The sequence below is a fragment of the Puia dinghuensis genome (assembly GCF_014642875.1).
Taxonomy (GTDB): Bacteria; Bacteroidota; Bacteroidia; order Chitinophagales; family Chitinophagaceae; genus Puia; species Puia dinghuensis.
In genome coordinates this window covers 57,672-173,014 of record NZ_BMJC01000006.1, presented here as the reverse complement: position 1 = coordinate 173,014, position 115,343 = coordinate 57,672, and the positions used below count along the sequence as shown (strand labels likewise).

The window sequence follows — 115,343 nt, the reverse complement described above, 5'->3', positions numbered from 1 at the left end:
GACGGGATAGCCATGATCAATCCAATCAACTTTAATATTATGCGACAGGTTAAGTAGCCGGGTGTGGATGAAGTGCATGTCGTTAAGCAGCGTGAACGCGGGCCGGATATTGGGGCAGTGCTGAAAGGGACAGCAGCCGCAGTAGATGATCACCTCCTTGTTGCGGTCTTCCTTATCGAGCAGGGCCTTTAGTTTATCGAGGTTATGCTGGTCACGGGCAGGGCCTGTTTCAATGGAACCCTTGATCAGCCCGGAAGGCCCGACACCTATTACGAGGGGAGGGACGCCGGAAGGGTGATTGATCCTCGCAGCCAGGTCGGCAGGATCGAGTAATTGGCTGGGTGTCCAGGGTTCGGTCTGCCGGGTAAAAGCGGCGAGAGTGATAAGGATGGCAGCAAGCACGATACCAACAGTATATAGTTTGTTCATAGCTTTCATGGGACAAAGATAGGGACGCAAGAAAGTTTTTTTGCAAAGATTTGTGCCTTGCGATTTTATGTTATTTTAAGAAAGCATTAACTTCAACGCGCATTAATGTTTATTACAAGACATAGGATTTGTCTTTGGACCTCGAAGGTCATTCTTTCAGTAATCTGCCTCTCCCTCTTTACTGCTCAGTCTTCCTATAAGTTTTACCAGTATGCCAGTTCGCATCCCATCGCAGCAGGGTACAAAGTAATGGGAGGGGCAACAGCAGGAGATAAGGATAACCTGCGCGGCGATGGTGCAAAATCCGAATTCCGTTCGCTCGACAAACGGTTTGACATAGCTCATTTTTTCCTTTTGTCATCGCTACTTTCCGGAATCAGCCGAGTGACCCCGGAAAGGCAGCAACTCATCTCCTGTTTCCTCCCCGTCATTGTCGGCAGGGCCAAATGCGCGACTTTTCTCCGTGGGCCACCCTCCTCCGCACAATAACGCTCGATCCATCCCATACTAACGCCACCGTGGTAACCGACCGCGATGCATAGGCGTACACCATCAATTATTAACGACAATTTGATAATAGCATATATATGAAAACAACACAACTGACTAAAAATGACGTAGAAGGGGCAAGGGGCGAGATCTTCCATATGATCATATTTGCAATGGCCTGGGTGATGATCGGGGAATATGCGTTGGATTTCAGGGATCATGTGTTAGCCGCCTTAATGGTGCTGGCAGCGGTAGTGGTCCTGGCCCTGTATTCGATAAAGCTGTTCGACCTGGAAGACAGTCTGCCGGACGTCATACCCGGCATCGTACGGTTGGAAAGAAAACAAAAGAGGCGTGCCTCGCTTTATGCCACGATATTCATTCTGGAGGGCGTCGCCATCATGGCGACCTGGATCATCCTCATCCGTAGCGGACATGAGAATTGGGTGGTCCCAGGCTTTGCAGCCGTCGCCGGGTTGCATTTCTTTCCGTTGGCAAGGGTTATCCGTGTGGACAGTTATTACTTCCTGGGCACCTGGATCTGTCTGCTGGCTGTCGCGGGCTACCTGCTCGTTAATTCCGGGCAGATGCCGGATTATGATAGCAATGCACTTATAGCTTACGGCTGCGCCGCGGGGGCGGTTGTGGACGGCATCTGGATAGCCCTCAAGACCAACAGAAGGGCCCGGCAAGTGTGAACAGGTGAGTACTTATAGGCCAACGGTCTTGCTTCGCTTCTCCAGTAGCACAGTATCGCGCCAGCGGTCGCCTATCTTGCCGATCTTTTCCCGGACGCCGACCCGGCGGAAGCCCGCCCATTCGTGCAGCCGGAGGCTGGCGGTGTTCTCGGGGAAGATACCCGCCTGGAGGGTCCAGATGCCCCTGGCCTCGCTTTCGGTTATGAGTGCCTGTAAGAGCGCTTTGCCAACACCCTGGCCGCGGTATGAGTCATCGACATAGATGCTCACCTCCGCCACACCCGCATATACACAGCGCCCGGACACGGGAGTAAGAGCGGCCCAGCCGGCAACCACATCGCCATCGAGGGCGACGAGCCGGCTATGCGCCAGGTGCGCAGTATCCCAGTCCTCCCAGGAGGGGGCGCTGGTCTGAAAGCTGGCGTTGCCTGTCGCCAGCCCGGCCTCATAGATGGTCTTGACGGCGGACCAGTGTGCGGGGAGGAGGGCGGTTATTTGCATAACGGTATCAATTTGCGATCTCCTTTTTTGCTCTTTTGAACAAGGCCACCAGGGCAATGCCTATCCACACGACATTCACGACCATGGAAGGAATGGCATGATGGTAAAGGGTATTGATGATAAGAGCGGTGCTACCAGCGATGTTGAGCACATAGTACGGAGTGGACGCGGAAGATAGCTTCCCGTAGATGTTTAAGGCATAAGCGGCAACGACGAGGATGGAACCGAACCAACCGACGATATCGACTATCAGCATGTGGTAATTATTTGGCTTTTCGCAGCGCTTCGGCGTAGGCGTTGGGCAGTGAGCTGTCCTCGACGGCTTTGGCCGCTTTCTCCACATCATAGGCAAATCGGACGAATTCCACCCGGATACTGTCTTTGACCGAAACGGTACTATTGTCAAAGATATGCAACAGGACATAACATCCGCGCGGATCGCCGTCCTTGGGCTTGCCGATGGAGCCGATGTTGATGGCATGGCGGTAGTGCGGCTGCCCGGGCTCACTGGTGAGGGCAGGGTCAATCGGGGCGGAGGGCAGGACACGGTGGTAGGGTTTATGGGTATGGCCGAAGCACATAATATCGGCGTCGGCGTCCTGCATGATCCGCAGCAGGCTTTTTTCGTCCCGGTCTTCGAAAAGGTATTCGTTGATCTTCCGGGGGCTTCCGTGGACGAGCAACAGGTTGAGCTTGTCGTGGTTGAGCTGGAACTCGACTTTGATATGAGCGGGTAGGGTACGGAGGTAGGCGCGTTCCTCGGCTTTTACGATCTGGTTGGTGTAGGCGATGGAGACGGTGCCGTTGGCCTTCTCCTCGTCGGTCTTGTAAGCGCAGCCACAGTCATCGCTTGTGCGGCCTACGCCGTAGTCATAGTTGCCGGCGATAGTGGGGATGCCGCGGCGGCGGATTTTGTTAATCACCTCGTTGGGCCAGATATTGTAGCCGACGAGGTCGCCCAGGCAATAGACGGCATCGGGCTTTTGCAGGTCGGCGCTGGCAAAAAAGGCTTCGAGCGCGGGAAGATTGGCGTGTATGTCAGAGAAGAGCGCGATTTTCATTTTTTATTGTTTAAATATTTCCAGATGGGTATGGCTAAGACTGCGCCAGCGACGGGAGCAGTAAGGTAGACCCAAAGATGTTCAAGATGCCCCGATACGACGGCAGGGGCCAGCGACCGGGCGGGGTTCATGGAGGCGCCACAAATAGGCCCGGCAAACATGGCTTCCAGTAATACCACCGATCCGATGGCGATGCCGGCAAACAGGCCTTGTTCCTTCGGACCGGTGGACACGCCCATGATCACGAGCATGAGGAAAAAGGTGAGGATCACCTCAAGAACGAACGATTGCATCGCCGGCCCTGTGGGAAGCGTCGCACCCAGTAGGACATCGGAGGGGAACAGGAGCCTAAGCGTCAGGCTCGCCAATAAGGCGCCTGCCAACTGGCTGGTTATATAAGGGCCCAGGGCTTTCAATGGTAACCTGCCGGCCAGCGTAAAGGCGATACTGACGGCCGGGTTGATGTGCGCCCCGGAGATATCTCCCAGCCCATAGATCATAGCCATGACAATGAGCCCGAAGGTTATGGCGACGCCGGCGTGCGATACGGCGCCTCCGGATGCCTTGTCGATGACGATGGCGCCGGTTCCACAAAATACCAGCGCGAACGTTCCTATTATTTCCGAGACCGATTTTCTAAGCATGTAGGGTTGTTGTGGGTTCAGGAGCAGCAGTCGGGTCCGCAGCAGGTCTTTGCCTCCCTGGGTTTTTCGGCGTAGACGGTGACGCTATAGATGCCGGTGCCGGAGGTTTTGAAGGCGGAGATTTCTTCGGCACTAAGGTATTGGCCCAGGATGTCGTCGGGGATGATGATAGGTTTTTCTTTTTGGATGGTGATGTTGGTAAAGCCGGTGATGTCGATCAGCTCCAGATAAGCTTGTTTCTGGATGGCGCCTGCAACACAACCGGCATACATTTCGGCAGCCTCCTGCAGCTTACCCGGCAAGGTGCCTTCCAACACTACGTCGCTGATGCTGAAGTGCCCGCCGGGCTTGAGCACGCGGTACATTTCCCCGAAGACGCCGTATTTATTCGGCACCAGGTTCAGCACACAGTTGGAGACGATGACGTCGGCGATGTTGGCGGTGACGGGCATCTTTTCTATGTCGCCCTGGCGGAACTCGACGTTGTTGTAGCCTAATTTCTCAACGTTGGCGCGAGCCTTTTCGATCATGGCCGGGGTGAAGTCGATGCCGATGACCTTTCCTGTTTCGCCGGTTTCGGCACGGGCGATGAAACAATCATTACCGGCGCCGGAACCCAGATCGATGACGACATCGCCTTTTTTGATCTGTGCGAACTGGGTGGGCAGCCCGCAGCCCAGACCAAGGTCGGCATCAGGGTTGTAACCTTCGAGGGTGCTGTAGTCGTCGCTCATGATGTTGGCGGTGTCGATAGAGCAGCAACCCGAGCCGCAGCAGGAGGATGAGTTGGTTTCCTTGTCCTGGAGGGCGATGGCGCTATATTTCTCGCGAACCATCTCTTTTATTTGTTCGGTCGTTTCCATTTTCTTTCCATTTTAATATTGCTATATTACGATGATTACCTGCAAAAAAATTTAACACGCACAGTTGGCGTCCCCTTTATAAGCCGCGAACAGCGCGCCGATCTCTTTTTGATAGAGCGCCCAGGTCTTCGGCTCAATGCAGTAGCACACACTGGTACCCTCGATAGTGCCTTGTATCAACCCGGCTTTCTTCAGCTCATTCAGGTGTTGGGAAATGGTTGGCTGCGCCAGGCCAAGTTCCTCCACCAGGTCCCCGTTGATACAGGCGTTGGCCTTGATGAGGTATTGGATGATGGCGATGCGGGCCGGATGCGCCAGCGCCTTCATCATACCGGCCAGCCGGTTCTGCTTATCGGTGAAAATTTCGGATTTGGTTACACCCATGGTTTATTGCTTCATCGCAATATTACGATGATTAGATCACAGAACCAAATTTTTTTCCGGTTGACCCGGGCGGCTTACCTTACGGCCAAATTTGGCCGGGCATCTCATGCAAATCTTAGTCATCGAGGACGAAAAAAGGGTCGCCGATCTCATCAGGAGAGGGCTTGAAGACCAGGACTATACGGTCCAAATGGCCTTCGACGGCCATACGGGCAAGGCCCTGGCCGTGGCGCATGAGTACGACCTCATCATCATGGACATCATCCTGCCCGACATCAACGGCATCGCGCTCTGTAAAGAGCTGCGGCTGGTGAAGCCCGATGTCCCCATCATCATGCTCACTGCGCTTGGCACAACGGACGATAAGGTGGATGGATTGGATGCCGGGGCCGACGATTACCTCGTCAAACCTTTCGATTTCCGGGAACTGACGGCCCGCATCCGGTCGCTGACCAAACGGCAAGGAAAGGCTGCGCACCAGCCACCCCCGGTGTTGACCATCGCCGATCTGGAATTGAACCCGGCCACCCTCAGGGTGACCCGCGGGGGCAAAGAGATCGCTCTTACCCCAACGGAATTCAAGCTGCTGCTCTACCTGATGCAGAACAAGGGAAGAGTCCTGCCCCGGAGCGAAATAGCCGAAAAGGTGTGGGACACCACCTATGATACAGGCACCAACTTCATCGATGTCTATGTCAACTACCTGCGCAGGAAGATCGACAAAGACCACCCGGTGAAACTGATCCACACCCGCAGCGGCATCGGGTTCGTTTTGAAAGAAGGAGATTAATATGAAGATACGCATCCGGCTTGCTTTGCTGTTCACCGCCCTGGTCGCGGCCTTACTGCTGGTCTTTTCCCTGGCGATCTATGTTTCCAATGCCAGGGATAGAGAAGCACAGTATTACGAGCGACTGCGGCAGCAGGCCATCACCAAGGCCGACTTGTTGTTGGACGCCAAAGTACAGCCATCGGTGCTGCAACTGATCTACAAGAATTCCCTCAATGCATTGCCCCAGGAAGAAGTGGCCATATATGATACCGTCTTCCACCTTCTTTATCACGATGCGGTGTATATCGACAGGGTAAAAGAGACCAGAGGCATGATCGACAGCATCGTGCGGCTGAAAGAGATCCATTTTTATACCAATGACCTGCAGGCCATCGGCTTTCTCTATCGCTATGGGGGCAAGGACTATGTCATTACTGCCGCGGCCAAGGATATTGACGGACTCGCCAAATTGCGCGATCTGCGCATTGCCCTCATCGTCGGTTTCATAGCCGCCATCGTCCTCACCCTGGTGGCCGGCGCACTTTTCTCACGCCAGGCTTTGCAACCCGTCACGCAAATGGTCGACAAGGTAGAGGAGATCACCGCATCTAATCTCGATCTCCGGATACAGATAGGAAAGCGAAAGGATGAGATTGCCGAACTGGCCATCACCTTCAACCGCATGCTGGACAGGCTCGAAAGCAGCTTCGATGCCCAAAAACAATTCGTTTCCAATATCTCCCACGAACTGCGGACGCCGCTGGCCGCCATCATCGGCGAATTGGAAATAGCAGCCGCCAAAGAAAGAACGAATACGCAATACCAGGAGATGACCCTCCTTGTGCTGGAAGACGCCCGCCGCCTGGCAAGGCTTTCCAACGACCTGCTCGATCTGGCCAAGGCAAGCTACGATCAGACAGAGATCGCTTTCAAGAAAATGCGGGTGGACGAATTACTGCTGGAAACCCGCCAGGAAGCCGTTAAAGCAAATCCAGACTACCGCATCACGATCCTCTTCGAACGCGAGCCGGATACCGACGATCTCATCTCCGTCAATGGCAACAGCTACCTCCTGAAGGTGGCTTTCACCAACCTGATGGAGAATGGCTGCAAGTTCTCGGCTGACCACCAGGTGACCGTCGCTATCAGCTTTCATGGCAAGAACATCATCCTAAGGTTTTCCGATACGGGCATCGGCATCCCGCCGGAGGATATCGAAAATATCTTCACTCCCTTCTACCGCGGTGCGAATAAAAATTATACAGAAGGCAACGGCATCGGCCTCTCCCTCACCGACAAGATCATCCGGCTCCACCACGGCTCGCTTACGGTAAGTTCCCGCGTAGGGGAGGGGACTACCTTCACTGTGGAATTGCCGCATCTCTAATAATATTCTAATAAAATTCTAAGAGGTCTCTAAGAATCTTTTCTTTTGAGGTGACCTAACTTTGCTCCGCCACTAAAAAATAGACGCTTTATGAAAAGCGACAGTCATTCACGAAACGTCCATATCATCTAATTCCCCCGCCTTCCGGACCGCACCTTTTGCAGCCCCTTAAGCGGGAACAAAAGGCAAAGTCATGCTCACGATATTTCATTTTACTACCCGCCTCTTTTTAGCGCTTTTCCTGGGTGCCGCCATCGGCGTCGAACGCCAGTGGCGCCAGCGCATGGCCGGTTTGCGTACCAATACCTTAGTATCCCTTGGCGCAGCTATTTTCGTCACCCTCGCCGTAATGATCGGCGGCGACGCCACCGGTCGCGTAGTTTCTTATGTAGTCAGCGGGGTCGGCTTCCTTGGCGCCGGCGTCATCATGAAGGACGGGATGAATGTCAGAGGGTTGAATACCGCAGCGACTTTATGGTGTTCCGCCGCCATCGGCTCGCTTGCGGGGATGGGCTATGTCGCCGAGGCAGCGATCGGCACGGCTTTTATCCTGGGGGCCCACCTGGTGCTGCGGCCCATCGGCGATAAGATCAGCGCCCTACCCATCGACAAGGCCGCGCAAACGCAATTGTGTTACGTGTTCACGATCCGAATGAAAGAGGAAATAGAGAACCAGGTTCGTGTCCTGCTGGTCCAGTACATGAATGAAGACGATCAATTATTGCTGCGTTCGCTCAAAAGCTCGGATAACCATGACCCGGCCATCGCCCTGGTGAACGCCGAGATATTTGCCAACGGCAACCAGGATCATAAGATCGAGCGGCTGGCGGGACGGCTCACCATCACGCAGGGAATCAGCGAGGTCAGTTGGAAGGTCGTCGGCGAAGAAAACGATCTATAAATAGAAAATAAAAGCTTATGAAAGGATTTGTCAAATGGCTCCTCTGGATAATTGGCTTGTTTCTGGTGATCCTGCTCATTGATGCAATCGCACATTGGCTGCAAACACCTCATCTGTCCCATCATTAAAAAGAAAATACCATGAACACCTATATTAAAGCAGCAAAACGAAAGATCTTATCCCTGGGGGGGAGCAGTGGCAACGGGACGGGCAATGACTTCGATGCCGCTGCGACAGCTCAATTAAAAAAGGTGGCGCAGGCTGGTCGGGACGAAGTGCTGGCATTGCTGGACAGCGCGGAGACCGGTCTCAGGGAATTACAGGTGCGGGAAAAGCAACAACGATTCGGTGCTAATGAGATAGCCCATGAAAAGGCCCCCGCCTGGTATGTCCAGTTATTGCAGGCCTTTATCAATCCCTTCATCGGGATATTGATCGTCATCGCCCTGGTATCCCTTATTACAGATGTGTTTCTGGCCGCACCCGCCGACCGCGATTATAAGACCCTGATCGTGGTCTCCATTATGGTGCTGCTGAGCTCTTTCCTTCGTTTCTGGCAGGAATTTCGCAGCAACCAGGCGGCCGAAAAGCTAAAGAGCATGGTGCGAACCACGACTACCGTGTTGCGCCACTACGTACTGGGTCCAAGTAGACAGGAGATCGATCTGAAAGACCTCGTTCCGGGGGATATTATCCTGTTGTCGGCCGGCGATATGATCCCGGCAGACTGCCGCATCCTCCAATCGAAAGACCTCTTCATCAGCCAGGCCATGCTGACGGGAGAAGCCCTGCCGGTAGAAAAAAGGGATTATGCCATCGAAGATGTCAGGGCCAGGACGCCGCTCGAACTGGAGAATTGCTGCTTTATGGGTACCAATGTGGTCAGTGGCACAGCCATAGCGTTGGCGGTCAACACCGGGAGCCTTACTTATTTCGGCAGCATCAGCAGGGGTATCACCGGCAAGCGTGCCGAGACGAGTTTCGACAAAGGGGTCAACAGCGTGAGTTGGTTGTTGATCCGGTTCATGCTGATCATGGTGCCGCTGGTGTTCGTCATCAATGGCCTGACAAAAGGCAGCTGGCTGGAAGCCCTGCTCTTTGGCATCGCCGTAGCCGTGGGTCTCACGCCCGAGATGCTGCCGATGATCGTAACCGCCAACCTGGCTAAAGGCGCCGTGAACATGAGTAAGCGGAAAGTCATCGTAAAACGGCTCAACGCCATCCAGAACATCGGGGCCATGGATATCCTCTGCACCGACAAGACCGGGACCCTCACCATCGACAAGATCGTGCTGGAAAGACACCTGAATGTGCTGGGCATCGACGACGATGAGGTGCTCAAATGGGCCTATCTCAACAGCTATCATCAGACGGGACTGAAGAATCTCCTGGATGCCGCCGTGCTGGAACATGCTGAACTGCACGACAGTCTAAGGGCGGAGGATTACCGGAAAGTGGACGAGATACCGTTCGATTTTCAGCGGCGGCGCATGTCCGTGATCCTCGAGCACAACCATAAGCACATCCTCATCTGCAAAGGCGCTGTGGAGGAAATGCTCGATCTTTGCCCGCGCGTGTTCGACCCCGGCGAAGATCAGCAATTACAGATCGATACGGATGATATCATCCCGCTCGATGCTGCCATGCGGAAGACGATCCTGGATACGTCAAAACAATTGAACAAGGAAGGCCTGCGGGTATTACTGGTGGCCGTCAAGGAGTTCGACGAGCGGCCCCTCACCTATTCCATCGCCGACGAGAGTAATATGATCGTGACGGGGTTCATCGGTTTTCTCGACCCGGCCAAACCCTCTGCCCGGCCATCTATCGAAGGCTTGCAAAAACTGGGTGTCACCCTGAAGGTCCTCACCGGTGACAACGAGATCGTTACAAAGAAGATCTGCCGGGATGTAGGCATCCCCATCAATAATATTCTATTGGGCAGGGACCTGGAAAGCATCACTGACGAAGAGTTGACAGGACTGGTAGATGAAACGAACATCTTTGCCAAGCTGAGCCCGGCCCAGAAGAGCAGGGTCGTCAGGGTGTTGCAGGCCAAAGGACATACAGTCGGATTCATGGGCGACGGGATCAATGACGCGGCGGCCCTTCGGGACGCGGACGTAGGCATCTCCGTGGATACGGCTGTCGACATCGCCAAGGAGAGCGCGGATATTATCCTGTTAGAGAAAGACCTCATGGTCCTCCGCAAAGGGGTCATTTACGGCCGCAGAACCTTCGGCAATATCATCAAGTATATCAAGATGACGGCCAGCAGCAATTTTGGGAACATGTTCAGCATGCTGGGGGCAAGCGCCATCCTTCCCTTTCTGCCCATGCTGCCGGTGCAGATCCTGGTCCAAAACCTGCTCTACGACATCTCCCAGATATCGATACCCTGGGACAGGATGGATGCCGAGTATATCGAGCAGCCGCGGAAATGGGATGCGGGGGGTATCAGCAAATTCATGATTTTTATTGGGCCGATAAGCTCTATATTTGACTATGCCACTTATGCGGTGATGTGGTTTGTGTTCAAGGCTAATTCGCCCGCAAACCAAAGCCTTTTCCAGAGTGGCTGGTTCATCGAAGGATTGCTTTCCCAAACTTTGATTGTGCATATGATCCGGACAAAAAAGATTCCGTTTATCCAAAGCTGGGCGACTGCTCCTGTACTGGCATTGACCACCGCCATCATGGCCATTGGCATCTTTATCCCCTTCTCGGGTTTTGCCGGCGCCTTGAAAATGACGCCATTGCCGCTGAGCTATTTCCCCTGGCTGATCGGGATACTTCTCACCTATTGTCTGCTCACCCAATTGGTAAAAAACTGGTTTATAAGAAAATTTCATACTTGGCTGTAAAACTGACAAACGCTGAAAACTAACTAATTATGACACGAGGATTTGCTTGTTTGGTCTTATTATTGTTAACATCGCAGTTGATCTTTGCCCAATCACCCGATAGCAGCAATCAAAGCAATTGGAGTTATCATTTTCAACTGACCGTTGTCAACCAAAGCCATTCCGGCTTTAAAGCCGCCTATAGCGGGATGAACAGCCTCGCTGACACCGTGGAGACGGGGGCTACGAGCATAACGACCACCTTATTTTTTGGCCGGCGATTGTGGAGAGGCGGCGCGCTATATTTCAACCCCGAACTGTCCGGTGGCCAGGGATTGAGTTACTCCGTTGGGGTCGCGGGAGCGTTGAATGGAGAGACGTATCGCATCGGTTATCCCGCGCCCGTCATAGCCGTCGCCAGAGGCTACTTTCAGCAGTGGTTCCCGCTGGGTCACCCCAGCTATGAACAGGCAGACGATGAAATCAATCAGTTGGACGGAAATCTCCCCACCAGGAGGCTCGTCATCACCGCCGGGAAATTCTCCATGTCCGATTTTTTCGACGGGAACAGCTATAGCCACGACCCGCGGACGCAATTCCTCAATTGGGGCATCATGAGCAACGGCGCATGGGACTATCCCGCCAATACAAAAGGTTATACGGCAGGGCTGGTGGTAGAACTGATCCAACCCAAATGGGAGGCGCGGGTGTCAAGTGTCGAGGTGCCGGTGATCGCCAACCATTCGGATATGGAATATCGTTTTGGGAAGGCGCATTCCGAGACGGCAGAGGTCACCCGGAAGTTTATGGCGCGCAACCATCAGGGGAGCATCTCGCTTTTGGTGAGCTACACTGCATCCAGGGCCCCTTCCTACCAGCAAGGCCTGGCTGCATTGAAGACGGGGGACAGCGCCTTGCTGTTGGTGATACAGGGTAATGCCAGGGGCAATGCCTTTGGCGGCAACAAAACGGGTGTCTGTCTTAACATGGAGCAGGAACTCACGCGCGATCTGGGTTTCTTTGCCCGACTGGGGTGGAACGACGGTAAACATGTCACCTGGGCTTTTACCGAGATCGACCAGACGGTGTCTGCGGGGCTTTCCCTGAAGGGGACCACCTGGAAGAGAGACTTCGATGTGTTCGGTATAGCGGGGCTGCTGAATGCTATCTCGGCCGATCACCGCGCTTATCTGAAAGCCGGCGGCTATGGTTTTATCATCGGCGACGGCAACCTCAACTATGGACACGAAGCGATCCTGGAGACCTATTACAGCGCCCGCCTCACGAAGTCATTCTGGGCGTCCTTCGACTATCAGTTCGTCCATAACCCGGGCTATAATAAGGACAGGGGCGGCCCTGTCCATGTATTTGCGGTAAGAGGACACATCGAGCTCTAACTATTTAAACGGAATAAGCAACCCGCCGCTTACCCCAATAGATTGGTTATTACCCTTCGCAAAATCAATGTCATAGGCTGGTTCTATGAAAAAACCAATTCTTTTGAATGGCCAGTACATAACATCTGCTGCTATTTCTAATCCAAATACAGTATTGTCTGTTTTTGAGTAAGACAGCTCCGGGCCAAGACCTGCCATAAACTCGATTTTCCGTGATATGGTAAAAGGTTTTTTGAAAAGGACGTCAAAAGTCCAATCCGTTGAATGACTGCCCATCAATGGGGTCACATCCATTTCAACCTCTAACCATTCTTTTATAGGTGTAAATTCAATGCCAATCGAAGGTCCATAACCCGAAGAGCCGTCTTTGAGGCTTTTACTTACAGATCCTCCGAGTTCTCCAATAACAGGTTCACGATCCTGACAATTGGCCGACGTGGTGGACAGGCATAGCGCCAGGACAAAGCCGATGGCTTGTTTCATGCTGATGCGATTGAAAAAAGGTGCGGGAATAGATGAAAGGAGGCCGGGGCCCCCGGACGAAGGTGATCACGACCGGGCGGTCTTTGGCGGCTGCCAGATTGGGGCGTAAAAATCGGGAAGCGGCTGGGGTCTGTAGAAGGCCTGCTGCAGCTGCTGCACCGGTTGGCTTTTCGGGAGGCATACAAGGGCTTGCGGTACCACAAAGCCGTGACAGCAGCCGCAGGCGAAGAAGGGCGAACAGGGAGATGGATGATCAGCCTGCCGGCGGGTATTAGCAGGCTGAGAAGACGCTGAACCCGCTGCGATCGTGGCTGTACAGCAATCGTCATCCGCCTGGCAGGGGATGCCGGCGAGAACGAGAATGTACAAGGCCAACAGCGAAAACAACACCTTCATGCGGCAAATATACAGTTTTGCCCTTTTTGAAAGAATATAGTGAATTTATTTGAGAAGTACAATGCCAGGCCCGGGCAATTTTTTTTAAACACGCGGTTATTTGAGACAAAAAAATTCTACTTTTATAATAGTTCACGCAATGAAACGGGTTCGAAACTACTGGCCCCGTAAGGCCGGGTAGAAAAATCCGCTTCAATGAAATGACCGCTCCGGGTTAAAAGCCGGGGCGGTTTTTTTTTGAGAGAAAGTTCAGCACTTCCCGGTACAATTTCGATCGGTTCTTTTCGAGATGCAGGACATGCGAACCCTTCTCCACCACTACATATTTTTTCGACGGAGCATTAGTAAGCTGCTCAAAAAGGCGGCCGGCGTCCTCGTTGGATGGGTAGGCGTCCCATTCCCCCCGGATGATCAAAACAGGCGCCCTTATCAACGCGGGTGTGTAATAGGCCTGTCCATGCTGCAGGTCTTCAACATCCTGTGCCGGGCCTGCGGGGAAACGCACATTTCCCCCGCCTCTTGCAGCCAACGGATCGGATTGCAGCCAGTTTTGTTTCCAGCTGCTGTCCAGCTCCTTTTCCAAAAACGGCCGGAAGGCGGAAGGTGTAAGTACATCCATTTGGCCGACGCGGGTCTGCGGGGTCATTTCTTCGTAGACCGACCCGATCTGCTGCGCGATCCCCGAGCCGTTTCGCGTCGTTATTGGCGCGAATAAAACCAGCTTGTTTATCTTCTCCGGAAATCTCGATGCATAAAGCATGGCCACCGATGCGCCCCAGGAGTGAGCCACCAGGTCTATTTTTTTAAACCCTGTTTTCCCAATAACAACATTCACCGCAGAGTCGATGTCTTTGTAAGCATCCATTGCCCGTCCCGCCGGACTACCCGCCGGTGAGCTGTTATACATTTCCGGATACCGGTCGGAATTACCATAACCTAAAAAATCAAGGGCGAATGATTCAATCCCGTTTGCCGACAATTCGTCCATCCAGGAGTAACCGCTCATCCTGAAACCAAAGGCGAGCGATGAGGGAAAAGACGCCCCATGGATAAACAGCACCGGCGGCCTGCCCGATAAAACCTCCGGCCGGAGGTGCAAAATGGCGATCTTTAATTCCTTGATGCGGCTTTCTGTTTTGATAGTATCGTAAGGTGTCATTTGTACAAAGGTTTGACGATTTTATAAGTGATATTTCAGCCGGCAATGAAGTATGATGTTATTGGCTGCCTGACAAAACCCTCCCAAAAAATATTTTTATGTAGAATAGAATAGTACAGAATAGTTTCTTTATTTTTATTCGACCAAAAGACTAACGATGCAAGATGTTTATCAACAGATCAGGGAGTTAGAGCATATTCAGGGGCTTTCCAAGCATGAACAATTTGTAATGGGCTTCATCAATGCCATCAATGACAAATTGCTTTCCAAAGGAGATATGCTGCCTTCCGTCAACAGCCTGATGAAGGAGCTGGGGTTTGCGCGGGAGACCATCGCCCGAGGGTACAAAGAGTTGATGAGCCGGGGTATCGTGGAGTCGAAGAACCGCATCGGATTTTATGTTGCCAACGAGGATACCACGCAGACACTGAAGCTGGCGCTGATCATCTTTGCTTTTGACAGCTTCCAGGAGTTGTTCTATAAGACATTCAGCAGTCGCGTCGGAAAGGATGTGCACATCGACGTGTTCTTTCACCACAACAATATCATCGTTTTTGAGAACATCATTTCCACCGTGAGGGGAAAATACGGGATGTACGTAGTGGCGCCTATTCCGCATAAGCGCACGGCCGGTATCCTGTCGACGCTGCCGATGAACAAGTTTCTGATGGTCGACCGGTACGAACCCATCCCGGGGGATTATTCCTACGTGGTGCAGGAGTTCGAGAAATCCTCGTATAAGGCCTTTGTTGCGTTGAAAGAGGTGATCGGCCGGTACAAGGAGATGGTCTATTACTATCGCCCTTCCACGGATACGCCGGTGGAGATCCTCAATGCCTACAAGAAATTCGTCCATGACTGTAAGGTCAAGGGTGTGATCCGCACCGAATATCTCCCGGGTTCTATTGAGAAGGGGAAGGTCTATTTTACCATCAATAACACTGAGCTGTGGGCCATGCTCAAGGACTGCATCTCCAAAAAATTCGTGATCGGCAAGGATGTGGGCATCCTTTCTCACAATGACGATGTGGTGAAAGAGATCATTTGCAACGGCATTACCACCTATTCTACTGACTTTAAGAAAATGGCCGAAAAGGCCGCTGATTTTGTGCGGACAAGAAAAAAGATACAGGAGGTGATCCCCACCGTCCTCATCAGGCGGCAATCTTTGTAACATGAACAAAACCATCTTCCTGAGCTTCCTTGCCTTTGTGGCCTGCGCAGGATTAGTAGCCATCTATAAGAGCAGGAAGGTGAGCAGGCGTACCTCCCTCGCGTTTTTCCTGGGAAACCGGAGTCTCGGTTTTTGGATGATCGGGTGTTCGCTTTTTCTGACCAACATGAGCGCCAATCAATTCATTGGCGAGAATGAATTCGTGTACACGACGAATATGTCCGTCATGGCATGGGGGATGAGTTCGGTTTTCGCCATGTTGGTGGTAGCCGAGTTCCTGATGCCCGTCTATCTGCGCATCGGCGCCGTCACTACACCGGATTTCCTGCAGCTGCGATTCGACCGCCAGACAAAGATGATGGTGTCCGTTATCTTCCTGTTGAGCTACATGATCAACCTGATACCGTCGGTGCTGTATGGCTGTGCCGTGGCGATCAACGGCATTTTTCATATCGACCAGCAGTTTGGGCTCTCTTATTTTGTAGCGATAAGACTGCTGGTCTGTTTTCTCGGCCTCATCGGAGCGCTGTATTCCGTCCTGGGCGGATTCAAGGTTATTGTCATTTCCGACATTATCCAGGGGGTCGGCATGCTGGCCGGGGCGGTGTTCATTGCCTGGTTCGGCTTCCGCCGGCTTGGTGGCGGGCACGTCACTGCAGGCATCGAACGGCTGTTGCACGCGCACCAGGATCACCTGAACGCCATTGGGCGACCACATGACGCATGGCCACTGAGCACCATGTTTACAGGAATGCTGCTGATCAATCTCTATTACTGGGGGATGGAGCAGTATATCGTACAGGAAGCTTTGGCGTCGAAGAGCCTCGCGGCAGGGCAGAAGGGCATTTCGCTGGCTTGTGTAGGCAAGCTCACCGCGCCGCTGCTGCTCAATGTCCCCGGTCTCATCGCCGTGCATCTTTACACGCATCTTGATAATACGGCAGCCGTTTTCCCCAGGCTGGTGGGTGACATCCTGCCACCGGTGTTAGCGGGTTTCATCGCGGCCATTGTCTTTGGCGGGGCTTTGAGCACCTTCAATGCGGGGATCAACAGCCTCGGAACGCTGTTCGTGATCAACCTCTACAGGCCCTGGGCCGAGCGCTATAAGGGCCGGGTTGACGACCGGCGGATGCTCTGGGCGGGAAAGAGTTTTCAACTGCTGGTCATTGTGGCGGGAGTTTGTTTTTCCCCCTATATCCTGTTTGTGCAGGGCGGCTTCTATTTTTACCTGCAAAAGGTTTCAAGCTTTTTTAGCGTACCGGTATTTACCGTCATGACAGTCGGCCTGCTGACGAAGAAGGTTCCGGCCATCGCCGCCAAAGTGGGGCTGATATTTTTTATTGTCTCCTATGTTCTGACACAATTTGTCTTTCCAACCGGGCTCAACCATCTGCATGTACTCGCCATCCTGTTTGTGCTGACGGTGGCGCTGATGCTGATCATTGGCCGGTTCCGGCCAAAGGATGCCCCGTTTAAGATGCTTACTACGGCTGTGGTGCCTCTCCAGCCATGGAAGAACCGGTGGTGGGCTTTCTCCATACTCTTGATCCTGATGGTCGCCATGTTCATTTTGTTTTCACCGATGGGTATCGCCCATTAAATCTCCATACATGAAACATTACTTCTTATTGCTGTTACTGTGGCCTGTCACACTGTGTGCACAAAAGCAAATTGCTGTCCAAACGGAGCATTCGAGCCTTATCTTCACCGTTGGCGCCGATCAAAAATTGTATCAGTCGTATTTTGGAAAAAAGCTATCCCCGGCTTCGACGGAAAGCTTGCCTGCTTCCGAAGCCATAGAAAGCTATCAGGCGGCGGGCGGTCATAACCTGTTTGCCCCGGCGATGAGGATGGTCCATGCCGATGGAAACCCTTCCCTCGACTTTGTGGTGGCCAATACAACCACGCAGATAGTGGACGCCGGCAATACCATCACCCGCATCACCTTAAAAGACCCGGTATACCCAGTTACAGTGGAGCTCTGCTTTTCGGCTTTCTACCGGGAAGACGTTATTACCACCTGGACGGAGATCACGCATTCGGAAAGCAAATCGGTGCATCTGTATAATTTTGCCTCTTCGATGCTGCATTTTAACGCAGACAGTTATTGGCTTACCCAGTTTCATGGCGACTGGGCGGAAGAGATGAAGATGCAGGAGAGCAGGCTCACCAGTGGGATAAAGATCATCGACACCCGGCTGGGTTCCCGTGCCGATATGTATCAGACGCCGGCTTTCTTTCTTTCGCTCAACGCACCTGCTACCGAAACTACCGGGGAGCTCATCGCAGCAACGCTGGCGTGGTCAGGCAATTTCCAGTTCCTGTTCGAGATGGACAATGAGAACCGGTTGAATGTTATTTCCGGCATCAACCCCTATGCTTCCGATGAATGGCTGGCGCCAGGTAAGCGGTTTACCACCCCCGAATTTATTTTTACTTATTCCGACGAAGGGAAAGGCGCGGCCAGCCGCAACCTGCACCGCTGGGCCAGGAATCACCGGGTATTGGACGGAAATGGCCCCCGGTATACCCTGTTGAACAACTGGGAGGCGACCCAATTCGACTTTAATGAAAAGAAGCTGGACAGCCTCTTTGATCAGGCAAAACTCCTCGGTGTCGATCTATTCCTGCTGGATGACGGCTGGTTCGGCAACAAGTATCCGCGCAACGATGACCATGCAGGTCTGGGCGACTGGCAGGAGAATACGGCCAAGCTGCCGGATGGCATTGGACACCTGGTGAAGAGCGCGAATGAAAAAGGGGTAAAATTCGGCATCTGGATAGAGCCGGAGATGGTCAACCCTAAAAGCGAATTATACGAAAAGCATCCTGACTGGATATTGAAATTGCCCAACCGGCCGGAGGATTACTTTCGAAACCAATTAGTGCTCGACCTGCTGAACCCAGCCGTGCAGGATTTCGTGTACAAGACCGTGGACGACATGCTGACACGCAATCCGGGTATAGCCTTTCTCAAATGGGACTGCAACCGGATGATGACCAATACCTATTCCCCTTATGCCGGCGCCGATCAATCCTCCGTGTTCATCGGTTATGTGCAAGGCCTTTATGCCGTATTGGCCAGGCTGCGGGCAAAATATCCGGCGCTGCCGATGATGTTGTGTTCCGGGGGCGGGGGACGCACCGATTATGGCGCTTTGCGATATTTTACCGAGTTCTGGCCCAGCGACAATACAGATGCAATAGAACGCATCTTTATGCAATGGGGATATTCCTATTTCTTTCCTGCCAAAACCATCGCCTGTCATATTACCTCCTGGGGCAATCAGTCCCTCAAATTCAAGACCGACGTGGCGATGATGGGCAGGATGGGGTATGACCTGGATATTGCGCGGCTATCGGGTAAAGATCTTGCTTTCAGCCAGGAGGCCGTCCGAAATTATAAGCGGCTCAGCGGCTTGGTCTGGCAGGGTGATCAATACCGGCTGGTGGATCCCTATAACAACGACAGGGCGGTGGTGCTCTATGCCGACAGCAGTAAGGATCATGCTGTGGTGTTTGCCTACAACCTGCATCCGCCATACGGCACCAACTGGACTCCTGTGCGCCTGCAGGGGCTCGATCCCCGGAAAACATATGTTGTCAGGGAAACCAATCTATACCCCGGTACGGTTTCCCATTTGCCGGAGAACAATCGGTCTTTCACCGGTGAATATCTGATGACGGTTGGCCTGCATGTCTCCGGGAAGACGGCAATGAGCAGCGAGGTGATCGAACTGACGCCGGTGGATACTGCGCCGGTGACCATTCCGTTTGGAAAGGATAACAAGATCATTATCGAAAAGACCAGAGGCACTTATTCGGTGTTTTTTCATGGCAGGCTGGTAATCGATCAGGCCTATGCCCTATGTAAAGGAAAAGAGGTATATGACAGCCGCAACTATGGAGGGCTTACCTGGTTGGCAGAAGGAAATGTCTATACCATTACACATGGCCCGATGCAGCAATTGTTCTACGTATTCCCCGGAAAGGACTATTTTATCACCGAGGTGCAACTGAAAACCGATGCAGGCTGCAACTATATGTCACCATTGGTGGCGGACCACGTCGCCACTAAAGGTAACCGCGCCTTGTTCGTACCCTTCGACAATGATATGTGGGTGCGATACAATGCAGCGCCGATGGGTACAGCGGATTTCACGGGCAGCGAAGTCACCGCCTTGTACAATGACGCGACCAGGCAGGGATTGGTCATCGGCAGCCTGGAACAGGACACCTGGAAAACGGGAATAAGCGTACAAGGCAGCGATGATACGACGCTCTCAGCGTTGAGTGTGTCTAATGGCTGGACAGATTCCGTCCTCACCCATGACAAGATCGGGCATGGGACAGTTAGTCCGGTTGGTGGGGTTTGCCGGGGAGCAAAGGTATTCATCGGCGATTTCGACGACTGGCGCACGGGCATGGAGACCTATGCTCACCTGGACAGCCTCGCTGCGCCGAAGGTCATCTTCAACTGGAACAGACCCACACCGATGGGGTGGAACAGCTGGGGGGCTATCCAGGATAAGCTGACGTTAGCGAAGGCAAAGGGCGTGGTCGATTTCTTCGCTGATAGCTGCAAGGGTTTCCGAAACGGCGAACGTACGTTATTTGTCGACCTGGACGCTTTCTGGGATAATATGACGCCCGGCGGCGTACTAGTCAACGCCTCCCAACTGGACACTTTTATCACCTACTGTCACCAGAAAGGCTTCCGGCCCGGGATATACTGGACGCCTTTTGCCGACTGGGGCAAATCCGATAGAAAGATAGAAGGTTCAACGCACAGTTATCCCGAAACCTGGACCCGGCAAAACGGGCATGTGATGGACGTGGATGGTGGCAGGGCAATGGACCCAACGAATCCGGGAACGCGCGACCGCATCGTCGCCGTTCTTACCCGGCTGAAGCAATTGGGTTTTGAGATGATCAAGATAGATTTTTTGGGCCATGGAGCATTGGAGGCCGATCATTTTTATGATCCCACCGTCACCACCGGGATGCAAGCCTTCAGCAAGGGAATGGCATTTGTCGACAGTGTGCTCGGCGGGCAGATGCTGGTCTATTCGGCAATTTGTCCCAATATCGCCACCGCGCGGTATGTCCATATGCGACGCATCGCCTGCGACGCCTTCAGCGCCATCGACAATACAGAATATACATTAAACAGCACAGGCTATGGCTGGTGGCAGAGCGGCCTATACAATTTCGTCGATGCCGATCATGTCGTCTTCACCAATGCGCCGGCGGGTATGAACCGGGCGAGGCTCGTGTCTTCCTTAGTGACGGGCACACTGATGACGGGGGATGATTATTCCGCCGCCGGCAAGTGGCGGGCTACGGCGCGGCAGCTGTTGCAAAGGCGGGATGTTCTTTCGGTGGTGGGAAGAGGTAAAGCCTGGCGGCCGGTGTTTGCCAATACCGGCAACCGGGGCGTAGAGGTGTTTGAGAAGAACGAGGATGAGAAGGTGTATGTGGCTGTAGTCAATTTTGAGAATAGCCCAAAGGACTTCAGTATTCCTGTTTCGGGGATGAGGAAGGCCAGGGGAATTTTTGGCGGGCAGACGGTACAATCGGATGGCGGTCAATTGAAAGTGAAAGTGGATGGAAATGATGCAGAGATTTTTGTTAAAATATTTTGAAAAGGCGGGGGAATCTCTATATTTGTAGAATAGTATAGTATAGTACAGTAGAGACAGCCATTTATCAAATATTACTTGCTTATGAATATGAAATGCGATTGCGGGCCATTTATGGTTAAAGCTCTTATTGGGTTATTTGTTCTTCTCTTGGGTGCGCACCCGCTCTTTGCGCAAAAGCCGATTACGATCACGGGTACGGTCGTGGATTCCCTGGGAAAAGAAATGGCGGGCGTGAGCGTCGTCATCGCCGGCAAAAAGAACATCGGTACGAATACCGACATCCATGGCAAATTTGTGCTGGATGTGCCGCCACACGCCGTGTTGAAGTTCTCCTACGTGGGTTTTATCGACCAGGATGTCACAGTTACCGAGGAAACCCATACGGTGACTATCCGCATGCGGCCCGCCGCCAATACAGGGGAAGAGGTGGTGGTAACGGCATATGGCCGCAAAGAGCGGAAAGAGGCCGTGGTCGGCAGCGTCACGTCGGTGAACCCGGAAGACCTGAAGATCCCCGCCAGTAATCTCACCAATGCTCTCGCCGGAAGGGTGGCGGGGCTTATTTCATTTCAACGTGCAGGCCAGCCCGGTCTCGACAATTCCAACTTCTTCATCCGCGGCGTCACCACTCTTGGCTATAGCGCCAGCCCGTTGATATTGGTAGACAATATCGAGCTGAGTGCGAACGATCTTGCGCGGTTGCAGGTGGATGACATTGCGAGTTTCTCCATCCTGAAGGATGCCAGCGCTGCGGCTTTGTATGGCGCCCGAGGCGCCAATGGCGTTATTCTTATCACCACCAAGGACGGGAAGATCGGCAAGGCGCGGATCAATATCCGGGTAGAGAGCTCGGTGCAATCGCCGACAAAGAAGATACAACTGGCCGACCCCGTCTCCTACATGAAATTCTACAATGAGGCTGTGACAACGCGCAACCCGTTGAACACGGCGCCGTATTCACCCGACAGTATCTACAACACCAACCAGACATGGACGCATCAGCCCGGCAGCAGTCCCTATTTACACCCTGCGGTCGACTGGATGAGCACGCTTTTCATGGGCCATACTACCACCGACCGGGCAAACTTCAGCGCGAGTGGCGGGTCGCCCTTCGCAAAGTACTATATGGCCGGCTCTTATTCGCGCGATAACGGCATACTGCAGGTGAACCCGGTGAACAATTTCAATTCGGGCATGAAGTATGAGAATTACCAACTGAGGGCCAATATCAATCTCACCCTCACCAAGACCACCGAAGCAGAAGTAAGACTGTGGGGGAATTTCAATGACTACACAGGCCCCATCACGAGTAGTTCGGATGGTCTCGCCACGGACTTGTATATAAAAGCGCTGCATGCCAACCCCGTGGCTTTCGCACCTTACTATCCCCCCGATAGCGCCAACCTGCTGACGCACCACATTCTTTTCGGCAATAATACCAATGTCAATGGTAACTATCTCGATAATCCATATGCCGATCTGATGTATGGTTACAAGACCTTTTCCGAGTCCCGGATGTCGGCGCAGTTCGAACTGACGCAGCGGATCGACCTGATCCCGGGATTGAAATTCCATGGCATCTTCAGTACCAACCGGTATTCCTATTTCGACCTCACCCGGAGTTACAAACCTTTCTACTATTCCATCGCCACCTCCGACCCGCGGACCAATGCCTATACGCTGAACTGGCTCAACAACCAGCCGGGACAGGCACAGGAGTTTCTCAGCTACAATCCGGGGACGAAGACGGTATATACCTTTCTCTACCTGCAGGGAACCATCGATTACGACCGGCATTTCGGCAAGCATGCGGTAAGCGCGACAGTCATCGGGACAAGGGAGCAGACGCAATACGGGGATGCATCCGATCTGTTGAGCAGCCTTCCCTACCGGAACCTCGGCGTCTCGGGCCGCGCCTCCTATTCCTTCGACAGCCGGTATTTTGTCGAGGGCAACTTCGGGTACAACGGCAGCGAACGGTTTGCACCCAACCACCGGTATGGCTTCTTTCCCACCATCGGCGCCGGCTGGATCGTGTCGAACGAAAAGTTCTGGCAGGGTGGGGTAGCCAACATCCTCACACGCCTAAAGATCAGGGGCAGCTATGGCCTCGTAGGTAACGATAACATCGGCAACCAGCGGTTCTTCTACCTGTCGAGCGTGACGCCGGATAATGGGTATGGCCCCCGTGCCAGTTTCGGTAGCAGCAACGGGTTCACGCTGTATGGTACTACCATCCAGGCTTACCCGAACCCGGATGTCACCTGGGAGCGATCGAGAAAGGCTAACCTGGGTGTAGAAGCTACCTTCTTCAAGAGTTTAAACATCACGGCCGAGATCTATCATGAATACCGCTATGATGTCCTGATCCCCCGCGGGTATATCCCGGTGTCGGTGGGCATCGAGAATTCCGCGGCGAACAACCTGCAGGCCAACCTAGGCATCAACACAGCGGAGGGTATCGACCTGAACGTCAACTATAATAAGGCGCTCACCAAGGATTTTACCCTCCAGGTAATGGGTAATCTCACGGCCACAAGGAACAAGGTCGTCTACACTGAGGAGCCGCAATATCCGGACTCCTATGAGTTCCGGAAAGGCCAGCCTATCGGCCAGCCTTTTGGTTATATCGCCGAACGGCTTTTCGTGGATAACAAAGAGGCTCTCAATGCGCCCCAGCAGAACTTCGGTAATGCTCCATTGCCGCAGGGGGGCGACATCAAATACCGCGACGTGAACCATGACGGCGTCATCGATGGCAATGACCAGGTGCCCATCGGCCTGCCGCAGACCCCGCAGATCATCTATGGCTTCGGTTTTTCCATGCAATACAAACACATCGACCTGAGCATGTTCTTCCAGGGATTGGCACGCGAGTCCTTCTTTATCAATCCCTCTTCCAAGATAGATGTGTACAACGGAATTTACGGCACCGCACCTTTCATAAACAATGCGCAGTTGCTGAAGGCGTATGCCGACAACCACTGGTCCGAGGAAAATCAGAATCTCTATGCCTTGTATCCCCGGCTCTCGACATATGAAAACCTGAACAATGAACAGACGAGCACCTGGTGGATGCGGGACGGCAGCTTTATGCGCCTGAAATCCGCCGAAGTAGGGTATTCCCTTCCGGCGAAATGGATCAAGAAAGCATACATGCAGAATGCCCGGTTCTACGTCAATGGACTCAACCTGCTCACCTTTAGCAAATTCAAGCTTTGGGACCCTGAGATGGCCGGACAAGGTTTCGGTTACCCCATCCAGCGGGTATTCAATGTAGGTCTTAACCTTAACTTTTAAAGTAATGAAGATTCTCATCAAAATATCGCTCGTCACCTTGCTGCTTGGGGCTGTGTCCTGTAAGAAGTACCTGAATGTCGTACCGGATGACGTAGCTACCCTCAACAGCAGCTTTGCCAATTCCAACGAGACGGAAGCCTACCTGATAGGCAACTGTTACTCCAGCCTGCAACAGCTGGGGGATGTCTGCCGCAACCCCGGGTTTACAGCATCGGGCGAGGTCATTATCCCCACCGACCTGCCCAGCAATGCCAGTCTGCGCGGTTCGGGGCAGGATGCCGGTTTTAACCTGTTGCTTGGCGAACAGAATGTACCGAACCCGCTGATGAATTACTGGGACGGGTATAACCAGGGCCTTAACCTGTGGCAGGCTATCCGGTGGTGTAATACCTTCCTGGCCAATGTCAACCTCCCGCTCGATCTGACGGCGGATAATAAGAAGCGGTGGATCGCCGAGGCCAAATTCCTGAAAGCCTATTATCACTACTGGCTCATCCGGATGTATGGGCCTATCCCGATAGCCGACGTAGCCCTTCCCGTGAATGCGTCGACCACCGCGGTACGTCAAAAGCAGCAGTCGGTGGACTCCTGTTTCAACTATGTGGTCGGACTCATTAACCAGGCCATTCCCGATCTGCCACCTTCTATCCAGAATACCATCACCGAAGACGGCCGGATCACCCAGGCGATCGCCCTGGCCGTAAAGGCGGAGGTGCTGACCACCCAGGCCAGTCCCTTATTCAACGGCAACCCCGATTATGCGGGAGTGAAGGGCGTAGACGGGACCCCGCTCTGGTCCGCTGCTGCCGTTGCTACGAAGTGGCAAACTGCGGCCGCTGCCTGTAAGGCGGCCATCGATGCGGCAACCGCCAATGGCGCCGCCTTGTATCAGTTCGTCCCTCAATCCGGCCTGAAGCATATGAGCGATTCGACGAAGCTGTTGCTTACCATCCAGGGGGCTTTGAACAGTAGTTGGAATACCGAACAGATCTGGACGACCAATACGACTTTCGGCTACCAGATACAGGCTTGTCCGCGGGTGACGACGGATGCGACGACCGTGTACGATTTCTGGTCGAATTTCTCCGTGCCGATGGGGGAGACCGAGATCTTCTACTCCAATAATGGGGTGCCCATCAACGAAGACAAGACCTTTGATTATTCCAACCGCTATACGGTGGTACAGGGAGACGCCGCCAACCAATATTATGTGTCGAAAGGGTATAACACCAACAAGGGTAACCTCAACCGCGAGGCGCGTTATTACGCCGACATCGCCTTCGACGGCAGCAACTGGTTCGGCTATGGGAACACGGATGATAATAATCCCAATGTTATCAACGCTGTCAATGGCAATGCTTCCCCTGCCGACCCGATCAGCTACAACAGCACGGGTTACTGGCCAAGGAAACTGGTGCCCTACCAGACAGCATCTTCCAATAGCGTATTTACTTCACAGAATTATTACTGGCCTTTTATGCGGCTGCCGTCGCTGTGGCTGCTGTATGCGGAATGTCTCAATGAAGTGGAGGGACCGGGTTCCGATGTCTATCAATGGATAGACAAGGTGCGGGCACGGGTCGGACTGCAGGGCGTCCAACAGGCATGGGCCACGTATTCGAATAACCCGAGCAAACCCAATACGCAGACCGGGCTGCGGCAGATCATCCACCAGGAAAGACGCATCGAGCTGGCCTTTGAAGGGCAGGCCGGGTGGGACCTCCGGCGATGGAAAGAACTGCAGGCTGTGCTGGCGAACCCCTTCATCGGCTGGACCGTGCAGGATAAGGCAAAGACCATGAGCGCTTATTACAACCTGCATACGGCCTTTCAACCGTTTTTCGGGTTGCGGGATTATCTCTTCCCCGTCCAGCAATACGATCTGTTGACCAATCCCAACCTGGTGCAGACGCCTTATTGGTAATTCCTAAACTTATTATATGCCATTGAAACAATTTATTCCGTTTTTGTGCCTGCTGGCGGTGCTGTCCTGCCAGAAAAGCGACAACTACAACGAGGCGGCCTCGACAGACAAGACTAAGCCGGGGGTGGTAACCAATGTGAAGGTTGTGAACTTCAACGGTGGCGCCTATATCACCTATACGCTGCCTAATTCGCAGAATATCCTGTATGTACAAGCGAACTACCCGATCAATAACACCACCACCCGCCAGACGAAATCATCTTATTATTCGGACAGTATTACGGTGCAGGGCTTTGCCCAGAGCCAGGACTACCAGGTCACCTTATACGTGGTATCCCGGGCCAACGTTCAATCCGATCCGGTGGTGGTGACGGTGCATCCGCTTACACCGCCGTATCAACTGGTGGCCAGGACGCTGGCGATGCAGCCCGATTTTGGGGGGGTGGCTATCTCAGGCGCTGATTCGACCCGATCGCCAGTAACCATCGTAGCCCTGCTGCCGAACTCGATCATCGCAGGCAAAGACGTCGTCCAGAACGAGTACACCACCAACAATCTTGCCATTCAATACAGCCTGCGTGGGTATGATACCATGCCAAAGAAGTTCGGGCTCTATGTCATCGATCCCTACAACAATATATCGGATACATTATGGCAGACCATCAACCCGCTGTATGAGATACCATTGCCCAAGAGCCTGTTCAAGCCGTACGTATTACCAACGGATGTACTCGCCTACCAGAATGGCTATTTCAACCTGACGAACCTCTGGGACGGCAACTATGGGGAATATTGTTATAACACACAGCAGCCTATTCTGCCGAGTGCTGCCAAGTCGTATATCTGGCCGGCCTGGTTCACCTTCGATATGGGCGTGACGGCCAAACTCAGCCGGTATATGGTGTGGGACCGTGTTGGCGGCAATAATGAATTCATCTGGACTTCCGGGGCGCCCCAAACCTGGATCATGTGGGGGCGGGCGGATGTGCCGCAGGACGAGTTGATGCCTTCCGATACGTCGCAGTTGCCGGCGCTCGGACAGAAGACGCCCGGCGGCTGGATCAACCTGGGTGTCTTCAATGCACCGGCCCGGCCGGCGGATAATCCGCTCACCAATGCGGATATCACCACCTGGTTGAATGGGTTCAACTTCTCAGAGTCCATTACGCTGCCCAAAGTGCGCTATATCCGCTTCGAATGCTTGCAGACCATGGGCGGTACGGATAATTATTTTAACATGAACGAAATCACAATTTATGGAAACCCGAACTAAGATAAGCGTATATGTATTCCTGATACTGCTGTTGCAGATAGCCGCCTGCTCGAAGAAGCCGACGGATTTCCGGAAATTCCTCGCGGGTAGTGAGATCATTTATCCGGGCGCAGCTAACCAGACGCAGGTTTTACCCGGTAATTACCGGCTCGAACTCACCTGGCACCCCAGCGCCGACCCGAGCGTAGCCAAATATGTCGTGTACTGGAATAACTATGCGGATTCATTGACAGTGCCTGCTACCAGCCATAATCCGGCAGACACGGTCAAATGCCTCATCAGCAAGCTGCAGGAGTATACCTATACCTTCTTTATCAATTCTTATGACAACGCAGGCAACAAGTCGATCTCGACGGAAATTGACAATGCCCGGGCGTATGGCAGCATTTACCAGGCCAGCCTGATCAACAGACCGATCAACCGGGATACACCCTATATATACACCAGCGACAGCTTCCTGGTGCTGAAATTCGTGGCGCCCGATACCATCAATATCACAACGACCATCAATTACACGAACATGCAGGGGAATGCGGAACAAAAGGTGCTTCCACCGGCCGTGGACAGCGTCCTGATCACCGATTATCATCACGGTACCCCTGTCGTCTACCAATCTTCCTATATTCCCGTCCGTGGGGCGATCGACACCTTCATCACTACCCATGTCGATACGGTGCCGTCCATCTACCGGATCATCATGTGTAACAAGAGCTTGTTCAAGGCGGTTAACCTTCCGCATGACCTCGTAGCCGGATTCGGTACATCCCTGCCACAGATATGGGATGGAACGATGACGCCAAAGGGTTATCCGAACATCTTCCATTCCGACGGCAGCGGCAATCCGCCCTTGCCGGGGACGATAACGATGGACATGGGAGCGACTTACAATAACCTGGTGAAAGTAGAAGAAATAGGGCGCAACTGCTGCCATAATCCCAAGGAGTTTGAAGTATGGGGCATCGCAGATACGACCGGAGCGATCAGCTCGCTGCTGCCGGGTAACAGTGGGTGGAAGGCGGATATGACGGCTAAGGGATGGGCTGAACTGGGAGACTTTACCCGCACCGATGATGGGATCGCTCCATACGATGCCTTGTTGAACAGTAACCCACCTCCGGTGCGGTTCCTCATTGTCCGGTTCGTCAGTGATGTGGATAATTCCGGTTATATAAACCTCAGTCAGATGACGTTCTGGTATAAGCAATAATATGAAGAATATCTTAGCCTTTTTTTCTTTACTGGCGGCGGCTGCCCATTGTGACGGGCAGCCGCTGGCCTTATGGTATGATAAGCCTGCCGCTGTTTGGGAAGGTTCATTGCCCCTGGGCAACGGCCGATTGGGCATGATGCCTGACGGAGGCGTGAACAAAGAGACCATCGTATTAAACGATATCACCCTATGGAGCGGGTCGCCACAGGATGCGAACAATTATGAGGCGTATAAGAGTCTGCCTGCCATCCGGAAGCTGTTGTTCGAAGGAAAAAATGATTCAGCACAGCAGCTGGTGGATGCCAACTTTATTTGCAAGGGGCCAGGTTCGGGTGGCGCACAGTGGGGATGTTACCAGACGATGGGTAACCTGACCATTGAATTTTCATCCGGCGGCGCCCCTGCTGGCTACAGCAGGCGCTTGTCCCTCGATAGCGCCATCGCCACCACCACCTTCATAGTAGACGGCGTGCGGTACACCCGCGAATATTTTACATCCTTCACCGGCGATATTGGAGTGATACGCATCAGTGCGGACAAGCCGGGGCATATCAGCTGCTCCTTGTCCATGAACAGACCCGAGCGGTCGGCTGTCGCCGTCATCGGTGATGTGGTACAGATGGAAGGGGAGCTGGATAATGGGACGGATGGGCGAGGCATGCGCTATCTGGCCAAGGCGCGTGCTGTGGCCAGGGGCGGTTTTGTGGAGGCGAAGGGCCTGTCGGTGGTCGTCAAAAATGCGGATCAGCTGCTCATTTACGTGTCCATGGCGACGGATTATAATGATCCCCACCATCGCGACCGCATCAACCACCTGCTCTCCGCGGCAGTGCAAACCCCTTACACCGACATGCGCCGCCAGCACATCGCCCGCTACCAGGCCCTGTTCAAACGCGTGTCCCTCAACCTGGGCGCTGCTTCCAGGGACGATCTGCCAACCGACATCCGCTTGCAGGAATACCAGCGCGATCCGGGTGGGGACAATGCCCTGGCCGCACTTTTCTTTCAGTTCGGGCGCTATCTCTCCATCAGCAGCACCCGTGTGGGGTTGTTGCCACCTAACCTGCAAGGACTATGGGCCAACCAGGTGCATACTCCCTGGAACGGAGACTATCATCTCGATGTCAACGTAGAGATGAATCACTGGCCGGTGGATGTCGCCAACCTGTCCGAGCTCGATCTGCCGCTGGCCGACCTGGTGGCCGGGATGGTACCGTATGGCGAAAGGACGGCCAAAGCCTATTACCATGCCGGTGGCTGGGTGGCGCATGTGATCACGAATCCCTGGCATTTTACGGAGCCGGGGGAGAGCGCCTCCTGGGGCGCGACCAAGGCAGGCTCGGGATGGCTATGCAACAATCTCTGGCAGCATTTTGCTTTCACCGGCGATACGGCTTATCTGCGGCGCATCTATCCCGTCCTGAAAGGCGCCGCTGTGTTTTATCACGATATGCTGATCCCTGACCCGGCGACGGGCTGGCTGGTGACCTCGCCATCTTCGTCGCCCGAAAATTGGTTTAAAATGCCAAACGGCCAGTCGGCTAGTATTTGTATGGGGCCGACCATCGACAACCAGATCGTTCGGGAGTTATATGGGAATGTTATCCGGGCTTCAATGATATTAAAGACGGACAATGCATTCCGGGATACGCTTCGTTCGCAGCTGACCCTGATGCCACCGCCGGGCCGCGTAGCGTCTGACGGTCGATTGATGGAGTGGCTGCAGGATTATGCTGAAACGGATGTGCATCACCGGCATATATCCCATTTATACGGACTTTATCCCGCCAATCTCATAACACCCGACAGTACACCCGATCTGGCGGCGGCCTGTGCGAAATCGCTTGACATACGCGGCGATGATGGGCCGGGCTGGTCCATCGCTTATAAGATGCTGATGTGGGCAAGACTATATAATGGCAACCGTGCCTACAAGCTGTTTAAAGATCTGATGCGGCCCACTATGGCTACCAATATCAATTATGGTGCAGGGGGCGGCATCTACCCGAACCTCTTCTCGGCGGGCCCCCCTTTTCAGATAGACGCCAATTTTGGCGGGGAGGCGGGTATTGCCGAGATGCTGTTGCAAAGCCACGCCGGTTATATCAACCTCTTACCCGCCATCCCTGATGAATGGAAGGCGGCGGGAGAGGTGCATGGCCTGAGGGCGCGCGGGAATGTTGTGGTAGACTTTAGCTGGAAAGCCGGCAAGATCATTTCCTACCGCCTCTATTCCCACTACCCGCATCCCGTTCAGATCAAGATCAACGGGTTACTGCAAACCGTCCAGGCAGGCCCTCTCGCGATCACGCGTGTCGCGGCTGCGCCCGGGCTGGCAACTTCGGCGATCTCCCTGCCGCATATCTTCGGGGATGGCATGGTATTGCAGCGGGATGCCCCTGTGACCATCCTGGGGCATGCAGGCGCCGGTGAATCCGTGCGGGTATCCTTCCACGGCCAGTCACGGACAACAGTAGCCGACAGCAAGGGCGCATGGAAGGTGGTGTTGTCGCCGATGGCTTATGGTGGACCCTATACACTGGAGATCAGCAGCCGGTGGGATTCGGTGAGGCTGAAGGATGTCCTGGTAGGGGATGTGTGGGTTTGCAGCGGGCAATCCAACATGGAATTTCCCGTATCCGGCTGGTCGCGGGTGAACAATGCCGATGAAGAGCTGAGGAATGCAGACTATCCGGCCATCCGACTTTTTTCTGTCGACAAGGCGATCAGTGCCCGGCCGGAGGAAGACGTGAAAGGCGGGCATTGGGAACATTGCAGTCCGGCTACCATTGCTCCTTTCACGGCGGTGGGTTATTTTTTTGGCAGGGAGTTGCACAAAACGCTCAAGATCCCCATCGGTCTTATCAATACCACCTGGGGCGGCACCGATATCGAATCCTGGATCAGCCGGAAAAGCCTGGACAGCAGCCGGGAGTTTCATGATGCGGTGGCCCATCTTCCAATAATAACGCTGGATTCATTGCGCGATCTTTATCGTGCGGCGTCGACCCGGCTGGTGACCCGGCTGCAGGGCGGATTGCCTGATGCAGCTGCAGTGGCGTCGTGGAAGGACCCCTCCTTTGACGCTTCGCATTGGCCGGCCATGCAGCTGCCCGGTCTATGGGACAACCAGCAATTGGGCGCAGCCTTCGATGGTGTGGTATGGTTTCGGAAGGAGGTGGATCTTCCCGGGATGGATACGGCTCTTTTATCACTTGGAATGATCGACGATGACGACGAGACCTATGTCAACGGCATCCGGGTCGGCGGAACCAATGGATATAACATGCATCGCGTATACAAGATACTGCCCGGCATTTTGCACCCTGGCAAAAATACGATTGCCGTCAAGGTGACCGATGGCGGCGGCGGGGGAGGTATCTATGGGGAAGAGAGCGAGTTGTGGTTGTCGGCCGGGTCGGTGAAAGTGTCACTTTCCGGCGCCTGGAGTTTCCAGGTTGCGTCGGTGATTGCAGGGAATGGCGGCTTTGGGCCTAACAGCTATCCGTCACTGTTGTTCAATGCGATGGTCAATCCGATCAGATCGTTTCGGATCAAAGGCGCTATCTGGTACCAGGGGGAGAACAATGCGGTGAGGGCATGGCAGTATCGGAAGGCCATGCCGTTGCTGATCGAGGACTGGCGTCATCAATGGGCCGAGGGTGCATTCCCGTTGTATTTTGTACAGCTCACCAGTTTCAAGGCATCGAGTGGAAATAGTAATAAAGGGAGCACATGGGCAGAGCTGCGCGAGTCGCAGACTGTAGCCCGGGCTCTGCCACATACGGGAATGGCGGTTACCATCGACATTGGCGACCCTAACGATATACATCCGACCGACAAACAGGATGTCGGCAGACGGCTGGCCGCGCTGGCGCTCCATCAGACCTATGGACTGCCGGGCGTAGCGTCCGGTCCGGTATATCGTTCTGTGTCGATGGTGGGGGGAAAGGTGCAGGTGTCTTTTTCGGAAATTGGCGGCGGCTTTATCATCAAAGGCACAAGCCTTCATGGGTTCGAGCTGGCCGGTGCTGACCATCATTTCTACCCAGCTGCTGCAGTCATCGAAGGCAATACCGTAATGCTGTCATCCGACAACGTGCCTCAGCCGGTGGCAGTACGGTACGGCTGGGCAGATGATGCCAGCAGTGCCAACCTTTTTAATAAGGAGGGGTATCCGGCGGCGCCATTCAGGACGGATGATTGGCCCGCCATCACGCGCGACGTGAAATTTACCATTTCACCCAATTTTTGAACCATAGCCGGGGGTGCTCGCCGATCTATCTTTGATGTATGAACGTTCAACAAATCATTTTCTTCATCATCAAAAATTTTCAATCATGGCACAAGTAAGCACTTATTTAAACCTTCCCGGCAATACGGAAGAAGCATTTACCTTCTACAAATCGGTTTTCAAAACCGAATTCAACGGAAACGGGATTACGCGGTTTGGGGATATTCCCGGCGATCCGCAAAGACCCCTGGCCCCCGAACAAAAAAAGCTCGTCATGAATGTACAGTTACCCATTATGGGCGGACATGTATTGATGGGCACCGATGCGGATGCGTCGATGGGATTCAATCTCATCTCAGGCAACAATGTGCATATCAATCTGGAACCCGATACCCGGGAAGAGACAAAACGTCTGTTTGATGCGCTTAGCAACGAAGGAAAAGTGCGGATGCCCCTTGGCGATATGATCTGGGGTGGTTATTTTGGCTCCTGCACCGATAAGTTTGGTATACACTGGATGTTCAATTGCAATCAGCCAAAACAATAATAATCCTCCTCTATTACTATCAAAAGCTAATCGTTATGAAAAGGACAAAAATTCTATATTGGGTATTCACAGGTCTCTTTGCCTTTATGATGCTTGGTTCGGCTATCCCTGATATTTTTTCCACCCAGGTTGCCGTAGAAGGCTTCGAAAAAATGAAGATGCCCACTTATCTTACCCCCTTCCTCGGGATCGCAAAGGCATTAGGCGTTGTGGCAATACTTATCCCGGGCTACCCCAGGATCAAGGAATGGGCTTATGCGGGACTGATGTTCGATCTGGCGGGCGCAACCTGGTGCATCTTTTCAGCAGGGATAAGGGGTGGGAATCTTGCTTTTATGATCATGCCCATAGTCATCGGCTTTCTCTCCTATACTTATTATCGCCGGAATTCGCTTATATTTAAGCATGAGTATCACAAAAAAGGGCAGGGAACCCAAGATACCTTACTTTGAAGATATAAATGAATTTCTTGCCTCCATACCGGTTAGAGACCGCAGCAATGACCCTCTGTTCTATTGTTTACGGCTTCTGGAGAGCGAAAAAAGCGCTATGAATATGCCCCCTTTTCGAAGGGGGTTTTATTATTTGGGATTACTTACCGACGTATCGAGCACGAAGATATCCTACGACAATATACATGTGAACGATCTCAATTCGCTTATTGTATTCCAATCCCCGGGACTGATCTCCAGTTTTTACAGGAACAGGTCGCACGGCTACCTCATCTACTTTAAAGATCAATGCTTCTCTTATTACAAACCTTCCATCGACAAAGAGTTTCCCTTTTTCAATAGCCAACAGACCGATTTTTACAGGATCTCGGATACGCAGTACAAAGAAATGGTTCCCCAGTTTGAGGAAGTTTTCTCGGCGTATGAACAATCAAAAGACCATAAGGTAGCAAGCCTGAAGCTATTGGCTCTTCTTCATCAGCTTACAGCGTTTTCCCTGTTCAGCACCCTGCAACAGGAGAGACTTGCCACGCCGCAACAGGTGCTGTTAAAAAAATACCTCTCTCTTGTTAATACCCACTACCTGGAAAAGCGGCGGGTGGAGGACTATGCAGCCATGCTTTTTGTCACTCCCAACCATCTTTCCCAGTCGATCAAATCGGTTGCAGGAAGGAATGCCCTTTCCTACATTAATGAACGAATATCGGCAGAAGCCAAGTCGTTGATCTCCTACACCGATCTCAGCATTGCAGAGATTGCCTATAAGCTGGATTTCTCGGATCCGGCAAATTTTGGAAAATTCTTTAAAAAAAATGCCGTGATAACGCCATTGGAATTCAGAGGAAGGAGATAGGCTACACCGGCGCCAAAAAAGCCCCTGCTACAGCTCAAGCCCACTCGTCCTGCTCTTCCGGTACGCCGACGGGATACAATGAAATTCCGACTTGAAATACTGGGTAAAATACTTGGGATTATTAAACCCTACCGTATACGCTATCTCCGCCACTGTCAGCTGACTCTTCTCGAGCAGCTCGGCCGCCCGCTGCAGGCGGATATGCCTGATCAGCTCAACCGGCGTCTTGCCCGTGAGCAGCAGCACACGCTTATAGAAGGTACTCCGGCTGGCATGGAACTGCTGGCATAGGTCGCCCACGGAGAAGTCGGGATTCGCCATATTCTTTTCGATATGCTCCAACACCTCGCGCAGGAACACATCATCCGCTGAAGGCATCTCCACATGCGTTGCTCCAGCCTGCACCTGCCGCTGGTAGGTCTTCTTCACCGTCTCGTTGTACTCTACGATGTTGCGCATTTTCGACAGCAACACCTCGAAATTGAAAGGCTTGGTGATATAATCCGCGGCCCCCGTCTGCAATCCCTGCAGGACACCCGACTCCCCGGCCATCGCCGTCAGCAGGATGACGGGTATCTGCCGCGTACGGTCATCGGTTCTGATCTTACGGCAAAGCTGGATCCCATCCATATGCGGCATGCTGATATCGCTCACCACGAGCTGCGGATGCGCCGACAACACCTTCCGCCAGCCCTCCTTCCCATCGGAAGCCTCGACGATATTATAATAGGTGCGAAGGTTGTCTTTCAGGTAAAAGCGGAAGTCCTCGTTGTCTTCCACGATGAGGATGGTCGGAGCACCAGGCGGTGCGGAAGGTACCTCATCCTCGGGCAACAGCGTTTCCTCCGGCTCGGGCATCGGCGTCGGCAGCCCGGCCGCCTTTATCACTTTCAATGGCAGCACCACCGTAAAACACGAACCCTTATTCACCTCACTCTCCACCGACAGCCGCCCATGGTGCATCCGGACGAATTCCTGGGTGATCGAAAGCCCGATGCCGCTGCCCTGGTTGATAAGGGTCTCCGGTATTTCGTTCTGGAAGAAACGTTCGAATATCTTTTCCTGTTTGTCTGGCTCGATGCCGATGCCGGTGTCCCGGATGGCAATGGAAAGCAGCGCCTCCTCGTCGTTCTTCCGCTCGACTGCCAGGTCTACCCGCACCGATCCATTCTCGGGTGTGAACTTGAAGGCATTCGACAGGAGATTGAAGAGGATGCGCTCCAGTTTGTCGTGATCAAACCGCGTCACCAGCGGGGGAGAATTCCTATCATCATAGACAAACGAGATGTTCTTTTTCTCTGCCAGGTCGACAAAGGAGTTGGCGGTCTCCCGCACGAAGCGCACGATATCCCCTTCGCGCAGGTGCAGTTTCAGCTCGTTCACTTCCATCTTCCGGAAGTCGAGCAATTGGTTGACAAGATGCAGCAACCGCTTGGCATTCCGTCTGATCATCTCGTACTGCCGCCGCGGGTCCACCGGCGACGCAGGGGTAAGCAGTTTCTCGACAGGCGCAAGGATAAGCGAAAGCGGGGTCCGCAGCTCATGGCTCATGTTGGTAAAAAAACGAATTTTCATCATATCCATCTCATGCATCCGCCGCGTCTCCTGCCGCTCGTTCTCCAGCGCAAACCGCGCCCTGGCCCGCTGTAGCACCATCCGCCGCGCCAGCAGCAGGCTGGCTACCAGCAGGAGGGAATAGACCACATAGGCCAGCGGCGTCTTCCAGAAGGGCGGCAGCACGGTGATCTTCAGCGTCGCCTGCCGGTCGTACCATTCCCCATCCGCATCCGAAGCCTTTACTTTGAAAAGGTATTCCCCCGCGTCGAGGTTGGTATAGGTGGCCTTGCGTATCTTCCCATCCGTGATAAGCCAGTTGTGGTTAAAACCTTCGAGCATATAGGCATACCGGTTGGTCGCATTGGGGATATAGTCCAGCGAAGCGAATTCGATGGAGAACACATTCTCCTTCCACCGGAGGGTGATATCACCTGATTCGCCAAGCGTCTTTTGCAGGATGACATGACCGTTCATCGTGTCGCCCGCATGTATGCTCTTGTCGAAGACATCCAGCCCCGTAAAAAGGATGGGCGGCGTCTTCCTTTCCGGCTGGATGGACTCGGGCCGGAAAAGGTTGAACCCGTTGGGGCCGCCAAACAACAAAAAACCATCCTTCGTCGCGAGCCCAGCCCGTTCGTTGAACTCCCTGCCCTGCAGGCCATCCTGCTCATGGAAGTTGCGGCAACGGATGGCCAGTCCGGCCCGGTTGCTGCCTTCCGCGACGGTGATCCGCGAAAGCCCGTTGGTCGTGCTGATCCACAGGCGATGGAGACTGTCTTCGGCGATATACCGCAGCGTATTGTCGGGCAGTCCGTCTTCCATGCTAAAGGACTGGAAGGTCTTCTTATCCGGGTTCAGCACATCGAGCCCTTCGCGCGTTGCCGCCCAAAGCCGTTGCTTGCTGTCCAGAAAAAGGACAGTAACATTATTGCTGCTGAGCCGGCTGGGTTCGGGTATATAATGCCGGATGGCCCCCGTATTCCGTTCGATAAATTCCACCCCATACCCCGTACCTACCCAGACATTGCCCCCCTTATCCGTAATGATGGTGCTGATATAATCGTTGGAGATGGAATTGGGTATCGAGGCCCTGTAGTGGAAGAACCGGTGGGTATGCCGGTCGTACCGGTCGAGTCCGCCGGCAAGGGTTCCCACCCAGATGTTGCGGTCGAGGTCTTCGCAAAGACACATGATGCGGTCGTCGGCAATACTGGAAGGGTCCGCATCGAGATGCCGGTAGTGCATGAATCGGTGACCGTCAAAACAATCCAGCCCCCCGAAATAGGTGCCGATCCACAATTTGCCCTCCTTATCCAGCAGGAGGCTTACTATGATGTTGCTGCAAAGGCTGTTGGGGTCGTGTGGGTCGTGTACCCACTGCCGGAAGCTGTTCTTTTTTCGGTCGAAATACATCAGCCCGCCCCCGTTGCCGCCAATCCAGACATTCCCCGCGGCATCCTCCGCAAAACTGTTGATGTCGTCAGCGGGCAGCGAACCGGCCTTCCCGGGTTCGTGGCGATATTGGGGGAATTGCAGCTCACTTTGGTGATAATAGCTGAGGCCGCTCTTGAAGGTTCCCAGCCATACCGTACCCATGTTGTCCCGGAAAAGGGAGGTGATACTGTTCGAGGCGATGCTCTTGGCGTCGTCCTCGACATGGCTGATGACCCGCACGGAGAAATTGTGCTTATCGACGATATTGACACCCCCATGGTCCGTCGCCAGCCAGATGAGGCCATTCCGGTCTTGCATGGCGGAAAACACTATATTGCTGCTGAGGGTCTTCGTACCCGCATCTAGCGCCAGGTGTTTCCATTCTCCCGTCGGCGGATGATAATAATAAGCGCCCTTAAAAGCCCCGTTGGAGAAGAACCAGAGGTCATTCTGGCGGTCGATGAACAGGCTGCAGGGGATGCGCTCACTCCCGAACTCCTTTTGTAACGCGGTGCTCCGGTAGGTGATCTTCCCCAGCCGGCCGTCTATCTTTTCCAGTAACCCGTCCTGGTGGATGACCCAGCAATCCCCGTTGGCATCCTCCCGGGCCGAGGCGAGACTGGCGCCACCCGGTTGAAACGCCACGATCTTCCCATCCGGAAGATAATGGTACAGCCCGCTGTCCTTATATATAAACCAATACCCCCGCTGCGACGGCGCAATCGTCACCAGCATATACTGCGGTAACCCCAGTCCCCGCAAATACCCCGCAAAATCGACGTCAAACCGATCAAGATCAGCATCATATATGTTAAATCGTCCCGTCCGGGATTCGACCCACATCCTGCCCCCCGGCCCTTCAAACACCTGTTCTATATAATTGTCGATGATGGAATGAGGGTCCCGGGGATCATGCCGGTATTGCCTGAACTGGTAACCGTCATACCGGTTGAGCCCGGAAACCGTACCAAACCACATAAACCCCCGGCTATCTTTATAAATACCCGTAATATGATTATTGGACAGCCCGGAAGTGACGTTGAGATGGGAAAACAGGTAATCCTGGGGTTGCGCCCCGAGGCCGCCCGACAGCAAGCAGCAGAAGATACAAAAGAGGAAAAGCTGGGCCTTTTTGGGTCTCATATGAAGTAGTGTCACAAGAAAGCTGAAGCAGTAGTCCAGGTTCTATTACAAATATAGCCAATACGAAGGGACTCCACCCGGTGGCGCCCGGCTATTTTCGACAAAAAACCCCCCGGATTGAACATTTGTACCCCCTTTTTGATCGAAACCATACCCCTGGCTCCCTGGGTTTTCTACTAGTTTTACCCCGAAATGTAAACCGATTGCATCACTGCTTAAGTGCACTATTGCTTGAAGTATGAAAAAATTGAGAAAACCCAAACTAGCGGCTTTCACGGGACTGCTTGCCGCCTTACTGCTCTTTGCCCACCCTCTTTTTGCCCAACCTTCGGGCGCTCATGTCATCACCGGTAAGATCACATCCCAGACCTCTGGCGACGCCGTCGGCGGGGCCACCATTACGGTGAAGGGAACCAAAAATGCCGTTCAGGCGGATGAGAAAGGGCAATTTTCCATTATGGCTGCTCCAGGCGAGCATTTGATAATCAGTAATATAGGCTTTCTGCAAAAGGAGGTGGTCGTGGCAAGTGCAACGGTCATCGACGTCACCCTGCGGCAGGACTATAACAATCTCAACGACGTCGTGGTCGTGGGATATGGTAAGATGAAGAAGACCGACCTCAGCAGCAGCCAGGTCACGGTCAGTGCAGAGGAATTGAACCGCACGGTCAATACCACCATCGAACAGGCGCTGCAAGGCAAGGCGGCCAACGTCTACATCGCCTCCAGCAATGCCCAGCCCGGCTCTGCCCCGAGCGTTATCATCCGGGGTATCAGCTCTTTAAGCCAGGGTACCCAGCCGCTGTATGTCATTGATGGGGTGCAGATAAAGCCCGCGGACCCCCAGGGCGGCGAAGCAGGCTCTTACAACGCTCCCAGCTCTTATACGAGTCCCCTTGCCGGTATCAACCCCGATGATATCGAGACGGTCAACGTCCTCCAGGGACCTTCGGCCACCGCCATTTTTGGCGCAGCCGGCGGCGCCGGGGTCATTATGATCACCACTAAACATGGGAAAGCAGGCGACTCGAAGATCACCTTCAACAGCATGCTGACCCAGCAAGACCTGCCGAAGTTCGCTCCGGTGATGAACCTGCCGCAGTACGCTACCTTCCGTAATGCGCTGTCAGCAGCCGGCGGCGCCAATACGGAAACGGATTTCCTCGATCCCTCTGTCCTCGGCCCCGGGTCCAACTGGCAAGGCGCCCTGTTCCGCAGAACGCTGCAACAGAAATACAATCTTGCGCTCAGCGGCGGAAGTGACAAGACTACCTACTATCTCTCCGGGGATTATTTCAACCAGGACGGCGTCGCCATCGGCTCCGGTTTCACCCGCGGTTCGGTGCGCCTCAACCTGGAGAACAACGCCCGCAAATGGCTGAAGGTCGGCACCAACATCAGCGCCAATCTCACCAAGGAAAGGATTGTCACCTTGAATAACTCCCTCATCGAAACCGCTGTTGACATCAGCCCGGCTATTCCCATCAAGCTGCCCAACGGCGACTGGGGCGGTCCTGCTCCCGGTACCCCCTACGCCAACAACTTCGTCAACCCCATCGCTCTTGCGACGATAAATACCAACTATAATAAGGGTTTTGGCGGCCTGGGCGGGGTCTATGCCGACGTGATGCCTATAAAAGGCCTGGTCTGGCATACGGAAGCCAACGGGACATACAACTACAACACCAACTACCAGTTCAATCCCTCCTATACCTTCGGTATCACGGTGAAGAACACTATCACCGCTTCCCAACAGGTGAGCTCCAACTACTGGTACAACCTGCACACCCGCTTGCAATACGATACCAAAATTGGCCTGCACGGCATCTCGGCGATGTTCGGGCATGAAGCCTCCGTCAATGGCTACGAGACCCTTTCCGGCTTTAAGGACGGCTTCGTCAACAATACCGTTCAGACGCTGAATGCCGGCGCATCCGATCTCACCCAGAGCAACAGCAGCACCAAGGGCTCTTCCTCCAAGGAATCCTACTTCGGCCGCCTGGTATACATCTTTAATAACAAATACATCCTTCAGGGCACCAACCGCTGGGATGGTTCCTCCAACTTCGGGGCCAACAAACGCTGGGGGGTGTTCCCTTCGGTATCCGCCGCCTGGAAGATCTCCGAAGAGCCGTTCATGAAGAATATCCCCAACCTGGATGACTTGAAGTTGCGGGCGGAATACGGCTTGTCGGGCAATGCCGGCAGCAGCGGAACAGCTCAATACGCCGTGCTGAGCAGCTATCCCACAGCCTTCGGCACGGGATTCCTGCCTTCCAATATTCCCAATCCCAACCTGCAATGGGAAGTGGACAAGCAGACCAACGTCGGCTTCGATCTGCACATGTTCAACAGCCGCCTGGAGGTCATCGCCGACGCCTATATCAAGAACATCACCAAGCTGCTCACCTATTCTTCCTATCTCCAGATATATGGTGGCGGTACGAGCCAGGGCGGACTCACCTGGCCCGAGACCAATGTGGGTAGCATGCGCAACAAGGGCTTCGGCGTAACGGTCAACACCGTCAACTATACCAGCCGTAACTTCATGTGGAAGACGGGGATCAATTTCTCGCTTGACAGGAACAAGGTCACCCAGCTGTCCAATCCCATCAACGCTATCTACATCTCCAATACCAATAGCCAGCAGGCGCAGTTCCTCACCAAGGTGGGCCAGCCGGTAGGTATGATCACCGGTTACATTGCGGAAGGGCTTTTCCAGAACTACAAGGACATCGTCGGCCACGCCAACCAGACCTCAAACCCCAATGTTGTCGTCGACCCCAACACCGGCACATGGGTAGGGGACATCAAATTCAAGGATGTCGGCGGGTATGGCGTCATCGACCAGCGGGACCGCGTAGTCATCGGCAACCCCTGGCCGAAATACACCTTTGGTTTCAACAACTTCGTCAGCTATAAGGGTTTCGATCTCAATATCTTCATCATAGGCTCCGTAGGCAATGACATCGTCAACCTGCAACGGTACCTCAACACGCTGCCCGGCAGCAAGGGAGCATTTGAGAACTACTATGCTTCGGTGATCAATTTCGCCCGGCCTACCAGCTACAACGCATCCGATGCGCTGACGGTGACCCTCCAGAACCCGAACACCAATGTACCCCGGGTATATACCAGCACGGCTAACGGCAACGAACGGCTCACCCAATGGAATGTGGAAAGCGGAACCTATGTACGCGTGAAGAACGTATCCCTCTCCTACAATTTCCCGGCAAAATGGGTAAGTCATGTCGCCATGCGGGGATTGCGGGTAGGGGTCAACGTACAGAACCTGCTCACCATTACGAAATACAAGGGTTACGATCCTGAGGTTGGTCCGTTCAATTACTGGAATAGCGGCAACCCCATCATCATCAATGGCCTCGACAACGGCCGCTATCCCAACGTACGGATGTACACTGCCAACATCGTCGCTGATTTTTAATTCATACTAAAAGCTTGTTGATAATATGAAACAGATCGTAAGATATTCCCTCATCATAGCGGCAATGGCCCTCGGCCAGAGCTGTAAAAAGGATTTCCTCAACCGTCCCCCCAAGGATGCTACCACTTCGGCCAACTTCTATACCACCGATGCGGAGGTGATGGCCGGCACGGCGCCCCTTTATGGCATCGTCTGGTTCGACTACAATGACAAGGCCTTCCTCAGTTTTGGTGAAGCGCACGGCGGCAACCTCAACTGCGACGACGCCGACCGTAAAGGCTACATCTCCTTCTCCGTCCCGCAGACGGATGATATCCTGCCCACGGGTTATGAGGCCTTCTGGAAAGTGGTAGCCCAGAGCAATCTTGTCATGGCCAATATTGCCAACGCCAAGACCACCGCTGACGCCACTACGAAACAGATGGGCATCGCCGAGTGCCGGTTTATGCGCGGCCTGTCCTATATGTACCTCGTCAGCAACTGGGGACCGGTGCCCATCGTTTATAACAACACCACCCAACTGACGGACTCCACCATCAAGCCCAACGACCTGCCCAGCGTCTGGAAACTCATCATCATGGATCTTGCCTATGCGGCAAACCACCTGCCTACGACGCCTTTCCAGCAGGGCCGCCTTACCAAATGGTCGGCCGAAGGGATGTTGGCAAAGGCCTATCTCTACCGCAGCGGTCTCAACCAGTCCGAAGGCTCCCGGACACAATCCGATCTCGACAGCTCCAAGTATTATGCGGCCGATGTCATCAACAACAGCGGGGCAAGCCTGCTGCCGAGCTACTACAACCTCTTCACCCATGCTTATAACAGCACGGCCTTTGCTAACCCCAACCCGGAGAACCTGTTCTCCCTGCTTTGGATGCCTGCTTCCTCGCCCTGGGGGATCAACAACTCCTTCCAGGCCTATGTAGCCTTCGAATCCAGCATCACCCAGACGGGCGATGGCTGGGGCGGCGCCTTCGGGGCATCGTCCAGCATTCTGCAATACTATATGGCCCATCCCGAGGATTCCATTCGCCGGAAGGCCACCTTTATGCTGCCCGGTGACAAATATCCCGAACTGAATGCGGCCAATGGCGGTACCGCCGTCCCGGCAGGTAATTTCAACACCGGCGGCAATGACCATGCCTACGTAAAGAAATATGTCATCGGTTCTCCTGCTGACAACAATGGCGGAACGACTATGGCAGCTTATGAGAATACCTATATGCTGCGGCTGGCGGAAGTATATCTCAACTATGCCGAAGCTATTCTCGGCAACTCTGCTTCCACTTCCGATGCCACCGCGCTGCAATATTTCAATGCGGTGCGCACGCGCGCCGGCGTCGCTCCCCTTGCTTCCATCGCCTTCAGCGATATCTTCCAGGAAAGGAAGATCGAATTTGCCTTTGAAGGCATGGAGTGGTATGACTGGGTACACTGGTATTATTTCGCCCCGGCCAAGGCCCTGGCGTATTTCAGCAGCCAGAACAGGGGCCATTATAACATCATCTACAATGGTCCGCACAACTATACCGTCACCTATGCCGGCACCACCTACCCGATGACGGCCGGTACGGTATACCTGCCCTGGCCGGAGACCGAACTCGAGCTGAACCCGAACCTCAACGGAGCCCCGGTACCATTCGACTTTAGCAAATTGCCCAACTATTGATCATCCTAACGGTAAAAGATAAAATATGCAAACGATCGCTTCTCCCATTTGTAAACGGACGCTCTTCTTCCTGCTTATCCTGGCCGGCCTGGTGCAGGTGGCCTGTAAGAAAAGCAGCTCTGGCGCCCCGGTTATCACCCATGTAAGAGCCATAAACCCTGGTGAAAAGGATAGTTTCTTCGTAAAGGCTTATCCCGGCACGCTCATCGTCATCCAGGGTTCGAATTTCGATGATCTGCAGGCCGTCCTTTTCAATGACGTTTCGGCTACCTTCAACCCGGCGCTGAATTCAAGCACCAATATCGTCGTCACCATCCCCAGCAATGCGCCCACCGCGCCGCCGATGAGCAGCGTTTCCAATACCATCAAGGTGGTGACTGGTCATGGTACGGCCTCTTTCACCTTTACCCTGATCCTCACCCCACCGGTGGTCACATCTGTCAGCAATGAGAATGCTGTTGCAGGGACATCTCTGGTGATCCATGGTTCCAATTTCTACGGTATCTCTAAGATCGTCTTCCCCGGCGGCATTACAGCCTCCAACTATAATGTCGACAGCGCGACCCAGATAACGGTCACCGTTCCGTCCGGCATCACCGCAGGCGATTCCCTGCGGGTATACGGAACATTTGGCGAGGGCAGCTCGCCCTTCGTCTTCGACAACTGGCTGTCGCCGACCACCGGCTTCCTGGCCAACTTCGACGGCACCAGCAACCAGTGGTCACCCCCCTCGGCAAGCGTCAACCCATATTATGGCTGGAGCCAGCAGCAATGGGTGGGGACATACGTGACCAACAACACCACCTTCCCCAACGGCACAGGGTATTGCGTAGAGATCAATCCCGCCAATCCCAAACCGAAAGGGGATGATTCCTGGTGGCAGGACGCTAATTCCATCATCACCAACACTGCTACCTGGACGGCTTCATCCAGTGCGCCGATCGGCAACTATGCCTTGAAGTTCGAGGCCTATGTCAACAACTGGACAGCCGGTTCTATCTGGATCGGCACCACCTGGCCAGGCTGGAGCTATCTCGCCCAATGGGCGCCCTGGAAAACAGCATCCGGTGGAAAATATTCCTCCAACGGCTGGGTCACGGTGACCATCCCGCTGAGCAGCTTCCTTGCGGCTACCAGTAACACTTATACCAGCACCGGCACTGGCGCCTCGAGCATTACTACCCTGCAGGGTAGCGGCGGCGGCATGCTGATGATCATGTATGCCAATGACGGTACTACGACTATCCCCGGTGGTAGTTTCGCCATGGGCCTCGATAACGTTCGCATCGTACCGATACAATAAGGAAATACTATATGCAGCACATGAGAACACTCATCAATGCCGGTCTTGTTACGCTGTCCCTGGGTTGGGCTGCTTGTGGAAAGAGCAGCCACCCTTCCGGCAGCAATGGCAACAACGGCAACACGTCCGTCACCGACTCCATTTACGCCCCCGTCGATCCGTCCACTCCGCCCTCCATCGGTTTGTTTAGCAATAGCTGGCAGGCAAAAAGCTTTAACGTCCCCGCCACGACGGCGGGGACTGCCGCCAGCGGCTCCGTCACCGACAGCCTTACCATCAACGTGAACAAGGTGCTGGTAAAGGTGCCGCCCTATGTCTATGGCAATAACTCCAATCTCTGGATGGGCCAGATCGTCACCCAGCCGGCATTGATGGGGTATCTCAAAGACCTCTCGCCACGTATCATCCGGGCCCCGGCCGGCAGCGTCAGCGATGTGTATTTCTTTAATGATACGACGGCCGCACCTGCTGATGCGCCGGATACCCTGGTCAACGCCGACGGTTCTTATGCGGTGTCGCCTTACTGGTATGGCGGCAACACCGCCTCCTGGACACTTGCGCTGAGCAATTATTATAGCATGCTCGCCCAGACCAGCAGCACCGGTATCATCACCGTCAACTACGGTTATGCGCGTTATGGCACCAGCGCCAACCCTGTGGCTGCCGCGGCGCACCTGGCCGCCAACTGGGTACGCTATGACAACGGCCGCACGAAGTTCTGGGAGATCGGCAACGAAACCTATGGCAGTTGGGAAGCCGGCTATCGCATCGACCAGTCCAAAAACAAGGACGGCCAGCCGCAAATCATCACCGGCGCGTTGTATGGTTCCCACTTCAAGGTGTTTGCCGACAGTATGCGGGCGGCGGCACAGCAGATAGGCGCGACCATCTATCTCGGCGCCAGCCTGTATAGTAGTGCGCCGGCTTCCTGGGATAATACAACCGTCCAGACCTGGAACCAGGGCGTGTTATCACAGGCCGGCAATACCCCGGACTTCTACATTGTTCACAACTACTACACGGCTTATAATACCAATTCATCGGTGTCGGATATTCTCAGCAGCAGCATCCCCGTCACCACGAATATGATGAACTATATCCAGCAACAAGAGTCCGCGGGAGGTGTGACAGCGAAGCCCGTCGCGCTCACCGAATGGAATATCCAGGCGACGGGGTCCAAACAGGACGTTTCCTACATCGCGGGTATCCATGCGGCAAAGACCCTTGGCTCCATCATCAAAAATCAATTCGGCGAAGCCAGCCGCTGGGATCTGGCTAACGGCTGGAACAATGGAGACGACATGGGTATGTTCAATCATGGTGACGAACCCGGCGCGCCGCTGTGGAACCCGCGGCCCGCCTTTTATTACCTATATTATTTTCAGCAGTTCTTCGGCGACAGGATGGTTGCGGATAGTCTGAAGGCGATAAACAGCGATCTCACTACTTATTCCTCGACTTTCTCGTCGGGCCAGGCAGGGACGATCATCGTCAACAGCGGAACCATGAGTCATATCGTGACCATCGATTTCCAGCATTTCCCGGCGGGTAGTAACTATTATTGGTATACCCTCACCGGTGGCACGGACAATGGAAATTTCTCCGGACAGGTATATGTCAATGGTACCGGACCTTCCTCCGCCACGGGCGGACCCTTAACCTATGCCTCACTCAAGGCGAACAGCGCGGCCCTCACGGGGACCATCAGACTGGCTGTTCCTCCGTTGAGCGCCGTCTATCTTGTCGCCGACAAAAAATAGTTCTACGTGGTGCCTCGTCTGCGTTTGTTGCCATTTGAAGGCTTGTACGGTCTTGGGTTGTTCTGCCTCGGCCTTGCGGCCTGTTCCCCTGGTGGTTCCGGTAACGGAGCCACCGGGGCGGGCCCACGTTTCACGCTCTTATCAGCCGCTGAGACCGGCGTGAGTTTCCGCAATACCATCACGGAGAACGACTCTGTCAATCTCTTCACCGACGAATACACCTATATGGGCGGAGGGGTAGGGGTGGGGGATTTCAACCGGGACGGCCTGCCCGATCTCTTCTTCGCCGGCAGCCAGGTCAGTTCCCGCCTCTATCTCAACAAGGGCGGGCTTCGATTTGAAGACATCACGGACAAGGCCGGGACGGCCACCCACGGCTGGTGCACCGGCGTCAGCGTCGTCGACATCAATAATGACGGCTGGCCTGATATCTATGTCTGTGTCGCGGGAAAGGCGCCAGGATCCCAGCGCAGACATCTGCTCTTCATCAACCAGCACAATCTCACTTTTAAGGAGGAAGCGGCAGCCTATGGCCTTGCCGATACTTCCTGGTCGACACAAGCCCTGTTCTTCGACTTCGATCATGATGGCCGGTTGGATATGTATCTGCTCAATCACAAGCTCACCGACGAACGCCCCAACGACCTGCACGAAAAAAGCGCCGACACGGGCAGCCTTGCCGCCGACAAGCTCTATCATAACGAAGGCATCCCTCCTGGCATGGATCATCCCGTATTCCGCGATGTCTCCCGGCAGGCCGGCATTCGTGAAGGCGGCTATGGTCTTGGCGTGGTGGCCGGTGACTTCGACGGCGACGGCTGGCCGGACATTTATGTCGCCAATGACTATCTTGGCAACGATGTCCTTTGGATGAACAACCATGACGGAACGTTCACCAACCGCATCGCCACGGCCACGCGTCATCAAAGCTATTCCAGCATGGGCTGCGACGCCGCGGATTATAACAATGACGGGAATATCGACATCGTCACTCTCGACATGCAGCCTGAGAGCAGCCAGCGTAAGAAGCGGATGTATTCCTTCCTCAACAACCAGCGGCATCATCTCGAGAAGCTGGCCGGCTATGAGCCCGAATATGTACGCAACATGCTCCAGATGAACAACGGCGTCCGCAACCTCGATGGACATCAAGAACCCTTCTTCAGCGAGATCGGTCAGCAGGCGGGTATCTCGGAGACGGACTGGAGCTGGAGCGCACTCTTTGCCGATTTTGACAATGACGGCCGTAAGGACCTTCATATCACCAACGGCATGGGCCGCGACCCGACAAACGCCGACTTCCTCGAATATCGCTACGCGCAGGCACAGCAGCCGGGAGCAGGCGACGAGAACAGCCGCCGTCAACAGCTCATGGACAAACTCTCCCTCCTGGGCAGCGTGCCCCTCTCCAACTATTTATACCGCAACACCGGCGACCTGGAATTTACCGATGTGTCTGCCGCCGCCGGCATCGACAAGAAGTCGGTATCCAACGGGGCCGTATATGTCGATCTCGATAACGACGGCGACCTCGATCTGGTCGTCAATAACATCGATCAGGAAGCATTTGTCCTGCGCAACGACTCGCCGCCGGCGCACTGGCTGACACTGATGCTGCACGGTGACCCGCAAAATCCCGAAGCCATCGGCGCCAGGGCTACGGCCTATAGTTCCCAGGGACAGCAGGTGTTGGAGCTATATCCCGTCCGTGGCTTCGAGTCGAGCGTAGATCCCCGCCTGCATTTTGGCTTCGGCGCGGGCATCCCTGACTCATTATACATTCGATGGCCCGATGGCAGCGCACAGATGATCCGTCATCCGAAGCCGGATACGCTGCTTACCGTTGTCAAACCAGCCGCCTCCGACCCGCTTGCCGCTACGCCCCGTTTGGGCTCCGCCGATCCCGTAACCACGGCCGCCTCCGCCCAGCTCTTCACCGATGTCACGTCCTCCCTCGGCGCGGGTTTCCGCCATCGCGAAAGCTATTTCTTCGACTACGCCTTCCAACCCCTGCTGCCCCAGCAATATTCCCAGGAAGGGCCCTTCATCAGCATTGGGGATGTCAATGGTGACGGGCTGCCCGACTTCTTTGTCGGCGGGGCCTTCAAACAGTCCGGTAAGCTCTTCCTCCAGCAGCCGGATGGCAGCTTCATCGGAAAAGACCTCGTCACCGGCGTCAAGTACGAGGAAGACATGCAAAGCTATTTTTTCGACGCCGACGGCGACAAAGACCTCGATCTGCTCGTCGTCAGCGGCAGCAGCGAGTTCGACCTGCATTCTCCCTATTACCGACCGCGCTTATACCTCAATGATGGTAAAGGTAATTTCCACCTCGACAGCACCGCCTTTCCACCCGATGTGCTGACGGACGGCAAGGCCCTGGCCGTGGCCGACATCGACGGGGATGGCGATATGGATGTCTTCATCGGCGGGCGTGTAGCCCTCGGCTATTATCCCTTGCCGCCGCGAAGCTATATCCTCCGTAACGATCATGGCAAATTCACCGATGTCACCCGCACCGTATGCCCGGCCCTGGAGTCTCCGGGACTGATCAACGCGGCCCTCTTCACCGATCTCGACCGGGATGGCCGGCCCGATCTCATCGTGGCCGGTGACTGGATGCCCGTACGCATATTCCACAACGAAGGGGGAAGGTTGAGGGAGACGACGGACACTGGCATGCAGGAAAGAAGCGGCTGGTGGCGCAGCCTGGCGGTTGCAGATGTCGACGGCGACGGCGACCCGGATATCATTGCCGGCAACATGGGACTCAATAATCCCTTTCATATCAGTATGACACAACCGGCCGAACTCATCGCAAAAGACCTGGACGGCAACGGCATCATCGAACCGATGTTCTGTTATTATATGAAGAATGAAACAGGACGCTACGAACTTTCCGCAGGCATCTCCCGGGACGAATGGGCCCTGCAGATGCCGGCTATCAAAAAACTTTTTCCCGACAACGAAAGTTTCGCAACTTCGACGATGGACAAGCTGTTCCCGGCCGAAAGTATGCGCGACGCGCTGGTCCTGCAATGCCGGGAGACCCGCAGCGGCTGGTTCGAGAACCGGGGCAGCCAGGGTTTCGTCTTCCACCCCTTCCCGGACATCGCCCAGGTGGCGCCCGTATGCGCGCTTGTCGTCGATGATATCGACGGTGATGGGCATCCTGACATCATCCTCGCCGGCAACGAAAGCCAGTTGCAGGTGCACACTGGTAGCGAGGATGCTTCCTATGGCCTGTTGCTGAAAGGTAATGAGCGCGGTGGCTTCAACGCCATATCACCTGCAGCCGGTGGCCTTATTTTGGATGGCGATGTCCGCGATCTGAAATTCATCCGTGTGGACGGCCATGATATCCTGCTTGCCGCCATCAACGACCAGCCTGTAAAGGCGTATCAACTAAAATTGGCTAACCATGATCAAAAATAATGGCATCTTCGTACTTTTATTCCTGTTAACTACCAACCATTCGTATCGATCCGGCTCCGGCCCCGCTTTTAGACCTACCCGCGACTCCGTTCCTGCCGTCCTCACACCCACCAGCGAAACCGCCGCCCCGACCATCGGCTTCTTCCTGGACAGCTGGGCGCCAAAACAATTTATCCGCCCCGCCACTCAACCAGCTCCGGCGCCTGATGCGCCTGCCGCCGCCACTGCACCCGCCGCCCCCGCCGCTGCCTCCACTCTTACGATCTTCGCCGACAGCGTCATCACGCGCATTCCACCCGTCGAGTTCGGCCACAACGCCAACACCTGGATGGGCACCATGACCACGCAGCTGATGCTGATGCTCCATCTCCACAATCTCCGCCCTCATGTCATCCGCTGGCCTGCTGGTAGCGGCAGCGACGCCTATTTCTGGAATTGCGGCCCCGGCGGGCTTCCGGCGGATGTACCGGCGCAACTGGTGAACAAGGATGGTAAGAAGGAGAGCCAGCAATGGTTCTACGGTAAGCCGCATGACGGCTACAGCGCTTCGCTGGACGACTATTATTCCCTGCTGAAGGAGACTGGCAACGAAGGACTCATCACCGTCAACTACGGTTATGCCCGCTATAGCACCGCTCCCGATCCGGTGGCCGCCGCCGCGCACCTTGCCGCTGACTGGGTCCGCTACGACCATGGACGCACGCGTTACTGGGAGGTGGGCAATGAGAACTTCGGGACATGGGAATGTGGTTATCGCATCGATACGGGTGCTAACAAGGATGGACAGCCGAGAATATTGTCCGGGGAATTATACGGGAAGCATTTTTGCGTCATCGCCGACTCCATGCGCAAGGCTGCCGCTGAAACCGGGGCGACTATCTACATCGGCGCCGTCACCGTCGAAGCACCGCCCCATACCTGGGACATGCCCATCACGCGGGACTGGAACAAGGGGATGCTCAGGGCCATCCATGGCCAGGCCGACTATTATGTCGTTCACAATTATTTTACACCTTATAACAAGAATTCTACCGCCGGCGAGATCCTCCACGAAGCTGCCACCGTTCCCGGGCAGATGATGAGCTATGTCGTCCAGTGCCTGGGAGAGAACGGCGCGGCAATAAAGCCCGTGGCCATGGACGAGTGGAACATGTTCGCTACCGGCAGCCGGCAGCAGGTATCCAATACAAGCGGCCTGTTTGCCGTCCTCGTCATGGGTGAAGCGCTACGCAGCAAATTCGGGCTTTGTGCCCGCTGGGATCTGTATAATGGCTGGGCCGACGGCAACGATCATGGGCTCTTCAGTGCGGGCGACGAGCCCGGGGTGATGAGGTGGTCGCCTAGGCCTTCTTTCTTCTATCTCTATTATATGCAACGCTTTCTTGGCGATCGCCTGCTCAACAGCCGGTCGGCCGGTGATACAAGCCTCAGGGCCTATGCATCCAGTTTCTCCTCGGGGGAGATCGGCACGGCCATCGTCAACACTTCGGGAAAACCGGCGGCCCTTGCCATCGACATCCGGCATTTCACACCCGGCAGTCACTTTTACTGGTACAGCCTCACCGGTGAGGGTAACGATGAATTCCCACGGAAGGTGCTCGTCAACGGCCGGACAGCTACCACCGCCGCCGGCGGCCCCGTCGACTATGCCACCCTCCCCGCCTATACCGCCCCTACCAATGGCGGCATCAACATCACCGTCCCGGCGAGGGGCGCGGTGTTTCTTGTGGTGGAGAAGAAATAAGGCCGCGTTACCGTGCACTGTTCTCCTTCATGCGGAATTTGACGATCCGCGTGATCAGACCAATGGGCAGCGGTTTGTCAAGGGGAAACTGCAGGGTCCCTTTCGAGACATGATAGTCCGTCAGATCCTTCTTAAAGGCGTCGAGGACCGAAGTCCTCGGATACAGGCCGATGTGGTTGGAAAAGGCGGCATACCACACCAGCATCCCGTTCCATTTAAAGGCCGGGATGTTATAGCTGATCACCTCCTCCGCTTCCGGCGCCACCTTTTTGATGGTCGCACGCAGCTGCTCCAGCAGCGTCTTTGCAGGCTCCGACAATGTGGAAAAATATTGCTCCACTGTCTTGAATTTGGTTTTGGAAGATACTACCATAAAGATTGTTTTATACCCTAAAATTACCACGGCAGCGCCAGCATCATAAGGTGGTAAAGCGACATTCCAACAGGGAGATTGCGCCTTTTTCGACGACCCCTGCAAACCGGCTTCACCACCGGGGGTTTCCCTTTAGCCAGCCCCCCAAAAAACATCCTTTTGGAGGTCGGTTTTTACGCTGTAAACGTATGACAATGAACAACATACCACTTTTGTACACACTAAGTGTTTTTCTTACACGATGAAACCATCCCTATTTGTCCCTCTTGCGTACCTTTTACAAAGAAATCGTCATTGGGGACCATATCCTATGTCTTGCAAATCTGTTTAACTTCTACCGCTATGATCCCTTCGCAAAAAGACATCGACGGCGCCTATGCCGTAAAAATCTACCTGGACAACCACCCATACCGCCAGGTGTCTATTTCCTTGCTGGTCGAGCATACCGGCCTGCCGGAAGTGCGGCTCAAGGAAGCCTTTCTCTATCAATTCCAGGTGTCCCTGGAAAGCTATACCCAACGCCTGCTGGGCCGCAATTAGCCGCCCGGCCCCAACAGTAGGCGGTCGCCGCTCCCCACAAAAAAAGCCGCCTCGAATGAGACGGCTGTTCTACCAAATTCGTTAGCCGGAATCCCGGCTGCATGATTAGTGCGTATCCTGGTAGAGGCGGAAGTACAAAGCCTTACGCAGAGAGATGTAGGCTTGTTTCAGGTCGGATTCAGCCTGACCTTTGTGACCACCAAAATCATCCGGAGCTTCATGCAGGCGTTTCATGGCGCCTTCGATGTCATGCATAGCCTGGGTGATGTTGGGATGTTTGGCTTCTTCGCCCCTCATCAGCTGAGCTTCATTCGGGGCAGGCGGCCGGGTGCCGATGATCACTTCGATAGCAATTCTGGGGGGCTGCGCGGAAGCGGTGGTAGTAGTAGTAATAGCAACCGCCAGCATGATGCAAGAGAAAAGGATAGCTTTTTTCATAGCTCTCTTAATTGGGTTTTAAAAATGAAAATTTGGATATTCGACCTGTTTTTTTGCTAAGGGTTTAACCAGGTATTTTTTTAATAGGTAGCAGGTATAACCAAACGCCCGGATCGCTTTTTTATTGTGGCTTTTTTACCCTCCTAAAGGTCGAGCCGTACGCCAAACGACGGAAAGATCGCCAACCCCAGGTAGTATACATGCCCTGTCTCCGGTTGAAAGATGGCTGAATTTTCGTTAAACCGGTTGGGCAGGTCGACAATATCGATAAATGCCGTCCAGGACGCTTTTCTTTGGGTCGACCAGCTATAATCCACCCTTCCATCCAAAGAGATAAAATCGTTTAGCCTGGCCGCTTTCTTCCCGATCCGCTGCTGGGAATAGCGGAGAAATGTGGGGTCATGAAAAACATCGGCGTGCACAAAATACCGGTCAGTAGGCCGCCCCGTCGAATACCGCAACTTCCCTGAGAATGCCCATTTTTTATTTGCCTGATAGCTTCCCAGCAAGCTGAAAGAATGTGGAATGCTGAAAATATAATCATATTTCCCCAGGCCATCATGATCATCGCGTTTCGAAAGCATATAGGAATAGCTCACCTGCCCATAATATTTCGCCGAAAGCCGTTTGATGAGACTGATATCACCCCCATACGCATAGCCATCCCCATCATTGTTGAGATAGGGCTTGCCGCCGTTGGGTTGTACCGGCTGGTCATCAAACTTTTTGTACCAGCCCTCGGCGGTCAGTTTCAGGTCGGGAGAGAAATAATATTTGTATCCTAGGATATATTGAGTGGTGCGGCTGTTCTTTAACAGATGCCCCGGCGCCTGTCCCGCCACATCGGAATATTCGGGATCCTGGAAGTAGAGGCCTGCCGAAAAATTTATGCTTTGCCGGCTATCCAGCGCCACGCTGCCGCTGATGCGCGGAGCAAACGTATTTTCTTTTGTAAATCCCGTATAGTCATAGCGGATGCCCGGATTCAGGGTCAGGCGGTTGAAAAGGGTAAAGGACAGATCGACATAACCGGAAGCATTGTACGCATGGTCTTTGCGCGCCGAATTGAAATCCGCGGGTTCGAGGATAAGATAATACTGCCCCGGCAATGGGCTGTCATTGGGGCCATAACTATAAAGCGTATCGGTGTGTTGCAAGGTTTCCCTGAAGTCGAGGTCTACTCTGGCCACATCGGCGCCAGCTGTGAATGTGAACGCTTTTTTGTGTACCGTAAAAACCGACCGGTAGCCCAGTTCGCCCTGGTTGTTGCGGATATGGCGGAGATCGCCATCCGCAGGAATATCCTGTTTATTAAGGATATGTCCCTCCGCATCCACGGGCGGCCAGGCATCGCCAAGCGAATTGTCCACCCGCAACAACCGGTAGTAGAGGATGTTCTTCCAATAACTGCTGCGCCCGGTAAGCGTGCGAAGGTTCAGCCCGATGACGGCCTTGCTGCTGGAAGACCGGCCGACAAAGCTGGAGCCGTTGTTCTCGTCGAGCCCCGTGCTCTTGCTCACGTCGCTCACCGTCCGGGTATATAGTTCAGGATTGTACATGGCCAGAAAGGTCAGCTTGTTCTTTCTGTTGAGTTCCGTCGTCGTCTTCACCATATAATCTCCATAGGAGGGCGTCCCCGCACTGGTGAGATTGACCAGCTTTTCCAGCAGGGAAAAATTCTGATAACGGGCCGACGCAAAGAGGCTGGTCTTCTTGTCTGTACTCAGCGGACCGTCATAAATAAGCGTGGCTCCCAGCAGGTCGAACTGTCCGCTATAGAACGGCGTCTCCCGGTTGCCCTCCTTGATACCCAGCGTCAGCAGCGAACTGCTTTTCCTGCCATACTGCGCAGCAAAGCCACCGCCCTCGAACAAGGCATTGTCGATGACACGCGGCGCAAAGATGCTGAACCTGCCGCCATTGGGATCGTTGAACCCCGAATTGAACCCCTCTATTTCAAGATGGGATACCTCGAATAAAGGGATATCGTCGGCCATATAGACATTGTCGGATGTTCCCTGCCCGCGAACGGCGATCGCGGAATACTGCCCCCCACTGCTCACCACTCCCGGAAGAATACCTATCGCCCTGAAGATGTCTCCCTGGGCGCCGGGGCTCCGGAAGATCTCTTCCCGGGAAAAGGCAAAGGAAGAAACGGGCAGCTGCGGGTTGTGCTCGCCACGGAAGGCTTTGACCGTCACAGCATTCAACCGAAAACCGTCATCAAGCAATTCCACCTCGAACGTAAAGGTCTTGCCCTTCGTTACGGGAATTTCGGTCAGCTGTTTTTCCTGAAAGCCGACATGCGTGATAAGCAACGAATAGCTGCCGGGGGGAAGATCATTGATAAAGAAATTCCCGGTGCTGTCGGCCACGACGGCCAGCCCCGTTTCTTTTATGGTGATCGTTGCACCGGCAACGGGCTCCTTGGTGCTTTGCTCGATCACCCTGCCCTTGATGGCGCCCGGCTGCTGCGCGGCCAGGCTCGCCGCCATCAGGGTAAGAAAAATACTCAGCAATAGATTCCTGCTGCCTTTCGATGATAAAGCCATTTCTGATGTGTTTATCACGGGACAGGAATAGCTCCTGTTTTGTGACACCCGGCACGCTGCGTCTGGCCACCTGCGTCCGACTTTTTTTTGCTTTGCCGGTATCCCTGCCTTATCTTGGAGATATGTCTATTCCTAAACCCCTGACAGTGAAGCAACGGACAGCGATTGGCATCGTCTTCGTGGTTCTGCTCGGCATCGCCTTCTTTCAATGTTTTCGCACCACCTTCGATCTGTTTTGGGCTTTTGACGTCGATTTCGACCGGGATATGTCCTATGTCCAGGCAACACTCGACGGCGCCTATGGAAAGGACCCCAGCTATCTCCACGAATATCTTTGGTACAACCCTCTCCTGTTCCTCATCGAGACAGGCCTCGTAAAGCTCACCGGCTTGCCGGTCAACGTCGTTCTTGTTCGCGCCGGGGCTTACCTGAACCTGCTGGGCCCCATCTGCTTCTTTTGGATGTGTCTTCGGCTCTTCGATTACAAAATTGCCCTCGCCGCCCTGCTCTCCTTTCTCTTCCTCGCCTCGGGAAACATATACCTTGTCCTCGGCGCTACGTATATGCCATGGCTTTATCCTTTCGCCTTTATGCTCTTTGCTTTCTTCCTGGACATCCTGCTTTGCTACCAGGCATTTACCACCCAAAAAATTTCCTGGTTCGCCCTGCTTGGACTTGCCGTCGGCATCACCTTCCTGGGCCATGCGGCCCCGGCAGTGATCATTGTTCTGATGATGATCTCTTTACAGACGAGCGCGCTCATCACCGCCATAAAACAAAAACAACCCGTCCTTGTCAAAAAATATATTGCGCAAGGGCTTGTCGCCTTTCTTTGTTTCTGTCTCGCCGCCGCCCCCATCCTTTATTATGTTATTGGGAAATATCATCTGCACATCATCAATCGAGAACCTTCCGAGTATACCGAAGGCCTCTTTTTTATCAATAATCTTTGGGGACTATTAAAGGCTAATTTTTCCTTTGGCTTCCTCATCGCCATCGTCGGCGCGATCGTCTTCTACCGGTCGTTTCCCCGGGGCCTCATCCGGCGCATCATCCTCAACTGGTGGATCATCTCAACAAGTCTGTACTTCTATGCTACTCTTGTTGCCGGCCTCGATCACCGGTATGGCATCCACCTGCCGGCAATGGTCCCGGCCTTTCATTATTTCATTTACATGAAAGCCGTCCAATCCGTTTTCTTTGGATTCGGCCTGGTTTTCCTGACCCAGCCCATCCGGAAATATTTTCTGCCACTGGTGGTGCTCATTGCCGTTGCCTGGTTCCCGCTCTATGCAAAGCGCGAGGACTTCACCCAAGGCCGGCAAAAGTCCATCGCCAAACAGGAAAGCAGAGACAAGGTCGAAGTGTACAACTATATCCTGCACAACCTCGACCCCAATACCGTGATCCTCTGCGAGAACGATGCCTCGCTTTTCCCGGTGATGGCTACCGGCAGGAAAATGGTTTCCAACGCCTACACCTTCTCCAATCCATACGTGGATTTCGATCGGCGGCAGGCCGATCGCATAACGATGCTGTTCTGTATAAAGACCGGGCAGCAACAGCCACTGCGACAATTGCTAAGCACCTACCAGGTGAGCTATGTTCTTTTGTCTGCCGATGCCCTGAAGGAAATGACCCCGGAAGCACCTCTCCCCGGCAGGCCTGTGCTGCGGAATAATAGTTTTACGCTCTTCGCGTTGAAGTGATCTATACATTATGGCTCATACGGCCCGCCCGTCTCGCCCCATCCCCAGCGCGGCATCGGCTCATCATCTGCAATGGGATTTTCGGTGAGGTGGGAATTGATGACGGCGATGCGGCTTCCCCATTCGAGATAAGCCACCAGCGATGACCGGAACTCCGGATCATCCTTCACCCCCATCTCATCTGCGGTGGTCAGCAAGAGATCTACCCAGCGTTTCCGTTTGGGCTCGTCCAGCATCTTGCCGATGTGGTGGGCTATCATCACCGCATGGCTGCCCTTGTCTTCCTGGGTATACTTTGCCGGGCCGCCAAACACTTCCGCCACAAAATGCGCAACATGTTTCGGGTGGTCGCCCGACATGTTGCGGAAGACCGGGCCTATCAGATCGTCCTTCAGCACTTTTTCATAAAACCTGGCAAAGAGCCGTTGGAAGGTCTCTTCGCCGCCGGCCCATTCATATAAGGTGGGAACTTTCTTGTCCATAGCGATAAAGCATTGTTTAGGGTAAATTTAACCCTCTTTGAGAAAGTATCTATACCGCTGTTATAAAAGTAAAGTAGTATCTTTGGATACCTTGCGATACAAAGCGCTCATAGTATTCCTTTGTACACTGGTTTATCTGGTGGAATGGACAGCAACGCCGCGAATGATAGCTGCGCCTGCGCCAAAGGTCCGCTGTGCGGCTGCTTCAAAAACATGCTGTGCGGACGCGCCAACAACACGCTGCGCGGACATGCCGAAGCAAAAGGGACATGACCAGTGCCCCCAGCCCGACTGCTACCTCAACTGCCCGCTTTGTTTTGTAATGGTATTGCCTGCTTCCGACGTTGACCAACCCATCGCTTCTGTTTTCAATCGCGTCTATCCGGTCTACATAGACTCCTACGCATACAGCTATCATGCTTCTGCCTGGAAGCCCCCCAACGAAGCATAAATTCCCGATCAAGACAATTCTATTTTTTACTTTTTTAAACTCAATTATATGAGAAAGGCATTTCTTTTGGCTGTAACGGCCATCATCCTGGCTAGCTCTGTGGCATACGCTACAGGCCAACAGCCCAATTGCACCCATTGTACAAAACAAAATTGCACCGGAGCACACTGCGCACAATGCTGTGCTAACGGTCATTGTACAAAGGCGTAAAAAAAAGAGCCCCGCAAGGGGCTCTTTTTTTTATCTGACAGGCCCCGGCCGTCAGGGCAGAAATGTTGCAGCGCATGCTCACCCCTTAACATAAAAAAGAATAACACTTCCCGTCGTCAAAGGCGTCGCCTTCACCAGCTTCAGCTTTTGCGTCGCGTCCAGTTGCCGGAAGATCGCCATCCCATTGCCCAGCACCACCGGGTTGACAAAGAGATGGAATTCGTCGATAAGCCCTTCCTTTATCAGGGAGGAGACAAAGCTTGAGCCGCCATAGACGATGATGTCCTTCCCCTTTTGTTCTTTCAGCTTCTTTACCTCTGTGGCAAGATCACCATTGGCGACGGTGGTGTTCGCCCAACTGGAGGTACTCAGCGTTTTCGAAAAGACCACCTTTGGCTTGTCCACCATTTTCTGGCCAAAAGGCCGTTGCGGGTCATCCGCATTAGCGACGACATTTGTCCAATAAGGAATGAAACCCTCTGCCAGTTTCCTTCCCATGAGAATCGTATCCGAGCTGTCCGTCAGTTCGGTGACATAGCTGATGAATCCCTCGTCCATGGCCATGTTCATCCAGTCCAGTTCTCCATTCGGGCCTGCCATAAAACCGTCTGCGGTCATCTGGACCTGTAATTTTAACTTTCTCATTTTTTTGTGTTTTAATGCGATTTTAATACAACAAAGATAGTGTCGTCGTTTCGCTTTAAAAACGGGGGTTCGCGACTTCCTGAGGGGTAGAAAACGTCAATACCCATGTGCTCTCTGAACATTACTATGAATCCATTAAAAAAGATTGCCGGGTACAATCTCCTGGCCATTCTCTTCTATTCGATCGTGATACGCGCCGCCAGCGGCACCAACAGGGACGCAACGATGACGACCCTGGTGTTTTGTGCGCTGGCCGTGACGGCCCATGTGGCCATTTGCCTGTTCATTACGATCATAAAATATGTCGATAAGGACAAGGAAAGTGGCAGGGCCTGGCTCTTAAGTTCGGGTATCGTGCTGCTGGTCGGCTTTTCAGCCTGCCTGGGCAGCGCAGCGCTGTAATTTTGGCATTTGCACCGGATGTCCGCAGGTATTGGCACATTGGTTGCGGCCTCTTTTCCGGGATAGGTGGCATTTCTATTGTGTAACGTTCAAACTTAATCATTATGGCAAAGCAACTTTTCTTCGATGTCGAAGCAAGGAACAAGATGAAAAGGGGTGTTGACATCCTTACCAATGCTGTAAAAGTTACCTTGGGCCCCCAGGGTCGCAACGTAGTCCTTGAAAAGAAATTCGGCTCCTCCTCGATCACAAAGGACGGCGTCACAGTAGCCAAAGACATCGAATTGGAAGACCCCATCGAAAACATGGGCGCACAGATGTTGAAAGAAGTGGCATCGAAGACGGCTGAAGTGGCCGGCGACGGCACCACAACGGCAACTGTCCTGGCACAGTCCATCATCTCGGAAGGATTGAAGAATGTCGCGGCCGGCGCCAACCCGATGGACCTCAAACGCGGCATCGACAAAGCCACCGCTGCAGTGGTCGCGCACCTGAAAAAGCAATCCCAGATCATCGGCAACGATAGCGATAGGATCCGGCAAGTAGCAGCCGTATCGGCGAACAATGACGAGAACGTCGGGAAGCTCATCGCCGAGGCCTTTGGAAAAGTTGGCAAGGAAGGCGTCATCACCGTGGAGGAAGCCAAGGGCACAGACACCACCGTCGATGTTGTTGAAGGGATGCAGTTCGACCGTGGCTATATCTCGCCTTACTTCGTCACCAACCCGGACAAGATGGATGCCGAACTGGAAAGCCCCTATATTCTCATCTATGATAAAAAGATAAGCGTGATGAAAGATGTCCTGCCGCTGCTGGAAAAAGCGGCGCAGTCCGGCCGGCCCCTGCTCATCATCGCCGAAGACCTGGATGGCGAGGCGCTGGCGACCCTGGTCGTGAACAAACTAAGAGGCACGCTGAAAGTGGCAGCCGTAAAGGCCCCCGGCTTTGGCGATCGCCGGAAAGACATGCTCGAAGACATCGCCGTCCTGACGGGTGGCATCCTCATCAGCGAAGAACGCGGTTACAAATTAGAAAACGCCGATATCACCTACCTCGGTTTGGCTGACACGGTGACGGTCGACAAAGATATTACGACCATTGTCGGCGGCAAGGGTAAAAAGGAGGACATCGCTGCAAGGATAGCACAGATAAAAGCGCAGATCGGCACGACAACATCCGACTATGACAAAGAGAAATTACAAGAACGCCTTGCCCGGTTGAGCGGTGGTGTCGCCGTGCTCTACATCGGGGCGGCCACCGAGACGGAGATGAAGGAAAGAAAAGATCGGGTGGACGACGCCCTCCATGCTACCCGGGCGGCCATCGAAGAAGGCATCGTACCCGGTGGCGGCGTCGCCTATGTCCGCGCCATCGAGTCGCTGCAAGACCTGACAGGCGACAATCCCGACGAGACCACGGGCATCGCCATCGTAAGACGCGCCATCGAAGAGCCCCTGCGCCAGATAGTCCAGAACTGTGGTTGGGATGGCAGCATCGTCGTGCAAAAAGTAAAAGAAGGTAAGGCCGACTATGGTTTCAATGCACGCACCGAGCAGTATGAAGCGCTGCTGCCGGCAGGGGTCATTGATCCTGCCAAAGTGGCCCGCATTGCCTTGGAGAATGCCGCTTCCATCGCCGGGATGCTGCTGACCACCGAGTGCGTAGTCGCCGAAAAACCCAAGAAGGAAGATAACCCGGCGTCCGCTCCCCCCGGAATGGGAATGGATTATTGAGCACAGCCCCTATAGTTTCTCCATCCAGTCCCTATAGCCTTTTCCTATCGGAATAGACTCTCCATTTATCTCGATCATTTCCGCCGTACAGGAATCGATGCGGCGGATGGCGACGATATACGACCGGTGTACCCGTTTGAAGAGATGTACGGGCAGCATCGCCTCTATCTCATTTGTGCCCATCTTGGAGAGATATTCGCTGTTGGTCGTCTTCACCTTGATGTATTCCCGCTGGCTTTCGATGTAGACGATCTCGGAAAAGAGTATCTTCACCCTCTTCTTTTGTACATTGAGAAAGATGAAATCCCTGGCTTCATCGGCCGGTTGCTGCCGCTGGCTCTGCGCCACCTTTACCTTGTTCACCGCCACGAAGAAGCGTTCGAATTCGATCGGCTTCAGCAGATAATCCGTCACATTCAGCTCAAACCCTTCCACCGCATACTGGTGATAAGCCGTGGTGATGATCACCGCGGGCGCATGTGTAAGGGTCTTAAGAAAGGCCATGCCCTTCAACTTTGGAAGGTGAATATCGAGGAAGATAAGGTCGACGGTCGCCTGGCGCAGGTAGTCCGTCGCCAGTATAGCATCCTTAAACGTCCCCACCAACTCCAGGAAAGGAACAGAGGCGATATAATCCGCCAGGACCTTCACCGCGAGGGGCTCATCTTCTACTATGATACATCTTATTTTAGACATGGCTGGCAAGATTGATCGTTAAGGTGGCGGAGAATTCGGCCGCCGGATGATCCAGCGATAGGCTATAGTCCGTATAAAGCAGTTCGAGCTGGCGGCGAAGATTGGAAAGACCGATATTTTCCTTCACCTGGCCGTTGCCGGAGGATTCTTCCCTCGAGTTCCGTACAAAAAAGACCAATCGGCGACTGACGACGGACAGATGGATGTCCACGAAGGGCTGGACCCTCGTTTCCGATACGCCATGCTTGAAGGCATTCTCCACCAGCGGCATAAGCAGCAGCGGCGGCACGGACTGATTCATATCCTCGATATTGTAGTTGAAGTTGACCCGCAGGCTCTCGTCGTAACGCAATTTCTCGAGGGCTATATAGTCGCCAATAATCTTCAGCTCCTCACCAATGGCAATATAAGGCCCGCTGGTCTCGTAAAGCATGTACCGAAGTATTTTCGATAGCCTTAAGATCGTTTCGGGCGCCAGATCGGACTTGTCCCGCGCCAGCGCGTAGATATTGTTCAGGGTATTGAACAGGAAATGGGGATTGGTTTGTGATTTCAGGTAGCTCAACTCCGCCGTTTGCTTCTCGATCCGCAGCTGTTGGGCGGTATGTCTAAGCTTGACGTTATTGTAAATAATACTGGCGATGCCAAAGAAAATGGCCGCCGGAATGCTGAAGCTTGATTCTGCGGAGAGATCGTGATGTTTCGAACCGGGTTCTATATAGTCGACATTCACGCGTAGCACATACCCCAATAGCGCCCATAGATGAAAGCCCTCAGTGAACAGGAATATATATAATACGAAAACCAGGATAGCGATATAGAATCTCCTCCACCGCATCCGTGGGAAACTATATTCATACAACACATAATTCACCAGGGTAAGATAGGCGGTCAGCCAGAGACAATCCGATAGGGCCGTGAAAAAACCCTTGTGCTCGACGTGCGTTTCCTGAATGATGCACATGCAGACGATGCCGAGACCAACCCATGCATACAGCTTAAATCGTTTTATGTCGAATAAGGACTTCATGTTTCAAGGATTAAATATCGGCAAAACTTTCCAACCTCATCCGACAGCGCCGATCGTTGACTCAAACCCTTCGCTGGTAGACCCCAATCGGTCGTATGTTGACACAACTTGCAGTTTCTTAATTAATTAGATAGTATTACGAAAAATTTATCCATGAATAAAATGATCCAGTTCGGGGAAGATGTTCCGGGCTATGACATCCGGGTCCTCAATGAAAGGGAGATTCGAGCGGCGGCAGGGCTCCTCTTCCTGGCGACCTTTCTTTCGCTTATGCTGATCTTGTTTGACAACAATTTTGTCCCCGTCAAATATGTCATCACCCTCTTCCTCACCGATTTCATCATCCGGGTCTTTATCAATCCCAAGTTTGCGCCTACGCTGATCATCGCGCGTATCATCGTGGGCAGACAGACACCCGAGTATGTGGGCGCCCGGCAAAAAAAATTCGCCTGGAGCGTCGGGCTGGTCCTGTCGGCTACCATGTTTATTTTCCTGGTGGTGGTAAATGCCTATAGCCCCATCACCGGTATCACCTGCCTGGTCTGTTTACTCTTCCTCTACTTCGAGTCGGTCTTTGGCATCTGCCTCGCTTGTAAATTCTATTCCCTGGTGTTTAAGAAGAAGGTGCAATACTGTCCCGGGGAGGTCTGTGAAGTAAAGGCAAGACAGGAAATTCAAAAAACATCAGGGCGACAGTGGCTGGTCGTGCTTGGATTTGCTGTCCTGATGACGTTGCTGGTCACTTATTTCCATGGATACTATAACAGGAAACCGTATGATCTCTTTGGCCTCTACACCACCGCAAAAGCAAAATAGCTCCCTCGAAACCTGGTTCGCCCCATTTCGCCGGAACATCATCGGCCAGGACCAGCACTTCGATACTCCTTTTGGCCGCAAAAAAATGGTATATGCGGACTGGACGGCAAGCGGCAGGGCCTACCGGCCAATCGAGCAACGGCTGCTGGAAGAGATCCTGCCTTTCTTTGGCAACACCCACACGGAAACGACCATCACGGGGAGGCGGATGTCAGCGGCATACGAAGGGGCCAAAACCGTTATTAAGGAACATGTTCATGCCAGTGCGGTCGATATCCTGCTTTTCTGCGGCAGCGGGATGACGGCCGCCGTGAATAAGCTGCAACGGATGCTCGGCCTCCGGCTGTCCGAAAAGACCAGCGACTATCTGCAATTCCTGCCGCGGGAAGAGGCGTCGAGGCCTCTTATCCTGGTGACCCATATGGAGCACCATAGCAACCACATCAGCTGGCTGGAGACCCTCGCCACGGTGGAAATGATCCGACCCGACGGCAACGGAAATGTCGACCTGCGACATCTCCGGCAACTGCTGGAGCAACACCGTCATCGGAAGATAAAGATCGCCGCTGTCACCGCCTGCTCCAACGTTACGGGCATCGAAACACCCTATCATGCCATCGCCACGCTGATGCATGAATACGACGGACTTTGCTTCGTCGACTTTGCCAGCAGCGCGCCCTACGTTCACATCGATATGCATCCCGAAGAACCTTCCGCCCGGCTGGATGCGATCTATTTCTCCTGTCACAAATTCCTGGGCGGCCCGGGTACTCCGGGAGTATTGATCGTTAATAAAGGACTCTGCAACAACCGCGTCCCCGACCACCCGGGCGGCGGCACCATCCTTTACAGCAACCCGTGGAAAGAACACGAGTATACCCCGGACATCCAGCAGCGCGAAGACGGCGGCACTCCGCCTATCCTCCAGGGGATAAAAGCGGCTATGTGCATCCAGCTCAAAGAAGAAATGGGAATAGACAACATTCGCCGGCGTGAAACCGAAATGCTCAAAATCCTCTTCGACCGCTTCGAAGCCATCCCCGGCATCCACATTCTCGCCGAAAATAACCGCGAACGTCTTGGCATTATCTCCTTCATCGTCGACGGCGCCCACCACGACCACATTGTGCAGTTGCTGAACGACCGGTTCGGCATCCAGGCGAGAGGCGGCTGCAGTTGTGCGGGTCCCTATGGTCATCTGCTGCTGAATATCGATAAACCCCGGTCGTACAAAATATGGCATCGCCTCCGGGCGGGTGACATCAACAGCAAGCCCGGCTGGATAAGGCTATCCTTTCATCCCACCATGACCGACGCCGATATCCATTATATTATGGATGCGGTCGAAAGCACCGTGGCGTCCTAATTGAACGTAAAACCTATCTGCAGATTAGCGCCGACGGAGGCAGGTAAGTTGTTGCCAAAGCGCGCAGGCAGCGATACCGAAAACCAGTAATCTACATCCCGTGTCCGGGCATACACTTTATTAAAGACGGGCGTGAACCCAAAGCGTCCCTGGGTCTCGAAAGCCAGGCGGGGAATAATATTGAAGCCATGCGAGAAACGGAAGATCACCCCGGGGTCGATCAGCAGGTTACTCGTTTGGCTCGTAGCCTCTTTGCCGGTCGGGTGCTTCCAGGTCACCGATGGGGTGATCTCATAGCTGAAACCGAGATGTTTACTAAAATATACGTTGACGCCGACGGGAAAGCCGATGGTCGTCCCTGACTGAAATTCAGTGGTGGTGGTGTTCTTGTTGATGGTCACCCAGGGAATGATAAAGCTCAGGTAGGTTTTGACAACATGATACCTTACGCTGTCGGCTGCGGCGGCGGATTGGGCAGATACGCGATTGGCTACAAGTAAACTTACTAAAATGGCGAGGAGGAAAATGCTCTTTTTCATGCGCTTGTTAGTTATGGAAGGCACCAAAATACGTTATATAACGCAATATATAACGCCACCCGTTAATTTTATTTAAATCAGGGCTGTTTGCATCGCTTACTACAAACGGAATCCGGTAAAACCCCTACCTTTACGGGATTCTGCTGCCGTATAATTGTCAAATGAACACGAAAAAAGTCTGCCTCCTGCCACTGCTGACGCTGCTTGCCATCACCACCGCCCTTGCCCAGGGTTCGGTTCGCTATCTTGGCATCGAAAATGGCCTTTCAAATAATGCCGTCACCCAGATCTATCAGGACAACAAGGGGTTCATGTGGTTTGGAACGTATGATGGACTCAATCGCTACGACGGGTATAAATTCAAGATCTTCCGCAATCGCATCGGTGACACCAGCTCTCTTGCCGACAATAATATCAACCGGATAGAAGGGGCCCCGGACAACCGCATCTGGGTTGGTGGCCGTAAAGGGCTGAGCATCTTCAACCCGGTGACGGAGACATTTAAGACGCCCCGCTACACCATCGCCCGCACCAGGACGCTTCAGCCGCTGACAGATAATATTCTCTACATCAAAACCGTATCGAACGACAGCATCCTGGTCGGCACCGAACACCTGGGACTGTTCGAGTTCGACACCGCTGGTCGTGGCTCCCAGCTGTCACTGGCAGGCGCGCCTTTCTATGAAGCCGCCGCGGTAGCCGCCGACTCTGTCAACCGGCGGTATTGGATATTCGTCCAGGGCAATGGCCTTTATCGCTACGAAGCGACCGGGCTCCGGCTGGTTTCCCCGGCCAGCGCCAGAACCAGTTGCATCACTACCGACCGGCAGGGCGATGTCTGGTTGGGAACCGATAGCGGCCTCTATAAATATGATGTCGCCCACGGCGCCATTTCCGGCAACTACCTTCCCGTCAGCAGCAAAGTGGTCAACCTCTACACCGACAGGCAGGGCATTCTCTGGATAGCCTGCGATGGCAGCGGCATCCTGCTGCTCCATCCCGGTGAGAACAAGGCGCAACCCCTTTCCTTCCCCCACGGGCAGCAGGGTCTGAGCAGCAATTCGGTCTTTGCCATTTATGAGGATAAAGAGAATAGGAAATGGATCGGTACGCTTCGCGGCGGTGTAAATATCATCGATCCGCAGCGCAACCCATTCGAGGTGCATCGTTTTCCCACGAATAACGCTTATGGGCAGATCAATAATTTCATCTTCTCCTTCTGCGAAGCGGCCGACGGCAACATCTGGGTCGGTACTGATGGCGCAGGCCTCCGGTATTGGAACCGCAAGACCAATTCCTGCATCGCCTACACCGCCAGCCACACCGGTGACGGGTCCATCAGCAGCGATTTCATCACCTCCATTTTGGAAGACAGCCACCAGACCACCTGGGTAGGCACCTGGTACGGCGGCGTCAACCGCTACATCCCGTCGGTGCGGTCGTTCAGACGCTACACCTGTTACAACCCGCTCACCCGGAGTGAAGAGAACAACGTATGGCTCGTGTATGAGGATAAGGCTCACTGCCTTTGGGTGAGCACGAGCAACAACGGCACCCTCTATTGCTACAACCCCGGCAACGATCACTTTGAAGCGCTCGACCCTGCCGGTCTCAGCAACCTGCAATGTCTCGCGGAAGACCGGAATGGCAATTTCTGGGGCGGAACCTACACGGCCCTGGTGAAGATAGACCGGACAGGCAAAAAGCACGTATTTTATCCGACAGGCTATCCCGTTCGCTGCATCAGGGAAGACGCGCATGGGAATTTCTGGGTTGGTACGGACGGCGGTGGCCTGCTGTTGTTCGATCGCGACAGGGGAAAATTCGTCCGGTATACAGACGCGGACGGGCTGTCGAGCAACGCCATCCTGCAAATGCTCGAGGACAAGGAAGCTAATCTGTGGATCAGCACCTTCAACGGCCTCATTCGCTTCAACACCCGGCGCATGACGGCCCGCAATTTCATGCAGGATGACGGCCTCCAAAGCAATCAGTTCTCCTACAAGGCCGCGGGAGTCCTGCGATCGGGCGAATTTCTCTTCGGCGGCATCCGGGGATTCAACATTTTCTATCCCGACAGCGTACAGAGCTACACGGATGCCCCGGTCTTACAGGTGACTGGCATTCGCATCAACAACGAGCCGGTGACGGCCAATACCCGTTGGATCACGCGCGCCGATGCGGGAGCCATAAAGGAAATTACCGTCCCCTTCGAGCAAAATACCATTTCCGTCGATTATGCGGCGCTGGAATACAATTCGACCGATAAGATCAACTACACCTATAAGCTGGAAGGCTGGGACAAGACCTGGCTCAGCGCAGGCGACCAGCGCACCGCCACCTACACAAGGCTTCCGGAAGGCAGCTATGTCCTGAGCATAAAGAACACCAATACTGCCGGGGAGTGGGGGACTGCGACGCCGGTGCTCCGCATCACGGTGCTGCCACCCTGGTACCGCACCTGGTGGGCTTACCTGCTGTATGCGCTCACCATCTGCTCGGGGATATTTGTCTACGTCACCTATGCCCGGAATAAAGAACGGCTTAAATACGAAATTCGGCTGGCGCATCTCGAAAACGAAAAGGAAAAGGAGATCGCCGAACGCAAGCTTTCCTACTTTACGCACATCTCGCATGAGTTCAGGACGCCCCTCACCCTCATCATCAACCCCTTGAAACAATGGGTGCGGGATAATACCCCGACGGCGGAATCCAGCGGGCTCACCACGGCCTATCGCAACGCCCGGCGGCTGCTGAGCCTGATAGACCAATTGCTGCTCTTCCGCAAAGCGGATAGCAACATGGACGTGCTGAATATCACCCGCATCGATATGACGGCAATCTGCCGGGAAGTATACGCCCTCTTCCTCCAGCAGGCAAAGGCGCGCCACATCGACTATCGCCTCGACGCACCGGCAGGGCCCCTCGAGATCGCCGGCGACTATGAGAAGATCGAGATCGCCCTGTTCAACCTGTTGTCCAACGCCTTCAAATTTACCCCCGAGGGTGGGACCATCGTCCTTAGCCTGGAGCATACCCAGGCAACTGTCTGCATCCGCGTGGAGGATAGCGGCTGCGGCATCGATGAAAAAGAGAAGGCCTTCATCTTTGATAAGTTCCGCCAGGGCGATGCGCAACATGCTCAACAGGGAAGATCATTAGGGTTTGGCATCGGGCTTTTCCTGGTAAAGAACTTCATCGACGCCCACAAGGGCAACATCCACGTCGACAGCACCCTGGGGAAAGGCACCGCCTTTTCGATCGTCCTTCCTGCACCCCTTGCCACATCGCCCGCGGCTGCACCTGGCCCTATGGGAGATGGCAAGGAGCTTGCCGCCAACAACCACTTGCTCGAAGAACTGGCCGCGGATGCCGAACCTGTCGCCCAAACAAAAAGGGAGGAAGCCGGGGCCCCCGGCGAGGGCCGGCAGCCGGAAGAATTGGTCAGCGAAAGAAGATCGATCCTGCTCGTTGACGACAACCGCGAGATCCTGGAATACCTTCGAAGGTTATTCGAGCAGCAGTACGTGGTCATGGAAGCCTCCAGCGGGGAAGAAGGGCTGGCGCTGGCGGAAGACCAGATGCCCGATCTGATCATCAGCGACGTCCAAATGGGGGACATGGATGGGATAACCCTCTGTACCCGGATCAAGAACTCGGAAACCCTGGGACATATCCCCGTCATCCTGCTCACCGCCGCCACCAGCGACGAGATGCGCCTTAAAGGATTACAGGGTGGGGCCGACGATTATATCACCAAACCGTTTGACGCCCACCTCCTGCAGACAAAGGTCGACACAGTGCTTCGCAACCGGAATATCCTGCAGAAATACTTTTTCGACAGCATTACGCTCCGGGAATCCACGGTGAAGGTGCCCGTCGGATACAAACATTTCCTGGCAAAGTGCATCCAGGTGGTAGAAGATAACATAGATAAGGAGGATTTTAATATTAAAAAATTTGCGAAAGCGATGGGCATGAGCCACCGGGCGCTCTACCATAAGATAAAATCCATCTCCGGCCAGTCGGCAGTAGCCTTCATTCGGCAGATCCGCCTGCGCCGGTCGGCTGTTCTCATGTTGCGGGAAGAAATGAACATCAACCAGGCAGCCTTCCAGGTCGGCATGGGGGATGTCAAATATTTCCGGGAGCAATTCATCAAAACATTCGGGATGACCCCTTCTGAATATATTAAGAAATACCGGCCTCTCTTTAACCGGGATTTGACGGTTATCCCTAGAGAATAGCCATTTTACCCCCCCTTTTTTTCCGATTTGTCCCCCATTTACCCCCTCGATAAGCCTGAATTTTACAACAGATGATTACCCTGCACAGGCAGGACTGAACCAATTATAATAAACAAACTGGCTTGCTATCATGAAAAAAAGAACTGCCATTCCATGCCGTATCTGGCATTTTGCGCTCCTTCTCGCCCTATTCTTACCTCCTGCACTAATGGCCCAGGACAATCTCATCACCGTACATGGGAAGATCGCTTCCGCCGGGACCCCGGTCGCCGGCGCTACCGTGATGGTAAAAGGTAAGAACATCGCTACTACGACGGATTCCAATGGTGTCTTTCAGTTTCGCGCTCCATCCGATGCCGTTTTGGTCATCAGCCATCTCAACTATAGTCCACAGGAGCTGTCCGTAAGAGGACGAACCTCCCTTACTATAGAAATGGAGTCGAATGAAAAAACGCTGGGTGACGTCGTCGTAGTCGGTTACGGCACACAGAAAAAGGCTACCCTCACCGGCTCTATCTCTGTTGTACAAGGTGCAGACGTTGCCAAGAGCCCCCAGGTGAATCTTTCCAATGGCCTGGCCGGGCGTTTTTCCGGGTTGATCGCCAACAACGTTTCCGGCGAACCCGGGTATGACGGCTCCGGTATCCTCATCCGTGGTCTCGCCACCACCGGCAGCAACGACGTCCTCATCGTCGTGGACGATGTCCCGGGCCAGATCGGCGGTCTCGAGCGGCTCGATGCCCACGATATCGAGAGCTTCTCCATCCTGAAAGACGCTTCGGCTGCCGTCTACGGAAGCCGGGCGGCCAACGGGGTCATCCTGATCACTACCAAAAAGGGGAAGGCCGGAAAACCTGTTATCAATTATAGTTTCAATTATGGACTCTCCTCGCCCACCCGCCTGCCCAGCCTTGCCAACTCTGCCACATATGGGACGCTGATGAACGAGATCCGGTATTATGATAACCCAACAGGCGGCCTCAACCAGATCTACACCGACGCCCAGATCCAGAAGTTCAGGGACGGCTCCGATCCCTTTTATTACCCTAACACGGACTGGCGGGGGCTATCCCTGCGTTCGTATGTTCCCCAGAGCCAGCATAATCTCTCCGTATCCGGCGGTTCTGAGAACATAAGATATTTTCTATCCCTGGGTACGCTCAGCCAGGATGGTTTGTACAAGAATGGCGTGACGCATTACGATCAATATAATTTCCGCGGCAACATCGAAGCCACCGTCACCCCCCGGCTGAAGGTAAGCCTCAATCTCAACGGCCGCGAGGAACACCGCCTGTTCCCGGCAACTGCCGCTGGCGACATCTTCCGAGCTGTCTATCGCGCCTATCCCACCGTCCTGGCCCAGTATCCCAACGGGCTATACACCACCGGCATCGAGAACTACAACCCTCTCACACAGGAGACTTCCATCGGCGGGACAACGGAGAACCCTACCTATGTTTTCAATGGTATCCTGAAAGGTTCCTATTCCATTCCGGGTGTCAAAGGACTTTCGGTGGAGGGTTTCATGTCAACGGATGAATCCTTCAGCTTCAACAAATCCTTCAGCAAACCCTATAACCTTTATTCCTATGATTCCTCGGCGAAGGCGTACAACGCCGTTGTCGTAGGCGGTTCCAACGGCCTGGCGACCCTTTCCGAGAGTCAGGCGAATACCAGCCTCATCACTTCGAATATCAAGCTGAAATACGTCCGGCAGTTTGGGGACCATCACCTGGATGCCTTCGTAGCTTACGAACAAAGCAAGAACCACCAGGACCTCTTCGGCGCTTCGCGGCTCAACTTCCCCACGGCGCTGACCCCCGAACTGTCGCAGGGCGGCTCGGCGTCCACCGATAAGGACAACAGCGGCAGCAGCTACAACTTCACCCGTAAAAGCTATATCAGCCGCATCGCCTACAACTTCCAGGAGAAATACCTCCTCGAGCTGCAGGCCCGTATCGACGGCTCGTCCACCTTCCCGTCGGGCAAACAATATGGCTTCTTCCCGTCCATCTCCGGTGGTTGGCGGCTGACGCAGGAAAAATGGTTCCACCTTCCGGCGATCAACGATCTTAAGCTGCGCGCTTCCTACGGCACGCTGGGGAATGACAACGTGGGCCTGTTCCAGTATTTCGACAACTATACTTTCAACAACCAGTATGTCCTCGGGGGATCCGTCCACCCGGGCATCGATATCACGAAGCTGGCCAATCCGAACATCACGTGGGAGCGGGCAAAGAAGCTGGACATCGGCCTGAATGCCACCTTCCTCAATAACTTCACCTTCGAGTTCATCTACTTTCAACAGAAGCGGAGCGATATCCTGACACAGCGCAACGCTTCCATACCTGCGGTATCCGGTATCGTGAACCCCTATGGCGGAGACCCGCTGACGCCCTCCGAGAACATCGGAAAGGTGAACAGCAATGGCTTCGAAGCGTCCCTCACCTATGCCAACCATGTCGGGGACTTCAGCTACGGCATCGGCGGCAACTTCACCTTTGCCAAAAGCAAGATCGTCTTCATCGACGAGGCAGCCGGCGTGTTGCCCTATCAGCGCCAGACCGGCCGGCCCTTGAACACCTACCTGCTCTATCAGGCCACCGGCATCTTCCGTTCGGCCGCCGACCTTGCCAAATATCCTCACTTGCCTAACGCACAGCTTGGTGATCTTATCTACAAGGACGTGAATGGCGACGGCACGATCTCGGCAAAAGATCAGACTCGTACCGACTATGGCAATATTCCCCAGATCGTCTATGGTGCGATGCTCTTCGGTGGATATAAGCGTTGGGACCTTTCGATGATCTTCTCCGGTCAGGCCAGGGTCAGCCAATACGTTCTCCCCGAGTCCGGCACCATCGGCAATTTCTACAGCAGCTGGGCGGACAATCGCTGGAGCCCCAACCATACCAACGGCACCTATCCCCGTGTGGATGATCGTGCATCTTCCAGCGTCAATGGCGGGCTATACCCCAGCACCTTCTGGCTCAACAACTCCGCCTTTATTCGCCTGAAGAATGTCCAGCTTGGCTACACCGTAGGGAACAAGGTGTTGTCCCGGGCGAAGATCTCCTCGGTACGGATATATGCCAGCGCTTTCAACCTCTTCACCATCACCAAGGTGAAGGATTATGATCCGGAAGGCACCAGCGGCTCGGGCCAGTTCTACCCGCAACAACGTATTTATAACGCAGGGGTGAACGTTAGTTTCTAATTCTTCAAACAAGACAAGATGAAAACAAAATATCTTATTATATCCGCCCTTGCATGTGGCGTCTTTCTTTCGACCTCCTGTAAAAAGGACTACCTCAACATCACACCGACAAGCAAGCTCTCCAATACCGCCATCCTGGGTGATTCCTCCCTTTTCGAGGACTATGTCATCAACCGGTATCTGGGCGTTATCCTCCAGAACAAGGAAGGCGACGGCGCACCGCCCGGATTCGGCCGCGGTTTCGAATACGGGATGTGGAGTTCGCTCACCGACGAATCCATCTACAACAACGATGATAATACCTGGCTCATCCAACGCGGTCAGTTGGCCCCCGAGAATACCGGCATCGCCGGTACCATATGGGGCAGAAGCTACCGGAGCATCCGGGAGATCAATTACGCCCTGAATAATATCAACTCCGTGCAGATGAGCTCGGCTCATCGTCAGCGGCTGCTCGGCGAGCTGCACTTTCTCCGGGGCTATCGTTATCAGGACCTGATCCGCAACTACGGTGGCGTTGTATTGATGGGCAACAAGGTCACCGAGTTGAACAGCAATATGCAGGACCCTTCTCTCTTCCAGCGCGCTTCGATTCAGGATTGTATGAAATATGCCGTTTCTGAGCTCGATAGCGCTGCCCAGCTGCTGCCACTGACCTTAGACAACACTTGGGTGCTGGGAAGAGCTACGAAGGGCGCGGCACTGGCCCTGAAATCCCGGCTTCTCCTTTACGCTGCCAGCCCACTGTACAATGCGGGCAGTTGGGCGGACGCTGCCGCTGCCGCACAGGCGGTGATCAACATGGGACAATATTCCCTCGACCCCAGTTACGCTTCTCTCTTCCTGAATCAAAACAGCCCTGAGATCATCTTTGAACGTACGTATGCCCTCGCCGCCCCGCACACGCGCCTGGAGATCGCCAACGGCCCCAATAGCTATGGTGGCTGGGCCGGCAACACGCCCCTCCAAAACTTCGTGGATTCCTACCAGATGAGCAACGGGAAGGATATCACCGACGCCACTTCCGGCTATGACTCCACAAACCCCTACGTCAACCGTGACCCCCGATTCTATTCCACCGTCCTCTACAACGGAGCGAGCTACCGGGGCAGTACCATACAGACCTATACACCCGGCGGAAAGGACAGCAAGGATGGCCCCTCCAACTGGAATGCGACAAAGACGGGCTACTACCTGCGGAAATTCATGAATGACGCCTATCCCATCAATAACCCCTGGAATGCCGCCGGCCTCCAACCCTGGATATATATCCGCTATGCGGAGGTCCTGCTCAATTACGCCGAGGCGCAAAACGAGGCTGTCGGTCCCGATGCGACGGTTTACGCCGCCATCAACCAGATCCGTACCCGGGCGGGAATGCCCAATCTGACTGCCGGCCTGTCCCAATCGCAGATGCGTACTGCCATCTGGCACGAACGCCAGGTCGAACTGGCCTTCGAAGAACACCGGTTCTATGACGTGCGCCGGTGGAAGATCGCCGGCCAGACGGAGAACGTACCGGCCTATGGCATCAGCGTGACCCTCTCCGGCGGCGCTTACACCTATTCGCGGATCGTCGCCCTTTCCGGCAGGACGTTCTCGTCAAAAGAATATTGGCTGCCCATTCCGCTGGCGGAGATCCAGGCATCTAACAATCAATTACAGCAGAACAGCGGCTACTGATGAAACAACTAATTATCCTCCTGGCATTCCTGAGCCACCTGGTATTGTCCGCATGCGCAAAGACCTCGCGGGTGAGTTCCAATCCTCCTGGCTCGGACACGACGGCAGGCCCGGCAACACCGGCGCCTGCCGTCACAGGCGGACCCAATGGATTCAAAGGGTTCAACTGGGCCGACTCCCACGACAACTATTCCGACACCGTCGTGGTTCCCAGTGGGCTCAGCTCATCGGACGATTACGCCACCGTCCAGGCAAAGGCGGATCTCATCCTCAGCGCCTTTTCGCAACGGGGCGTCAACACTATCCGTCTTCCCGTAAACCCTTACAGCGTAGCCGGTAATTGGTGGAAAGCCTATGCCGGTGCCATCGACAAAGCGCTCGATAAGGGAATGCGGGTTGTCCTGGCCTATTGGGAAGGGACGACGGCAAAGGACGGGCTCATCGACGACACGGCGCAATATTGGCGCATGTGGCAGTCTGTTACCACGCGCTACGCCGCCAGCGGCAACGTCTGGTTCGAACCGTTTAACGAGCCCTTCGGCTACAGCGTGGACAACCTTAAAGCCCTGTACGCCCAATGGCTGGCAAGATTTCCGGCTATCCCCGCCGGTCGTGTGCTGCTCGATGGGACAGGCTATGCCACAGGCGTCAACGAAATCGGCGCCGACAGCAGGTTTGCCGGCTGTTTGCTCTCGTTTCATATGTATACCTGGTTTCAAAAGAATAGGACAACGGTAAGCGACTGGGAACAAACCATCACTTCACTGGCCTATCCCGGTCGCACCATCCTTAGCGAATTCGGAGTTCCGATGACTAACGGAAAAGACTATCTTGCGGCACCGGGTTCCGATGTCGAAGTCGCGTACCTGCAAGGCCTCACCAATGCCTTGCGCGCACGCACGATGGGAAGCGTCTATTGGCCTGGACTGCGCATAGGGGACAGCTATAGTATGCTAAGCCTCAGCGGAACAACCCTCGCCACCAACAGTACCAGCGGCCTGGCCCGGCTGCAATACGCCTGGGGTAATTAGACTTACTTATGAATAACACATACATGAAAGCTTATCTTGGATTCTTACTGGTATGGCTTTTGTCGGTGAATGGATTTGGACAGCCCTCCGCGCCCGTGCCAACCGCACCCGTCCAGGCGACCACCTCCGGCCGGCCAACACATAGCTTCTCGCTCGGCGACTCATCCTTCTTACTGGATGGCAAACCCTTCCTGATGATCTCGGGCGAAATTCATTATGCTCGCGTGCCCCGGGAAGCCTGGCGCCAACGGATGCGGATGGCCAGGGCAATGGGCCTCAACACCATCGGAACGTATGTATTCTGGAATCTGCAGGAACCCGAAAAAGGAAAATTCGATTTCTCCGGCAACAATGATATCGCTGAGTTTGTTCGCACGGCCGCCGAGGAAGGCTTGTGGGTCGTTCTGCGCCCCAGCCCCTATGTATGCGCCGAGTGGGAATTTGGCGGCTACCCTTACTGGTTACAAAACGAGAAAGGATTGGTCGTCCGCAGCACCAACGCTACATATCTGCAGGACTATAAGGAATACATCGACGAAGTGGGAAAACGCCTGGCGCCCTTACAGGTGAATCATGGCGGCAATATCCTCATGGTCCAGGTAGAGAACGAGTATGGTTCTTATTCCAACGACAGCAACTATCTCGCCATCAACAAAAAGATCTTCCGGGAGGCCGGTTTTGACGGCCTATTGTATACCTGCGATCCGATAAAGGACGTAGCCAAAGGGCATCTTCCCGGCCTGTTACCTGCCGTCAACGGACTGGTGGACCCGACCCGCATCAGATCGACCGTCAACCGGTATAATAACGGGAAGGGACCCTATTTCGTGGCTGAATGGTATCCCGCCTGGTTCGACTGGTGGGGCGAGCCGCATCATACCGTCCCTGCGGACAAATATACCGGGCAGCTGGAGACGCTGCTGACGGGCGGCGTCTCGGTGAACATGTATATGTTCCATGGCGGCACGACCCGTGGTTTTATGAATGGCGCCAACTTTTATGACACGGCGTATTTCCAGCCCGAGATCAGCAGCTATGATTATGACGCGCCGCTCGACGAAGCGGGGAATCCCACGGCGAAATATATGGCCTTCAGAAAGGTCATCGCGGCGCATCTGCCCGCTGGCGACCATCTGCCCGATATTCCGCCCGCTCGCCCGGCCATCAGCATCCCGGCTATCATTTTCGACCGGCAATCGGCTGTCTTCGATCTCCTTCCCCAGCCGGTGGTGAACGAACAACCCCTCACTTTCGAACAGCTGCACCAGGCTTATGGCTACGTTGACTATCGCACTACCCTCGAAGGAAAAGGCAAAGGGCTGCTCTTCATCGGCGGACTCCGTGACTATGCCATCGTCTTTGTCAACGGGAAACAAATCGGAGTTGCCGACCGGCGGCTCAAACAGGATAGTGTCCTGCTTAACCTCCCCGGCGGAAAGGCAAGACTCGACATCCTGGTCGAGAACCTGGGCCGTGTCAACTTCGGGCCAAGTCTGCTGAAGAATACAAAAGGCATCACCGGCAAGGTGGAGTACGCCGGCAAAGAACTGAAGGGCTGGCGGATGTATTCCCTGCCTTTCAGCGAAGCGCCCGTCATCAAAGCCGGCGCCGCGACAGCCGCAGCCCCCGTCCTCAGATCAGCATCATTCACCCTGGACAGGGTAGGGGATACCTGGCTCGATATGAGCCAATGGGGCAAAGGCGTCGTTTGGGTCAATGGTCACAACCTTGGGCGGTACTGGCGCGTAGGCCCGCAGCAAACGCTTTATATTCCCGCCGAATGGCTCAAACAGGGAAAAAATGATATCGTCGTTTTCGAAATGCTGGCAACCGGGCAACACACCCTGCAAGCCATCGACCACCCGATATTGAACGAATTGCAATAAAAAGCCGGCTTACCTCCCGCCACCCCTTTTCAAAACAAGGCTATCTGCGGGGTAGGTCGCTTTTAAGGTGTCGATGATGCTCTGGCACCAGCTCTTGAGTGTCTCCTTATCGGCATTGGCGAGGATGGCATTCCGGTGGATAAGCGTATACGAACTCAGCGGCATTTCATCTTCGTTGAGCTGTTCGATGCAGTCTTCCATTCTTTTCTTCTGCACGGCGACCCGCATGGCGGTAAAGTTGGAAAAGTTGAGATGCCGCTTGCCGTCTTTGATATGCGAATTCAGCCACCAGCCCACCGGCTCCACTTCTGCGTACCAGGGATAGGTGGTCTTGTTGGTATGACAATCGACGCAGGACCTTTGCAGGAGGGCATCCACCTTAAGCGGGACGCTATAACGCTTGTGAATGTCATTGGTCTCGTCTCCTGAAAGGTTCTTTGCGGGCCGGATGAATTGGATGATAATGAATATCCCGACCAGGACTAAGCCGATTTTCTTTAGCATGTGTATCTGGAAGTTTGTTTTTTTGAACCTATTCATTTAAAGATCCCTCCCCGTCAACTGCCGCAGCGCATCCCGGTAGGTCTCGCCCACCGGCAGCTCCAGCTCGCCGATGAATATGCTGTTCTTCCGGACGGCCGTAATGCTGGTCACGGCGACGATATAGGATTTGTGGATGCGGAGAAATTTATCCCCGGGCAGCTCGGCCTCCAGCGTCTTGGCGCTGCTTCTCACCAACACCGGTTTGGGCGTGCTCTTAAGATGGATCTTCACATAGTCGCCCGAACCCTCTATCCAGATGATGTCGGCAAAGAGCACCTTCACCAGGCTATAGTCGGCGTTGACGAAGAAAAAGTCAGGAGCCGCGCCTGCCCCCGCCGTTCGCAGCTGGTGTAGCTCCTGCGCCTTGTAGCAGGCCTTCATAAACCGGTCGAGTCCCACCGGTTTTACGAGATAGTCCACGACGTCCAGGTCAAAACCTTCGGGGGCGTACTTTTTATAAGCGGTGACCACGATCACCATGGGCCGCTTCGCCAGGCTCTGGATAAACTGCAACCCCGTAAGCCCGGGCATTTGAATGTCTATGAATAGCAGATCGATGGTAGTCGACTGCAACGCCCGTGCCGCTTCAAAAGCGTCCCCACAGGTAGCCACCAGGTCGAGAAACGGGATCTTACGGATATAATCCGCGAGTAATCCCAATGCCAGCGGCTCGTCGTCAACGGCAATACATCGAAGCATCAGTGTAAGTTTAATTCAAGCGATACGCTAAACCAGCCATCCTCCCGGTTGATATGCAGTACGTGCTGGTTGCCGTACAGCAGCTTGAGCCTCCGGCGGACATTGCCCAGGCCGATGCCCGAACTCTTGTCCTTCACCTCCACCGAATCGGGGTTATACCGGTTGCGCACCGAAAAATGCAGCACCCCTTTTTGAAGGGCGAGCGAGATATGGATACAGGGGCGATCGATCATCCCCACGCCATGCTTGAAGGCATTCTCGACAAAGGGGATCAGCAGCATCGGCTCTATCTCATAAAAGCCCGTCGGCGCCTCCAGCGAGACGGTTACCGGCACTTTCACGCCAAACCGCTGCCGCTGCAAATCGATATAGCTTTGGAGATATTCCACTTCCTTCACCAGCGAAACCTTCTCTTCGTCCGTCTCGTAGAGCATATACTGCATCAGCGACGACAGCTTCAGGATGGTAGGACCCAGTTCCTCCGATTTCATCCGCTCGAGTGCCACCAGGTTGTTCAGAATATTGAAGATGAAATGGGGGTTTATTTGGCTTCGCAGAAAGGAGAGCTCCGTCTTGAGATTCTCTTCCTGTCTTTCCTGCGCCCGCTTGTCCGCCGCCAGCTTGTCCCGGACGATCCGCATCGAAGTGCTCACCGCTGTCGTGAGGATGAACGGCGGCAGCAGGAACCCCGTTGCCCCTTTGAGACTAAACTGTCCCAGCTGGAAAACATACCCATGCAGAAACTCGTGGATCATCATCACCGCGCCGAACACCAGGGCCAGCACGGCGGCATAGGCCAGGTAACGCCGGCGATAGAAAAGCCTTGGCGTCAGGAGATAGGCGTTGAGGTAAAACGGACCTATCCACATGATATTGGTGATGAAATTCAGGTAGAAGAAGCTCCTTGCCCGCGCGTCGTTTTCCGGACGGTGCGCTATACCATGATGGGTGTCCAGCAGGTAGGGCAGCGACAGGGCCACCGCCCAGACGGCTGCGTGCGTAAGCACCTTCACCATGATACTATCCTGCCATCTTGTCTTCATCTAAGTAAATATAATCAAAATCGGACGGAGTCCGATTCGTACAGTTATTGTGTCATTATTCTTCTGTCTGCACATTGTTGTTTTTCCGCTTGAACAGGCTGGCATCCACTTTCCCGAAGCTCCAGGAGAGGTTCAGTCTTAACATTTGAGGATTCCGCAGCCGGCTGTAATCCTGCGTAAAGTAGCTGCTGTACGTATACTGCTCCTGCTTCCGGCTCTTAAAGATGTCGTTGAAGCTCGCCGTTGCTACCAGTTTCCCGGAAAGGAAGGTTTTCTTCACCGCAACATCAGCCTCATAGTAGGGTTTGATATATCCCTGGGAGGCGCTCTGGGACTGCATATTCGGCGGACCGGGCTGGCCTGCGTTGGTATTCACCGGCAGGTTGGTCTTGGACTGGTATATCCCGGATAGCTGGATGGTAAACCCGGAAGGCAGCCGGAAACTGGTGTTCGCTTTGCCGAACCAGCTCCATAAGGCTTGCTGGGCGACCGCCTCCGTCGAGCCGACATTGATCTTCGAATGATAGATATTCACGTTGGACGATACATCCCACCAACGCGTAAGATTGACTTGACCGGTGAGCTCTGCACCCACCGAATAACTGGATTCCGCGTTAACATAAGTGTTGATATACGTCGTGCTGCCAGCGGCTGTATCTGCTTCGATATACCCCGTGATGAGGTGGTCCGTGTGTTTGTAGTAGACCGAGCCCATAAAGGTGCTGTTACCGGGGAAGGTCTTGAGATAGGAAAGCTCGACCGACTGGGTGAATTCCGGCACGAGGTTGGGGTTCCCGCGGGTGATGTTCAGTTTGTTGGAAGAGTCGGTATAGGGCACTAATTGAAAGAAATTAGGCCGGTTCACCCGCCGCGTATAGCTCAGCTGCAGCTCCTGCCCGTTGCCCAGCTTCTGCCCGAGGAAGAGGGAGGGGAAGAGGCTCACCGGGTATTGGTTGCTGAAGGTCTGGCCCGAGTTCAGCAGGGTGCCGTGGTAGTTGGAGCTCTCTGCCCGCAGGCCTACCTTGTAGCTGAAGTTACGGATGCTGCTCGCCAGGGTAAAATAGGAGGCGTATACATTGCTCTGGCTCTTATAATTGCTAGCCGCCGAGGGGACTAAGTAATAAGCCGCCGAGTCGGGGTTGTAAGTATAGTTGTTGTTGATGTTCAACCGGCTCTGCAACGCGGCCCGTACCCCTGCTTCCAGCGTCGTCTTCGGCGTCAGCGGGTCGGAAAAGTCGCTTTGGAGGATGATGTTATGGTCATTGCCGCCGCCGACGATCTTTTGCAGCTGCTGACTGGACAGGGTTGAACCGTTGCCGTTAGCGAAGTAGTTCGTTGTATACAGAGAGTTGCTCGTACCATTGCCCGAGAAGTAACTTGCATCCGCCGTCCATGACTCTTTATCTTTTGCAAACAGTTGTTTAATCCCCAGGGTCGCACCCCTTCCGTTGAAGGTATGCCCACCATTGATCTCCTCTTGACTGTACTGGCTTATCTTTCCGGACGAATACATGCTGTCCGTATTCATAGAAAGATCGGAGATGGTCGTGTTGCGGTGAGACATTGCAAATCCGGTGAGGGACAAGGTCGTCCGGTTGTTGAGAAAATAATCCAGCCCCATCCGCCCGAAATAGATCCAGCCCCTGGAGGTGTCCAGCTCCTGCTGGTGGAGATAGGTATTGGGAGTGGTCGAAGTCATAAAATTCAATCGATCAACCGACCCGGTGACTCGATCGCGTATCAGCCTGCCGTTGATGTCTGCGGAAAAATTGATCTTGTTCTCCCGGACATTCAGACTTGCCCCTCCGTTGGCGGCGCCGTAGCTGTCCGCACCCGCCCGCACACTGCCGTTATAGCCCGTCTTGCGGTTCTTCTTCAAAACGATGTTCAGGATACCGGCGCCACCGCCCGAGGCGTCGTATTTCGCGGAAGGATTGTTGATCACCTCCACGCTCTCGATGGCGTCCGCCGGTATCTCATCCAGCGTCAGGGTAGTAGGCTTGCCGTCTACCATCAGTTGTGGCGAGCCGCCCCGAAGGGTAACATTGCCATCGATGTCCACGTTTACGCTGGGCACATTCTTCAGCACATCCAGGCCGTTGCCCCCCACACTGTTGATATCCTTCGCTACGTTGAAGACCTTCTTTTCCATATCCACGGTCATGGCGGGCTTGGAGGCGGTGACCACCACCTGCTCCAGCTCTTTTGTGGCGGGTGCCATGGAGAGGTTACCCAGGTCTTTTTCTGCTGCTTGCGGCGTCAATACGACTTCCTGCGTCAGCGCCGTATACCCCACTGCCGAAATACTGAGCTTCAACGGACTGTTCACCGGCAGGTCTTCTGCCGAAAAATCCCCGTTGTTCTGTGTGGTGATACCTTTTAACAGCACTTCCTTCTGTTTCCCGGTAGCCGGGTCCTTATATCGTTTCAGGATCATCACCGATGCGCGACCGATGCCATGACCCGTCGTATCCACAATTTTACCGTAGAGATGCCCGGAGGCAGAGCCTGCTCCGGGATGCCCACCCGGCGGCATACCTTGCGGCGGGGCTTGGGCAAACGCCTGGTCGAGGACCAGCAGCGTGACAAGGAGGAGATATAACTGTTTCATAGGGCAAAACTAATAAGCCGAAAATGCCCATTTTGGCGCTTGCGGGCAACCCAAAAAACATTGCGGTCAACCCCGAAAAGTCCGCGGTCACTCTCCCTTCGCCCAATGGTCGTAAACCTCCCCGCCCCCGACCCTGGAAAGATGTACAACGGGAATAACATAAGGCTGAATCACAACGCTTATCGCCTTCATTCCCTCCGGACGCTGCACCGCTACCGCTACGGTGTCGCCGACGTGGAGCCGGTTCAGCCGGTTATTGAAGTCCTCCCTGGTTTTCACCGGCATGCCATCAATGTCCACGATGACATCCCCGCTGTGCAATCCGGCTTTCGCCCAACAGCTGCCCGGATGGGTGATCTGCACGCGGAAAGTTGTATCACCCGGGAGACTCCATACATACAGCCGCTTGTCGACCATTTCCATACCGTTTTTATTAACTGCCTCTTGATAGGCGACGTCCATCCGCAGCCCGATGAGCCCGAGCCAGGTATTGAACTCAAGCGGACGGCCTTCGTAAATGAATCGTTGAAAGAAATCGGTTACTTCGGTTCCCGGGCAGACGGCCCGTACGCATTGCTCGATATCCTTGCCGTAGAAACCCTTCTCGCCCCCGAAGCGCCTGAATACCAGCCGCATGACATCGTCAAAAGAGCGTTGGTTGTTGGTCTTTGCCCGGATGAGGATATCCAGCAGGGCCCCATACAGTTCGCCCTGCAGGTGTACACTGGCAGAGAAGTCGCCCAGTCTTCCCGGAAGTGCGTTTGATGCCAGACTTACCCGGGCGGGCGGGATAACCTGGTTGCCGGTGTCGGTATAATACCGTTGGATCAGTCCTTCAAGATGGTCGAGCCGGGTCGAATCTTCCACCGGCAGTCTGGCTCTTCGCATGATGAGATCGGCGTAAAACATCGAAAGACCTTCCGAGAGCCACAGGCCCGCGGATTCTTCCTGGGGTCCATAATTCAATGGCGTGTATTCCGCCGGCTTGATGTACATCAGATTCCAGGTGTGGAAGAATTCATGGGCTATCTCTTCGTCGAATTCATCCGGCTCTGATGCCAGCACCGATGCCGGCGCGCCGATCGTCACGGAATTCCGATGTTCGAGGGCCCCCCCAACCGAGTCTTCCAGCAGAAAAGTATAGTTCGGATAAGGAAGACTGTCGAACACGGCAGCCGCCTGCTCCGCTATCTTCCGGATAGTATTGACCAATCGCACCGTGTCAAACCCGATGGCGCCATTGCCGGCCGCCAGATAGGCAACGGTATGCCTAACCTTTTTTACAAAAAAATCCCAGCTATGCACCTGCCCCAGCAATACCGGGCAATCCATCAGCACCGGGGCCGAAGCCGCTGAAAAGCTGTTATGATCGGTCGTTCTTTCCAATCCCGTGGCGATGGCCCAGCCGTCAGGAATTTGGAAGGTGACAGTGCAGGCCACCTCCGGGTGCTCTGGTATATACATAAAGGAATGCAGATCGCCGGCCAGTCCGCCATAGGAGGCCAGAAAAGGGATATGGGCAAACCGATGCGGCCCGGGCAATTGTATCCGGTAGGTGAGCCGGGCTTCGTTGCCGCGGATGGATACTTCCCACAAGGCACTATCCTTCCTCACCAGACGACCCCTGCCGTTAGGTGTTTGCAGCCGGAGGTCACGCACATACCGCCAGAAGCGACTATCATACTCGTGGTGCGTAGCCATGGCCAGGTGAAAATGGTGCCCGGCATTCTTTAATTGAATCGCCACCCAGTAGCCGGAAAGATCGCTCGTATCGACTGCCAATATATAATTGACGGTCGGGCTATCCTGGCCTGCTGCGCCAAGGGTCCACAACAGCGCCATCGCCAGCAGACCCGTGTAAAACTTGTTTTTCATTTGTCTTTCAGAATAAATTCTCCTTTTGTCAGCCAGGAAATACCGAAGGAGGTGAGTGCAAAAGTCTCGAGGATCAGGGTGGGTTTCAGAAAAGAGATGTGCTGGTATATCCCGTTGATCCCATCTATCGGGATGCCCAGCACCGAAACGGCCATGATTATTCCGCAGACCCGGTACACTTTGTTTCGCTTCTTCTTCTGCGGCGTCCAGCTTCCGTCACTCCGGGTGAAGAGAAAGATCGACATATAGGCCAGCAGGGCAAAGAAGGCACCGGCGGTATAGTAATGCAGCTTGCTCACGAGATCGTCATTCACACCGGCAGGCACAGTGGGGAGAAAGGCGATGCAGAGCGCGAAAAATCCGGCTCCTTTGCTTACCCGGGAATCCAGCCGGGTATAACCATGGTAGGAAAGGAGAAAGAGTGCTATCCCGCAAATGATCCCTTCCATTTCGTTGCGCATGCTGCTAAAATAATAGGCGCTTACGGATGTCCTTATCTGGGGCGGATGATCCAGCAGCAGCGAACCCAGCACCAGCACGGGAACCAGGGATATGCCCATGAATCCGATGCACTTGCGCAGCGTCATATAAGTAATGATCAACGGCTGGTCTGCGGGCGGGGTAGGGGGAAGAGTGGCCATATGATAAGGGGATTTGGTTAAAGATAAGAAAATCTCCACTGCTGTGATGCTTCAGTATCATGAAACGGTTAATATCTGCCCAACGCCTGATAATTCCTGCAAACGTGGTTTGATTTTAGAACTGTAGTTTTAAATGTCAAAGTTACATTTCTAAAACAGGGCCTCCAAGAGGCCCAAAACCACTTACTGCTATGAGACGATGTACAAAGGTCAGTGTACTGACCATTTGTATGTGGGCCTCCTTTTTGCTTGCCGTAAAAGCGCAGCCCCATACGCATATCGATGGTACCGTCAGGGATGAAAAGGGCAATCCCCTCTACGGTGCCACCATCTCCGAGAAGAACCGGGCTTCCAACGCTACCACATCGGATTCCGCCGGACATTTTTCACTCGAACTAAAAGGCACTTCCAACCAGGTCGTCGTCAGCTATGTGGGCTTCGACGACAAGACAATAAAGGTCACCACCGGCAGCATGGCCATCGTCCTCAGCCAGGCCATGGGCAATAATAGTGATGTGGTGGTCGTCGGCTATCAAAGCCAGAAGAGAAGGAATGTCACCGCCGCCGTCTCGAGCATCAGCGGCCGGGAGATCCAGGATGTCCCTGAAGCCAGCTTCGACGAGATGCTGCAAGGCCGGCTGGCGGGGGTCACCGTACAGTCTTCACAGGGCTCGCCGGGCTCGAAACCCAACATCGTCATCAGGGGGTCGACCAATGTAGACTATGCCAACTCCAACGGCGGCAACACCGGCCCCCTTTATGTCATCGACGGCGTCATCTATGACGTCAACAACATCGGCACCGCCACCAGCAGCCCCGCCTCCAACCCGCTCACCTTTATCAACCCCAACGACATCGAATCCATCGACGTCCTCAAAGACGCCTCCGCCTCCGCTATTTATGGTGCAAGGGGCGGCAACGGGGTCATCATCGTAAAGACCAAAAAAGCAAGGCGCACGACAAAACCGCAGGTACAGCTGTCCGGCTACATGGGCGTCACCACCCGGCCCCAGCTCCGGTCGGTGGAGACGGGCACCCTGGAAAGAGACATCAAGCTCCGGTTGCTGGAAAATCAATTGGGCTATTCCGAGCTTGCCCTCGGCGCGATACCCCAGGCTCTCACCGACAGCCTCAACCCCGCACTCAACGGCGACGTCGACTGGCAGGGCATGCTTATCCGCAAACAAGCCATCGTCAACAACCAGGACCTTGCTGTCGCTGGCTATTTCACCGGCAACAACAGCTACCGCCTGGCGCTGAACCATTATAGCGAACAGGGCGCCGTCAAAGGCTTCTCCCTCGAGCGTATCGCCCCCAATCTCAATTTCAACCTCAATCCCGTCAGCAGGCTGAACATCAACGCCAATCTGCTCATGGGCTTCGAAAAGCGGAACCACGGGGCGGGGACGGATTTTACCAATCCTTATATTTATGTCACCTGGAATTTTCCCTCATCGCTTGTCAACCTCGACCCGGCGACACAAAACCTGTATAATGGCAATTCCAACCGGTATGATGACGATCATATCACCACGATGCACGTCAACCTCCAGGCAACCGACACCATCGCCCGCGACCTTACCTTGACCAGCAGCTTCGGCTATAATAATTACGCCGAACAATATGCTTATTTTTCTCCGCAGGCGCTCAACGGCATCGCCAATACGGCTTATGATGTCAATGTCAGCAATCCCAACTACAGCTGGGAGAATTACCTGACGTATTTGAAAACCGTCGGCGAGCATCATTTCGTATTCGTGGGCGGGTATTCGGCCTACAACGCCCAGCAATACAATGCCAACAGTTCGGCAGCAGGCATCAATGTTTCCGGCATCTATACCCTGCAGACCGTGCCCCCGGGCTCCAACCTGAATGTCGCTACCGCGAAGGAAACCAAGACCACCGAATCCTACTACGGCCGGCTATCCTACGACCTCAAAGGCAAGTATTTGCTCACCGGCTCGATAAGAAGGGATGCCAGCTCCATCTACAGCCCTTCCTACCGGTGGGGAACGTTCTCGGCAGTTTCCGCCGGATGGATCGCCTCCGACGAACCCTTCTTTTCCCCGCTGAAGAAAGTGGTTAACTTCCTCAAGCTCCGGGCAAGCTATGGCGTCACCGGTCAGGACCCCGGCAGCTGGTATGCCCGCTACCAGACCCTCTATTCGGACGCCAGCTTCCTTGGCGCAACAACGGGTACCATCGTCGGCAATGCCTATAGTTCGTATCCCGGCGGCACCCCCTCCACCTACGCCGGGACAACCGTGGTCTCTCCCTTTCCCTATGGTAACAATTACCTCAATTACGGGACGAAATCGAGTTCCGCCGTACGATGGGAGAAATATCCGCAGCTCGACCTTGGCGGAGATATCGATCTTTTTAATGACAGGGTCAACATCGCCGTCGACTGGTATCTGAAGGACGCCATCGACAAATACCTGTTCCAGGTGCCTGCCGAAGCCACCACCGGCTATCTGTACTATTCCGGCAACCTCGCGAATGTCCGCAACACCGGCACCGAGATTTCCCTGAGTACCCACAATATGGGCCGCAAATCCGCCTTCCAGTGGAATACCACCTTCAACATCTCTTTCAATAAGAACTGGGTGACAAAACTCCCCAACAATAACCAGGACCTCATCTTCGGGCCACCGTGGTTCAGGAAAGCGCTTACCCTGGGTTCGCCACTGTTCAGCTATAAAGTATGGCAGGTGAATGGCGTCTATGCGAAACAGTCAGATGTTCCCGTCGATCCGGCCACCGGGCAGGTGATGACGTGGTTCGGCACGCCGATGCAGGCGGGCGACGCCAGGATCAAAGACCAGAACGGCGACTACAACATCGACTATGAAGACCAGGTGTCGGATGGCCACAGCCCCTTGCCAAAATTCACCGGCGGGCTTGGGAATACGTTCCTCTATAAAGGCTTTTCCCTCACCGTGTTCTTTTCTTTCTCGTATGGCAACAAGATCCTCAACGGCAGTCTTTCCGACAACCTGAATGGCAGCGCCAACTACACCTCCTGGGGCGCCCTGGCGGGGATGGCCTCCTTCAGCGGTCTTCTTCCCCAGTTCTGGCAGAAGTCAGGCGATCAGACCACCTACCCGCGATTGGTATACCCAAGCACCGGCGGCGGTCTTGACCCCTGGAATATCAGCAAATCCTATTTCCTGGAAGACGGGGGCTTTATCAAATGCAAACAGGTGAAATTGGGTTATGCGGTGCCTCCCGCGCTGTCAAAACGGTTCGGTCTCAACAATGTGCAGTTCTACGGAATGGCGGAAAACCTGTTCATGCTCAAACAGGCAAAGAACATCGCCGACCCGGAATTGTACGACCCGACGACAGGCTCGGTGAATATCGTGTATCCCACCTCCCTGAAGTTCACCTTCGGTTTGAATCTCCTTTTCTAAAATCTACGATCATGAAACCAACAACTTTTCTTATATCGGTCGGTCTCGTGCTCTTGACCGGACTCGCCTCTTGTTCGAAGTACCTCGACCAAAACCCGGTGAGTACGCCAACGGATGCTACCACCTGGCAGTCGGACGCCGACGCCAATTCCGCCGTGGCCGCCTGCTATTCCCTCATCCGGTCGGCCCTGGACGCCTCGGTGTCTTATTATGTCTATGGCGACCTGCCCACCGACTATTGGAGCACCATCCAGGATGGGGACTTCCAGAATATCAACCAGCTCAACTGGGGCATCTCGGTCCCCGCAGCCAACGTATGGGACCCAAAGCTCAAACTTAGGGTATACACCCCTTTCTATGCCGCCATCCAGCAGAGCAACCGCTGTCTCTACTTTCTCAACCGCATGCCCGTGAATGTCTTCAACGGCAACACCACCGCCGACCAGGTTGCCCAGCGCAACAGCTACCTGGGCGAAGCCTATTTTACCCGGGCCTTCAATTATTTTTATATGGCCCGCGTTTGGGGTGATGTTCCTCTGGATACCTCCTATCAAAGCGATATCTCCACATTCAAAGGCATCGCCCGATCGCCGCAACAGGCCGTGCTGGCCGCCTGCGTAAGCGACCTCGCGATGGCCCGCCAATACCTTGGCTGGCAGAACCCTTCTTCCGCCAGCCGGGTCGTCAGAGCCGACAAAGGCGCCGTCTTCGCCCTGCTGGCCCACCTCTACGCATGGAGAGGCGACTATGACAGCTGCAGCATGGTCTGCGATTCCGTTATTAATTCGGGTTCCTATTCGCTGATACCCGGGGCAAGCTATCCAACCATCTACAGCGGTCAGTCGGCCGAAAGCATTTTCGAGATCGCCCAGAACACCGCAACGGAATCCATGAACGCACTGGCTTATTCCGCCAGCATCGCCAATTATACGCTCTGTGCTCCCCTTCTTCCCAATATCCCCATCCCCAACTGGCAGATCAACTCCACTGTGCTGGGCAAGTTGTATTATGATACCAACGACCTGCGATACAAGAAGGAATTCACCGTCGTCAACTCGGGAAGCCAGAACTTTTATTCCTGCATCAAATATTCCAACATCCAAACCCTGCCAACCACCAATTCGGGCAACTACTACCTGCTGCTGAATAATATCATCATCTTCCGCCTGGCGGATATTCTTTTACTTAAGGCTGAAGCGTTGACCTCGAAGAAGACGTCCGATCTTGGCGGGGCGTTGATCCTCATCAACCAGGTGAGGGAAAGAGCGGGCGCCGCGGACATGCCGCCGGTCGCCAACCGCCTCTCGCTCATCGACAGCGTCACGGCAGAGAGGGGACGCGAACTTTTCCTGGAAGGTCACCGGTTCTACGACCTCATCCGCAACGACCGGCTGACGGGCGTCTCCCAGTTCCCCCAGATGACCCAGTCAGGCATCAATGCAGGGGAGTACTACTGGCCGTTAGATCCGAGCCTGTTCGTACTCAACCCCTCCCTCACGCAAACAGCTTACTGGACCCAGATACTAAGAAATTAAAACCATTGTATTATGAACTTCTTCCACCGATATAAAAATGCTGCATGCGTAGTCCTGCTGCTCACCATCCTGTACTCGTGCAGCAAGAGTAACTATTTGCAGGATGGCGGCGTGGCCAATGCCAAAAGCAACTACACAGCCTATGACTATCTTTCCGCCAACCAGTACCATATGTTCGACACGGTGCTGCTCATCGTCGACCATTTTCACCTGAAAGATTCTGTAAATCTGGCAGGCACCTTTTTCGCGCCGACGGATTATTCCGTGTCCGCGATCATGACGGCATTGAATTATCAGAGCCTCGATTCCCTTTATGCGCACATCACCTCCCGGTTTATAACCCAGTTCCTGTTCACCGACACGATCTCACTCAACAATGCCAGCACCACGGCAAAGATCTATCCCAACTGGGCCGATACCATCGCCGCCGTAAAGAAAACGCCGGCTACGGAATACGTTGCCGCTTCCACCATCACGTATTATGTTCTGCAATACATCAAGATCAATGGCTACCTCGACGGCAGCCCCGGCGCTCCGGCCAATGACCCCGTGGATTTTGTCGAGAATTGCCAGACAACGGGTATCATCACCAAAACCGGATCGAAGTTGAATGTTTTATCAAATCTGGCATCGATAGCCATCAAATAATCATATTATGCGCAGACAAAAACCCATCATACGACTATTGTTGTCAGCAGCTGTGGTCATCGCGGCGGTCACCGGCTGCGAAAAGATCGTCCATGGCTATCTCAGCCCCCGCGTCTTCTACCAGGTGAACCCTTTCTATGTCCAGCAGGGTGTCACCACGGTCTCCGGGTCACTCATCACCAGCGGATCGACCGAACCCCTGCACGTCAAAGTCCTGGCCTTAAAGGATTCGACGGGCAAGGATGCCTATAGTTTGCTCACTACGCCAAAGACCATCACCACCTACACCGCTGCCATTACTTTCCAGGATTCAACCCTTGCGCTGCTGCAGCAAAAACTAAAGGACAGCCTCGTGAGCCCGTTTAACATCGCCAGCATCGGCGGCCGCCTGCAGTTCACCGCCGCTACGGCCTTTGTCCCGGCAGGCACCTACAACATGGATATCGAAGTCACCAATCCAAGAGGCACGGAGACCTTGAACAACGCCTGCCAGATCATCATCCAGCCCCTGTCTACCACCTACTCGCTTGCCTATCAGCGCCAGCGCTACTATGACAGCACTGGTGCACTGCTACAGGAGTATGTCGGCGGAAACAATACGGATGTACAGTACACCCCCGGTGACTCGTTGAAGGTAGTATTTAAATTCGTGGATGCGAACAATGCCCCCTTCGATCCGCTGAAAGGGCAGGTGACGGCATGGTCGACCGCGCTTCCCAATATGCGCAACTGGGATCCCTATTATGCGCCGGTCCTCACCGACTCGACCATCGCATACACCATTCCCAACGCAGGCAAGGCCTTCCCTTATTTCTCCACCTGTAAGGATGATAATGGTTCGACATTTAACGGCAATGGCAACGCCCCTGTTTACTATCGCATCATGAACACCGCCGATCAGGCCAATCAGTATATCCAGGTTCTTAACGTTATGCAGTACCTTACAACGGGAAATTATCTCATAACGATTCATCTTAACAACGCAGTGAGAAAATGATGACGACCTGTCTCCGCCTGCCCGCCCGTATCCGCCTGCCCGCCTGTGTCCTCGCCTGTTTGTTGTCCCTGTCCTCGCTGGCCCAGTCCGGGGAATCCCCCTGGCAGCGGCTGGCGCGGCGACCTTCGACGCTGGGCATTGAATCGGGCGCGCTCGATCTGCATACTACCGCTTTCCGGCTGCGACTGGTCCGCGCGTCACAGACCGTGGCTTCGTTGTCCCCGGCCACCTTGCCCGGATTCGATTATACGCCGGGGGATAGCCTCAAGGTTCGCAGCAGCGACGGGATGTACCATTTGGGCGACATCACCCTGCGCATCAGAAACGGCGCCGGCGACTGGATAAAATACTCTTCCGCCGCAAAGCGCAGACCCGTACAGGCGCTGCCTGCCACCGGACATGTACTGGCGGCTGCCGACCTTGGCCCCACCTTCCCAGCCGATATGCCCCTGCAGGTGCGCCGGTATTGGGAAGTAGATGGGGACGAACTTACCCTGCGGTTCGAGTTGAAGAATACTTCGGCAGCACAAGTAGAGATCGGTTCGCTGGGCATCCCCATGATCTTCAATAACCTTCTCGATGGCAAGACCCTCGGACAGGCACATGCGCAAAACGTCTTCTATGACCCATACACAGGTGAGGACGCAGGTTACTTACAGGTAGCCCGCCTCAGCGGTGCATCGCCCACGCTGCTGGTCGTGCCTTATGGCCATGCACCATTCGAAGCCTATAATCCCCTGCTGGATGACCCCACGCCGCGCGGCATCACTTTCGAGGGCTTCTATGAATGGCTGGTATGTAGCAAAGCCTATGCGGAGAAAGAGTGGGCGGCCGCACAGTCCTGGAATCTCCCGACTTCCATCATCCTGGCGCCTGGCGAAACCCGCTCTTATGGCTGGCAGTTCCTGCTTTGCGGGTCGGTGCGCGATATCGAAACCACCCTTGCTGCGCATCACCGACCCGTCGCCATCGGCATCCCGGGTTATGTGCTGCCACAGGATGTGGAGGGAAAGCTGTTCCTGCAATATCCAAAGAAGGTGTTGTCGATGGAGGTCTCTCCGGCCGGCGCCCTGGAGATCGTCCCCGCCGCCACGCCGCAGAACCATGGTTGGAAATCCTATGCGGTGCATGGCAACACATGGGGCCGGGCACGCCTCATCATCACTTATGAAGACAGCACGGTACAGACTATTCAATACAAAGTCATCCACCCGGAGGACAGCGTCATCTCCGCCTATGGCCATTTCCTCACCACTGCCCAGTGGTTCGACAAAAAAACCGATCTCTTTCATCGCAGCCCCGGCATCATCACCTATGATGAAGAGAAGCATGCGCAGGTGACCCAGGACAATCGCGCCTGGATAGCAGGGCTCAGTGATGAGGGTGGGGCAGGGAGCTGGCTCGGCGCGACCATGAAGCAATTTGTCCTGCCCGATAAGACCGAAGTAGCGAAACTCGAGGATTTTGTCAACCAGACCCTCTGGGGGCATATTCAATATGATAGCGGCCCGCTGAAATATGGCGTAAGGAAAAGCCTGTTCTATTATGAGCCCGATTCCCTGCCGAAAGGAACCTACGACAGCTCGATCAACTTTCACACCTGGTCGGCCTGGCCATTGAAAGAAGCGGAATCCACCGGCCGGTCGTACAACTACCCGCATGTCGCCGCCGCCTGGTGGGTCCTGTACCGGCTGGCCCGCAATCATCGGGGGCTTGTCACTTCGCATGCGTGGGATTATTACCTGCAGCACGCGTACGAGACGATCCTGGCCATGATGAGCCAGGCGCCGTATTATACCCAGTTCGGGCAGATGGAAGGCACTGTATTCTACCTCATCCTGAAAGACCTGCGCGCCGAGAGCATGACAGCCATGGCCGGTCGCGTGGAGGCGTTGATGAAGAAACGGGCCCTGCGCTGGCATACCCTGAAATATCCCTTTGGCAGCGAGATGCCCTGGGATTCCACGGGCCAGGAAGAAGTGTATATCTGGTCGGTCTTCTTCGGTTATGATGACAAGGCCGCCATCACGCTCAAAGCCATCCTCGCTTATATGCCCACCCTTCCAAGCTGGGCCTACAACGGCAATGCCCGCCGCTACTGGGATTTCTTATATGGTGGGAAGCTGCAGCGCATCGAACGGATGATCCACCATTATGGCTCCGAACTCAACGCCATTCCCGTGCTCGCTGAATACCGCCGAAACCCCGCCGATCTCTACCTATTGCGGGTCGGTTACGGCGGCGTACTGGGGGGCATCGCCAACATCGGGGAAGATGGTTTCGCCCCCTGCGCCTTTCATTCCTTTCCGGCAACGCTGAAGAACGACGGCATCACCGGTGACTATGGCTCAGGCTTCTTCGGCTATGCGGTGAATACCGCGACCTACATCACCAGACATAAAGACCTTGGCTGGCTTTGTTTCGGCGGCAACCTGGCCGAAAAAGACGGCTGGGTCACCGCCCGCATCACCACCGCCGCCCGCTCGGCAGTCTACATCGCCCCAGCGGGGCTCTGGCTCCGGCTTGACGCAGGAAGGCTCGTAAGCGCATCCTACCAGGAGGTCACCGGCGCCGTGAAACTGGTCCTGGAGCCCGCCGATGCCTATACTCCCGATGCTTACCTGCAGGTCGATCAGCCCGCCCGGCTCCCGGGCATCGGCCGTTATGTACTGAAAGGCGCACCCGCAAAAGATCATGGGCGCTACCGATTACCATTAACAGCCAGTCCCACCGAATTCTTCCTTTCCCCCGAAAAACCCCAGCCCGCCCGCCCTGCGCAACGCCACGCCACCGTCCTCATCGATCCCCAGGAAAAAGGCAACCCAGTCTCCCCGACGCTGCACGGCGTATTCTTCGAAGAGATCAGCCATGCCGGCGAAGGTGGCCTCTATGCCGAACTGATCCAGAACCGCGGCTTCGAAGAGTCCAACATCCCGCCCGGCATGACCCTCGCCGGCGATTTCATCCTGCCGCCACGTACGCCGCATTTTTCTATGCCCGCCGGCAAGGTCAGCGACTGGAAAATGGAATGGCGCCTGAAAAGCGACTACCCCGCGTGGAGCTCGCGGGCCACACGCCACGCAGCCGTCAGCATCGCCCGCACTGCCGATGATCCACTCAGCTTCGCGACCCCGCACTCGCTCCATGTGGCGATCGCAGCCGCGGACAACGGCGACACGGCGGAAGTGATCAACGAAGGCTTCTGGGGCATCTCCGTCATTGCGGGCGATAGCTACAACCTCCGCTTCTTCCTGCGCCACCAGGGCTACCCCGGGACAATAACCGCCTTTTTGAGAAGCAGCGATGGCCGTATCCTCGCGTCCCATTCCTTCCAACCCTCCACCGACACCGGCTGGTCAGCATACACCGCGACGCTGCAAGCCTCAGCCACCGACCCCAAAGCGGAATTCGTCCTGGCCTTCGACAAGCCCGGCGATGTCTGGCTGGATATGGTTTCTCTTTTCCCCGAAAAAACTTTCCGCCACCGGCCGAACGGACTGAGGGCCGATCTCGCCCAATACATCGCCGATCTCCACCCCGCCTTTGTCCGCTGGCCCGGCGGCTGCTTCGTGGAAGGCATCGATATCCAAAGCGCACCGGATTGGAAAACGACCATCGGGCCCATAGAAGCCCGCACGCCTACCTATAGTCCCTGGGAGTATTACACCAGCAATGGCTTTGGTTATCACGAATATCTGCAGTTCTGCGAGGACATCGGCGCAGCCGCGTTATATGTCTTCAATGCGGGTGTTTCGTGTGATTTCCGCAGTGGAACGTTTGTCACGCCCGACAGCCTCCATCCTTATATTCAAAATGCACTGGACGCCATCGAATATGCCATCGGTGCGGTGGACAGCAAATGGGGCAGCGTCAGGGCGGCGGCCGGTCATCCCAATCCCTTCCCCCTGAAATACGTGGAGGTAGGCAACGAGCAACACGGCCCCCGCTATGCCGAACGCTATAACATCTTTTACGATTCTATCAAGGCCCGCTATCCGCAGATAAAGATCATCGCCAGCATGGGCATCGGCGACGTCAACGAATACACCCTGCGGGGGATGAAGCGGGTGGATATTGCCGATGAACATGCCTATAAAGCGGCCGGCTGGGCCATGACACATTTCAACCACTTCGATGGCTATCCGCGCGACAAATGGCACCTGTATGTCGGGGAATACGCCACGAATGCCGGCGTGGGGAATGGCGACATGGAAGCCGCGCTCAGCGACGCGGTGTATATCATGAGCATGGAGAACAACGGCGACCTGGTAAAGATGTGCAGCTACGCCCCCTTGCTGGTGAATGTCAACGATGTCGACTGGCCCGTCAACCTCATCCATTTTGACGCCGCCCGCAGCTTTGCCCGCATCTCTTATTATGCTATTCAATTATTAAGTAACAACAGATCCGACACCAATTTCCAAACCACCGTACAGGTATCCCCACCGGCGCACAAAGAACCCTCCTTCCCGGGCGGCATTGGGCTGGCCACCTGGGATACCCACACGGCCTATAAAGACATCGAAGTGTGGCAGAATGGCCGCCAGGTATACAAGAGCGATTTGCTGCACCGTCCCGGCGACTGGCGGCCCTTCCGCGGTAGCTGGCGGGTACAGGATAACGCATTGGCGCAGCTGGGAGAGGGTCCGCAACGGCTTGCCTTGCTCAAAGGGCGAAAGTTCAGTACGTATACCCTGAAGCTGAAAGCCAAAAAGCTCGATGGCTACAATGCCTTCATCATCCCGTTCGCCGTGAAAGACAGTAACACGTTCTATCGTGTGCACATCGGCGCCTGGGTCAACAGGGTCGCGGTGTTTGAAAAGGTGACGGGCGGTGATGAGGTCAGCAATATTTCATCGCCAATTTCTCTGAAGGATACCATCCAGCCTGGTCGCTGGTACGAGATTCGGGTGGATGTCGGCGCCGACACCGTCAAATGCTGGTTGGATGGTCGCTTGCTTATGAGCTTTACCGAGCCGGAGAAATTCTTTGCTATCGCGGGCGAGGATGCTGCGACGGGCGAGATCATCGTGAAGATGGTGAATGCGTATGCCGATCCCCTGGCGGTAAAGCTACCCGGTGTCAACCCCGGCCCCGCTGCACTCACCACGCTGTCCGCGCCAACCCTCACGGCGGAGAATACTTTCGATCAACCCCGCGCCTATACCCCCGAAATCACAAACCTTCCCGCAGGCACTTCTTCGGTGATCCTGAAACCTTATTCTATCAACATTCTCAGGATTCCCGCTGCTAACCTCGGCACGGCATCATCTAAAAAATAAGAAGAGGATGCCTCCTGTTTATTTATACAAACATAGGAGACACCCTCTTTACCCTAAAAACCCTGTGTAAAACCAGACACCGACTTTGCTTTACGGTGCGCCAGGAACGATATATCCAGAGGTAAGCACTCTATTACTCAAAAGTAGCAGGATAAATACTTGCGGAAAAATTCCCGGCGCTCTGCCAGGCCCGGATTTATAATTCAGGACAAGGTCGTCAGAGCAGCTTGCTCCATGCACAAGGAAGACCTGACGAGTTTCAAATAAAAAGAAGGCGTATAGCCGGTGAATTTCTTGAATGCAACCGTAAAACTGTTCCTGTTGTGAAAGCCGCATTCGAAGGCCAGTCCGTAGATATTAAATTGATCGATATCCTGCTGACGCATAAGCTCTTCACAATGGATCACCCTCATCTTATTGATATAGTCGTTGAAATTACATCCCAGCACCGTGTTGATAAAAGCCGACAACTGGTAGGAAGGAATGCCGACATCCCTGGATAGTTCGTCTATCCGGTACCGCTGGCGGAGGAATGGCTTATTGGTTTCGATAAAACAACAGAGCACTGAAGAGATAGCAGCGCACTTTCCTGGTGGTAGTTCAAATGCACGCAGGGGTTTATATGTTTTCATAGACATAGGGTTTAGCGTGTCTTTCGATTGTCAAATTAAAAAAAAATACCTTAAATGTGGGATAGAGGTATACATTTCAACGGGGTAGTTGTTTTATTTAGGCCTGATTGCTATTCTGCCTATATAAAGTCCCGAAAGCATCGCCAGGATCAGCAGTTGCAGGACACGATATTGCCTCAGGAGATAGGGCCTCAACGAAAAATGATCCATATCTTCCTTATTCATCCAACATCGGAGGATCATTCGCAGCATCGGCATCACCAGCGGCACCTTTTCCCAGTTCGTATAGCGCGCGCCGCTGTAGGAATAGATGGGATCATAGTTCGCCGGCACCTGCGAACGGAATTCCTTCCAGTTGCGGGAAACATCGTCGAAGGAGGCCAGCCGCCCGTCCTCGCGGATGAAATAAAGGTCGTACAAAGGGTCAACGACCACCCATTTGCCCGAAGAGAATGCCTCCAGGACGATATGGTGCACCTTACCATCCGCCCCTTTCATTTGTATCAGCCTGGTCTTGAAATGAAGCGCCTGTAATATTCGGCATAACACCATAGAATAGCTGCCGCAGGCGCCATCCGCCATGATCAGGTCGGAAGTCAGGGGATGAAAGCGGCTTCCGGCTGCTTGCATTTCGCTCCCATTCATAAAGAGCGCCGACCTTGGCTCCAACAGGGTGTGACATAAATGCACCGCCCGTATTAGGATCGAATCCTGCGGCACTGCACGCTCGTCGCCGGTCACCTTTTTTCCCAGCCTGTCGAAGATGCCGCACTCATACCGATCTTGCAGCGTCACTGCTGCAAGCGATGCAAGGAGGAATCCTCCTGTAAAAGAAAAGGCAGGACGACGCCGTATGGCGGGCGCCCTTTTTATCCCGGATACGAATGCCCGCAGGGTCAACCGCTTTTTTTTTGGCTTGCCAATATGGTAGAGACATTTATAATACCTTATTTCACTTTTCACCCTCTGGTATGCACGCAGGTAGATCCATTGGCAAGCGCACAAAAGGCTTAGTCCCAGCCATATCATTCCCACCCGGATATACCAGGGGGTCGGCGCTAAGAGGGGAGCAATGATCAACATCGCAGCGGTGCCGAGAAGGGATAATAGCAAAGTCCGGTAGAACCTGCCCGCCCTGCCTATCTCCCGCACAATCGACTCCATAAAACGGTCGGGACTGTTATCCGGGTATTGCATATGTTCGGTTTTGACTTTTAAAAAATAACCTCCTGACAAGAATGACAGGAGGTGGGATTTACCCTACCACATAGTGATGTGAACAAGATTCACATAGGATCCTTGAATCAGTTGTGGTTTTTCAATTGAAGTTGTGGACTATGGAGACGTGAAATTACCGCCCCGTTACCTGGTTTGAAAATAAACAGCGACTTTCCGCGCTACGATTTATAATAATTGGCAAAGTATTTTGACGGATTCATCCCCGTGAATTTCTTAAACGCGCTGCTGAAGGTGTTCCGGTTGCTGAAACCGGACTCTCCGGCCAACGCCGACAGCGTCTTGATCATCCATTCCTTCTTCCCGAACTGGTCTATACAATAATATATCCTGTACATATTGATCAGGTCGTTGAAATGCATGGAATAACGCCGGTTGATGAATGCCGACAGCCTATGCTGGGATATCCCCGTGTCTTCCGACAAATGTGCCAGCATGTATCGGTGTTGCAGATAGGGTTTCTCACGGTCGAAAAGCTCCCTTATCCGGCCGTCCATTTCCATCAGGTCGTCCTCGTTCAATCTCAGGGAATGGCCCCGTTTGTCTTTGAGTCGGCTGTTCATATTACCAGATCATTTCAACAGGACTCTCGAGGAACCTTTCCCTTTATTGTCTTTATATAGGCAGACGGATTTTGGCCATGTACTTTCTTAAAGGCTATGGTAAAGGTGTTACGGTTCTTGAAGCCGGACTCTTTGGCGATTGCCCCCAGCTTCTTTTGCTTCCATTCCTCGTTCACGATCTTCTCATGGAAATAAGCTACCCTATACCGGTTGATGAACTCGTTGAAGTGCATCCCATGATATTGATTGATGAAGGCAGATATATGGTGCAGCGGCAACTGTGTATCCCGGGCAAGGTCTTTTAGCGTATACCCCGCAAGGAGAAATGGCTTTCGGGTCGGAATGAAATCATGCAATACAGTAGCTATCCTGTCGATCTGGCTCGGAGTCAAATGATACGGGCCGATCCGGACAATGGAAATGGACGGGTTCATGGCTTAGGTTTCAGAGTGATCAGATGCACAATTGCCGATTAATGTCAATTGTACAGCACTTGTGTATCAGAATATCCTTAACCTGGTAATTGCTATTAAAATTATCCAAGGCAGGCGCGAGGAGCAAATTTTCACCGGGGAAGTTTGCAAAATCTTATAAATCTTGGCACATACCCGCTGGCATTCTACCCATGGGCGCTCACATCCTCCTCAGATCTGCCAATAAATGATTTGGAAATTCGGCCGCATGCGGATAGCTAAACTTTTCTGGCCGATGCTTGTTATAGGTAGATGATGCAAAGTCTCACCGATCTCGAACGCTTCTCCCACTCCCTCCCGGCAACCGAACGCATGCCTGTCCTCTTCGTAGGCCATGGTAATCCTATGAACGCCATCGAAGAAAACCCCTTTGTGCAGGGATTCCGGGAGATTGCCGCTACCTTGCCCCGGCCTGCGGCCATCCTCTGTGTCTCCGCCCACTGGTTCACGAGAGGCACCAAGGTCACGGCGATGGCGGCGCCCCAAACCATTCATGATTTTGGCGGTTTTCCCGATGCTTTATACCGGGTTCAATATCCGGCGCCGGGAAGCCCTGTCCTTGCGAAGGAGACGCAAATGCTCCTGTCACCCGAAGTGGTGGAATTGGATGAGAAATGGGGACTCGACCATGGCGCCTGGACGGTGCTGATCCATCTGTTCCCCAAGGCAGATATCCCGGTGGTGCAATTGAGCATTGACTATACACAGCCCGCGGCGTATCATTACGAACTGGCAAAGCGGCTCGCCGCGCTGCGCCATAAAGGCATCCTCATTTTGGGCAGCGGTAACATCATTCACAACCTGCGCCTGGCTGACTTCGCCGGCATCAATACCATTGGTTATGGCTACGACTGGGCGGTGGAAGCCCATGAAAAGATCAATCACTATCTCCTGGATGGTAATTACGATCCCCTCATCCACTACGAAAAACAATCCAGGGCCTTCAAGCTGGCCGTCCCTACTCCCGACCATTATCTCCCCCTCATCTATACCCTGGGCCTGAAGCAAAAGGGAGAAAACATCTCCTTATTCAACGACCAGCTACTAGCCGGCAGCCTGAGCATGACCTCTCTAAAGATCGCGTAGAAATCCATAAATTCACGCCATGCCCATAACCCCTTCTACCCTTCAGGACCTTGACCGCATCGAACAATTGTTCCATTCCGACTGGATACGCAACTATCTCGGCAGCGGCCTAAGCCTTTATGAGAAGCGGATCTGATTTCCTGCCTTTTATTTATCTTTATATCTCTTCGCCTACCACTTTTCCAGCCCAAAAGAGCTTTTTTAACCAATTAAAGTCTTTTGTATGCGTATCCTTCGATACATCTTTTGGGCCTTTATATACCTGCCCATCTTTTGCGCCGGTTATTACCTGTCCAACCTCGCCTTGTCACCGGCAGATAGAAGTCTGAATCATCTCATCATAGCGCTTTTATTCTCCTATCTTGTTTACCTGTTCATCTTTTTTCTGAAAGGACTTCTCCTTTCGCTAAAGCGACGCGGTAACAAGCGTGATCATCAGAACTGATAACTCAACCCACCCTGGAAATTAAACGAATTCTGCTGGTAGGAAACATTCGACACCCGGTCACCGAGCTTCCCGAAACCATCGAAGGATACTTTTTGATCCATGTTGAAAGTTTCCAACCGCTGTACAAAAGTATGCCCGGCCATTAGATCCAGCTTCAAGCGCCTGGTTAAATGAAGATCATATACGAGCCCGCCACTGAATTGCTGCAAATGCAGGTATTGTTTTGTCGCTGCATCGTTCAGCAGATACATCCCGCCAGTATACCCGCTCGTGATACCAAACGATTGGGTTTGGTTCAGCTTGTATTTCAGCGAAACCCGGGCCGGTATAACGGCCGACAGGCTTAATCGTTTGTTTATCTCCCATTCGATGTCCGGTACGGGGATCAGGAATTTACCGGAGTAGTTGCTTATATAGGTAAGCGTTACACCATACCGTAAGGAGTTGTTTGGCCGGAAGCCGATCCTGACACCGGCGGTATAGATCATATCCTGCACATCGAAGTTGCGTTTGAAGTCCGAGCTCACCGTTGCCATTCCGATAAGGGAAAGGTTGAACGAACGGGTGATCGAATAACTTAACAACAAAGGAAGGGTCAACGCGTGAAAATTGTTGCTGCCGATATTTTTTTCATTGGAAAGGAGCAGCCCTTCATATCTTAACCCTGTTTTTATGATAAGAGGATGTGGGGATGAAAAATTCTTGTAAACAGGAATGCTGATATCCGCCACCGGTTGCTGCATAACGAAAGTATTCCCACCCGCAGAGATGGGAGCTGCCTGGTCGGAGAAAGATACACTACCCAAACGTAGAGCCGGGGGAATTGACTTTACACTTGAGTCGGGGCTTTGCGAATAGCATAGGACGGGCAATAGGAACCCGGCCAGAAAGAGGCGTTTTTTCATTTCTGTGAAGTTGTTTTAAGTTATATGCTATATGGAAAGCTTGAACGGTAAAGGACTGATGGCTTCAATAAGCTTCATCATCACCGTATGAAATACCTGCTTCTCTTCGGCCGTCAGTACCGAAGCCAGTGACGCATTAAATTCCTCCAAAGCGGCATGTGCCTGACTGGCGAGTTTTTTTCCGGTCGCCGTCAATTCGACCTTCGTCTTCCGCTTATCGGCTGCATCCGGAGTTACTTTCACCAGCTCGTTTTTAGCTAAAAAGGCGACGGTTCGGTTGACGGATGCCTTATCCCGGGTCAGCTGTGAGCAGATCTCCTGCTGCGATTTTCCTTCTCCCTGATAATAAAGCATGAGAAACACCGGTATCTGATCCATCTCCAAAGGAAAATCTTGTTCCCGGAACATTCTGTCACATTCCTTCCATACCCGCTGATAAAGACCCCCCACCAGCGCGATCACTATGGGCGGGACAGGGTGCTCCTGCTTACGGTTCATAAAACAAAGGTAAATAAAATTAGTTGATATATCAACATATTGATTTCTTAAAATTGCGTTAAGGCCTGGTTTATTATTTGCATGTTCTCGTTTGCGCGGTCAAGGCGCAACTATATGAATGCTGATGATGCAATCCTCGATGATGTAAAAGCGGCAATCCTTGCCGATACCCATTTTTTCCTGGTCGGCCTGGGGTCAGGTGCTTCTCACGAGCACCTGAAAGCGATTCTGGTCCGCATCCGGACGCGGGAGCTGCAATTAATAAAAGAGAAAGGAATAATGCTCACACCTGTTCTGTGGCGGATACTGCAGAACCGTATTGCCAACAGAAGACCCAACGATATCATCGATACAATGGAATAGATGAGCTAAGGAATGGCCTGGATGGACATGCCTGTAATTGGCCCGCTCCATCGCTCGAGGCTTAGATTATAGCCGATGTCGATATAGCGGATTATCTTTCTGTGGATGTCATCGGCCGAAACATCCCCTCCCCCTTGCGGGCAGATCTCGAAATAATGCTGGTCCTCTTTCACCACCTGGTATACCTCACCGTTGGGGACCACACCATTATTGTTTTTCCGGTATCGGATGGTGTCGCCGATAGCAACGGGTTCGCCGGGTTTTAAGGTTTTCCACATAATGTTAGATAAATAGTAAGCCTGACCTCTACAATCACGAAGCATGATCGAGGCAGGCGAAAAGCACAAGGGAAAAGTGCAAAAACCGGGCCTAATGATTGACAATTGTCAAGTTGGGATTATTTTCGAACAGGACCTAAGTAAAAGTAGGTATGTAGAATTTATTCCCCACCGGGCTGGGGTTGGGCATCTGCTAAGGACGAAAAGCCTGCAGTCCGCTCTCCAGGTATTGCCGGTACCTGCCGGCATCATAATCGGCCCCTTGCGGCGGCACCAGCGGGGCCTCGGTGTCGGGATTCAACAGCACATAAAAGGGCTGGGAATTAGCCCCGAATTTGGAAGCCTCCAGGTAACTGTATTTGGCGCCCAGCGTTTCGAGATGTCTTCCCTCCGGGGTAACGACCTGTTCGCTTGCCGGCAACCCGGTCTTGTCATCTACATAGAGCTGTATGAGGACATAGTCGCTGCTGATGAGGGTATACACCTCCTTATCCGGCCAGACACTGGCCTCCATTTTTCTGCAGTTGACACAGGCGTGTCCTGTAAAGTCGATCATCACCGGTTTGTGAACGGCCTTCGCATAAGCCACGCCTTCCTCGTAGTCGAAGTAAGGATCCAGCTGCAGCGGTTTGTCGAAGAGGTTAGCATATTTGTGTGGTTTTGCCTCGGTCTTCGCCCCCGGCGCCAGCGCGAGCCGGTCGAGTTTCATGCTCAGGGCATACAGGTCGAAATCCTGGGAAGCCTGTGGCGGCAGGAAGGCGGAAATGCCCTTCAGCGGCGCACCCCACAACCCCGGGATCATGTATATGGTGAAGGCCAGCACGACCATCGCCAATCCCAGCCGTCCGGCGGACAGCAAGGGCGCGTCACCGTCATGGCCAATCCTGAGTTTTCCCAAGAGATATATTCCCATCAGGCCGAAGATGACGATCCACAGGCTGAGAAAGATCTCCCGGTCAAACCACCGCCAGTGATAGGCGAGATCGACATTGCTCAGGAATTTGAGGGCAAGGGCCAGCTCTAAAAAGCCGAGCACCACTTTGACGACGTTGAGCCAGCTGCCCGATCTCGGAAGATTGCTGAGCCAGCCCGGGAAGAGGGCAAAGAGGGTGAAGGGCAGCGCGAGTGCAAGCGAAAAGCCAAGCATCCCGATGGCCGGTCCCAGCAGCGCGCCGGTTGTGGCCGTTTGTACAAGCAGGGTGCCGATGATGGGGCCCGTACAGCTAAACGACACCAGCGCCAGCGTGGCGGCCATAAAGAAAATGCCCGCCATCCCTTGTCTGCTGCTGCCGCTGTCCACCTTGTTGACCCACGAAGCCGGCAGGCTGATCTCAAATCCTCCCAGCAGCGAAGCCGCGAATACCACCAGCAGAAGGAAAAAGAGCAGGTTGACAATACCGTTGGTGGAAAGGTTGTTCAGCGCATCCGCCCCGAACAGGACGGTCACGACGAGTCCAAGCGACACATAAATACCGACGATGCTGAGTCCATAGATGATGGCCTTTCGCACTCCTCTGCCCTTGCCGGCCCCCTTCGTGAAATAGCTCACCGTCATGGGCAGCATGGGGAAGATGCAGGGCATCAGCAGCGCGGCGAGGCCACCGGCCATTCCCTCGAGAAAGATGGTCCATTTCATCGGGATACTATTTTACTGGGATGCTGAAATCGATATCTTCCGGCGTCAGGCATTGCGAATCATTACACGTCATGTATTCCAACCTGCCCTTCACCGTCGTCTGTGCCGCTGTAAGCTTCACCTTCTGTTGAAAGATCACCGAATGCTCGAAAAAACCGACCTCCATATTGAACACCTTCTCCATCCGGGTGATGGGCTTGGGTTCTGTCGTGGGGCCATCGGGCTTATAGTCCTTCGAGGGTGAAAAAGTAAACTGGGTCTTTACGGGCCCGCCATCCTTGATATGCTGCGAATACACGTGCCAGCCATCCCCGATGGTCGCCTTGAAAAAGAGGATAGCCTCGGTCGCGCTGATCTTTTTTGCTCCATAGCTCCAGCTCACCGGTTTCAGTATTTGTGCGTCGGTCCTTTGGCCCATGCAAATGGCTGCTGCCAAGGCCCATGCCCATGCGATTTTCATATGCTTTGTTTTAAGTGTGATTATATTCCTGCGATGACGGGCTCCTTCAGCCGCGCAATGGGATGATATCCTATGAATTCAGTGTCGATGGAATAATACCCCGGACGCACCGGTTCGTCCCTCACCAGGTCGGTGCTCAGGTATTTTTTATTGCTGTCCGCCAGCAGCGTTACCACTGACGCTTGCTGCCCCAGTTCGATGGCAAGCTGGATGGCGCCGATCACATTGGCGCCCGAAGAGATTCCCACCGCAAGCCCTAATTGGCGCGACAGCTTCTGGGCCATCAGTATCGCGTCGCCATCGCTCACCTGCACCACCCGGTCGAGCTGATCCAGCCGGACAATGGGCGGGATAAAATCGTCGGATATGCCTTGGATACGGTGGCTCCCCACTTTTTTCCCCATCGTTAGCGTCGGCGACTCCAGCGGCTCCAGCGGATGGATGCGCACCAGCGGGTTCATCTTGCGCAGACAGGCTCCAACACCCATCACCGTACCACCCGTCCCTACGCCGGCCACAAAGGCATCCGTTTTTTTCCCGACGGCTTCCAGCTGCTCCCAGATCTCCACCCCCGTCGTCTTTTCATGCGCCTCGGCATTGCATGCATTGGCAAACTGTCGCGGCAGAAAGGCATTGCCGGCCAGCGAAAGCCTTTCGCTCAGTTCGAGGCTTCCCACAAAACCGCCCTCTGCCTTGCTCACCAGCACCAGCTCGGCCCCCAGGCTGCGAAGGATGTCCATCCGCTCTTTTGACAGCCAGTCCGGCATGACGATCTTCACCGGGTGGCCCAGCGACTTACCGATAGAGGCGAAGGCAATCCCGGTGTTGCCGCTGGTCGCCTCGATGATCGTGTCTCCGGGGCGGATCGTTCCCTGCTGGTAGGCACGGTAAAGAATATACAACGCCATCCTGTCTTTGACGCTTCCTGTCAGGTTGTAGTGCTCACACTTTACAAAGATCTGGCCCGGCTTGCCCTTGTAGGTATACTCCAATTGCAGCATGGGCGTATTCCCTACGAGATGCCACAGCGGGCGGAAGCGTTCCTCGAGTCTTTCCGTTGCTATCATCATTAACTCTGCATTTGTTTGGTCAAAGGTTGGAATACTATCAATGCGAAACAACCATTCGTAAGAATTCCGGAAATTTTATGGAAAGGGGCTGTATTTTTGTTCTTATTTTCGATTTATGACCGACTTGGACGACATTGACCTTAAAATTTTGAGTCTGCTTCAGCAGGATGCATCACTGACAAACAAGGAGATCGCCTTTCAGCTGCACAAGTCTGTCGCCACCATCCACGATCGCACCCGCCGGCTGAAAGAAGAAGGGTATATCCGGCGGGTGGCCGCCATCCTCGATCCAAAAAAGATCGGCAAGGGACTCATCGCTTTTTCGCATGTCCTGCTCAACGACCATACCTCCACAACCCTCACCACTTTTGAGCGGGAAGTGATCAAATTTCCGGAAGTAATGGAATGCTTTCAGATGACGGGAACCTTCGACTTTCTCCTGCGTGTCGCTACCGCCGACATGGAAGAATACCAGCGCTTCTATCGGAATAAGCTGGCCAATCTGCCGAACATCAGCACCGTGCAAAGCTTCTTTGTTCTCACCGAAGTAAAGAGCGATACTGCGTATCCGCTGTAGCGTTATTTCTCGAACAGGCTGATCGCATATCCTCCACCGGGAGCGCATTGCTGCCGGAGCCTCGACTCCCTTGTCACCACATATTTCCGGATTACATAGGCCTGTGGATTCGTCTTCCAGTGCGCATCGGGCGCATCCGCATACACCGTCGCCAGGTATTTCTTACCCGGAGCAAGGAACCGGAAGTCGATAGTCGATACCCTCACACTGTCGCCATTGACGCTGCCGACAAACCAGTTGCCCGTCCCCTTGGCATTCCTCGCCACCGTAATATATTTCCCGGGCTCGGCCTCCAGGTATTTGCTGTCGTCCCAGTCAACGGCTACGTCCTTGATAAACTGGAAGGCATCGGGAAACCGCTCGTAGTTCTCCGGCAGGTCGGCGGCCATCTGCAGCGGGCTGTACATCGTCACATAAAGCGCGAGTTGGTTGCAAATAGTACTATTGCAATGCGATTTGTTGCCGGGATTCACCTTGCTGATGTCCATCTCGAAAATCCCGGGCGTGTAGTCCATGGGCCCACCCAACAACCGCGTAAATGGAAGGATGGTCACATGGTTCGGCTTTGACCCGCCAAACGCCTGGTACTCCGTTCCCCGGGCAGACTCGTTGCCGATCATATTGGGATAGGTTCGCGCTATACCCGTGGGTCGCACCGCTTCATGCCCGTTGACCATGATATGGTAGCTGGCTGCTTTTTCGACGACATACTGATAGTGATTTACCATCCATTGATTGTAGTGGTATTCGCCGGCAGGAAGGATATTGCCCACATAGCCCGTCTTCACCGCATCGTAACCGTTGTTCTTCATAAAGTGGAAAGCAGTGTCCAGCTGTCGCTCATAATTGCGGACCGATGATGATGTCTCATTGTGCATGATGAGCTTGACATGATGCGCCTGCGCATACTCATGCAGTTCCTGCATATGGAAGTCCGGGTAAGGGGTGACGAAATCGAATACCTTGTCCTTCATATGTCCGAACCAGTCCTCCCAGCCCACATTCCAGCCCTCGACAAGGACGGCGTCGAATCCATTCCGCGCGGCAAAATCGATATACCGCTTGACATTCTCAGTAGTCGCACCATGACGCCCGTTGGGTTTCGCGGTGCTATAGTCAGTCTGCCCTAACACCACCGAAGGGAAGTCATCTGTATACGACCAGGTCGATTTCCCGGTAATCATTTCCCACCATACTCCTACATACTTCATGGGATGGATCCATGAGGTTTCGGTAAGCTTACAGGGTTCGTTGAGGTTGTAGGTCATCTTGGAGGCAACGATATCCCTTGCGTCATCACTGGCGATGATGGTCCGCCACGGGGTGACGCAAGGCGCCTGGATATTCCCCTTGTCACCCCAGGCGTCGGGTGTCAGCCAGGACTCGAAGATAAAATGCTTGTCATCCAGGTTGAGAGACATGCAGGGGTAGTTGATCAGCGCTGCCTCATGGAGGTTGATATAGATGCCGTCGTCGGTCTTTAGCATCAGGGCCGTCTGCACCCCGGTGGGCGAGAACGGGGTCTGCGAAGCATTCGGCGTGATAGCCTGTTTCATTAGGCCGCGGATCTGTGACAGCCGGGAAGTGGTATAGTCATATTCCTGCGTGTCATAGTCGCCGGGGATCCAAAACGCGGTATGGTCACCCGTTAGAGCAAACTGGGTCTTTTCTTCCTTGATCACCAAATACGTCAGGTTCTCCTGTGCCGGGAATTCATACCTGAAACCAAGGCCGTCGTCAAAGGCGCGAAAGTGGATCACGATCCTTCTCCTTGCCTTGGACTGGGTCAGTGTAAGCGCAAGTTCGTTGTAGTGGTTCGTCACCGACTTGACTTCCCCCCACACCGGCGCCCAGGTGGTGTTGACGGTGCTGCGTACAGAGTCGGTGATGACAAACCCGTCGAGCAACGAGAAACTGTCGTTCTTGAGCGCAAATCCCAGGCCGCTCGGCTTGATGATCTCCTTCCCCTTATAGGATAACTGGTAGATGGGGTTGCCGGCAGTACCAAGAGAGAAGTCCAAACGGAAATTTCCGTTGGGGGATAGTAACTGCTGTGCATCGATGGCTTGAAAAGAAAAGCAAAAAAAGAGGATGATCGAAACGGTGAGGGATAGTCTTTTCATATGTCGTGTATTTGTTACACATTGCCGCAAACATAAGCAGATTTTTAACATGTTGATGGTCACCCATTTAAAAAATCTCAAAAAAAATAATTTGGATAAGCGGAAGAGAAATCACATCTTTGCCTCAAGTCGTGTAAAAATTACACATTAAAGCTAAGGTAAACGCTTAAAAAAAGGCTAGACATTTGATTTAGCCAACTAATTGCTTGCGATATGAAAAGAAAATGCCTGCTATGCGGCGCAGCACTACTGTTGTTCCTAGCCGTTACATCCCATCTGTTCGCTCAATCCAAAGTCATTACTGGCAAGATCACCGATACCCGGGACGGTACGCCCTTGGCCGGGGTTTCCGTGGTTCCGAAGGGGTCTGCCCGTGGGACGACCACCGGCGCCGACGGGGTATTCCACCTCAGCGTCGATAAACAGCCGGCGGCGCTCATCATCTCTGCAGTAGGCTATGCCCAACAGGAGGTTGCCGTGGGCGAAGGCAGTATCAACATAAAGCTGGTAGCCGGGTCATCAACCTCCCTGGGAGAAGTGGTGGTCATCGGTTATGGAACAGTGAAGAAGAAGGACGTTACCGGCAGCGTCTCGACAGTCACCCTTAAAGACTTCCAGCAAGGGTCCATCACCTCCCCCGAACAGCTCATCGTGGGCAAGGTCGCCGGGGTCACCATCACCTCCAACGGCGGCCAGCCGGGGTCGGGCAGCACCATCCGCATCAGGGGCGGGGCCTCCCTCAACGCCAGCAACGATCCTCTCGTTGTCATCGATGGTCTCCCCCTCAGTTCGGCTAACTTCGAGGGCATCAATCCCAACGACATCGAAAGCTTCAACGTGTTGAAGGATGCCGCCTCGGCAGCCATCTATGGTTCCCGGGCTTCCAACGGCGTGATCCTCATTACCAGCAAGCACGGCAAGGCCGGCAAAGCCGTGATCAATTTTGCACCGCAGATCTCCGCATCGTATAACCCAAAAGAATACCCCGTTTTGTCGGCCGGCCAGTTCCGGACGCTGGTGAACACCTATGGTACCCCGACCCAGGTCGCCTTTTTGGGGTCGGCCAGCACCGACTGGCAAAAGCAGATCTACCAGACCGCCGTCACCAGCGATAATAACCTCAATGTCAGCGGCAGCCTCTACACCGTTCCCTATTACTTGTCCGGCGAATTTCTCAGCCAGGATGGTATCCTCAAGACGGATAACCTGAAGCGCGAGGCTCTCTTCCTCAGCCTCAGCCCCCACCTGTTCAACAACTACCTCAAGATCGACATAAACGTTCATGGCAGCAACACCGACTCCCGCACCGCCAACACCAGCGCGGTAGGCAGCGCGGTCACCTTCGATCCCACCCAGCCGGTTTATAACAGCAAGAGTCCCTTCGGCGGCTATTTCGAGTGGATGACAAACGATACGACGCCTCAATCGCTGTCGAACCGCAACCCTGTCGCCCTGCTCCAACAATACAACGCGCAAAACCACGCCCTCCGCAGCTTCGGCAATATCCAGATCGACTACAAGCTGCACTTCCTGCCCGATCTCCATGCCAACCTCAACCTCGGGTATGACGTCGCCAGACACGACGGGACATACCGCGTTCCCGCCAACGCAGCCCAGAACTACAACGCCATTCCCACGTTGCGCGGGCAGAACAACCAGTACTACAACAATTTTAAGAATAAGGTGCTCGAGTGGTATTTCAACTACGTCAAAGATCTGAAGGCTCTCAACAGCAACATCAACGCCATGGGCGGCTATGGCTACTATGACAATTATAACCACAACAAGAATTACCCTTCCATCAGCGCCGCAAACGATACCATCCCGGGCACCACACCCGTTTACCCCACCTCTTTCAGCGAGGTGACCCTGCAGTCCTGGTACGGCCGCCTTATTTATACCTACAACGACAAATACGTCCTGATGGGGTCCATTCGCACCGACGGCTCCTCCCGATTCGCACCCAAATACCGCTGGGGTGTATTCCCCGCGGGCGCTTTTTCCTGGAAGGCGAGCCGCGAGAGCTTCCTGCAGGATGTCCATTGGCTCAGCGACCTGACTGTACGGCTAAGCTACGGCCTCACGGGCAACCAGGACGGGATACCCTATTATTCCTACCTCAATTACTATTCCCTCAGCGGCAACACCAACCAGATCGACTTCGGTAACAACTATAGCAATTTCTATAGCCCCTCCGCCTTCGCGGCCGACCTGAAATGGGAACAGACTACCACTTCCGATGCCGGCCTCGACTTCGGTTTCCTTAACAACCGCATCACGGGTAGCGTGGACTATTACTACAAGAAGACCCGCGACCTGCTGGCCACCGTCTTCGTACCCACCCTCTCCAACTTCGGCAACCAGCTAACCCGCAACGTCGGCAATATGAAGGACGAAGGGGTGGATTTCAATATCAGGGCCACGGTCATCCGCACCAACAACCTCTCCTGGGATGTCGGGTTCAACGTGGGCTATAACAAATTCACCATCACCAATCTCACCGTCTCCCAGGACTCTCTTGCCAAACTGGTCAACTACAACGTAGGCGGCATCAACGGGGGCACAGGAAATACCATCCAGGTACATTCGGTCGGCTATAGCCCGTTCTCCTTCTATGTCCTCCAGCAGATATATAACGCAAAAGGTCAGCCCATTGAAGGCGCCTATGTCGATCAGAACAGGGACGGCATCATCAACCAGAACGACCTCATCCATTACAAATCGCCCTTCGCCCCCTTCACCTTTGGATTCAGCACCAGCCTCAATTACCACAAGTGGAGCATCAGCACCGTCCTCCGGGCCAGTGTCGGCAACTACGTCTACAACAATGCCGCCTCCAACAACGCCGTGATACGTAACGTGCTCAACCCCGTGGGCTTCCTGGAGAATGCCCCTTCCAGCATCCTCAACACCCATTTCTATAACAACCAATTCTTCTCTTCTTATTACGTCGAGAACGCGTCCTTCCTGAAAATGGACAACCTCGGCATCGCTTACAACGCCGGCTACCTGGCGAAAAATTCTTACAACTTGCGCCTGTCGCTCAATTGTCAGAATGTATTTACGGTGACAAAATATACGGGTTCCGATCCGGAGATATATGGCGGCATCGATAATGTGCTGTACCCCCGCCCGCGGACCTTCACCCTGGGAGCTAAATTATCTTTTTAACAACTATCTGCTGAGTCATGAAAGAAAATCGTATGAACAAAAATATTTCCATTATAATAGGTTGCGGGCTGGTCCTCTTCTTAGCCTCCTGCAACAAAGACCTGAACCGGCTGCCGGCAAACTCCGTGTTTGCAGATTCCGTCTATCGCAATGTCGCCGGCTACCAGGGGGCGCTTGCTACGGTATATGCCGGATACACCCTCACCGGTTCCCAAGGGCCGGCCAGTTCGGACATCGCAGGTGTCGACGCCGGTACATCGGATTTTGTCCGCTGTCTTTGGAATGTACAGGAGCTGTCTACGGACGAAGCCGTCTGCGCCTGGGGCGACCCGGGAGTGCCCGACTTTCATAATATGAGCTGGACGTCCTCAGACCCCATCCTCATCGGCCTCTATGCGCGCAGCCTCTACCAGATAACGCTTTGCAACGATTTCATTACACATTGCACCGCATCGGCAGAAAGTGGTGCAAAGATCAGCGGCAGCGATACAGTGACGATTGCCGAAATGAGAGCGGAAGCGCGTTTTCTCCGGGCATTTCAATACGCCGTGCTGATGGATGCCTTCGCCAATCCCCCCTTTGCTACAGAGACTACGCCCGTTGGACCGCTTTCCTTCCCCAAACAGATACAGCGGGCCGATCTGTTCAAGTATGTGGAGTCCGAACTGCTGGCCTGTGCTACATCCCTCCCTGCACCACGCACCAATGTCTATGGCCGCGCCGATCAGGCGGCCGCCTGGGCGTTGCTGGCGCGCATCTATCTCAACGCCGGAGTATATACCGGAACTAACCGCTATACCGACGCCATCACCTGGTCGTCGAAGGTCATTGGCGCAGGATATACGCTGATGCCGCATTATGCCAATCTCTTCGAGGGGGATAATAATGTCAACAACACCGAACAGATACTATCCATCCCTTACGACGGCATCAATACCCAAACCTATGGAGGCACCACCTTCCTGGTGAACAGCGCCTGTGCGAACTCCACATATACCCCGGGCAGCCCCGGCTATGCGATGAGCACCGCCAACTATGGAGTTCCCAGCGGCGGATGGGCGGGCAATCGCAGCACCGCCAGCCTTCCTGCGCTTTTTCCCACCCCGGATTCAACGAAGGATAAACGCGGGATCTTTTTGAATGAACCGGGAGTGACGTCGGCTATCGCAAATATTTCTCAGTTCAACCAGGGCGTTCCTGTCAATAAGTTTACCAACATTACTTCAACGGGCGTCGAGGCCGAACCACAAGCCGGCGGAACATTCGTTTCCACCGATTTTCCCCTTTTCCGGCTCGCCGAACAATACCTTATTTATGCTGAAGCTGTGCTTCAGGGAGGCACCGGTGGGGACGCAACCACGGCCCTGGGTTATATCAATCTCCTGCGTCAGCGGGCGTATGGAAATGCTTCCGGCAATATCTCGGCCGGTCAGCTAACCCTTCCCTTTATCCTCGACGAGCGCGGCCGCGAGCTGTATTGGGAATGTTTCCGCCGCACCGATCTCATTCGGTTCAACGAATTCACCGGCGGCACCTACCTGTGGCCCTGGAAGGGTGGGGTAGCCAGCGGCACCGCGGTGGATGCCCACTATGCTATCTACCCGATACCGGTCACCGATCTGCAAGCCAATTCCAACCTCACCCAAAACCCCGGTTATTAAATCCTTTTACAGTCTAAAATCAATATAGCATGAAACGAATTCTCAATCATATACTTCTCTTCTCTGGCGTCGGGGTCTTGCTGGCGCTGGCGTCCTGTAAGAAGCAGGGGACGAATGTGGTCTTCGAGGGTGGAACGACACCCGTGCTCACCGCGACGGCGCAGGATTCGATCCCGTTGAGCAACGCCAACGCGAAGAACCAGGCCGTTACGTTCAGCTGGACCAATCCCAATTACCAGTTTTCGAATGGACCCAGTTCGCTCAACGTGACGTACAGCCTCCAGTTCGACACCGTAGGGGCCAATTTCACGAGTCCGCATA

At 54.0% G+C, this 115,343-nt stretch carries 83 protein-coding genes (2 of these 83 cut by a window edge); 47 read left to right on the top strand and 36 right to left on the bottom strand.

Features of this window, described 5'->3' with window-relative positions; translation table 11 throughout:
* On the bottom strand, positions 1-438 hold the 5' portion of the coding sequence (locus IEY39_RS25890; RefSeq protein ID WP_229689098.1) for a rhodanese-like domain-containing protein. It extends 15 nt beyond the left edge of the window; 438 of the gene's 453 nt are visible here — the first part of the coding sequence; its start codon is at positions 436-438; its stop codon lies off the left edge, out of view.
* 578 nt (positions 439-1,016) lie between these two features.
* Here IEY39_RS25890 and IEY39_RS25885 point away from each other — a divergent pair.
* A complete protein-coding gene (locus IEY39_RS25885; RefSeq protein ID WP_188937180.1) occupies positions 1,017-1,616 on the top strand; it encodes a hypothetical protein in 600 nt (199 codons plus the stop codon).
* Between the two features lie 12 nt (positions 1,617-1,628).
* Here IEY39_RS25885 and IEY39_RS25880 read toward each other — a convergent pair whose 3' ends face one another.
* The 6 genes from IEY39_RS25880 to IEY39_RS25855 are packed head-to-tail and all read right to left on the bottom strand — an operon-like array spanning position 1,629 to position 5,069.
* Positions 1,629-2,117 (bottom strand): GNAT family N-acetyltransferase, encoded by a 489-nt coding sequence (locus IEY39_RS25880; protein WP_188937179.1) that lies wholly within the window; start codon positions 2,115-2,117, stop codon positions 1,629-1,631.
* A 7-nt stretch (positions 2,118-2,124) separates the two neighbouring features.
* The gene (locus IEY39_RS25875; protein ID WP_188937177.1) at positions 2,125-2,373 is read right to left on the bottom strand and encodes a CBU_0592 family membrane protein; all 249 of its coding nucleotides are present in this window, start codon (positions 2,371-2,373) and stop codon (positions 2,125-2,127) included.
* A gap of 7 nt (positions 2,374-2,380) precedes the next feature.
* A complete protein-coding gene (locus IEY39_RS25870; protein WP_188937175.1) occupies positions 2,381-3,178 on the bottom strand; it encodes a metallophosphoesterase family protein in 798 nt (265 codons plus the stop codon).
* Positions 3,175-3,822: an MIP/aquaporin family protein gene (locus IEY39_RS25865; RefSeq protein WP_188937174.1), complete on the bottom strand. Its 648-nt coding sequence runs from the start codon at positions 3,820-3,822 to the stop codon at positions 3,175-3,177. Before IEY39_RS25865 ends, IEY39_RS25870 begins: the two co-directional genes overlap by 4 nt.
* A gap of 17 nt (positions 3,823-3,839) precedes the next feature.
* A complete protein-coding gene (locus IEY39_RS25860; RefSeq protein WP_188937172.1) occupies positions 3,840-4,685 on the bottom strand; it encodes an arsenite methyltransferase in 846 nt (281 codons plus the stop codon).
* Between the two features lie 51 nt (positions 4,686-4,736).
* Positions 4,737-5,069 carry an ArsR/SmtB family transcription factor gene (locus IEY39_RS25855; protein ID WP_188937171.1) on the bottom strand — a complete coding sequence of 111 codons (333 nt, stop codon included), beginning with the start codon at positions 5,067-5,069 and terminating at the stop codon, positions 4,737-4,739.
* Between the two features lie 106 nt (positions 5,070-5,175).
* Between IEY39_RS25855 and IEY39_RS25850 the strand changes: the two genes are divergently transcribed.
* The 5 genes from IEY39_RS25850 (at position 5,176) to IEY39_RS25830 (ending at position 12,369) form a co-directional block, all read left to right on the top strand.
* Positions 5,176-5,859, top strand: coding sequence for a response regulator transcription factor (locus IEY39_RS25850; protein WP_188937170.1), 684 nt, complete (start codon positions 5,176-5,178; stop codon positions 5,857-5,859).
* Between the two features lies 1 nt (position 5,860).
* Complete coding sequence (locus IEY39_RS25845) at positions 5,861-7,228, top strand: sensor histidine kinase (RefSeq protein WP_188937169.1); 1,368 nt, start codon at positions 5,861-5,863, stop codon at positions 7,226-7,228.
* 193 nt (positions 7,229-7,421) lie between these two features.
* Positions 7,422-8,129: an MgtC/SapB family protein gene (locus tag IEY39_RS25840; RefSeq protein WP_188937168.1), complete on the top strand. Its 708-nt coding sequence runs from the start codon at positions 7,422-7,424 to the stop codon at positions 8,127-8,129.
* 140 nt (positions 8,130-8,269) lie between these two features.
* Entirely contained in the window at positions 8,270-10,993 is a 2,724-nt protein-coding gene (mgtA, locus tag IEY39_RS25835) for a magnesium-translocating P-type ATPase (protein WP_188937167.1), read from the top strand.
* Positions 10,994-11,022: 29 nt separating this feature from the next.
* Positions 11,023-12,369 carry a carbohydrate porin gene (locus IEY39_RS25830; RefSeq protein ID WP_188937161.1) on the top strand — a complete coding sequence of 449 codons (1,347 nt, stop codon included), beginning with the start codon at positions 11,023-11,025 and terminating at the stop codon, positions 12,367-12,369.
* Here IEY39_RS25830 and IEY39_RS25825 read toward each other — a convergent pair whose 3' ends face one another.
* The 3 genes from IEY39_RS25825 to IEY39_RS25815 form a co-directional block, all read right to left on the bottom strand.
* Positions 12,370-12,852 (bottom strand): hypothetical protein, encoded by a 483-nt coding sequence (locus tag IEY39_RS25825; protein ID WP_188937156.1) that lies wholly within the window; start codon positions 12,850-12,852, stop codon positions 12,370-12,372.
* A gap of 66 nt (positions 12,853-12,918) precedes the next feature.
* Complete coding sequence (locus tag IEY39_RS25820) at positions 12,919-13,248, bottom strand: hypothetical protein (RefSeq protein ID WP_188937154.1); 330 nt, start codon at positions 13,246-13,248, stop codon at positions 12,919-12,921.
* A gap of 214 nt (positions 13,249-13,462) precedes the next feature.
* Positions 13,463-14,407, bottom strand: a complete 945-nt coding sequence (locus tag IEY39_RS25815; protein WP_188937153.1) for an alpha/beta hydrolase — start codon at positions 14,405-14,407, stop codon at positions 13,463-13,465.
* Between the two features lie 157 nt (positions 14,408-14,564).
* On the opposite strand from IEY39_RS25815, the gene IEY39_RS25810 reads away from it, so the two are divergent.
* The 11 genes from IEY39_RS25810 (at position 14,565) to IEY39_RS25760 (ending at position 35,019) form a co-directional block, all read left to right on the top strand.
* Positions 14,565-15,581: a GntR family transcriptional regulator gene (locus IEY39_RS25810; RefSeq protein WP_188937152.1), complete on the top strand. Its 1,017-nt coding sequence runs from the start codon at positions 14,565-14,567 to the stop codon at positions 15,579-15,581.
* 1 nt (position 15,582) lies between these two features.
* Positions 15,583-17,181 carry a solute:sodium symporter family transporter gene (locus tag IEY39_RS25805; RefSeq protein ID WP_188937150.1) on the top strand — a complete coding sequence of 533 codons (1,599 nt, stop codon included), beginning with the start codon at positions 15,583-15,585 and terminating at the stop codon, positions 17,179-17,181.
* A gap of 10 nt (positions 17,182-17,191) precedes the next feature.
* Complete coding sequence (locus tag IEY39_RS25800) at positions 17,192-21,226, top strand: alpha-galactosidase (RefSeq protein WP_188937149.1); 4,035 nt, start codon at positions 17,192-17,194, stop codon at positions 21,224-21,226.
* A 111-nt stretch (positions 21,227-21,337) separates the two neighbouring features.
* A complete protein-coding gene (locus IEY39_RS25795; protein ID WP_229689097.1) occupies positions 21,338-24,526 on the top strand; it encodes a SusC/RagA family TonB-linked outer membrane protein in 3,189 nt (1,062 codons plus the stop codon).
* Between the two features lie 4 nt (positions 24,527-24,530).
* Positions 24,531-26,450 carry a RagB/SusD family nutrient uptake outer membrane protein gene (locus tag IEY39_RS25790; protein WP_188937139.1) on the top strand — a complete coding sequence of 640 codons (1,920 nt, stop codon included), beginning with the start codon at positions 24,531-24,533 and terminating at the stop codon, positions 26,448-26,450.
* A gap of 16 nt (positions 26,451-26,466) precedes the next feature.
* Positions 26,467-27,723 carry a DUF4959 domain-containing protein gene (locus IEY39_RS25785; protein ID WP_188937137.1) on the top strand — a complete coding sequence of 419 codons (1,257 nt, stop codon included), beginning with the start codon at positions 26,467-26,469 and terminating at the stop codon, positions 27,721-27,723.
* Positions 27,707-28,930, top strand: coding sequence for a DUF4998 domain-containing protein (locus IEY39_RS25780; protein WP_188937136.1), 1,224 nt, complete (start codon positions 27,707-27,709; stop codon positions 28,928-28,930). The genes IEY39_RS25785 and IEY39_RS25780 overlap by 17 nt, the downstream gene beginning before the upstream one ends.
* 1 nt (position 28,931) lies before the next feature.
* The gene (locus tag IEY39_RS25775) at positions 28,932-33,188 is read left to right on the top strand and encodes a glycosyl hydrolase family 95 catalytic domain-containing protein (protein WP_188937134.1); all 4,257 of its coding nucleotides are present in this window, start codon (positions 28,932-28,934) and stop codon (positions 33,186-33,188) included.
* Between the two features lie 85 nt (positions 33,189-33,273).
* The gene (locus IEY39_RS25770) at positions 33,274-33,714 is read left to right on the top strand and encodes a VOC family protein (RefSeq protein ID WP_188937133.1); all 441 of its coding nucleotides are present in this window, start codon (positions 33,274-33,276) and stop codon (positions 33,712-33,714) included.
* Positions 33,715-33,749: 35 nt separating this feature from the next.
* On the top strand, positions 33,750-34,166 hold the full coding sequence (locus tag IEY39_RS25765; protein ID WP_188937131.1) for a DoxX family protein: 417 nt from the start codon (positions 33,750-33,752) through the stop codon (positions 34,164-34,166).
* 103 nt (positions 34,167-34,269) lie between these two features.
* Positions 34,270-35,019, top strand: a complete 750-nt coding sequence (locus tag IEY39_RS25760; protein ID WP_188937129.1) for a helix-turn-helix domain-containing protein — start codon at positions 34,270-34,272, stop codon at positions 35,017-35,019.
* 27 nt (positions 35,020-35,046) lie between these two features.
* On the opposite strand, the gene IEY39_RS25755 is transcribed toward IEY39_RS25760, so the two are convergent.
* The gene (locus IEY39_RS25755) at positions 35,047-39,153 is read right to left on the bottom strand and encodes a hybrid sensor histidine kinase/response regulator transcription factor (protein WP_188937127.1); all 4,107 of its coding nucleotides are present in this window, start codon (positions 39,151-39,153) and stop codon (positions 35,047-35,049) included.
* Between the two features lie 238 nt (positions 39,154-39,391).
* On the opposite strand from IEY39_RS25755, the gene IEY39_RS25750 reads away from it, so the two are divergent.
* From IEY39_RS25750 to IEY39_RS25725, 6 genes are read left to right on the top strand one after another with little or no spacing between them, the layout of a single operon-like run.
* Positions 39,392-42,598, top strand: coding sequence for a SusC/RagA family TonB-linked outer membrane protein (locus IEY39_RS25750; RefSeq protein WP_188937125.1), 3,207 nt, complete (start codon positions 39,392-39,394; stop codon positions 42,596-42,598).
* Between the two features lie 25 nt (positions 42,599-42,623).
* Complete coding sequence (locus IEY39_RS25745) at positions 42,624-44,267, top strand: RagB/SusD family nutrient uptake outer membrane protein (RefSeq protein WP_188937123.1); 1,644 nt, start codon at positions 42,624-42,626, stop codon at positions 44,265-44,267.
* A 25-nt stretch (positions 44,268-44,292) separates the two neighbouring features.
* Positions 44,293-45,570: a glycan-binding surface protein gene (locus IEY39_RS25740; protein WP_188937121.1), complete on the top strand. Its 1,278-nt coding sequence runs from the start codon at positions 44,293-44,295 to the stop codon at positions 45,568-45,570.
* 20 nt (positions 45,571-45,590) lie between these two features.
* Entirely contained in the window at positions 45,591-47,330 is a 1,740-nt protein-coding gene (locus IEY39_RS25735) for an alpha-L-arabinofuranosidase (protein ID WP_188937120.1), read from the top strand.
* A 6-nt stretch (positions 47,331-47,336) separates the two neighbouring features.
* A complete protein-coding gene (locus IEY39_RS25730) occupies positions 47,337-50,765 on the top strand; it encodes a VCBS repeat-containing protein (protein WP_188937118.1) in 3,429 nt (1,142 codons plus the stop codon).
* The gene (locus IEY39_RS25725) at positions 50,752-52,509 is read left to right on the top strand and encodes an alpha-L-arabinofuranosidase (RefSeq protein ID WP_188937116.1); all 1,758 of its coding nucleotides are present in this window, start codon (positions 50,752-50,754) and stop codon (positions 52,507-52,509) included. Before IEY39_RS25730 ends, IEY39_RS25725 begins: the two co-directional genes overlap by 14 nt.
* 7 nt (positions 52,510-52,516) lie before the next feature.
* Here the strand turns inward: IEY39_RS25725 and IEY39_RS25720 are convergent, their stop codons facing one another.
* The gene (locus IEY39_RS25720) at positions 52,517-52,882 is read right to left on the bottom strand and encodes an iron chaperone (protein ID WP_188937115.1); all 366 of its coding nucleotides are present in this window, start codon (positions 52,880-52,882) and stop codon (positions 52,517-52,519) included.
* A 342-nt stretch (positions 52,883-53,224) separates the two neighbouring features.
* Between IEY39_RS25720 and IEY39_RS25715 the strand changes: the two genes are divergently transcribed.
* On the top strand, positions 53,225-53,422 hold the full coding sequence (locus tag IEY39_RS25715; RefSeq protein ID WP_188937114.1) for a hypothetical protein: 198 nt from the start codon (positions 53,225-53,227) through the stop codon (positions 53,420-53,422).
* A 105-nt stretch (positions 53,423-53,527) separates the two neighbouring features.
* Here IEY39_RS25715 and IEY39_RS25710 read toward each other — a convergent pair whose 3' ends face one another.
* On the bottom strand, positions 53,528-53,860 hold the full coding sequence (locus IEY39_RS25710) for a hypothetical protein (RefSeq protein ID WP_188937113.1): 333 nt from the start codon (positions 53,858-53,860) through the stop codon (positions 53,528-53,530).
* Positions 53,861-54,003: 143 nt separating this feature from the next.
* The gene (locus tag IEY39_RS25705; protein WP_188937112.1) at positions 54,004-56,412 is read right to left on the bottom strand and encodes a TonB-dependent receptor; all 2,409 of its coding nucleotides are present in this window, start codon (positions 56,410-56,412) and stop codon (positions 54,004-54,006) included.
* 122 nt (positions 56,413-56,534) lie between these two features.
* On the opposite strand from IEY39_RS25705, the gene IEY39_RS25700 reads away from it, so the two are divergent.
* Positions 56,535-58,121, top strand: a complete 1,587-nt coding sequence (locus tag IEY39_RS25700; protein ID WP_188937111.1) for a hypothetical protein — start codon at positions 56,535-56,537, stop codon at positions 58,119-58,121.
* A gap of 8 nt (positions 58,122-58,129) precedes the next feature.
* Here IEY39_RS25700 and IEY39_RS25695 read toward each other — a convergent pair whose 3' ends face one another.
* Entirely contained in the window at positions 58,130-58,603 is a 474-nt protein-coding gene (locus tag IEY39_RS25695; RefSeq protein ID WP_188937110.1) for a group II truncated hemoglobin, read from the bottom strand.
* Positions 58,604-58,853: 250 nt separating this feature from the next.
* Here IEY39_RS25695 and IEY39_RS25690 point away from each other — a divergent pair, with 250 nt between their 5' ends.
* The gene (locus IEY39_RS25690; RefSeq protein ID WP_188937109.1) at positions 58,854-59,054 is read left to right on the top strand and encodes a hypothetical protein; all 201 of its coding nucleotides are present in this window, start codon (positions 58,854-58,856) and stop codon (positions 59,052-59,054) included.
* Between the two features lie 288 nt (positions 59,055-59,342).
* Here IEY39_RS25690 and IEY39_RS25685 read toward each other — a convergent pair whose 3' ends face one another.
* Entirely contained in the window at positions 59,343-59,909 is a 567-nt protein-coding gene (locus tag IEY39_RS25685) for a dihydrofolate reductase family protein (RefSeq protein WP_188937107.1), read from the bottom strand.
* A 126-nt stretch (positions 59,910-60,035) separates the two neighbouring features.
* Between IEY39_RS25685 and IEY39_RS25680 the strand changes: the two genes are divergently transcribed.
* Both IEY39_RS25680 and groL read left to right on the top strand, forming a co-directional pair.
* On the top strand, positions 60,036-60,311 hold the full coding sequence (locus tag IEY39_RS25680) for a hypothetical protein (protein WP_188937105.1): 276 nt from the start codon (positions 60,036-60,038) through the stop codon (positions 60,309-60,311).
* Positions 60,312-60,415: 104 nt separating this feature from the next.
* Complete coding sequence (groL, locus tag IEY39_RS25675) at positions 60,416-62,044, top strand: chaperonin GroEL (protein ID WP_188937103.1); 1,629 nt, start codon at positions 60,416-60,418, stop codon at positions 62,042-62,044.
* A 9-nt stretch (positions 62,045-62,053) separates the two neighbouring features.
* On the opposite strand, the gene IEY39_RS25670 is transcribed toward groL, so the two are convergent.
* A complete protein-coding gene (locus tag IEY39_RS25670) occupies positions 62,054-62,740 on the bottom strand; it encodes a LytR/AlgR family response regulator transcription factor (protein ID WP_188937102.1) in 687 nt (228 codons plus the stop codon).
* Positions 62,733-63,770 (bottom strand): sensor histidine kinase, encoded by a 1,038-nt coding sequence (locus IEY39_RS25665; RefSeq protein WP_188937100.1) that lies wholly within the window; start codon positions 63,768-63,770, stop codon positions 62,733-62,735. The genes IEY39_RS25670 and IEY39_RS25665 overlap by 8 nt, the downstream gene beginning before the upstream one ends.
* Before the next feature lie 153 nt (positions 63,771-63,923).
* On the opposite strand from IEY39_RS25665, the gene IEY39_RS25660 reads away from it, so the two are divergent.
* Both IEY39_RS25660 and IEY39_RS25655 read left to right on the top strand, forming a co-directional pair.
* Entirely contained in the window at positions 63,924-64,586 is a 663-nt protein-coding gene (locus IEY39_RS25660) for a DUF4395 domain-containing protein (protein ID WP_188937098.1), read from the top strand.
* Positions 64,546-65,952: an aminotransferase class V-fold PLP-dependent enzyme gene (locus IEY39_RS25655; RefSeq protein ID WP_188937097.1), complete on the top strand. Its 1,407-nt coding sequence runs from the start codon at positions 64,546-64,548 to the stop codon at positions 65,950-65,952. The genes IEY39_RS25660 and IEY39_RS25655 overlap by 41 nt, the downstream gene beginning before the upstream one ends.
* Here the strand turns inward: IEY39_RS25655 and IEY39_RS25650 are convergent.
* Positions 65,949-66,491 carry a hypothetical protein gene (locus IEY39_RS25650; protein WP_188937095.1) on the bottom strand — a complete coding sequence of 181 codons (543 nt, stop codon included), beginning with the start codon at positions 66,489-66,491 and terminating at the stop codon, positions 65,949-65,951. The two genes, IEY39_RS25655 and IEY39_RS25650, sit on opposite strands and share 4 nt — an antisense overlap.
* Before the next feature lie 161 nt (positions 66,492-66,652).
* Between IEY39_RS25650 and IEY39_RS25645 the strand changes: the two genes are divergently transcribed.
* The 5 genes from IEY39_RS25645 (at position 66,653) to IEY39_RS25625 (ending at position 78,555) form a co-directional block, all read left to right on the top strand.
* Positions 66,653-70,738: a hybrid sensor histidine kinase/response regulator transcription factor gene (locus IEY39_RS25645; RefSeq protein ID WP_188937093.1), complete on the top strand. Its 4,086-nt coding sequence runs from the start codon at positions 66,653-66,655 to the stop codon at positions 70,736-70,738.
* Between the two features lie 130 nt (positions 70,739-70,868).
* Positions 70,869-73,955, top strand: coding sequence for a SusC/RagA family TonB-linked outer membrane protein (locus tag IEY39_RS25640; protein WP_188937092.1), 3,087 nt, complete (start codon positions 70,869-70,871; stop codon positions 73,953-73,955).
* Between the two features lie 18 nt (positions 73,956-73,973).
* Complete coding sequence (locus IEY39_RS25635; protein ID WP_188937090.1) at positions 73,974-75,638, top strand: RagB/SusD family nutrient uptake outer membrane protein; 1,665 nt, start codon at positions 73,974-73,976, stop codon at positions 75,636-75,638.
* The gene (locus IEY39_RS25630; RefSeq protein WP_188937089.1) at positions 75,638-76,669 is read left to right on the top strand and encodes a cellulase family glycosylhydrolase; all 1,032 of its coding nucleotides are present in this window, start codon (positions 75,638-75,640) and stop codon (positions 76,667-76,669) included. The genes IEY39_RS25635 and IEY39_RS25630 overlap by 1 nt, the downstream gene beginning before the upstream one ends.
* A 23-nt stretch (positions 76,670-76,692) precedes the next feature.
* Complete coding sequence (locus IEY39_RS25625; RefSeq protein WP_188937087.1) at positions 76,693-78,555, top strand: glycoside hydrolase family 35 protein; 1,863 nt, start codon at positions 76,693-76,695, stop codon at positions 78,553-78,555.
* Between the two features lie 9 nt (positions 78,556-78,564).
* Here the strand turns inward: IEY39_RS25625 and IEY39_RS25620 are convergent, their stop codons facing one another.
* The 6 genes from IEY39_RS25620 to IEY39_RS25595 form a co-directional block, all read right to left on the bottom strand.
* Positions 78,565-79,059, bottom strand: a complete 495-nt coding sequence (locus tag IEY39_RS25620; RefSeq protein WP_188937085.1) for a heme-binding domain-containing protein — start codon at positions 79,057-79,059, stop codon at positions 78,565-78,567.
* 36 nt (positions 79,060-79,095) lie between these two features.
* The gene (locus tag IEY39_RS25615; protein ID WP_188937083.1) at positions 79,096-79,797 is read right to left on the bottom strand and encodes a LytR/AlgR family response regulator transcription factor; all 702 of its coding nucleotides are present in this window, start codon (positions 79,795-79,797) and stop codon (positions 79,096-79,098) included.
* Positions 79,797-80,840 (bottom strand): sensor histidine kinase, encoded by a 1,044-nt coding sequence (locus IEY39_RS25610; protein WP_188937081.1) that lies wholly within the window; start codon positions 80,838-80,840, stop codon positions 79,797-79,799. The genes IEY39_RS25615 and IEY39_RS25610 overlap by 1 nt, the downstream gene beginning before the upstream one ends.
* Before the next feature lie 55 nt (positions 80,841-80,895).
* The gene (locus IEY39_RS25605) at positions 80,896-83,451 is read right to left on the bottom strand and encodes an outer membrane beta-barrel protein (RefSeq protein ID WP_188937079.1); all 2,556 of its coding nucleotides are present in this window, start codon (positions 83,449-83,451) and stop codon (positions 80,896-80,898) included.
* Between the two features lie 87 nt (positions 83,452-83,538).
* Entirely contained in the window at positions 83,539-85,326 is a 1,788-nt protein-coding gene (locus IEY39_RS25600) for a M61 family metallopeptidase (RefSeq protein WP_188937077.1), read from the bottom strand.
* Positions 85,323-85,967 (bottom strand): hypothetical protein, encoded by a 645-nt coding sequence (locus IEY39_RS25595; protein WP_188937075.1) that lies wholly within the window; start codon positions 85,965-85,967, stop codon positions 85,323-85,325. Before IEY39_RS25595 ends, IEY39_RS25600 begins: the two co-directional genes overlap by 4 nt.
* 191 nt (positions 85,968-86,158) lie before the next feature.
* Here IEY39_RS25595 and IEY39_RS25590 point away from each other — a divergent pair, with 191 nt between their 5' ends.
* From IEY39_RS25590 to IEY39_RS25570, 5 genes are read left to right on the top strand one after another with little or no spacing between them, the layout of a single operon-like run.
* Positions 86,159-89,380, top strand: a complete 3,222-nt coding sequence (locus IEY39_RS25590; RefSeq protein ID WP_188937073.1) for a SusC/RagA family TonB-linked outer membrane protein — start codon at positions 86,159-86,161, stop codon at positions 89,378-89,380.
* Positions 89,381-89,391: 11 nt separating this feature from the next.
* Positions 89,392-90,915 carry a RagB/SusD family nutrient uptake outer membrane protein gene (locus tag IEY39_RS25585; RefSeq protein WP_188937072.1) on the top strand — a complete coding sequence of 508 codons (1,524 nt, stop codon included), beginning with the start codon at positions 89,392-89,394 and terminating at the stop codon, positions 90,913-90,915.
* A 12-nt stretch (positions 90,916-90,927) separates the two neighbouring features.
* Complete coding sequence (locus IEY39_RS25580) at positions 90,928-91,563, top strand: hypothetical protein (RefSeq protein WP_188937070.1); 636 nt, start codon at positions 90,928-90,930, stop codon at positions 91,561-91,563.
* Positions 91,564-91,570: 7 nt separating this feature from the next.
* Positions 91,571-92,560, top strand: a complete 990-nt coding sequence (locus IEY39_RS25575; protein ID WP_188937069.1) for a hypothetical protein — start codon at positions 91,571-91,573, stop codon at positions 92,558-92,560.
* Positions 92,557-97,842, top strand: a complete 5,286-nt coding sequence (locus tag IEY39_RS25570; protein ID WP_188937067.1) for a DUF5695 domain-containing protein — start codon at positions 92,557-92,559, stop codon at positions 97,840-97,842. The genes IEY39_RS25575 and IEY39_RS25570 overlap by 4 nt, the downstream gene beginning before the upstream one ends.
* 203 nt (positions 97,843-98,045) lie before the next feature.
* On the opposite strand, the gene IEY39_RS25565 is transcribed toward IEY39_RS25570, so the two are convergent.
* The 4 genes from IEY39_RS25565 to IEY39_RS25550 form a co-directional block, all read right to left on the bottom strand.
* A complete protein-coding gene (locus IEY39_RS25565) occupies positions 98,046-98,474 on the bottom strand; it encodes a helix-turn-helix domain-containing protein (RefSeq protein ID WP_188937066.1) in 429 nt (142 codons plus the stop codon).
* Between the two features lie 93 nt (positions 98,475-98,567).
* A complete protein-coding gene (locus IEY39_RS25560; protein WP_188937064.1) occupies positions 98,568-99,671 on the bottom strand; it encodes a hypothetical protein in 1,104 nt (367 codons plus the stop codon).
* 200 nt (positions 99,672-99,871) lie between these two features.
* Positions 99,872-100,273 (bottom strand): helix-turn-helix domain-containing protein, encoded by a 402-nt coding sequence (locus IEY39_RS25555; protein ID WP_188937063.1) that lies wholly within the window; start codon positions 100,271-100,273, stop codon positions 99,872-99,874.
* A gap of 14 nt (positions 100,274-100,287) precedes the next feature.
* On the bottom strand, positions 100,288-100,707 hold the full coding sequence (locus tag IEY39_RS25550) for a helix-turn-helix domain-containing protein (protein ID WP_188937061.1): 420 nt from the start codon (positions 100,705-100,707) through the stop codon (positions 100,288-100,290).
* A gap of 291 nt (positions 100,708-100,998) precedes the next feature.
* Here IEY39_RS25550 and ygiD point away from each other — a divergent pair, with 291 nt between their 5' ends.
* Together ygiD and IEY39_RS25540 are read left to right on the top strand one after the other, a co-directional pair.
* Positions 100,999-101,832 (top strand): 4,5-DOPA-extradiol-dioxygenase, encoded by an 834-nt coding sequence (gene ygiD, locus IEY39_RS25545; RefSeq protein ID WP_229689096.1) that lies wholly within the window; start codon positions 100,999-101,001, stop codon positions 101,830-101,832.
* 223 nt (positions 101,833-102,055) lie between these two features.
* Entirely contained in the window at positions 102,056-102,277 is a 222-nt protein-coding gene (locus IEY39_RS25540) for a DUF2929 family protein (protein WP_188937059.1), read from the top strand.
* Here the strand turns inward: IEY39_RS25540 and IEY39_RS25535 are convergent.
* Both IEY39_RS25535 and IEY39_RS25530 read right to left on the bottom strand, forming a co-directional pair.
* Positions 102,268-103,086 (bottom strand): DUF6268 family outer membrane beta-barrel protein, encoded by an 819-nt coding sequence (locus tag IEY39_RS25535; protein ID WP_188937057.1) that lies wholly within the window; start codon positions 103,084-103,086, stop codon positions 102,268-102,270. The two genes, IEY39_RS25540 and IEY39_RS25535, sit on opposite strands and share 10 nt — an antisense overlap.
* A gap of 126 nt (positions 103,087-103,212) precedes the next feature.
* Complete coding sequence (locus IEY39_RS25530; RefSeq protein ID WP_188937056.1) at positions 103,213-103,683, bottom strand: MarR family winged helix-turn-helix transcriptional regulator; 471 nt, start codon at positions 103,681-103,683, stop codon at positions 103,213-103,215.
* Between the two features lie 114 nt (positions 103,684-103,797).
* Here IEY39_RS25530 and IEY39_RS25525 point away from each other — a divergent pair, with 114 nt between their 5' ends.
* Positions 103,798-104,046 carry a hypothetical protein gene (locus tag IEY39_RS25525; protein WP_188937054.1) on the top strand — a complete coding sequence of 83 codons (249 nt, stop codon included), beginning with the start codon at positions 103,798-103,800 and terminating at the stop codon, positions 104,044-104,046.
* A gap of 5 nt (positions 104,047-104,051) precedes the next feature.
* Here IEY39_RS25525 and IEY39_RS25520 read toward each other — a convergent pair whose 3' ends face one another.
* The 4 genes from IEY39_RS25520 to IEY39_RS25505 all read right to left on the bottom strand — a co-directional run bounded on the left by IEY39_RS25520 (position 104,052) and on the right by IEY39_RS25505 (position 107,490).
* Complete coding sequence (locus tag IEY39_RS25520; RefSeq protein ID WP_188937052.1) at positions 104,052-104,324, bottom strand: hypothetical protein; 273 nt, start codon at positions 104,322-104,324, stop codon at positions 104,052-104,054.
* A 193-nt stretch (positions 104,325-104,517) separates the two neighbouring features.
* Entirely contained in the window at positions 104,518-105,960 is a 1,443-nt protein-coding gene (locus tag IEY39_RS25515) for a protein-disulfide reductase DsbD family protein (protein ID WP_188937051.1), read from the bottom strand.
* Positions 105,961-105,967: 7 nt separating this feature from the next.
* The gene (locus IEY39_RS25510; RefSeq protein WP_229689095.1) at positions 105,968-106,420 is read right to left on the bottom strand and encodes a protein-disulfide reductase DsbD domain-containing protein; all 453 of its coding nucleotides are present in this window, start codon (positions 106,418-106,420) and stop codon (positions 105,968-105,970) included.
* A gap of 20 nt (positions 106,421-106,440) precedes the next feature.
* On the bottom strand, positions 106,441-107,490 hold the full coding sequence (locus tag IEY39_RS25505) for a PLP-dependent cysteine synthase family protein (RefSeq protein ID WP_188937049.1): 1,050 nt from the start codon (positions 107,488-107,490) through the stop codon (positions 106,441-106,443).
* A gap of 115 nt (positions 107,491-107,605) precedes the next feature.
* Between IEY39_RS25505 and IEY39_RS25500 the strand changes: the two genes are divergently transcribed.
* A complete protein-coding gene (locus IEY39_RS25500; RefSeq protein WP_188937047.1) occupies positions 107,606-108,067 on the top strand; it encodes an Lrp/AsnC family transcriptional regulator in 462 nt (153 codons plus the stop codon).
* A 2-nt stretch (positions 108,068-108,069) separates the two neighbouring features.
* Here the strand turns inward: IEY39_RS25500 and IEY39_RS25495 are convergent, their stop codons facing one another.
* A complete protein-coding gene (locus tag IEY39_RS25495) occupies positions 108,070-110,190 on the bottom strand; it encodes a glycoside hydrolase family 97 protein (RefSeq protein WP_188937045.1) in 2,121 nt (706 codons plus the stop codon).
* Positions 110,191-110,403: 213 nt separating this feature from the next.
* On the opposite strand from IEY39_RS25495, the gene IEY39_RS25490 reads away from it, so the two are divergent.
* The 3 genes in view from IEY39_RS25490 to IEY39_RS25480 are tightly spaced (at most 32 nt apart) and all read left to right on the top strand, a layout consistent with a single transcriptional unit that may run on beyond the window.
* Entirely contained in the window at positions 110,404-113,361 is a 2,958-nt protein-coding gene (locus tag IEY39_RS25490) for a SusC/RagA family TonB-linked outer membrane protein (protein ID WP_188937044.1), read from the top strand.
* Positions 113,362-113,393: 32 nt separating this feature from the next.
* Positions 113,394-115,022 (top strand): RagB/SusD family nutrient uptake outer membrane protein, encoded by a 1,629-nt coding sequence (locus IEY39_RS25485; protein ID WP_229689094.1) that lies wholly within the window; start codon positions 113,394-113,396, stop codon positions 115,020-115,022.
* 29 nt (positions 115,023-115,051) lie between these two features.
* On the top strand, positions 115,052-115,343 hold the 5' portion of the coding sequence (locus IEY39_RS25480; protein WP_188937042.1) for a SusE domain-containing protein. It continues 581 nt past the right edge of the window; 292 of the gene's 873 nt are visible here — the first part of the coding sequence; the start codon lies at positions 115,052-115,054; its stop codon lies off the right edge, out of view.

Coding starts and splice junctions, on each gene's coding strand:
- IEY39_RS25740 (WP_188937121.1), top strand. CDS start 44,293: ATGCAAACGATCGCTTCTCCCATTTGTAAACGGACGCTCTTCTTCCTG.
- IEY39_RS25680 (WP_188937105.1), top strand. CDS start 60,036: ATGAATCCATTAAAAAAGATTGCCGGGTACAATCTCCTGGCCATTCTC.
- IEY39_RS25875 (WP_188937177.1), bottom strand. CDS start 2,373: ATGCTGATAGTCGATATCGTCGGTTGGTTCGGTTCCATCCTCGTCGTT.
- IEY39_RS25810 (WP_188937152.1), top strand. CDS start 14,565: ATGCAAGATGTTTATCAACAGATCAGGGAGTTAGAGCATATTCAGGGG.
- IEY39_RS25615 (WP_188937083.1), bottom strand. CDS start 79,797: ATGCTTCGATGTATTGCCGTTGACGACGAGCCGCTGGCATTGGGATTA.
- IEY39_RS25760 (WP_188937129.1), top strand. CDS start 34,270: ATGCCCCCTTTTCGAAGGGGGTTTTATTATTTGGGATTACTTACCGAC.
- IEY39_RS25640 (WP_188937092.1), top strand. CDS start 70,869: ATGAAAAAAAGAACTGCCATTCCATGCCGTATCTGGCATTTTGCGCTC.
- IEY39_RS25725 (WP_188937116.1), top strand. CDS start 50,752: ATGATCAAAAATAATGGCATCTTCGTACTTTTATTCCTGTTAACTACC.
- IEY39_RS25685 (WP_188937107.1), bottom strand. CDS start 59,909: ATGAGAAAGTTAAAATTACAGGTCCAGATGACCGCAGACGGTTTTATG.
- IEY39_RS25500 (WP_188937047.1), top strand. CDS start 107,606: ATGACCGACTTGGACGACATTGACCTTAAAATTTTGAGTCTGCTTCAG.
- IEY39_RS25540 (WP_188937059.1), top strand. CDS start 102,056: ATGCGTATCCTTCGATACATCTTTTGGGCCTTTATATACCTGCCCATC.
- IEY39_RS25630 (WP_188937089.1), top strand. CDS start 75,638: ATGAAACAACTAATTATCCTCCTGGCATTCCTGAGCCACCTGGTATTG.
- IEY39_RS25695 (WP_188937110.1), bottom strand. CDS start 58,603: ATGGACAAGAAAGTTCCCACCTTATATGAATGGGCCGGCGGCGAAGAG.
- IEY39_RS25715 (WP_188937114.1), top strand. CDS start 53,225: ATGATCCCTTCGCAAAAAGACATCGACGGCGCCTATGCCGTAAAAATC.
- IEY39_RS25845 (WP_188937169.1), top strand. CDS start 5,861: ATGAAGATACGCATCCGGCTTGCTTTGCTGTTCACCGCCCTGGTCGCG.
- IEY39_RS25775 (WP_188937134.1), top strand. CDS start 28,932: ATGAAGAATATCTTAGCCTTTTTTTCTTTACTGGCGGCGGCTGCCCAT.
- IEY39_RS25790 (WP_188937139.1), top strand. CDS start 24,531: ATGAAGATTCTCATCAAAATATCGCTCGTCACCTTGCTGCTTGGGGCT.
- IEY39_RS25755 (WP_188937127.1), bottom strand. CDS start 39,153: ATGAGACCCAAAAAGGCCCAGCTTTTCCTCTTTTGTATCTTCTGCTGC.
- mgtA (WP_188937167.1), top strand. CDS start 8,270: ATGAACACCTATATTAAAGCAGCAAAACGAAAGATCTTATCCCTGGGG.
- IEY39_RS25610 (WP_188937081.1), bottom strand. CDS start 80,840: ATGAAGACAAGATGGCAGGATAGTATCATGGTGAAGGTGCTTACGCAC.
- IEY39_RS25600 (WP_188937077.1), bottom strand. CDS start 85,326: ATGAAAAACAAGTTTTACACGGGTCTGCTGGCGATGGCGCTGTTGTGG.
- IEY39_RS25855 (WP_188937171.1), bottom strand. CDS start 5,069: ATGGGTGTAACCAAATCCGAAATTTTCACCGATAAGCAGAACCGGCTG.
- IEY39_RS25555 (WP_188937063.1), bottom strand. CDS start 100,273: ATGAACAGCCGACTCAAAGACAAACGGGGCCATTCCCTGAGATTGAAC.
- IEY39_RS25745 (WP_188937123.1), top strand. CDS start 42,624: ATGAAACAGATCGTAAGATATTCCCTCATCATAGCGGCAATGGCCCTC.
- IEY39_RS25660 (WP_188937098.1), top strand. CDS start 63,924: ATGAATAAAATGATCCAGTTCGGGGAAGATGTTCCGGGCTATGACATC.
- IEY39_RS25700 (WP_188937111.1), top strand. CDS start 56,535: ATGTCTATTCCTAAACCCCTGACAGTGAAGCAACGGACAGCGATTGGC.
- IEY39_RS25625 (WP_188937087.1), top strand. CDS start 76,693: ATGAAAGCTTATCTTGGATTCTTACTGGTATGGCTTTTGTCGGTGAAT.
- IEY39_RS25865 (WP_188937174.1), bottom strand. CDS start 3,822: ATGCTTAGAAAATCGGTCTCGGAAATAATAGGAACGTTCGCGCTGGTA.
- IEY39_RS25770 (WP_188937133.1), top strand. CDS start 33,274: ATGGCACAAGTAAGCACTTATTTAAACCTTCCCGGCAATACGGAAGAA.
- IEY39_RS25785 (WP_188937137.1), top strand. CDS start 26,467: ATGCCATTGAAACAATTTATTCCGTTTTTGTGCCTGCTGGCGGTGCTG.
- IEY39_RS25605 (WP_188937079.1), bottom strand. CDS start 83,451: ATGAAACAGTTATATCTCCTCCTTGTCACGCTGCTGGTCCTCGACCAG.
- IEY39_RS25795 (WP_229689097.1), top strand. CDS start 21,338: ATGGTTAAAGCTCTTATTGGGTTATTTGTTCTTCTCTTGGGTGCGCAC.
- IEY39_RS25525 (WP_188937054.1), top strand. CDS start 103,798: ATGAATGCTGATGATGCAATCCTCGATGATGTAAAAGCGGCAATCCTT.
- ygiD (WP_229689096.1), top strand. CDS start 100,999: ATGATGCAAAGTCTCACCGATCTCGAACGCTTCTCCCACTCCCTCCCG.
- IEY39_RS25520 (WP_188937052.1), bottom strand. CDS start 104,324: ATGTGGAAAACCTTAAAACCCGGCGAACCCGTTGCTATCGGCGACACC.
- IEY39_RS25830 (WP_188937161.1), top strand. CDS start 11,023: ATGACACGAGGATTTGCTTGTTTGGTCTTATTATTGTTAACATCGCAG.
- IEY39_RS25530 (WP_188937056.1), bottom strand. CDS start 103,683: ATGAACCGTAAGCAGGAGCACCCTGTCCCGCCCATAGTGATCGCGCTG.
- IEY39_RS25635 (WP_188937090.1), top strand. CDS start 73,974: ATGAAAACAAAATATCTTATTATATCCGCCCTTGCATGTGGCGTCTTT.
- IEY39_RS25645 (WP_188937093.1), top strand. CDS start 66,653: ATGAACACGAAAAAAGTCTGCCTCCTGCCACTGCTGACGCTGCTTGCC.
- IEY39_RS25825 (WP_188937156.1), bottom strand. CDS start 12,852: ATGAAACAAGCCATCGGCTTTGTCCTGGCGCTATGCCTGTCCACCACG.
- IEY39_RS25490 (WP_188937044.1), top strand. CDS start 110,404: ATGAAAAGAAAATGCCTGCTATGCGGCGCAGCACTACTGTTGTTCCTA.
- IEY39_RS25495 (WP_188937045.1), bottom strand. CDS start 110,190: ATGAAAAGACTATCCCTCACCGTTTCGATCATCCTCTTTTTTTGCTTT.
- IEY39_RS25820 (WP_188937154.1), bottom strand. CDS start 13,248: ATGAAGGTGTTGTTTTCGCTGTTGGCCTTGTACATTCTCGTTCTCGCC.
- IEY39_RS25560 (WP_188937064.1), bottom strand. CDS start 99,671: ATGCAATACCCGGATAACAGTCCCGACCGTTTTATGGAGTCGATTGTG.
- IEY39_RS25585 (WP_188937072.1), top strand. CDS start 89,392: ATGAAACCAACAACTTTTCTTATATCGGTCGGTCTCGTGCTCTTGACC.
- IEY39_RS25595 (WP_188937075.1), bottom strand. CDS start 85,967: ATGGCCACTCTTCCCCCTACCCCGCCCGCAGACCAGCCGTTGATCATT.
- IEY39_RS25670 (WP_188937102.1), bottom strand. CDS start 62,740: ATGTCTAAAATAAGATGTATCATAGTAGAAGATGAGCCCCTCGCGGTG.
- IEY39_RS25580 (WP_188937070.1), top strand. CDS start 90,928: ATGAACTTCTTCCACCGATATAAAAATGCTGCATGCGTAGTCCTGCTG.
- IEY39_RS25750 (WP_188937125.1), top strand. CDS start 39,392: ATGAAAAAATTGAGAAAACCCAAACTAGCGGCTTTCACGGGACTGCTT.
- IEY39_RS25620 (WP_188937085.1), bottom strand. CDS start 79,059: ATGCTAAAGAAAATCGGCTTAGTCCTGGTCGGGATATTCATTATCATC.
- IEY39_RS25880 (WP_188937179.1), bottom strand. CDS start 2,117: ATGCAAATAACCGCCCTCCTCCCCGCACACTGGTCCGCCGTCAAGACC.
- IEY39_RS25510 (WP_229689095.1), bottom strand. CDS start 106,420: ATGAAAATCGCATGGGCATGGGCCTTGGCAGCAGCCATTTGCATGGGC.
- IEY39_RS25850 (WP_188937170.1), top strand. CDS start 5,176: ATGCAAATCTTAGTCATCGAGGACGAAAAAAGGGTCGCCGATCTCATC.
- IEY39_RS25870 (WP_188937175.1), bottom strand. CDS start 3,178: ATGAAAATCGCGCTCTTCTCTGACATACACGCCAATCTTCCCGCGCTC.
- IEY39_RS25570 (WP_188937067.1), top strand. CDS start 92,557: ATGATGACGACCTGTCTCCGCCTGCCCGCCCGTATCCGCCTGCCCGCC.
- IEY39_RS25665 (WP_188937100.1), bottom strand. CDS start 63,770: ATGAAGTCCTTATTCGACATAAAACGATTTAAGCTGTATGCATGGGTT.
- IEY39_RS25885 (WP_188937180.1), top strand. CDS start 1,017: ATGAAAACAACACAACTGACTAAAAATGACGTAGAAGGGGCAAGGGGC.
- IEY39_RS25765 (WP_188937131.1), top strand. CDS start 33,750: ATGAAAAGGACAAAAATTCTATATTGGGTATTCACAGGTCTCTTTGCC.
- IEY39_RS25590 (WP_188937073.1), top strand. CDS start 86,159: ATGAGACGATGTACAAAGGTCAGTGTACTGACCATTTGTATGTGGGCC.
- IEY39_RS25650 (WP_188937095.1), bottom strand. CDS start 66,491: ATGAAAAAGAGCATTTTCCTCCTCGCCATTTTAGTAAGTTTACTTGTA.
- IEY39_RS25815 (WP_188937153.1), bottom strand. CDS start 14,407: ATGACACCTTACGATACTATCAAAACAGAAAGCCGCATCAAGGAATTA.
- IEY39_RS25720 (WP_188937115.1), bottom strand. CDS start 52,882: ATGGTAGTATCTTCCAAAACCAAATTCAAGACAGTGGAGCAATATTTT.
- IEY39_RS25655 (WP_188937097.1), top strand. CDS start 64,546: ATGATCTCTTTGGCCTCTACACCACCGCAAAAGCAAAATAGCTCCCTC.
- IEY39_RS25515 (WP_188937051.1), bottom strand. CDS start 105,960: ATGAAATGGACCATCTTTCTCGAGGGAATGGCCGGTGGCCTCGCCGCG.
- IEY39_RS25860 (WP_188937172.1), bottom strand. CDS start 4,685: ATGGAAACGACCGAACAAATAAAAGAGATGGTTCGCGAGAAATATAGC.
- IEY39_RS25550 (WP_188937061.1), bottom strand. CDS start 100,707: ATGAACCCGTCCATTTCCATTGTCCGGATCGGCCCGTATCATTTGACT.
- IEY39_RS25505 (WP_188937049.1), bottom strand. CDS start 107,490: ATGATGATAGCAACGGAAAGACTCGAGGAACGCTTCCGCCCGCTGTGG.
- IEY39_RS25705 (WP_188937112.1), bottom strand. CDS start 56,412: ATGGCTTTATCATCGAAAGGCAGCAGGAATCTATTGCTGAGTATTTTT.
- IEY39_RS25805 (WP_188937150.1), top strand. CDS start 15,583: ATGAACAAAACCATCTTCCTGAGCTTCCTTGCCTTTGTGGCCTGCGCA.
- IEY39_RS25565 (WP_188937066.1), bottom strand. CDS start 98,474: ATGAAAACATATAAACCCCTGCGTGCATTTGAACTACCACCAGGAAAG.
- IEY39_RS25710 (WP_188937113.1), bottom strand. CDS start 53,860: ATGAAAAAAGCTATCCTTTTCTCTTGCATCATGCTGGCGGTTGCTATT.
- IEY39_RS25575 (WP_188937069.1), top strand. CDS start 91,571: ATGCGCAGACAAAAACCCATCATACGACTATTGTTGTCAGCAGCTGTG.
- IEY39_RS25780 (WP_188937136.1), top strand. CDS start 27,707: ATGGAAACCCGAACTAAGATAAGCGTATATGTATTCCTGATACTGCTG.
- IEY39_RS25840 (WP_188937168.1), top strand. CDS start 7,422: ATGCTCACGATATTTCATTTTACTACCCGCCTCTTTTTAGCGCTTTTC.
- IEY39_RS25800 (WP_188937149.1), top strand. CDS start 17,192: ATGAAACATTACTTCTTATTGCTGTTACTGTGGCCTGTCACACTGTGT.
- IEY39_RS25690 (WP_188937109.1), top strand. CDS start 58,854: ATGCCGAAGCAAAAGGGACATGACCAGTGCCCCCAGCCCGACTGCTAC.
- groL (WP_188937103.1), top strand. CDS start 60,416: ATGGCAAAGCAACTTTTCTTCGATGTCGAAGCAAGGAACAAGATGAAA.
- IEY39_RS25735 (WP_188937120.1), top strand. CDS start 45,591: ATGAGAACACTCATCAATGCCGGTCTTGTTACGCTGTCCCTGGGTTGG.
- IEY39_RS25485 (WP_229689094.1), top strand. CDS start 113,394: ATGAACAAAAATATTTCCATTATAATAGGTTGCGGGCTGGTCCTCTTC.